Origin of the sequence: Bacillus sp. FSL W8-0223, assembly GCF_038006805.1 — a bacterium.
GTDB lineage: Bacteria > Bacillota > Bacilli > Bacillales > DSM-4216 > Bacillus_O > Bacillus_O smithii.
On sequence record NZ_JBBOVX010000001.1, the window covers coordinates 1,985,188 to 2,100,530 of the forward strand.

94 protein-coding genes, 3 pseudogenes, 1 CRISPR repeat array, 1 riboswitch and 3 other annotated features (2 of these 102 only partly in view) are annotated in these 115,343 nt (G+C 40.8%); of the genes and pseudogenes, 14 read left to right on the plus strand and 83 right to left on the minus strand.

Going from position 1 to position 115,343, the window contains the following annotated elements:
* Nucleotides 1–296, plus strand: partial view of a stage V sporulation protein K gene (spoVK, locus tag NST81_RS09735; RefSeq protein ID WP_390895359.1) — the final stretch only. Its footprint begins 601 nt before the window's first position; the window shows 296 of its 897 coding nt (coding positions 602–897); its start codon lies off the left edge, out of view; its stop codon occupies nt 294–296.
* Nucleotides 297–610: 314 nt separating this feature from the next.
* Here spoVK and hfq read toward each other — a convergent pair whose 3' ends face one another.
* From hfq to NST81_RS09760, 5 genes are all read right to left on the minus strand, one after another.
* On the minus strand, nt 611–847 hold the full coding sequence (gene hfq, locus NST81_RS09740) for an RNA chaperone Hfq (RefSeq protein ID WP_003352393.1): 237 nt from the start codon (nt 845–847) through the stop codon (nt 611–613).
* Between the two features lie 37 nt (nt 848–884).
* Nucleotides 885–1,829, minus strand: a complete 945-nt coding sequence (miaA, locus tag NST81_RS09745) for a tRNA (adenosine(37)-N6)-dimethylallyltransferase MiaA (RefSeq protein WP_003352395.1) — start codon at nt 1,827–1,829, stop codon at nt 885–887.
* 219 nt (nt 1,830–2,048) lie between these two features.
* Nucleotides 2,049–2,933, minus strand: coding sequence for a diacylglycerol/lipid kinase family protein (locus tag NST81_RS09750; protein WP_340397229.1), 885 nt, complete (start codon nt 2,931–2,933; stop codon nt 2,049–2,051).
* 237 nt (nt 2,934–3,170) lie between these two features.
* Nucleotides 3,171–3,371 (minus strand): hypothetical protein, encoded by a 201-nt coding sequence (locus tag NST81_RS09755; RefSeq protein ID WP_327803566.1) that lies wholly within the window; start codon nt 3,369–3,371, stop codon nt 3,171–3,173.
* A 268-nt stretch (nt 3,372–3,639) separates the two neighbouring features.
* Nucleotides 3,640–3,729: a YjcZ family sporulation protein gene (locus NST81_RS09760; protein ID WP_327797728.1), complete on the minus strand. Its 90-nt coding sequence runs from the start codon at nt 3,727–3,729 to the stop codon at nt 3,640–3,642.
* Nucleotides 3,730–3,790: 61 nt separating this feature from the next.
* On the opposite strand from NST81_RS09760, the gene NST81_RS09765 reads away from it, so the two are divergent.
* The 3 genes from NST81_RS09765 to NST81_RS09775 all read left to right on the plus strand — a co-directional run bounded on the left by NST81_RS09765 (nt 3,791) and on the right by NST81_RS09775 (nt 7,434).
* Entirely contained in the window at nt 3,791–4,864 is a 1,074-nt protein-coding gene (locus NST81_RS09765; RefSeq protein ID WP_341029627.1) for an alpha/beta hydrolase fold domain-containing protein, read from the plus strand.
* A 134-nt stretch (nt 4,865–4,998) separates the two neighbouring features.
* Nucleotides 4,999–6,114 (plus strand): IS4 family transposase, encoded by a 1,116-nt coding sequence (locus NST81_RS09770; RefSeq protein WP_003352762.1) that lies wholly within the window; start codon nt 4,999–5,001, stop codon nt 6,112–6,114.
* A 984-nt stretch (nt 6,115–7,098) separates the two neighbouring features.
* Complete coding sequence (locus NST81_RS09775; protein WP_048624455.1) at nt 7,099–7,434, plus strand: L,D-transpeptidase; 336 nt, start codon at nt 7,099–7,101, stop codon at nt 7,432–7,434.
* A gap of 379 nt (nt 7,435–7,813) precedes the next feature.
* Here NST81_RS09775 and mutL read toward each other — a convergent pair whose 3' ends face one another.
* From mutL to NST81_RS09960, 37 genes are all read right to left on the minus strand, one after another.
* A complete protein-coding gene (gene mutL, locus NST81_RS09780; protein ID WP_003352398.1) occupies nt 7,814–9,709 on the minus strand; it encodes a DNA mismatch repair endonuclease MutL in 1,896 nt (631 codons plus the stop codon).
* 63 nt (nt 9,710–9,772) lie between these two features.
* On the minus strand, nt 9,773–12,391 hold the full coding sequence (gene mutS, locus NST81_RS09785; RefSeq protein WP_341029630.1) for a DNA mismatch repair protein MutS: 2,619 nt from the start codon (nt 12,389–12,391) through the stop codon (nt 9,773–9,775).
* A 137-nt stretch (nt 12,392–12,528) separates the two neighbouring features.
* Nucleotides 12,529–13,065: an outer spore coat protein CotE gene (locus NST81_RS09790; RefSeq protein WP_048623406.1), complete on the minus strand. Its 537-nt coding sequence runs from the start codon at nt 13,063–13,065 to the stop codon at nt 12,529–12,531.
* A gap of 395 nt (nt 13,066–13,460) precedes the next feature.
* A complete protein-coding gene (locus tag NST81_RS09795; RefSeq protein ID WP_048623407.1) occupies nt 13,461–13,892 on the minus strand; it encodes a RicAFT regulatory complex protein RicA family protein in 432 nt (143 codons plus the stop codon).
* Nucleotide 13,893: 1 nt separating this feature from the next.
* On the minus strand, nt 13,894–15,438 hold the full coding sequence (gene miaB, locus NST81_RS09800; RefSeq protein WP_003352402.1) for a tRNA (N6-isopentenyl adenosine(37)-C2)-methylthiotransferase MiaB: 1,545 nt from the start codon (nt 15,436–15,438) through the stop codon (nt 13,894–13,896).
* A 198-nt stretch (nt 15,439–15,636) separates the two neighbouring features.
* Nucleotides 15,637–16,503 carry a 2-oxoacid:ferredoxin oxidoreductase subunit beta gene (locus NST81_RS09805; protein ID WP_003352403.1) on the minus strand — a complete coding sequence of 289 codons (867 nt, stop codon included), beginning with the start codon at nt 16,501–16,503 and terminating at the stop codon, nt 15,637–15,639.
* A gap of 23 nt (nt 16,504–16,526) precedes the next feature.
* Entirely contained in the window at nt 16,527–18,284 is a 1,758-nt protein-coding gene (locus NST81_RS09810) for a 2-oxoacid:acceptor oxidoreductase subunit alpha (protein ID WP_341029637.1), read from the minus strand.
* Nucleotides 18,285–18,441: 157 nt separating this feature from the next.
* Nucleotides 18,442–19,362 carry a dipeptidase gene (locus NST81_RS09815; RefSeq protein ID WP_048623410.1) on the minus strand — a complete coding sequence of 307 codons (921 nt, stop codon included), beginning with the start codon at nt 19,360–19,362 and terminating at the stop codon, nt 18,442–18,444.
* Nucleotides 19,363–19,603: 241 nt separating this feature from the next.
* On the minus strand, nt 19,604–19,864 hold the full coding sequence (gene spoVS / locus NST81_RS09820; RefSeq protein ID WP_003352407.1) for a stage V sporulation protein SpoVS: 261 nt from the start codon (nt 19,862–19,864) through the stop codon (nt 19,604–19,606).
* Nucleotides 19,865–20,046: 182 nt separating this feature from the next.
* Nucleotides 20,047–20,847 carry a TIGR00282 family metallophosphoesterase gene (locus tag NST81_RS09825; protein ID WP_048623411.1) on the minus strand — a complete coding sequence of 267 codons (801 nt, stop codon included), beginning with the start codon at nt 20,845–20,847 and terminating at the stop codon, nt 20,047–20,049.
* 175 nt (nt 20,848–21,022) lie between these two features.
* Complete coding sequence (gene rny / locus NST81_RS09830) at nt 21,023–22,582, minus strand: ribonuclease Y (protein WP_341029644.1); 1,560 nt, start codon at nt 22,580–22,582, stop codon at nt 21,023–21,025.
* 207 nt (nt 22,583–22,789) lie between these two features.
* Entirely contained in the window at nt 22,790–22,996 is a 207-nt protein-coding gene (locus NST81_RS09835) for a hypothetical protein (protein WP_341029646.1), read from the minus strand.
* Nucleotides 22,997–23,511: 515 nt separating this feature from the next.
* Nucleotides 23,512–24,567 carry a recombinase RecA gene (gene recA, locus NST81_RS09840; protein ID WP_003352410.1) on the minus strand — a complete coding sequence of 352 codons (1,056 nt, stop codon included), beginning with the start codon at nt 24,565–24,567 and terminating at the stop codon, nt 23,512–23,514.
* A gap of 425 nt (nt 24,568–24,992) precedes the next feature.
* Complete coding sequence (locus tag NST81_RS09845; protein WP_048623414.1) at nt 24,993–26,300, minus strand: O-acetylhomoserine aminocarboxypropyltransferase/cysteine synthase family protein; 1,308 nt, start codon at nt 26,298–26,300, stop codon at nt 24,993–24,995.
* A gap of 130 nt (nt 26,301–26,430) precedes the next feature.
* Nucleotides 26,431–26,545, minus strand: a riboswitch (SAM riboswitch).
* 84 nt (nt 26,546–26,629) lie between these two features.
* Nucleotides 26,630–27,865, minus strand: a complete 1,236-nt coding sequence (locus NST81_RS09850; protein WP_048623415.1) for a competence/damage-inducible protein A — start codon at nt 27,863–27,865, stop codon at nt 26,630–26,632.
* Nucleotides 27,866–27,993: 128 nt separating this feature from the next.
* Nucleotides 27,994–28,572 carry a CDP-diacylglycerol--glycerol-3-phosphate 3-phosphatidyltransferase gene (gene pgsA, locus NST81_RS09855; protein ID WP_003352414.1) on the minus strand — a complete coding sequence of 193 codons (579 nt, stop codon included), beginning with the start codon at nt 28,570–28,572 and terminating at the stop codon, nt 27,994–27,996.
* A 55-nt stretch (nt 28,573–28,627) separates the two neighbouring features.
* The gene (locus NST81_RS09860) at nt 28,628–29,527 is read right to left on the minus strand and encodes a helix-turn-helix domain-containing protein (RefSeq protein WP_340397358.1); all 900 of its coding nucleotides are present in this window, start codon (nt 29,525–29,527) and stop codon (nt 28,628–28,630) included.
* Nucleotides 29,528–29,545: 18 nt separating this feature from the next.
* Entirely contained in the window at nt 29,546–30,337 is a 792-nt protein-coding gene (locus tag NST81_RS09865; protein WP_048623417.1) for a DUF3388 domain-containing protein, read from the minus strand.
* 102 nt (nt 30,338–30,439) lie between these two features.
* Nucleotides 30,440–30,697, minus strand: coding sequence for a DUF3243 domain-containing protein (locus NST81_RS09870; RefSeq protein ID WP_003352418.1), 258 nt, complete (start codon nt 30,695–30,697; stop codon nt 30,440–30,442).
* A gap of 113 nt (nt 30,698–30,810) precedes the next feature.
* Nucleotides 30,811–31,536, minus strand: coding sequence for an elongation factor P 5-aminopentanone reductase (gene ymfI, locus NST81_RS09875; RefSeq protein WP_003352419.1), 726 nt, complete (start codon nt 31,534–31,536; stop codon nt 30,811–30,813).
* 251 nt (nt 31,537–31,787) lie between these two features.
* A complete protein-coding gene (yfmH, locus tag NST81_RS09880; RefSeq protein ID WP_445662328.1) occupies nt 31,788–33,074 on the minus strand; it encodes an EF-P 5-aminopentanol modification-associated protein YfmH in 1,287 nt (428 codons plus the stop codon).
* On the minus strand, nt 33,074–34,354 hold the full coding sequence (gene yfmF, locus NST81_RS09885; protein ID WP_270583310.1) for an EF-P 5-aminopentanol modification-associated protein YfmF: 1,281 nt from the start codon (nt 34,352–34,354) through the stop codon (nt 33,074–33,076). Before yfmF ends, yfmH begins: the two co-directional genes overlap by 1 nt.
* Before the next feature lie 495 nt (nt 34,355–34,849).
* A complete protein-coding gene (locus NST81_RS09890) occupies nt 34,850–37,159 on the minus strand; it encodes an FtsK/SpoIIIE family DNA translocase (RefSeq protein ID WP_341029656.1) in 2,310 nt (769 codons plus the stop codon).
* A gap of 174 nt (nt 37,160–37,333) precedes the next feature.
* Nucleotides 37,334–37,555: a YlzJ-like family protein gene (locus NST81_RS09895; protein ID WP_048623421.1), complete on the minus strand. Its 222-nt coding sequence runs from the start codon at nt 37,553–37,555 to the stop codon at nt 37,334–37,336.
* A complete protein-coding gene (locus NST81_RS09900) occupies nt 37,552–38,301 on the minus strand; it encodes a ClpP family protease (protein ID WP_341029660.1) in 750 nt (249 codons plus the stop codon). The genes NST81_RS09895 and NST81_RS09900 overlap by 4 nt, the downstream gene beginning before the upstream one ends.
* A gap of 100 nt (nt 38,302–38,401) precedes the next feature.
* Nucleotides 38,402–40,069 carry a ribonuclease J gene (locus NST81_RS09905; protein ID WP_341029663.1) on the minus strand — a complete coding sequence of 556 codons (1,668 nt, stop codon included), beginning with the start codon at nt 40,067–40,069 and terminating at the stop codon, nt 38,402–38,404.
* Complete coding sequence (locus tag NST81_RS09910) at nt 40,066–40,275, minus strand: hypothetical protein (RefSeq protein WP_048623422.1); 210 nt, start codon at nt 40,273–40,275, stop codon at nt 40,066–40,068. Before NST81_RS09910 ends, NST81_RS09905 begins: the two co-directional genes overlap by 4 nt.
* Before the next feature lie 174 nt (nt 40,276–40,449).
* Entirely contained in the window at nt 40,450–41,619 is a 1,170-nt protein-coding gene (locus NST81_RS09915) for an ISL3 family transposase (RefSeq protein WP_341029665.1), read from the minus strand.
* A 525-nt stretch (nt 41,620–42,144) separates the two neighbouring features.
* Nucleotides 42,145–43,017, minus strand: coding sequence for a 4-hydroxy-tetrahydrodipicolinate synthase (dapA, locus tag NST81_RS09920; protein ID WP_003352428.1), 873 nt, complete (start codon nt 43,015–43,017; stop codon nt 42,145–42,147).
* A gap of 20 nt (nt 43,018–43,037) precedes the next feature.
* Complete coding sequence (dapG, locus tag NST81_RS09925) at nt 43,038–44,285, minus strand: aspartate kinase (RefSeq protein WP_341029668.1); 1,248 nt, start codon at nt 44,283–44,285, stop codon at nt 43,038–43,040.
* 32 nt (nt 44,286–44,317) lie between these two features.
* Nucleotides 44,318–45,364, minus strand: coding sequence for an aspartate-semialdehyde dehydrogenase (gene asd / locus NST81_RS09930; protein WP_270583314.1), 1,047 nt, complete (start codon nt 45,362–45,364; stop codon nt 44,318–44,320).
* Nucleotides 45,365–45,529: 165 nt separating this feature from the next.
* The gene (locus NST81_RS09935; protein ID WP_328202979.1) at nt 45,530–46,129 is read right to left on the minus strand and encodes a dipicolinate synthase subunit B; all 600 of its coding nucleotides are present in this window, start codon (nt 46,127–46,129) and stop codon (nt 45,530–45,532) included.
* A complete protein-coding gene (gene dpaA, locus NST81_RS09940) occupies nt 46,126–47,031 on the minus strand; it encodes a dipicolinic acid synthetase subunit A (protein ID WP_328202981.1) in 906 nt (301 codons plus the stop codon). The genes NST81_RS09935 and dpaA overlap by 4 nt, the downstream gene beginning before the upstream one ends.
* Before the next feature lie 261 nt (nt 47,032–47,292).
* Nucleotides 47,293–47,532: a YlmC/YmxH family sporulation protein gene (locus NST81_RS09945; RefSeq protein WP_040340808.1), complete on the minus strand. Its 240-nt coding sequence runs from the start codon at nt 47,530–47,532 to the stop codon at nt 47,293–47,295.
* 268 nt (nt 47,533–47,800) lie between these two features.
* Nucleotides 47,801–48,049 (minus strand): FeoB-associated Cys-rich membrane protein, encoded by a 249-nt coding sequence (locus NST81_RS09950; protein ID WP_315968600.1) that lies wholly within the window; start codon nt 48,047–48,049, stop codon nt 47,801–47,803.
* Nucleotides 47,985–49,982 carry a ferrous iron transport protein B gene (gene feoB / locus NST81_RS09955; protein WP_341029674.1) on the minus strand — a complete coding sequence of 666 codons (1,998 nt, stop codon included), beginning with the start codon at nt 49,980–49,982 and terminating at the stop codon, nt 47,985–47,987. Before feoB ends, NST81_RS09950 begins: the two co-directional genes overlap by 65 nt.
* Nucleotides 49,979–50,206 carry a FeoA family protein gene (locus NST81_RS09960; RefSeq protein WP_003352438.1) on the minus strand — a complete coding sequence of 76 codons (228 nt, stop codon included), beginning with the start codon at nt 50,204–50,206 and terminating at the stop codon, nt 49,979–49,981. Before NST81_RS09960 ends, feoB begins: the two co-directional genes overlap by 4 nt.
* A 259-nt stretch (nt 50,207–50,465) precedes the next feature.
* Here NST81_RS09960 and NST81_RS09965 point away from each other — a divergent pair, with 259 nt between their 5' ends.
* The 3 genes from NST81_RS09965 to NST81_RS09975 all read left to right on the plus strand — a co-directional run bounded on the left by NST81_RS09965 (nt 50,466) and on the right by NST81_RS09975 (nt 52,061).
* Nucleotides 50,466–50,783, plus strand: coding sequence for a hypothetical protein (locus NST81_RS09965; protein WP_048623430.1), 318 nt, complete (start codon nt 50,466–50,468; stop codon nt 50,781–50,783).
* Nucleotides 50,784–50,795: 12 nt separating this feature from the next.
* Nucleotides 50,796–51,557, plus strand: coding sequence for a membrane protein insertase YidC (yidC, locus tag NST81_RS09970; RefSeq protein ID WP_040340837.1), 762 nt, complete (start codon nt 50,796–50,798; stop codon nt 51,555–51,557).
* A gap of 225 nt (nt 51,558–51,782) precedes the next feature.
* Nucleotides 51,783–52,061 carry an acylphosphatase gene (locus tag NST81_RS09975; protein WP_003352441.1) on the plus strand — a complete coding sequence of 93 codons (279 nt, stop codon included), beginning with the start codon at nt 51,783–51,785 and terminating at the stop codon, nt 52,059–52,061.
* Nucleotides 52,062–52,961: 900 nt separating this feature from the next.
* On the opposite strand, the gene brnQ is transcribed toward NST81_RS09975, so the two are convergent.
* Nucleotides 52,962–54,290, minus strand: a complete 1,329-nt coding sequence (brnQ, locus tag NST81_RS09980) for a branched-chain amino acid transport system II carrier protein (RefSeq protein ID WP_341029676.1) — start codon at nt 54,288–54,290, stop codon at nt 52,962–52,964.
* Between the two features lie 180 nt (nt 54,291–54,470).
* Nucleotides 54,471–54,698 (minus strand) — a binding site (T-box leader).
* Nucleotides 54,699–55,088: 390 nt separating this feature from the next.
* Between brnQ and NST81_RS09985 the strand changes: the two genes are divergently transcribed.
* Nucleotides 55,089–56,450: an IS4 family transposase gene (locus NST81_RS09985; RefSeq protein WP_341029346.1), complete on the plus strand. Its 1,362-nt coding sequence runs from the start codon at nt 55,089–55,091 to the stop codon at nt 56,448–56,450.
* Nucleotides 56,451–56,480: 30 nt separating this feature from the next.
* Here the strand turns inward: NST81_RS09985 and NST81_RS09990 are convergent, their stop codons facing one another.
* The 6 genes from NST81_RS09990 to NST81_RS10015 all read right to left on the minus strand — a co-directional run bounded on the left by NST81_RS09990 (nt 56,481) and on the right by NST81_RS10015 (nt 64,637).
* Nucleotides 56,481–58,184, minus strand: a complete 1,704-nt coding sequence (locus tag NST81_RS09990) for an ABC-ATPase domain-containing protein (protein ID WP_048623432.1) — start codon at nt 58,182–58,184, stop codon at nt 56,481–56,483.
* A gap of 235 nt (nt 58,185–58,419) precedes the next feature.
* A complete protein-coding gene (locus NST81_RS09995) occupies nt 58,420–60,330 on the minus strand; it encodes a vWA domain-containing protein (protein ID WP_048623433.1) in 1,911 nt (636 codons plus the stop codon).
* Between the two features lie 8 nt (nt 60,331–60,338).
* A complete protein-coding gene (locus NST81_RS10000) occupies nt 60,339–61,211 on the minus strand; it encodes an AAA family ATPase (RefSeq protein ID WP_048623434.1) in 873 nt (290 codons plus the stop codon).
* A gap of 417 nt (nt 61,212–61,628) precedes the next feature.
* Nucleotides 61,629–62,066 (minus strand): Rok-like winged helix domain-containing protein, encoded by a 438-nt coding sequence (locus NST81_RS10005; RefSeq protein WP_004439798.1) that lies wholly within the window; start codon nt 62,064–62,066, stop codon nt 61,629–61,631.
* An 899-nt stretch (nt 62,067–62,965) separates the two neighbouring features.
* Nucleotides 62,966–63,175 (minus strand): DUF6501 family protein, encoded by a 210-nt coding sequence (locus NST81_RS10010; protein ID WP_270584741.1) that lies wholly within the window; start codon nt 63,173–63,175, stop codon nt 62,966–62,968.
* A 4-nt stretch (nt 63,176–63,179) separates the two neighbouring features.
* Nucleotides 63,180–64,637, minus strand: a complete 1,458-nt coding sequence (locus NST81_RS10015; protein WP_341029680.1) for an NAD(P)H-hydrate dehydratase — start codon at nt 64,635–64,637, stop codon at nt 63,180–63,182.
* Nucleotides 64,638–64,911: 274 nt separating this feature from the next.
* Between NST81_RS10015 and sda the strand changes: the two genes are divergently transcribed.
* On the plus strand, nt 64,912–65,034 hold the full coding sequence (gene sda, locus NST81_RS10020; RefSeq protein WP_307190439.1) for a sporulation histidine kinase inhibitor Sda: 123 nt from the start codon (nt 64,912–64,914) through the stop codon (nt 65,032–65,034).
* 969 nt (nt 65,035–66,003) lie between these two features.
* Here the strand turns inward: sda and odhB are convergent.
* Entirely contained in the window at nt 66,004–67,272 is a 1,269-nt protein-coding gene (odhB, locus tag NST81_RS10025) for a 2-oxoglutarate dehydrogenase complex dihydrolipoyllysine-residue succinyltransferase (protein ID WP_341029681.1), read from the minus strand.
* Between the two features lie 196 nt (nt 67,273–67,468).
* Nucleotides 67,469–70,312, minus strand: a complete 2,844-nt coding sequence (sucA, locus tag NST81_RS10030; protein ID WP_048624459.1) for a 2-oxoglutarate dehydrogenase E1 component — start codon at nt 70,310–70,312, stop codon at nt 67,469–67,471.
* A gap of 498 nt (nt 70,313–70,810) precedes the next feature.
* Between sucA and NST81_RS10035 the strand changes: the two genes are divergently transcribed.
* Together NST81_RS10035 and NST81_RS10040 are read left to right on the plus strand one after the other, a co-directional pair.
* On the plus strand, nt 70,811–71,305 hold the full coding sequence (locus NST81_RS10035) for a hypothetical protein (RefSeq protein ID WP_048623437.1): 495 nt from the start codon (nt 70,811–70,813) through the stop codon (nt 71,303–71,305).
* Between the two features lie 251 nt (nt 71,306–71,556).
* Nucleotides 71,557–72,354 carry an ABC transporter ATP-binding protein gene (locus NST81_RS10040; protein ID WP_048623438.1) on the plus strand — a complete coding sequence of 266 codons (798 nt, stop codon included), beginning with the start codon at nt 71,557–71,559 and terminating at the stop codon, nt 72,352–72,354.
* A gap of 95 nt (nt 72,355–72,449) precedes the next feature.
* Here the strand turns inward: NST81_RS10040 and NST81_RS10045 are convergent, their stop codons facing one another.
* The 29 genes and pseudogenes from NST81_RS10045 to NST81_RS10180 form a co-directional block, all read right to left on the minus strand.
* Entirely contained in the window at nt 72,450–73,268 is an 819-nt protein-coding gene (locus tag NST81_RS10045; protein ID WP_004439822.1) for a YihY/virulence factor BrkB family protein, read from the minus strand.
* A gap of 194 nt (nt 73,269–73,462) precedes the next feature.
* On the minus strand, nt 73,463–74,248 hold the full coding sequence (gene trpA / locus NST81_RS10050; RefSeq protein WP_048623441.1) for a tryptophan synthase subunit alpha: 786 nt from the start codon (nt 74,246–74,248) through the stop codon (nt 73,463–73,465).
* Nucleotides 74,245–75,447 (minus strand): tryptophan synthase subunit beta, encoded by a 1,203-nt coding sequence (trpB, locus tag NST81_RS10055; protein WP_341029685.1) that lies wholly within the window; start codon nt 75,445–75,447, stop codon nt 74,245–74,247. Before trpB ends, trpA begins: the two co-directional genes overlap by 4 nt.
* Nucleotides 75,444–76,058, minus strand: a complete 615-nt coding sequence (locus NST81_RS10060) for a phosphoribosylanthranilate isomerase (protein WP_004439831.1) — start codon at nt 76,056–76,058, stop codon at nt 75,444–75,446. The genes trpB and NST81_RS10060 overlap by 4 nt, the downstream gene beginning before the upstream one ends.
* Before the next feature lie 5 nt (nt 76,059–76,063).
* Nucleotides 76,064–76,846 (minus strand): indole-3-glycerol phosphate synthase TrpC, encoded by a 783-nt coding sequence (gene trpC, locus NST81_RS10065; protein WP_341029688.1) that lies wholly within the window; start codon nt 76,844–76,846, stop codon nt 76,064–76,066.
* Nucleotides 76,847–78,454: a bifunctional anthranilate synthase component II/anthranilate phosphoribosyltransferase gene (locus tag NST81_RS10070; RefSeq protein WP_341029689.1), complete on the minus strand. Its 1,608-nt coding sequence runs from the start codon at nt 78,452–78,454 to the stop codon at nt 76,847–76,849.
* Nucleotides 78,455–79,849: an anthranilate synthase component I gene (gene trpE / locus NST81_RS10075; protein WP_341029690.1), complete on the minus strand. Its 1,395-nt coding sequence runs from the start codon at nt 79,847–79,849 to the stop codon at nt 78,455–78,457.
* 68 nt (nt 79,850–79,917) lie between these two features.
* Nucleotides 79,918–80,154 (minus strand) — a binding site (T-box leader).
* Between the two features lie 44 nt (nt 80,155–80,198).
* Nucleotides 80,199–80,440 (minus strand) — a binding site (T-box leader).
* A 455-nt stretch (nt 80,441–80,895) separates the two neighbouring features.
* A complete protein-coding gene (locus NST81_RS10080) occupies nt 80,896–81,939 on the minus strand; it encodes an IS30 family transposase (protein ID WP_048622401.1) in 1,044 nt (347 codons plus the stop codon).
* Between the two features lie 416 nt (nt 81,940–82,355).
* Nucleotides 82,356–83,708 (minus strand): Nramp family divalent metal transporter, encoded by a 1,353-nt coding sequence (locus NST81_RS10085; RefSeq protein WP_174521044.1) that lies wholly within the window; start codon nt 83,706–83,708, stop codon nt 82,356–82,358.
* A gap of 287 nt (nt 83,709–83,995) precedes the next feature.
* Nucleotides 83,996–85,246: an MFS transporter gene (locus NST81_RS10090; protein WP_341029694.1), complete on the minus strand. Its 1,251-nt coding sequence runs from the start codon at nt 85,244–85,246 to the stop codon at nt 83,996–83,998.
* Nucleotides 85,247–85,669: 423 nt separating this feature from the next.
* Complete coding sequence (gene thrB, locus NST81_RS10095; RefSeq protein WP_341029698.1) at nt 85,670–86,593, minus strand: homoserine kinase; 924 nt, start codon at nt 86,591–86,593, stop codon at nt 85,670–85,672.
* Nucleotides 86,590–87,651, minus strand: a complete 1,062-nt coding sequence (gene thrC / locus NST81_RS10100; RefSeq protein WP_341029699.1) for a threonine synthase — start codon at nt 87,649–87,651, stop codon at nt 86,590–86,592. The genes thrB and thrC overlap by 4 nt, the downstream gene beginning before the upstream one ends.
* A complete protein-coding gene (locus tag NST81_RS10105) occupies nt 87,648–88,949 on the minus strand; it encodes a homoserine dehydrogenase (protein ID WP_004439852.1) in 1,302 nt (433 codons plus the stop codon). Before NST81_RS10105 ends, thrC begins: the two co-directional genes overlap by 4 nt.
* Nucleotides 88,950–89,307: 358 nt before the next feature.
* The gene (locus NST81_RS10110; RefSeq protein ID WP_048623448.1) at nt 89,308–90,495 is read right to left on the minus strand and encodes a thiolase family protein; all 1,188 of its coding nucleotides are present in this window, start codon (nt 90,493–90,495) and stop codon (nt 89,308–89,310) included.
* A pseudogene (locus NST81_RS10115) lies at nt 90,488–91,556 on the minus strand (acyl-CoA dehydrogenase family protein); the annotation flags it as partial. The gene NST81_RS10110 and the pseudogene NST81_RS10115, both read right to left, overlap by 8 nt.
* Nucleotides 91,557–92,033: 477 nt before the next feature.
* Nucleotides 92,034–94,070, minus strand: coding sequence for a thioredoxin domain-containing protein (locus NST81_RS10120; protein WP_341029703.1), 2,037 nt, complete (start codon nt 94,068–94,070; stop codon nt 92,034–92,036).
* 350 nt (nt 94,071–94,420) lie between these two features.
* Nucleotides 94,421–94,675, minus strand: a complete 255-nt coding sequence (locus NST81_RS10125) for a hypothetical protein (protein WP_040342076.1) — start codon at nt 94,673–94,675, stop codon at nt 94,421–94,423.
* Nucleotides 94,676–94,788: 113 nt separating this feature from the next.
* Nucleotides 94,789–95,082: direct repeats of the CRISPR family, unit length 30 nt; unit sequence GTTTCAATTCCTCATAGTTAAGATAAAAAC.
* A 172-nt stretch (nt 95,083–95,254) separates the two neighbouring features.
* On the minus strand, nt 95,255–96,406 hold the full coding sequence (gene cmr6, locus NST81_RS10130; protein ID WP_327824159.1) for a type III-B CRISPR module RAMP protein Cmr6: 1,152 nt from the start codon (nt 96,404–96,406) through the stop codon (nt 95,255–95,257).
* 14 nt (nt 96,407–96,420) lie between these two features.
* Entirely contained in the window at nt 96,421–96,831 is a 411-nt protein-coding gene (cmr5, locus tag NST81_RS10135) for a type III-B CRISPR module-associated protein Cmr5 (RefSeq protein ID WP_327824160.1), read from the minus strand.
* A gap of 14 nt (nt 96,832–96,845) precedes the next feature.
* Nucleotides 96,846–97,727 (minus strand): type III-B CRISPR module RAMP protein Cmr4, encoded by an 882-nt coding sequence (cmr4, locus tag NST81_RS10140; protein WP_327824161.1) that lies wholly within the window; start codon nt 97,725–97,727, stop codon nt 96,846–96,848.
* Nucleotides 97,727–98,854, minus strand: a complete 1,128-nt coding sequence (cmr3, locus tag NST81_RS10145) for a type III-B CRISPR module-associated protein Cmr3 (RefSeq protein WP_341029708.1) — start codon at nt 98,852–98,854, stop codon at nt 97,727–97,729. Before cmr3 ends, cmr4 begins: the two co-directional genes overlap by 1 nt.
* Nucleotides 98,851–100,497, minus strand: a complete 1,647-nt coding sequence (gene cas10 / locus NST81_RS10150) for a type III-B CRISPR-associated protein Cas10/Cmr2 (protein WP_327824163.1) — start codon at nt 100,495–100,497, stop codon at nt 98,851–98,853. The genes cmr3 and cas10 overlap by 4 nt, the downstream gene beginning before the upstream one ends.
* The gene (gene cmr1 / locus NST81_RS10155; RefSeq protein ID WP_327824164.1) at nt 100,494–101,399 is read right to left on the minus strand and encodes a type III-B CRISPR module RAMP protein Cmr1; all 906 of its coding nucleotides are present in this window, start codon (nt 101,397–101,399) and stop codon (nt 100,494–100,496) included. Before cmr1 ends, cas10 begins: the two co-directional genes overlap by 4 nt.
* 25 nt (nt 101,400–101,424) lie before the next feature.
* The gene (gene csx2 / locus NST81_RS10160; RefSeq protein WP_327824165.1) at nt 101,425–102,738 is read right to left on the minus strand and encodes a TIGR02221 family CRISPR-associated protein; all 1,314 of its coding nucleotides are present in this window, start codon (nt 102,736–102,738) and stop codon (nt 101,425–101,427) included.
* Between the two features lie 860 nt (nt 102,739–103,598).
* Nucleotides 103,599–104,348: a CRISPR-associated endoribonuclease Cas6 gene (gene cas6 / locus NST81_RS10165; RefSeq protein ID WP_327824166.1), complete on the minus strand. Its 750-nt coding sequence runs from the start codon at nt 104,346–104,348 to the stop codon at nt 103,599–103,601.
* Nucleotides 104,349–105,165: 817 nt separating this feature from the next.
* Nucleotides 105,166–105,708, minus strand: coding sequence for a methyl-accepting chemotaxis protein (locus tag NST81_RS17650; RefSeq protein ID WP_412677269.1), 543 nt, complete (start codon nt 105,706–105,708; stop codon nt 105,166–105,168).
* 219 nt (nt 105,709–105,927) lie between these two features.
* Nucleotides 105,928–106,458 (minus strand): annotated as a pseudogene (locus NST81_RS17655) (protoglobin domain-containing protein); the annotation flags it as partial.
* A 393-nt stretch (nt 106,459–106,851) separates the two neighbouring features.
* Nucleotides 106,852–107,088 (minus strand): hypothetical protein, encoded by a 237-nt coding sequence (locus tag NST81_RS10175; RefSeq protein ID WP_340397635.1) that lies wholly within the window; start codon nt 107,086–107,088, stop codon nt 106,852–106,854.
* Between the two features lie 1,246 nt (nt 107,089–108,334).
* Entirely contained in the window at nt 108,335–109,708 is a 1,374-nt protein-coding gene (locus NST81_RS10180; RefSeq protein ID WP_341030484.1) for an IS1380 family transposase, read from the minus strand.
* Nucleotides 109,709–109,927: 219 nt separating this feature from the next.
* On the opposite strand from NST81_RS10180, the gene NST81_RS10185 reads away from it, so the two are divergent.
* Both NST81_RS10185 and NST81_RS10190 read left to right on the plus strand, forming a co-directional pair.
* Entirely contained in the window at nt 109,928–110,455 is a 528-nt protein-coding gene (locus tag NST81_RS10185) for a hypothetical protein (protein WP_341029718.1), read from the plus strand.
* 11 nt (nt 110,456–110,466) lie between these two features.
* Nucleotides 110,467–110,811, plus strand: coding sequence for a hypothetical protein (locus tag NST81_RS10190; protein ID WP_270584060.1), 345 nt, complete (start codon nt 110,467–110,469; stop codon nt 110,809–110,811).
* 478 nt (nt 110,812–111,289) lie between these two features.
* On the opposite strand, the gene NST81_RS10195 is transcribed toward NST81_RS10190, so the two are convergent.
* The 3 genes and pseudogenes from NST81_RS10195 to NST81_RS10205 form a co-directional block, all read right to left on the minus strand.
* Nucleotides 111,290–112,411: a transposase gene (locus tag NST81_RS10195; RefSeq protein WP_341029720.1), complete on the minus strand. Its 1,122-nt coding sequence runs from the start codon at nt 112,409–112,411 to the stop codon at nt 111,290–111,292.
* 11 nt (nt 112,412–112,422) lie between these two features.
* Nucleotides 112,423–112,829 (minus strand): annotated as a pseudogene (gene tnpA, locus NST81_RS10200) (IS200/IS605 family transposase).
* 183 nt (nt 112,830–113,012) lie between these two features.
* Nucleotides 113,013–114,914: a protoglobin domain-containing protein gene (locus tag NST81_RS10205; RefSeq protein WP_341029722.1), complete on the minus strand. Its 1,902-nt coding sequence runs from the start codon at nt 114,912–114,914 to the stop codon at nt 113,013–113,015.
* Between the two features lie 176 nt (nt 114,915–115,090).
* Here NST81_RS10205 and NST81_RS10210 point away from each other — a divergent pair, with 176 nt between their 5' ends.
* Nucleotides 115,091–115,343, plus strand: the beginning of a protein-coding gene (locus NST81_RS10210; RefSeq protein WP_341029724.1) for a globin-coupled sensor protein. It continues 1,127 nt past the right edge of the window; only the first 253 of its 1,380 coding nucleotides appear in the window; its start codon is at nt 115,091–115,093; its stop codon lies beyond the right edge, outside the window.

A 115,343-nucleotide genomic window follows, 5' to 3' on the forward strand; every position in this document is an offset into this window, starting at 1 on the left:
ATTTTCCTGATTATACAGTCGATCAACTGATGGAAATCAGCGCAAAGATTCTTCGCGAAAAAGAATATCAGTTAAGCCAGGAAGCTGAACGGACATTAAGAGAACATTTAATTCATTTGAAAAGTGTGATCCACCCAGCCAAATTTTCAAACGGCCGCTATGTCCGGAATATCATCGAAAAATCGATACGGTCACAGGCTATGAGGCTTTTGACCGAACATCATTATGATAAAAAAGAACTTATGACCATTCGAAGCAATGATCTCATATTTCCCGCTGAAACATCCTATCGTTGATTATCCATCCGGAAGTTTCAATAACAATTGAATAGGGAAAAATGCACAAGGACGGAGGTTATCCGTCCTTTTTTAATCATATCGCCCTCTTTTAAAGAATCAATCGGGTTGGCAGACAAAAAAATTCCAAGAACAGCATATGAAGAGCGTATTTCTAATTGAAATGCAATAAACAGCTTAGGCACGATGGATTCATTGTTCTTAAAACAAAAATAAGAAAAAATTCAAATCATAAATAATGGCTCACGTCAGGAGAAATGGTTTTCATGTGACATGAGCCATTATAAAAAGTTTATAAAACAACAGCGCTCATTTTACGATTCTTGTTCTTCTAATTGAATATGCACGTTTCTTTGGGGGGCAAAAGTGGAAATAGCATGCTTATAAACAAGCTGTTGTTTGCCATCGGATTCAAACAAGACAGTGAAATTATCAAAACCTTTCACATAACCGCGAAGTTGAAAACCATTTAACAAAAAAACAGTGACTAAAGTTCCGTCCTTACGCAATTGGTTTAAAAATTGATCCTGAATATTGATCGCTTGTTTCATGTAAAGTCCTCCTCTTCTATCTCTAAAATTAAATATTCTATTTTAAATGTAGCTTTCCTGCTATAAATTGTGAAATTTCCTGAAATTTTTTCTCACGTTCATGCTCATTGGTGACATCAAACCATTGTACATTCATTTTATTTCGAAACCACGTAAACTGCCGTTTTGCATAACGTCGTGAATTCTTTTTTAATTGTTCGATGGCTTCGTCAAGCGTTACTTTTCCATCCAAATAATCATAAATCTCTTTATATCCAATGGCCTGAACGGATTGACAATTGCGAATGCCTCGCTTTCTCAGCTCCTTAACTTCTTCGATTAACCCTTGGCTGATCATCAGATCCACCCTTTGATTAATACGCTCATACAACTTACTGCGTTCCATCGTCAACCCAACAATGGCAGTATGGTAAAGTTCCTGCGAAAGTTGTTCGGATTGATGCTCAGACATCGGTTTCCCAGTCGTATAGTAAATTTCGAGAGCGCGAATAACGCGTCTCACATTATGAGGATGAATGGATTCTGCGCTTTTAGGATCCACTTCCTTCAACTGTTGATGCAAATAAAGTTCGCCTTTTTCTATTGCTGTTTGTTCCAATTCAGCTCTTAAAGACGAATCCCCCGGAACATCGGTAAATTGGTAATCATATATGACAGACTGAATATAAAGTCCGGTGCCACCCACTAAAATAGGGATTCGTCCTCTTTCCGTTATTTCAGTTATCTTTTTTCTCACAAGCTTTTGGAATTCTGCCACTGAAAAAGATTCATCCGGTTCTTTAATATCAATTAAATGATGGGGAATGCCGGCCATTTCCTCTTTAGTCACCTTTGCCGTTCCGATGTCCATTCCTTTATATATCTGCATTGAATCTCCGCTGATGATTTCTCCTTGAAAACGATGCGCAAGGCGAATGCTTAGTGCAGTTTTCCCTACTGCAGTCGGGCCAACGAGCACAATCAGCTTTTCTTTCTCTCTCACGTTCTTCCCAGCCTTCCCCTTACTTTTCCTTTACTTTTCCCTTATCGTACCATAAAACGAAAGGATTTACACACTTTGATCATTCTAACCAATTGAAACGCCAAACATTCCTCTATCTTTCTTTTTGCGTCTTTTTTCTCCATTCATTGATGGACAAAGAATGCACCATACATTGCATAGATTCTGAGGGGGCTTTTTCAATATGAATCTCGCAAATCGTTAAATGATCCGTAATGCATCTCTCTCGATCGTGACTTGTACAGGAGTTTTTGCGAGAAGCTCGCCATCGCCTTGTACGATAACCGGCCAATCAGAGGCAACGTCTACTTGTTTGCCTCTTATCATCGTAACACCGGGATGCAAAACATGTTTGCCAACAAATGCTTTCGGGAAAGTGCGCAACAGTTCCCATTTTGACAAGTCATGTACGATGCAAATATCAAAAAGTCCATCATCATAACAAGCTTCAGGACATATTTTTATACCTCCACCATAACTTGGGGTATTGGCAATGGCGATAAACCAAACTTTTAAAAAAGAGAAGTTTTTCTCATCCACTTTTAATTGAACGTTGACGGGACGATATTGGAATAAAACATGCAAGAAACTAAGCCCATACGAAAGATTCCCTAATCGAAAAGTATTCAACCACTTTTTATATTTTGAGGAGTTATTTTCCTCAGCTACTTTTCCGTCAAAACCAATCCCGGTAACGGTGATGCAGTACTCGTTTCCAATTCTTCCAACATCCATCTTTCTTTGCTCTCCAATTAAAATTCGCTCCAATGCTTTTTGATAGTTCATCGGTATTTGAAGAGCCCTTGCAAGATCATTTCCCGATCCTGCCGGAATAATCCCTAATGGTATATTCGAATCGATTAACCCGTTTGCTACGTCATGAATGGTGCCATCTCCGCCTACCGCAACCACTGTCAAACCTGTTTCTGAAGAAATTTCCTTCACGATTTCTACGGCATGTTTCGGTCTTTCTGTAAAACGCACTTGATAATGTATCTGTTTTTCTTGAAGCAGCTTTTCAATCTTTTTCCAAACCTTTCGCCCTTTTCCATTTCCTGATATTTTATTGACGATAAAATAATACATCAAATAGATCTTTCCTTTTTATTTCAAATGGTAGAAATTCTACATGAATATGCGTGCAAGGCCGCACAGATATTGCTAGATGGTCCCTTTGTTTTTATTGGTCATTTTTTCGATTGTGAGAAAGCGATTTAAACAGAACTTTCACTCTCCAAGTACTTTATTATTTTTTCGATACAGGCAAAAAAATCCCTGCCAAATGACAGGGTTATAGTTTATCGACAAAATATAATTATTTTTTTAGAAAATACGAATTCTTCTGAATCTTGCAAGAAAAATAGCAGCGATTAAGAAAAATGGAATAAATCTTCTACCGAAGCCGGTACGAATAACCATTCCTCCTGGAGGTGGATCTCCGTCTATCACTCCTCTATGAACCCTTCCATAGCGGTCCATCACTTCAACAGGCTCACCCTGGTATCTTCGAACTAAATGACGCATTATTTATCACTCCTTTTTAACTTAAAGGAGATGATTAGAACAAATCCTGTCACATCCATTTTTTTGTAAACAAGGTGCTCGTAATGAGTTAAGGATGCAGTGAATTCACTTAAATCGGTAATCTAGACGATTGGCTTCCTATCCATAACTACTTGTACCAATTTTAAAAAGGTCAACATAAGATCAAAAAGCTTTTGTCCTTTTGCAAAAAGCAAAACCAATCATGTTACGATCAAATGAGCATTTTTTCATGTCACCTTGCGTGGAATTAATAACCACCTTGACCCGTAAAAGCACTTCCGACAATGATCAGTAAAATGAACAGGACAACGATTAAAACAAATGTCATAAATAACATCTCCTTTTGAGTATTCGGGGATCAGCAATCCCTACTTTTAAGATATGTTCTTTAGAAAGAGTTGTATCGGACAAACTCATCTACTTACAAGGAGTTATCATATGAAGGCGGAGAGTCGAGCAACGAAGCGACAAAACGCATTGTAAACGTTGTGGAAGAAGCATTAAAAAACGAACATGAAAATATTCTTATGGCTACTCACGGATATCTAATGTCTCTCCTGATTAAATTTTTCAATCAAGATTTTGGATTTGAACAATGTCAAAATCTCACCAATCCGGATGTTTTATTATTAACCTCCTCCAAAGAATCTGAAAATATAAACTTTTCCCACCCCCATTCATTAGAAATTTTTAGACGAATGATGGATAAAAACTTAAAAGAATTACTAAATAAAATAACAGTGGACTATCAATTAGAAAGAGTGAGCATCGATGGCATACAGGCTGTCTGGATCTCAACTCCACAGATCCAAGAAGATAAAAAAGTGATTCTTTATTTACATGGTGGATGTTACGTATCTGGAAATACCGAAATATACACTACCATACCTATTCAACTAGCTCATAGTAGTCAGATTAATATTTTATCTATTGATTATAGTTTAGCCCCAGAAAATCCATTTCCTAATGGATTAAATGATGTGATCAAAGTTTTTCATTATCTTTGCAACCATGGATACTCAGCAAATAATATTGGTATTTTAGGTGATTCTGCAGGTGGGGGGCTTGCATTATCAATGTTACTAAAGCTCAAGGAAATGAATGCCAAATTGCCAGCAGCTTTGGGCTTGTTATCTCCATGGGCTGACTTGAGTTTTTCTGGAGAAACTTTTAATACTTTGGCCGGAGTAGATCCCATCTTAAGTCAAGAACAGTTATCCGTATTCGCAAACATGTATGTCCAAAAAGAAGATGTAAAAAACCCCTTCATTTCTTCTGTTTATGGAGATTATAAAGATTTTCCACCAATGATGATCATTGCTGGTAGTCATGAAATATTATTAAGTGATTCAACTCGCATTGCACAAAATGCTATGAATCAAAAAGTAGAAGTGAGTTTAGACATTTTTAATGGTCTTTGGCATGTTTTTTGCGCAGATCCTACCTTACCTGAAAGTAAAAATGCTCACTAGCATTGCAGTAATTAAATCTGATGATTCAAAATACTAAGAATGTTCAATTTTTTATTGATTTCGAAACAAAAAAATCCTTTACAATGGAAGTACAGGTGGTTCCTGCCCAAATCCAATCGTAAAGGATAACCATTATGGACAAGAATACACTAATTTCATCATTTGGTAAATGGGTTTCACCCATAAATATTCAAAAACTTAGCGAACAAGTCAAAGAATTGAAACAGGACTATTACACAAAAAAGCTGACAACAGAAGCCTATATTAAACTTTTATTGGTAGCCCAGCTGCTCGAATTTAAGAGCTTAGAGGAAATGAGTGATGCACTTGTAGACGAAGATCTTCAAAAAGCACTCGGATTTGAATCGATAAGTGCCTCTCAGCTATCCCGAAAAAACAATCAGATCCACCCACTAATTCTTGCAAATTTGTTCTTGGATCTTGTTTGGAAAATTCAACGGTACCATTATAAAAACGGAAAGAATATGCCACTGAAAATCATTGATTCAAGTACACTCCCGTTGAACTTGACCCATTATAAATGGGCAAAATTCCGGAAAACAAAAGCTGGTGTAAAGCTACACTTACGGCTCGTTTTCATGGATAAAGACACCGTCTATCCTGAAAAAGCAGTGATTACGACAGCAAAAGAACATGACCGAAATCAACTCGAAGTCCTAGTGGATGATCAAGAAGCCATGTATGTGTTTGACCGCGGTTATGTGGACTATGAACGTTTTGATCGGATGACAGATGATGGCTATTTCTTCGTTTCAAGACTGAAGAAAAACGCAGTCATTCGTGAAGTCTATACATTTTCACTTCCTGATGATTGTCACGTTCTATCCGATAAAATGGTCTACATTGGTACCACACAAAATCGTACTGAAAATGTCTTTCGTCTACTAGAAGTTATGGACACAAAAGGGAACTTACTTCGTTTCATCACCAACCGATTTGATTTAAAACCAGAAGAGATAAGTGATATTTACCGATCTCGCTGGGCTATTGAACTCTTTTTCAAATGGCTCAAGCAACACGTAGAAATTAAGCACTTTTATGGAATGAGTGAAACAGCTATTCAAAATCAAATTTTCTTAGCCCTGATCACGTATTGCTTACATGTTCTCATTCAATTGGAGATGAAAAGTAAGAAATCCCTACTTCGAATTACTCGTTGGTTAAAGAGAGCTCTGTGGAAACCAGCTTATGTTTGGTTGCGAAAATTTGATGGGCGAGCCAGTCCATAATCTCCCTTTTGTCGTTGTCGCTCTGGTTTAACTGTATATATTTACCAAATGGGCAGTGCCACCTTTCTTTAGGTTTTGTCTTTTTGGCACAAATTCACAAAAAATAATTAACAGAAAATTCTAACTATATTTATGCAATGCTAATGAAAAATGCTATAAAAAAACTTTCTTCATTCTTTAACAAGAACTTGTTCTAATTATGTTGTTTCACAAAAGAGAGATTTAAAAATGGCTATTTTCAAATGATCACTCTTTAAAATTCGAGAAAAAATGATTTTTTTAATGGCTGGATTACCTAAGTCAAACAATATATATTAAATCAAATAAATAGGACACTAAACAACGCTTTTGAGTGATTCAGTGTCCTCGGTTTTTACGATAGAGTTGCTTCGTTTCGTCAATCCCTGTTATTTTTCCATCGAACGTTTCGTTTTTATCATCCTTATTATTAGAAGGAAAGCAAAAATGACGACACATAACAAAATGTCTATTAAGATTTTTGCCTCCATGTTGTGATGCTTCATAACAAAATACCAGCTTGGCGAAAAACAAAAAAGGAAGTACGTTAGTAAATCATGAAAGAATAAAGAAATAAGTGTTATTAAAGCTCCGGCTAAAAAACTGGCAGCAAAAGAAATTCCCATTAATTTCATTTTCCTCATCAACCACCATTATTAGACTATAATTCCATTTTATAGGAATCCCGGAGATATTTAAACCTCTTTATTTGTTTTTCTCTCAAATTAAAACGGAAATATTTCCATCAGCCGATCCATTGTCTGTCTCCCCTATACGCTTGTAGGTGCCGAAATCATTTTGGTTGTATATCCTTAACGATATACGTTGCAATTGTTCACTTCCCAAATATTTACAATCCCCTTTGCCATGCTGGGCAAAGCGGGAGAAATCCAAGCAATTTTTTAAAGAGCCATGAACAAATGCCTAAGTCACTTCATACTATATTCAAAAACGGAGTGGATCTTTATGGTGAAATGGATCGACGTATCCTTATCTCAGCATAGATTAAAACTATTTGACGGAAACAGACTTATAAAAACTTACCCCATAGCAGTTGGAAAAATATTGACACAAACCCCTTATGGGACGTTTACAATTATCAATAAACAACGCCATCCCGGTGGACCATTCGGAGTGTTTTGGATGGGGTTGTCAAAGCCTCATTACGGCATACACGGAACCAATAACCCATCTTCCATCGGCAAGAATGTCTCACATGGATGTATTCGAATGTTTAATCATGATGTTCTAGAATTATCTTCTAAAGTGCCAGTTGGAACGAAGGTTGTGATTCATAAATGACTCTGTTCATTTCTCCCTCTTCGCCAAACATTCTTGTAAATAAGAAGCCAGTGGTTGATTGCTGTTCCATTCAAATCGATAACAAAGAGTATGACGTGATCATCTATGATATTGCAGCATACATAGCAAACTGAAAAAGTCAAAAAAATTTTGCTCTAAACCACATTTTCGTTCGGTACAACATCTTGGGTTAAAGGCATAAAAAAAGCATTTGTGAAGTGCTCCTACCATCATTGGTTGGTTCAGATCGCCATTAGACAGGAGTCTTCACAAACGCCTTCTCATATGATCAAAGTTGAATAAAAGAGGTATTCGATAGCCTAGAAAATGAGGGAAAATGGCGGATAAACACCACCAAATCGTGTTAATCATAATCCCGCTACATTACCCGTTTAAACATTTTTTCCAGTTCATATGCCGAAAAATGAATAATAACGGGTCGGCCATGAGGGCAAGTGAACGGGTCGGAAGCTTTCCGTAAATCGTCCAAAAGCGCCTGAATTTCATCTTGGCGCAAATGGTGATTCGCTTTAATGGATCGTTTGCAGCTCATCATAATCGCTGCTTCTTCCCTCAGTTTTTTAATATCAACCGTTTTCATCGTAATCAGTTGTTGAAGGATGTCTTCAATGATCTCTTGTTCTTCTCCTTTTGGAAACCATTGAGGATGAGCGCGTACGATAAAAGAGTGAATACCGAACGGCTCCAGAAAAACTCCCACTTTTTCCAATTCATCTTTATACTCTAAAATTTTCACATATTCGTCAGCCGAAAATTCCAATGTCAACGGCACTAACATTTCTTGCAGTTCGTTTTCCACTTGCCCCACTTTTTCACGGAAAAATTCATATTTGATCCGTTCTTGAGCAGCATGTTGGTCAATAATGTAAAGTCCTAGTTCGTTTTGGGCCAGTATATAAGTTCCATGCATTTGACCGATGGGATATAATGGCGGAATGCGGCTCTGACGTTGACTGCTCTCGGTCGTTTCCAATGAAGAGTCGTCAGCGGCCTCCACAACCGTTTCGGATTCTTGTACATCATATTCTCGCACAAAATCCGGAGAACTCTTTGGCTCCGACTGCTCTTGTTCCAACATGTCTTCAGGCAAATGACGTTCCTCTTCTTGATGTTTCTCATAAGTGTTGGTAAGCTCAGGCGGACGATGAATTGGAACGGCTGTATCGATAATGGGCTCCGTTTGTTTCGGCAGGTGGTCAAGTTCAAAACTTTGCTGGACAGTTTTTTCCTTTTTCCATTTAGGAGCAGCATTTTCCAACGGAATCAATCGCTTTGACCGAAACGCTTCTTGAATGGTTTTCATCATCAGCTCATTCAATTCTTGTTCCTTGCTTAAACGAACCTCCAATTTGGATGGATGCACATTGACATCTACCAGTAGAGGGTCCATTTGGATCATCACTAACGCAATGGGATATCTTCCAATCGGAAGCAACGTGTGATAGCCTTCCTGAATGGCTTTCACTAAAGGATAATTTTTGACATATCGGCCATTGATAATAGTCGAAATATAGTTGCGGGAGGCACGCGTTAACTCCGGAAGGGAGATCCATCCCTCGATTTCAAAATCGATGCTCCTGGCAGAAATCGGGATCATTTTTTTAGCCGTGTTTAGTCCATAGATAGCGGCGAGAACTTGCCGAGCATCCCCATTTCCGTTTGTTTCAAGCAAAACTCGGCCATTATGTCGCAGCTGAATGGAAACGTCTGGATGAGCAAGCGCCAGACGATTGACCGTATCGGTAATGTTTCCGAGTTCTGTATGAATCGTTTTCATATATTTCAGCCTTGCGGGTGTATTATAAAAAAGATTGGAAACGATCACTTCCGTCCCTTTACGAGCGGATGCTTTTTCCTTCCGAACGACCTTGCCTCCTTCTAAGACAGCTCTGGTAGCGGCCCCCTCCCCTGTTCCTGTCGTGATTTCTAAATAAGATACCGAAGCAATGCTTGGGAGCGCCTCGCCCCTAAACCCTAGCGTACGAATGCGAAATAAGTCGTTTTCATCCTTGATCTTGCTTGTGGCATGTCGTTCAAACGCTGTCAACACATCTTCTTCTTCGATTCCGTCCCCATTATCCACTACTCGAATGGATTGGAGACCAGCTTCCTCGACATCGATTTCGATCACCGTGCTATGGGCATCTATGGCATTTTCCACCAATTCTTTGACAACCGATGCAGGGCGTTCCACGACTTCTCCCGCCGCAATTTTATTGGACAACATGTCGTCGAGTTGAATAATTTTTCCCATAAAAGCCCTCTCCTTTCCTCGATCCTCTAAACGGACGGCTTAACGGAGATTCATTTCATCATATTATTGATTTAGTATTTTTTGCAATTCATATAACTTGTTTAATGCTTCTAACGGAGTCGTTTCTAATAAGTTGAGAGCTTTTAACGCTCGGGCTGCTTCTTTTTCCCGCGGGGTGACGGCTGCTTTCGGTTCTGTCTTTTGCTCCTCATCGAAGAAAGACAGCTGCTCCACTTCCTGTTTCACTGACGTCTTGGAATCTTTCTTTTCACTTTCATCGGTTTTTTCCTTATTAGAAGGAGAAGCACCTGTAGATTCGAGATCCGTCAAAATTTCCTTTGCTCTTTTAATCAACGTTTGAGGGAGATTCGCTAATTCCGCTACGTGAATACCGTAACTTTTATCTGCAGCTCCTTCTTTTACCTTATGAAGGAAAACTAATTTTCCGTTCTGCTCGACGGCACTTACATGAACATTTTTCAATTGATCCAGTTCTTTCTCCAAAACCGTTAATTCATGATAGTGGGTCGAGAATAAAGTCTTAGCCCCAATATGATCATGGATATATTCAATGATAGCCTGTGCCAAAGCCATTCCATCATATGTAGAGGTTCCTCTGCCGATTTCATCGAAAAGAATTAAAGAATTTTGCGTCGCATGAACGATGGCATTTCTTGCTTCCAGCATTTCCACCATAAACGTGCTTTGTCCTGAAATCAAATCATCACTTGCGCCAATTCTCGTGAACACTTGATCGAAAATAGGCAGAACCGCTTCTTCAGCCGGTACAAAACAACCAATTTGGGCTAAAATAGCCGTTAAGGCAATTTGTCTCATATACGTGCTTTTTCCTGACATGTTCGGTCCGGTGATGAGCAGCATTTCCCGACCTTTATCCATCAAACAATCATTGGCCACATACATTTGTGAATCCATGACTTTTTCTACAACCGGGTGGCGGCCCCCTTTAATCCGTAATGTTCGCCCATCGTTAAAACGCGGTTTTACGTAGTGTTGTTTTTCGCTGACAGTGGCAAAACATTGCAAACAATCCAGCTCGCTGACGGTTTTGGCCAAAGCCTGCAGTCTCGGAATAAATGTTTTAACATATTCCCGAATAGATAAAAAGATTTCGTATTCCAAATCTACGCTTTTTTCTTCCGCTTGTAAAATTAAAGCTTCCTTTTCTTTCAATTCCGGTGTGATAAAACGTTCTGCATTTGCCAACGTTTGTTTACGTTCATAGCGCCCCTCTTCCAGCAAATGTAGATTGGCTTTTGTCACTTCAATATAATATCCAAACACGCGGTTATAGCCGACTTTCAACGATTTAATTCCGGTTCGCTCTCTTTCTTCTTTTTCCAATTGAGCGATCCATTTTTTCCCGTTTTGACTAGCGTCTCGGTAGCGATCTAATTCCGCGTGGTAACCGTCCTTGATAATTCCGCCTTCTTTCACGGACAATGGCGGATTCTCGACAATCGCCCGTTCGAGCAGATCGGTTAATTCTTCACACGGGTCTAATTTGGACGCTATTGTTTGAATATCGTCATTGTCCATTTGACCTAATAGATCTTTCAAAGAAGGTATTTGCTGTAGTGATTTTTTCAGCTGGATTAAATCCCGGGCATTGACATTTCCAAACGCCACTCTGCCGGCGAGCCTTTCAAGATCGTAAACTTCTTTTAATCGCTCTCTTAGCTCTTGGCGTTCAAAATAACGATTCAGCAGCAACTCGACAAGAGCAAGCCGCTTTTCAATCTTGCTCTTTTGAATGAGCGGACGGTCAATCCACTGTTTTAATAGTCTCGCTCCCATGGCCGTCATGGTTTCATCCAAGAGCCATAGAAGAGAGCCTTTTTTCCCTTTCGATCGAATCGTTTCCGTCAACTCCAGGTTTCTTTTGGAAAAGTAATCTATTTTCATATAATTATGGACGTGATAGGTTTCGACTGTTTGCAAATGGTCCAAGCTTCTTTTTTGCGTGCGATACAAATAATTAAAAAGTCTGGCAGAAGTCGAACGTAGCCGTGAATCCTCAAGCCTTTCCAAAAGATGTTGATATTCCGGTTTGACTTCCTGATCTTCTTCATAAGAAATCGTCAACGACAACCGCTCTTTTATTGTTTTTTGCAAGCTGTTATCAAAAGAAGGGTCGATAACAATTTCTTTTGTTCCAAGCGTGGACAGTTCATTTACCACATCTTCAAAAGCTGTCAGCAGTGTTACACGATTTTCTCCTGTGGATAAATCCGTATAGGCTAGTCCGAACGTCTCATCTTCCATTCCGGAAACCGATGCAATATAATTATTTTCTCTTTCCAGCAGTCCTTTCCCTTCCATCATCGTTCCGGGAGTAATCAGCTGGATCACTTCGCGTTTAACTACCCCTTTTGCTTGTTTGGGATCTTCTGTTTGTTCACATATCGCAACTTTATGGCCTTTTTCAATCAGCTGTTGTATGTAGCTATCGGCAGAGTGATAAGGGACGCCGCACATCGGAATCCTTTCATCGCCACCGCCGTCCCTGCTGGTCAAAGTAATTTCCAATTCTTTCGAAGCCTTAATCGCGTCATCAAAAAACATTTCATAAAAATCGCCTAACCGAAAAAATAAAAAGGCATCTTGATATTCAGCCTTAATTTTTAAATATTGTTGAATCATTGGAGTATATTGCGGCATTTGTTTCTCCAATCCTTTCCCGAAGCCTATTTCTAACAAAGTATAATTATATCATAAAAGAATCATATAATAAAAAACAGCCTGATTCCTTCCATGGAATAGGCTGCTGATTCTTCGAAAATTGGCATTCAGATTTCTTATTCTTCTTCATCGTCGACGATGAAATCGGGATCGAGTTCTTCAAAGTCTTCATCGGATAGCTCGGAATCCCAATCATCTTCTTCAACGCCATCTGGATCGATCATGACGGAGACTTTAGTCTCGCCGATGACTTCTGCTAAAAACTCTCGTTCAATATGAACAACCATTTTATTGCCATTCGAAGAAATGACAGCTTCATTACAATTCGGCTGTTGTAGCACACGTGCCACTACTTCTTTATCATCACAATCGGGGTCGCGATACTTTAATTTCACAACATCCACATACTCCACTTTTTCTGTAATAACGGAAGTTTTTGTGTTGTCATGATGAGAGTACCATAGGTTTATATCATAAGTCCCTCTAATTTCGACCGTCTTGCCGCTCTTCCTTGCTTTATATTCGTGATTAATAATCCAGCAGCCTAGAATACTTGAAGGATGATGCGGCGGAGTGATCGTATGATGGGACTGGGTAAATTTGCGCCCCTTAGCTACAACTGCCTTTGTTATAATTTCTCTAAATTCTGGCATTTGAGCGAACCCTCCTCATGTAATTTCACTTTATCCTATGCGGAGGGATAAACGGGTGTGCTAAAGCCTCGTGTTTTTTTCCAACAGTGCGGATTCCATGTGAAATAGAATGTTATTCTCCTTCTAATAGAGTAAGAAAGAATCTATTTTTCATTTTTTCCTTCTCCATTCCGTTCAAATGATCTTGAATGTAAATACAAAAAAAGTTTTCACTATAGTCAGTAATAATGACCCAAGGCACTCTTTTTTTTCATATAAAGATTTATAACGGGTATTGATGATGATCGCGAAATTCACTCGCTCCCGAAATAGAGGAAAAAACCCGACGAGAAAAATGATTTGATCGTCGGGTTTTCTTGCTTAAAAGGGGCTCCTTGGTCAATCTCTTTCGGAGATTAATGATGGTTCCCCGATAGCTTGTTTCTAACTTGAGCTCCGGTTTCTCCTGTCAGTAGGTTTCCGCCTGTAGAAGTAATCACTTCATCTGTCACGGTATTGGATATCGTGTTGGCTACGATCTGCAACAAATCGTTTACATCCACTTGGGATTCTTTAAACTGTTGAACAACGGGAATATCGTCCAATTCTCTCTCAAGCTGTTCGATTTTTTCTTCCGTTTTTTTCAGCGCTTCTGTTTTTCCATAATGTTGAAAATTGACAGCCTGTTTTTGCAAACTTTTAATGTTTGCTATTAATTGTCGAACTTTTTCATTTTCATGAATTTTTGCTTCCGCTTTTTTGAAAAAATCGACTTCTTCCGATTCCGCAATCATTTTCGCCAACTCTTTGGCGCGTTCGACAATGTCGTCTTTTGAGTATTTGGCCACCCTATTTCACCTCGACAGCTTCTCGTTCTACCACCATTTCTCCATTTAATGTCCATGTTTTGGCTTCCGTGATTTTTACTTTGACAATTTGGCCAATGGCGGATTTTGGTCCTTTGAAATTGACCAATTTATTTCTCCGAGTATAACCGGCCAAAACGTCAGGGTTGTTTTTGCTTTCCCCTTCCACCAACACTTCTACAATTTTTCCTTCATATTTTTTCATCGCTTTGGCGGAAAGTTCATTCACAAGTTCATTTAATCGCTGCAAGCGTTCTTTCTTTACTTCCATCGGGACATTGTCTTTCATCTTAGCTGCCGGGGTTCCTTCCCGAGGTGAGTAAATAAAAGTGTAAGCAGACTCAAATCCTACTTCTCGGACAAGGGACAACGTTTCTTCAAACTGCTCTTCTGTTTCGTTCGGAAAACCGACAATAATATCTGTTGTCAACGCCACATCCGGGATCGCTTTTTTGATTTTGCGGACAAGTTCCAAATATTGTTCACGGGTATATTTTCTAGCCATTATCTTTAAGATTTCGCTGGATCCGGATTGAACTGGCAAATGGATATGTTCCATTAAGTTTCCTTTTTTCGCGAGCACTTCAATTAAATGGTCGTCAAAGTCGCGCGGATGGCTAGTGGTAAAGCGAATTCGTGGAATATCAATTTTGCGCAAATCATCCATTAAATCGCCAAGTCCATATTCCATATCGGTAAAATCTTTTCCGTAGGCATTTACATTTTGACCGAGCAACGTAATTTCTTTGTATCCTTGTGCCGCCAGTTGGCGTACTTCTTGAATGATATCTTCCGGACGACGGCTGCGTTCTTTTCCGCGCGTATAAGGAACAATACAATAAGTACAGAATTTATCGCATCCGTACATAATGTTTACCCATGCTTTAATTTTTCCTTGACGAACTTTCGGAAGATTTTCAACGACATCTCCTTCTTTCGACCACACTTCAACAACCATTTCTTTTGCCATATAGGCTTCATTCAAAATATGAGGGAGACGGTGAATATTATGAGTTCCAAATACCATATCCACATACTGGTATTGCTTAAGCAATTTATTGACTACCGATTCTTCCTGGGACATGCAGCCGCATACTCCCAATAGCAGGTCAGGCTTTTCCATTTTCAACGGTTTTAAATGGCCAATTTCTCCAAATACTTTGTTTTCCGCATTTTCGCGGATGGCGCAAGTATTTAAAAGAATCACATTGGCATCTTCCGGCTGATCTGTCGGTTCATAGCCCAATTGCATTAAAATACCTGCCATTACTTCCGTATCATGCTCGTTCATTTGGCAGCCGTAAGTACGAATATAGAATTTCCGGCCTTTTCCCATTCCTAAAAATTCTTCCGGTATGCTGAAATCTTCGTGGTATTTGACTGCTTCTTTTCCTCGGCGTTTGGCATCTTTCATGGAAGGCGGCATAAAGACCCGCTGAAAATATTTGCTGTAATCCTTTTCGGATTTTTTGTCCGAAGGATCAACCGTTTTCACTTGTTGACTTTGCAAACGTTGTTCTTCGTTCATGAAAATCCTCCATTCAGTTTTTAAGTTCCCTATTTTTTCATTATATAGGCTCTTTGTCATGCAGTTCAACTAAATCTACACATTCTCTTAGTATAAGGGGTTTTAGCCAATTAAACAATAGTAAATGCCTACAGAGACAGAAGACACAAAAACAGCACTCCTCCCTTTTAGGAAGAAGTGCTGTTTTGTCTCATTCTCTTACATAAATTCTTCTACCAACTCATTGAAAAGTTCATCTGATAAACGCAGATCTTGTTGAATTAAAGGTTGTTCTGCGTATCCATGAATTTGTTCTTGATAAGAAGGCTGTTCAGTATTTTGATAAATCAATCCCGTCACTAACCCGTTATGCTCCATTAACGTATTCATAGCCAAGGTGCGATTGGATGGATCATAATTTTCCACATCGCTTAATTTGAATAAATTTTCCTTAAACCAATCATACGTATTGATTTTATTGTACGTCACGCATGGGCTAAAGACGTTGATAAAGGCGAAACCTTTATGCTTTATGCCCGCTTCGATTAAAGCAGTCAATTCCTTAATATCGGAAGAAAATCCTTGAGCCACAAATGTCGCGCCTGATGTTAACGCGAGTTCCATCGGAGATAAAGCTGGTTCAATCGATCCATCCGGTGTTGATTTTGTGACAAAGCCGGCTGATGAACGCGGAGATGTCTGTCCTTTCGTCAAACCGTAAATTTGGTTGTCCATCACGATATACGTTATGTCAATGTTGCGGCGAATCGCGTGGATCGTATGAGCCAATCCAATCGCAAACCCGTCGCCGTCACCACCCGCAGCAATAACCGTTAGGTCTTTATTCGCCATTTTCACGCCTTGTGCAATTGGCAACGCCCTACCGTGAGTACCGTGTAGTCCGTAAGAATGAATATAACCGGATATCCGTCCAGAACAACCAATACCTGAAATCACTGCCAGCTGATCAGGCTCCAATCCAACATTCGCAGCTGCACGCTGAATAGCGGCTTGAACTGAGAAGTCTCCGCATCCCGGGCACCAGTTAGGTTTCACATCATTTCGAAAATCTTTAAATGTGGCCATTTCACACAACTCCCTTGTACTGTTTAAATTTCCTGTGGTTGAAATAATTGTTTGCACTCTGTATAAACTTCGCTTGGTAAGAACGGATTTCCATCGTACTTTAAGACATTGACAATCTTTTCCCCGTAGCCCACATTCATTTTAATGATTTTTGCCAACTGGCCTGTAGCGTTGTGCTCTACGACCGCTACTTTTTTCGCTGACTTGATCAACGGCAATAGTTCTTCGCTTGGGAACGGATGAATAAGTCTTATATGAGCATGATTCACTTTCAATCCTTCTTTTTCTAAGCGTCCTATTGCTTCTTCAATGGCTCCGCGTGTCGAGTTGAAGCCAATTAGCAATAAATCCGATTCTTCATGAGGGCAATTTTTGTAAACAGGCGTATTAAAATGGACATGCTGGATTTTCCGCATGCGTTTATCCATTTGCTGTTTACGATTCAATGGCTTTTCTGAAGGCTTCCCTGTTTCGTCATGTTCCACTCCCGTTACATGGTGGATGCCGTTTTTCATTCCTGGTATCACTCTTGGTGAAATGCCATCTTCCGTTACTTCATAGCGTTTAAAATACCCTTTTTGAGGAAGTTCCGGCAACTCTTCTTGCAGAGGAATCAATTTTCCGCGGCGAATTTCCACTTTTGAATAATCGAGCGGTTCTACTGTTTGTTTTCCTAACGACAATTGCAGATCAGAAAGCACAATAACAGGACATTGATATTCTTCCGCAAGGTTGAAAGCTTCAGCCGTGTCATAGAACGCTTCTTCCACCGTGCTAGGAGCGATGACGATTTTAGGTATTTCACCGTGGTTTCCATACAGCATCGCCAATAGATCCGATTGTTCTTGTTTCGTCGGCAAGCCTGTGGAAGGACCTCCACGCTGAGTATCAATGATCACGATCGGCGTTTCTGTCATGCCCGCTAACCCGATCGATTCCATCATTAATGAAAGACCGGGCCCCGCCGAAGCAGTCAATGCTCGGATTCCGCCGTAGCCGGCCCCTATGGCCATTGTGGCTGCAGCAATTTCGTCCTCCGTTTGGATCACGGTTCCACCAACAAGCGGCAATTTTTTAATTAAATACTCCATAATTTCAGATGCAGGAGTGATAGGGTAAGCCGCCATAAATCGTGCTCCCCCCGCAAGCGCTCCGAGCGCAATTGCATCGTTTCCAATCATAAACATCCGTTTTTTTCCATCAGCCGGGGCAAGTTCAAGATGGCTGATCTGCCCTTCTGTCTCAGACAGCATAAATTGATACCCTTGCCGTATGGCTTCCATGTTTTTCTGTACGACGGCTTCTCCCTTTTTGCCGAAAATTTCTTTCACTACTTCGTGAAATACTTCAACGTCAATATTTAAAATAGCACAAGTCGCTCCAACCGCCACCATGTTTTTCATAAGAGAAGTTCCAAGATTTGTTGCCAATTCCGTAAACGGAACAGAATAAAGAACCGCTTTTGTATCTTCCGGTTTCTTCGGTTCAAACTTAGAATCGGCGATGATCACGCCATGATCGTTCAGTTCTTTATAGTTAACATCGATTGTTTCTTGGTCAAAAGCCACTAAAATATCCAAATCATCGGCGACAGAATTGACTTTTGTCGAACTAACCCGTATTTTATTATTCGTGTGTCCACCTTTGATTCGTGAAGAAAAGTGGCGATATCCATAGAGATAATAACCTAGCCGATTTAAAGCAATGGAGAAAATTTCTCCAGTACTCTCAATTCCTTCACCTTGCTGCCCTCCAACTTTCCATGAAAGCTGCTCTATCATAAAATTACACCCCTTTATACGTTCACAATAAATTGCATTTACTTCTTACTAGTTTATCATTTTTTCAGTTCATTTCCTATTAATCCTGTTTCGAATAGAAAAAAATTAAAAGAAACCCTCCTTTTTCTGAACTACTCTCTTCTTTCATCAACACTCGTCACTGGGGAAAACGGCTGACAAAATTGTCAAACAAAAAATTTTTCACTTGTCGTGCAGAATAGTATTTTAACAGAGACTCTATAAGAATTTCGTAGTCTTTGTACCGAGACAAACGAGGAATCGTTTTTTCTGTTCCGTCAAAATCCGAGCCAAACCCTAAATGATGTTCCCCACCTAATGAACAGATATGATCAATGTGGCGAATGACATCGGAAATTTGAGTTTGACCGTTTTCCTTTACAAATTCCGGGACAAATGTGATGCCAATCACTCCGTTTTTTTGGATTAAAGCTTTGATTTGATCATCTTTTAAATTTCGAGGATGCTTGCAAATTCGGTAACAATTGGAATGGGACGCGATTGGATACTCAGCCAACTCGATCGTATCCCAAAATGCTTTTTCAGAAAGATGGGAAACATCTGTCCATATTTTTAGTTTATTTAATTCTTTGATCATCGACTGACCAAAATATGTTAAACCTCCCCCGCGCTTTTCCAAAGCGCCATCGGCTGCCGCATTCGCATAATTCCATGTTAGACCAACAGACCGTAATCCTAATCGATAAAGCGCGCGCAACTTCACCAAATTTTCTTCAATTGATTCGCATCCTTCCAGCGTTAAAACAGCTCCCATCTCGTTTTCTTTCAAATTGTCAATATCATGTTTAGACCGTACCAGCTTTATATGAGGATTAGGCTTCAGAATTTTTTCATAAAATAAATCCACCATTTCGAGTGCTGTATCAAAACGATTATGCGACTTCACCCTGGGAGACAAAAAAATCGCAAAACATTGAATTTTGGCGCCCGTATCTACAAGCTGTTGATAGGTTATATGCAGATCGTCCCCATTTTGAAAATCTTTTGTTCCGTCATTCTGAAGTTGATACAATACATCACAATGAGCATCAAAAATCATTTTGAAAACCACCTTTTCGTAATGTCACAAACATAAAAAACCCCTTCAACGAACGGAACTATGTAGATGAGGATGATTTATTTCATTGTAAAATGATCGGGATAATATGTCAAAAAGATTTTTATTTTTGTAACATTCCGTTTCCAATGAATCTTTTAGAAACTTTCGGAGCCGCCTACTGGGTTTGCCTTTAAAAAAGAAATAGCTGTTTTTCGATTTCTTCGAAAAACAGCTTGTAAGATTACCGTGGTTCGACTATTAACTTTATCGCCGTTCTTTCTTCTCCCTCAATTTGAATATCCGTAAACGCAGGGATGCAAATTAGATCAACACCGCTTGGGGCGACAAACCCGCGCGCAATGGCAACCGCTTTCACCGCTTGATTCAGAGCACCGGCCCCAATTGCTTGTATTTCTGCCGCGCCCCTCTCACGAAGAACACCGGCAAGTGCTCCAGCTACAGAATTCGGATTAGATTTTGCTGAAACTTTTAATATTTCCATTTCTTGTTCCCCCTTGTCATTTCCCAATACCGAATGTCCATTCGAGTGAACATGTTTGGTATAAATGATTCCACTGCTACTATATTCTGAAATTTCACTGAATATTCCGGCTTGGTCGCAAAAAAGGGGGAACGAACCTAGCGATTTGCATAGTCTAGCTGCTCATAGAATGAACATAAACCTTATTCGGATAAAAAAGGAGAGTCCTCATTCACGAGAATACGGTCAATTTTTTTCGCCAGCCCTGTTTTATCATGAATATCAATGATACAAGCGCTTAAAAGTTTGCGGCCGTTCTTAGGGACGTCAAAACGAACAGGAAGGCCGGTGAGAAATTTTTTGACAACAGCATCTCGATCCATTCCTAATATCGCATCGTAAGGGCCTGTCATGCCAACATCCGTTAAATAAGCGGTTCCATTTGGCAAAATACGGTTGTCTGCTGTTTGAATATGAGTATGAGTCCCAATGACTGCTGAAACTTTCCCATCGAGATACCAGCCCATCGCTTGCTTTTCACTCGTCGCTTCTGCATGAAAATCAACAAAGACGATCGGAGTCCGTTCTCTAGCTTTCTTAATAAGGGAATTCGCTGCCTGAAACGGGTCATCCAAAGCAGGCATAAACGTTCGGCCTTGAAGACTGATCACAGCCACTTCAAAACCATTGGCTTTTACAAATATCATTCCTTTTCCTGGTGTTCCGTTCGGAAAGTTGGCGGGACGGACCAATTGTTTAGCATCATCGATAAATTGAAAAATCTCTTTGTTATCCCAAGTATGGTTTCCAAGGGTGATCGCATGGGCCCCGAGGTTTAAAAAACCTCTGTATATTTTTTCGGTAATCCCCCTGCCGCCTGCTGCGTTTTCTCCGTTGATAATGATGACATCAGGACGGTATTTATCTTTTAATTTCGGCAGATATTCTGAAACCATATCTCTTCCTGGTGATCCGACGACGTCGCCGATAAAAAGTAGCTTCATATGTATTTCCTTTCTATTTTGTAATTTTGCTCAATGAAGAAAGATATAGCAGTTCTTAGGATAATGGCATCATTTAATCGTTGGCATTAGCTTTATTCAATGAAACACTTTGAATGAAGCCTTTTTGGCAAGGACTGTTACTCTAAATAAAGCGGTGTGAAATCTCACACCGCTTTTACTTCGCATATTCTACAGCCCTTGTTTCACGAATGACTGTGATTTTAATATGACCAGGATAATCTAACTCTTCCTCAATCTGTTTGCGAATGTCTCTTGCCAGCCGATGCGCTTCTAAGTCATCGACTTGTTCAGGTTTCACCATGATTCGTATTTCGCGCCCCGCTTGAATGGCATATGATTTTTCCACGCCTTCGTGAGATTCGGAAATCTCTTCTAATTTTTCGAGACGACGGATATAGTTTTCAAGCGTCTCGCTTCGAGCTCCTGGTCTGGCCGCGGATAACGCATCAGCCGCCGCCACCAATACGGAAATCACAGATGTTGGTTCCGTATCTCCGTGGTGGGAAGCAATGCTGTTGATCACTACTGGATGTTCTTTGTACTTGGTTGCAAGTTCTACTCCAATCTCAACATGGCTTCCTTCTACCTCATGGTCCACCGCTTTTCCGATATCATGAAGAAGTCCTGCACGGCGGGCTAAAGTTTCATCTTCACCCAATTCCGCTGCCAACAGGCCGGCAAGATAGGCCACCTCTTTGGAATGATTCAGAACGTTTTGGCCGTAGCTCGTCCGGAATTTTAAACGTCCCAAAATTTTAATTAAATCAGGGTGAAGTCCGTGAACCCCCACTTCAAAAGTCGTTTGTTCGCCAACTTCGCGAATATATTCGTCCACTTCTCGTCTTGATTTTTCCACCATCTCTTCGATTCTTGCCGGATGGATTCTTCCATCCTGCACCAGCTTTTCAAGAGCGATTCGCGCAGTTTCACGGCGAATGGGGTCAAAACCAGACAAGATTACCGCTTCCGGTGTATCATCAATGATGAGGTCTATCCCCGTTAGTGTTTCGAGTGTCCGGATATTACGTCCTTCCCGTCCAATAATGCGTCCTTTCATTTCATCGTTTGGAAGGTTGACAACAGAAACGGTTGTTTCAGCCACATGCTCAGCGGCACACCGTTGAATGGCCAGCGACAGAATTTCTTTCGCCTTTTTGTCAGCCTCTTCTTTCACGCGAATTTCATGCTCTTTTATCATAAGAGCCGTCTCGTGGGACAATTCATTTTCAACGCGTTCCAAAATAATAGAACGGGCTTCTTCGCGAGTGAGACCCGAGATACGCTCCAGTTCGGCTTTCTGCGTTCGCACCATCTCGTCCACTTTGCTTTCCATCTCTTCAATATGTTGTTGTCTTTCAGCTAGAGAATCTTCCTTCTTTTCCAGCATCGACTCCCGATTATCCAAGAGTTCATCTTTGCGGTCAAGGTTCTCTTCTTTTTGCAATAAACGATTTTCTTGTTTCTGCAATTCGTTTCTTCGTTCACGAATTTCTCGTTCCGCTTCTGTACGAAGCTTATGAATTTCATCCTTTGCTTCCAGCAGGGATTCTTTTTTCACCGATTCCGCCTCGCGCTTTGCGTCTTCAATGATTTGATCCGCAACACTCTTTGCCCCTGCGATTTTATGCTCAGCAATGGATTTTCGAACAAAATAGCCAACAACTACACCGACGATTAGGCCAAGCAAAATGGAGATGATTATAATGGATGTCATTGTTTCACCTCCTCTTGCTATGAACTTGTATCATGCTTCTAACATGTCGGCTTGTACATTGTTTCCCTATCAATATACAGCGCGCTAGGCTTGCCAATTTTAGTGTGAAAAAATGTAAAATATACATATTAATTTTAAGGCTGGAAAAAATCATTGTCAAGCATTTGTCAAATACAGCGTTGGTTATAAACGAGAAAGGAACGGCCCTTAGGATGAAAATTCAAGAAACTTTGTATTAAATCGCATCCGATCGAGCAAAACCGTCCAAAGTGACAAGAAACGGATGTAATCCGCAACATACATTAAGCGAGCTCGTTTGCCAAACAAGCCTCTAATAAAATACCCAAGAATAAAACCATTTCGTGAATCGCTCGCTGTCTTGCGGTATGGCAACCCAAGCCAACCTAGCGTCACGGCCAAATACCTTCCAATCACCCATAAAAAAATACCCATCCAAAACTTGTAAATTTCAAACTACCCGTTTTAAAAATGGATCAGCTAAAATAGGTCATGTCGCCAACTCCGCTGCTAAAAATGAGAATCCAATTAGATTAAAGGCCAAGAAATCAAGAGTGGTGTCCTTATAACAGAATCGATTCCGAACAAAAACTTGTCTTAGAAGTTTGTCCAAATAGCCACATCGACTGTGCCTGTCAGCATGATAATGTGGTCCCACACACAGGTTAGACTTTCAAAACTCCCGCAATGTTTTTTCCTCATTGAACGGATTCACTAAAGATGGGTGCCAGACAGTTGCGACAACTGAGCAAAACCAGCTCCATCAGAACAGCTCCACCTGAAAGTTTCCACTTTTTTGTCTTTCTGCAATAGTCCCTGCTCTTTTCAAATACAGAGTCAGTACCACCATAACCAGATGGAAGAAGGATTATTCTCTCCTATTGAAAAAAGCAAAGCGAACGCTTTGCTTTTTATGCCTCATCATCGAGCAAGCTGAAATTTTCTTGTTCCTCCTCGTGGTTTTCCGGCTCAGCAGGAGGGGTATCCAAACCGTAATGTTCCCGAATTTTATACATGATTTCATCGCGGATCTCTGGATTTTCTTTTAAAAACTGTTTGGCATTTTCACGTCCTTGCCCCAGTCTTTCTTCATTGTAGGAATACCACGAACCGCTTTTTTGGATAATGTCGAGCTCGGAGCCGAGGTCGATAATTTCCCCTTCTTTCGATATTCCTTCACCGTACATAATATCCACATCTGCGGTGCGGAAAGGCGGTGCCACTTTATTCTTCACTACTTTAATTCTCGTTTTATTGCCGACCATTTCATTTCCTTGTTTCAGCGTCTCTGCACGGCGGACTTCCAAACGAATCGATGAATAGAATTTCAGCGCCCGTCCGCCTGGCGTCGTTTCAGGATTTCCAAACATAACGCCTACTTTTTCGCGGATTTGGTTGATAAAAATGGCAATCGTTTTGGACTTGTTAATGGCTCCGGACAGTTTGCGAAGCGCCTGGGACATCAATCTCGCTTGCAAACCGACGTGGGAATCACCCATTTCTCCTTCAATCTCCGCTTTCGGAACAAGAGCTGCCACTGAGTCGATCACGATAATATCAACGGCTCCACTACGAACCAATGCTTCAGCGATTTCCAGCGCTTGTTCACCGGTATCCGGCTGTGAAAGCAAAAGTTCATCAATATCGACACCCAGTTTCTGCGCATAAACGGGATCCAGCGCGTGCTCAGCGTCGATAAAAGCCGCTTGGCCACCTTGTGCTTGCACTTCAGCAATTGCATGCAAAGCTACCGTCGTTTTCCCTGAACTTTCAGGCCCATAAATTTCGATGATCCGACCTCGCGGATATCCACCTACCCCCAGCGCCGCATCCAAAGCAAGAGAACCGCTTGGAACAGTAGATACTTTTCGATCTGTTTGTTCGCCCAATTTCATAATGGATCCTTTACCAAATTGCTTTTCTATTTGCTTTAACGCCATTTCTAACGCCGCTTGACGATCATTCACTCGCTATTTCCTCCTCAAATATCAATCTATTAAAAGCATATGTTTTTCCTCATTGATTTTGGATTTTATTCAACAGTATCTTCCGGAGCTGTTTTTTTTGTTAAAGCCTACTAATAATATAAATGTTTCTGAAACGATTTACAAGCAAAAATCGAACATTTATTCGTCATTATTATTTTTCAAAATACCATGTTCAGCTGATCCTAATTTTTCCAGCTATTGCTGAAATTCACACGCTCTTGTTCATAAATTGGATTGAAAGTAAAAAAAAGAGGGGGGAAATGTCCAAGAGAGGGATTAATGGTGGATGGTCACACGAAGAGAAATTGTCTGAATCATTTTCTACTGAATATTTTAAAACAAAGCAGAATGAAAAGCAAACAAAAGAAGAAAAAGAGAGCAATACGCCCCCCTTTTCAAATTGTTTATATTTCCAGCTTTTCAGCCGAAATGCCGGTTGCTTTTTCGATAGCTTGATTGAGATCGGCAATTAAATCTTTCGGAGATTCCAGCCCAACAGAAAGACGAATCATTTCTTCACTGACACCTGCTAATTTCAACTCATCAGCTGATAGCTGTTGATGTGTAGTGGAAGCCGGATGGATAATTAACGATTTGGCATCGCCCACATTGGCGAGATGCGACCAAAGTTGAATGTGATCAATGAGCTTTTTCCCGCTTTCTCGACCGCCTTTAATGCCAAATACCACAATAGAGCCGAAGAAATTATTTAAGTATTTTTTGGCCAATTCATGGGAAGGATGATCGCTTAAGCTAGGATGAGACACCCACTCCACTGCTGGATGCTTCAGCAAATAGTCAACAATGACTTTCGTGTTATCGTGATGTCTGGGCAAACGAAGATGCAACGTTTCTAATCCTTGCAATAGCAAAAACGCACTATGCGGGCTTAAAGATGCCCCAAAATCACGCAATAGCTGTGCGCGGAGTTTTGTTGCAAACGCAGTTCCTCCTAAATCAGCATAACGCAAACCGTGATAAGTTGGGTCCGGTTCGATAAAATCAGGGAATTTTTCATTATTCCAATCAAAGTGGCCGCCGTCTACAGCAACTCCGCCAATAACCGTTCCATGACCGCCAATCCATTTTGTTGCCGAGTGAACGACAACATCGGCTCCCCATTTGATTGGATTGGAACCATATGGTGACGCAAACGTATTGTCTACAATCAACGGAATCCCATTTTCATGGGCAATGGCCGCAACTTTTTCAACATCCAACACATTTAGACTTGGATTTCCGATGATTTCTCCGAAAAGAGCTTTTGTTCGTGGAGTGATCGCTTTTCGAAAATTTTCAGGATCTTGAGCATCGACAAATTTTACATGAATCCCATATTTAGGAAAAGTAGCAGAAAACAAATTATAAGTACCGCCGTACAATTCAGACGCTGCGACAATTTCATCTCCTGCACTCGCAACATTTAAAACGGAGAGCGCGATAGCTGCCATGCCTGAAGAAAATGCTACTGCGGCAGTACCTCCTTCAAGCGCCGCCACTCTTTTTTCAAATACATCAACAGTTGGATTGGTAATCCGGGTATAAATATTCCCTTCTTTTTTTAGTCCAAATACAGCGCTCGCGTGTTCCGTATCCGGAAACACATAAGAAGTAGTTTCATAGATCGGTACTGCACGGGCTCCTGTCGCAGGATCAGGTATTTGCCCTGCATGCAATAATTTTGTGTCTTTTTCCCATTGCTCGTTTGCCATAATAAAACCTCCCGAAAAATTCGAAGATTGAAATTTCAGCGACTTATCTGAGAATAGATCCCATCCTGATGGATGAGGAACGGCAAAAGCCCTCTTCCAATAAGAAGAGGGCTTGAGTTCATCATTTCCCTTCTTATCTTCCAGATCATTTCCTGATCTGTAGGAATTAGCACCTTTTCAAGCATTGATTCTTGAAGGTTGCCGGGCTTCTTCGGGCCTATTCCCTCCGCCGCTCTTGATAAGAGTCAATTCTTATACTATATGGAATTGTGTGGCTCTTGTTTAAAGAATAGCGCAATAAAAAAGAAAAGTCAATCATTTTCAGCAAATTACTGACAAGTTCGCAGCAAAAAATGACAACCGTATTTAGCTGTACGGTTACGAATTTGATTCCGATCCCCTGCAAGCTTCAGCAATACGGCCTTTGATTCTTTCCCTTTTTCAGAAATGCCGATCCAAACAGTTCCAGGAGGATTTTCTTCTAAAGAATCGGGTCCTGCTACTCCCGTAAAGCTGATTCCAATATCAGCGTTAAGCTTTTTCCGTACATTTTCAGCTAACTCTTTCGCACACTGCTCACTGACCGCTCCGAACGTATCAAGCGTCTTTTTTGAAACATCGACCAGATGCTCTTTCGCTTCGTTTGTATAACAAACAATCCCGCCTTTTAAAACGGCGCTTGCTCCCGCAACAGCGGTGATCATGCTTTGAAACAGTCCTCCGGTCAAACTTTCAGCGCAGGCAATCGTCTTATTTTGTTGTTTCAGCTTCTGTACTAATTCAGCTGCAATCGTAGTTTGTCCATAACCATAAAAGTATTCGCCAACACGGTTTAAAATCTCTTTTTCTACTTTGTCAATCATCTCATTAGCTGTCTCTTTTGAACGGTGCTTCGCCGTAAGTCGAATGGTCACTTCTCCGTCGCCGGCTAAAGGCGCAATGGTCGGGTTTGTTTGGTTCATAATCATATCTTCAATCTCTGTCTCCAACTGCGATTCTCCGATGCCAAAGAAACGCAATACGCGTGAAACAATGCTTTCTTGGCGATCCAAAACATTTAATATAGCCGGCCTTCCATATTTTTCGAACATCGGCTGCATTTCTTTTGGCGGCCCCGGCAAAAGCATATAAAATTTATTTTTTGATTTCACAAACATACCGGGAGCCATGCCGTTTTCATTCGGCAAAACAAGACAATCCTCTAGAACAAGAGCTTGTTTTTTGTTATTTTCCGTCATCTCACGGCCTATTTTAAGGAAATATTGACGAATTCCTTTAAACGCTTCGTCGTTCAAAACGAGTTTCTTGCCTAGATGCGCGGCAATGGTTTCTTTTGTTAAATCATCACGTGTCGGGCCAAGACCACCTGTAAAAATGATGAGATCTGCTCTTTCTTCTGCTTTTTGAATCGTTGAAAGAAGCCGATCGCTGTTATCCCCGACAACGGTTTGATAAAATACGTTGACGCCCATTTCAGCCAAATGACGAGAAAGAAATTGTGCATTCGTATTGACGATTTGGCCGAGTAGAAGTTCGGAACCAACCGAAATAATTTCAGCATTCATAAAATAGTCCTCCTCAATCATATAGAGATCCAAACAGAAAAAGGCCGCTCTTCAACAAGAACGAAAGTGCATAACCGTCTTTTTCGAGTTCTTGGATGAGCCAGCCTTTCTAGTTGTTTCATTTCATTTTACTTGGAGTTTTTAAATGCATGTGCATTTTTGGCGAAATAATCCCAGCCTGACCATAACGTGAAAAAGAGCGCTACCCAAAGGGCAAAATCCGCAAACGGAATCGAGAAATTTTCAAACAAAATATTATGAAGAAGCAACGCAGAAATCGCAATGATTTGGGTCCATGTTTTAATTTTTCCAAGCATATTGGCCGCAACTACTTCTCCTTCCCCAGCAAGTACAAGGCGAAGCCCTGTCACCGCAAACTCGCGGCTGATGATCAAAATGACGATCCAAGAAGGAGCATATCCCAATTCAACCAGTATAATAAACGCAGCCGAAACTAACAATTTGTCCGCAAGCGGATCAAGAAATTTTCCCAGGTTCGTGACCAAGTTGTACTTTCGTGCAAAATGTCCGTCAATCCAATCGGTGGTCGAGGCAAGGATAAATACAAGGGCCCCCACGAAGTGAGTCACAGGCATAGTTGTCCCTAGAATGGTGATGTTTCCCCAATTAAATGGAACAACAAGCAAAATAACGAAGATTGGAATTAAACATATACGTGATACAGTAATTTTGTTTGGTAAATTCACAAGAAGTACCCCCACTATTCCATCGAAAACAGTATCCTAAACAATTTTAATTAATTTATTGCGCCGATGTACGATTTTGAATGATGATGTCCTGGCGAACGACCTGATTTGCAGGGATTTTATATTGAACGGTTTGACCATTCACTTTAATCTCTGTCGCAGGTGCAAAACCGACCACAATTTTCGCTTGACTGTGGCCTTTCAAATCAAACGTTTGCGTTTGTCCTTTTCGAAGCAAATTAGAAAAATACGATTTTCCGCTTTCATCGGTCACTTGAATCCAGCTTTCACCCGTTGAAGCAATCGATATTTTGAAATCTTTCGCATTCGTCAATTGGTAAACCGTTTGTCGACCACTAGACTGAACAGCTTTCAACTCGGATTGATCCTTTTTGTTCGCTTCTTTTTTGTCCGTTTTAGACGTTTTTTCTTCTTTCTTCGCTTCTTTTTTCGTTTCTTTCTTCTTGCTGACGGAATTTTCCTTAACAGGCTCTACATTTTTGGATTGCTCCACTTTGACCGTATGATCATTTCCGCTTTTTTCATTTCCGCCGCCTTTTGGAATCAATGCCCATACAAGAAAAATCGCTCCGATAATAAACACAGCTACAATAATCTTCGGCAAATAATCGAAAAACTTTCCCGAAGCCCCGCCGGAAACAGTCCTTCGCGAAGACGGTTCTATCCGCGTCACTCGCTGAGGAATTTCATCTTCATGAGAGTCCGGAATTTCATTTTTATATTCATTGAAAATTTCTTCAGCATCAAGCCCTACAGCCTCCGCGTACTGCTTAATAAAGGCTCGAACATAAAATTTCCCCGGCATCAGATCATATTTTCCTTCTTCAATGCCGGCCAAATATCTTTTTTGAATCTTGGTCATTTCCTGAACGTCATCAAGGGTAAGCCCCTTCGCTTCCCTTGCTTCTTTCAAGCGGTTTCCTAGTTCTGTCACCGTAAACACCTTCCAATTTTAAAAGTCAAATCCTTCGAACTCAGAATTCTGAAAAAGTTGATTTTTATACATCAAGTCGTATGTAATTTCTTCATTTGGATTATTGCGCAATTCGATGATATAGTCAAAATCATCAATGGAATATTCGCTGTTTTGGACAAAAATATCAGGATGCTCAATTACTTTTACGGCCGGGATCCGCATAATTTCTCTAATGAGCTGCCAATGTTTTTCATTTGCTTTCCTTACCGAAACGGCTCCGTCAATAATAAAAATATTTTGGTCGCTGTATTCTTCCCGAAACAATTGACTGCGGACAGTCTGCTTAATCAGCGTTGAAGAAACAAAAAGCCATCTTTTATTGGCGCAGACGCTTGCCGCTACAATGGATTCTGTTTTGCCTACACGCGGCATCCCGCGAATTCCAACCAGTTTATGGCCTTCTTGTTTAAATAATTCCGCCATAAAATCAACCAGTATTCCTAATTCATCTCGCACAAATCGAAAAGTCTTTTTGTCATCAGCGTCATGGGTGATATATCTTCCATGACGAACAGCCAAACGATCTCTTACTTTAGGCTTTCGAAGTTTTACAATTTTAATCGTGTCCATTGTTCGCAAAATGGATTCAAGGCGGACAATTTGTTCTTCCGTTTTAGCCAATAGAAGCATGCCCCGTTTTCCTTGATCAACCCCGTTGATTGTCACAATATTAATTGAGAGCATGCCGAGCAATGAAGAAATATCGCCTAAGAGCCCAGGACGGTTCTTTTGTATTTCGTATTCTAAATACCACTCTTGTTTTTCCATAAAACCCTCCAAGTGACAATCCGGGTGGTAATAAACATCTAGCTATTATGATAAATGATTTTCGCCATTTTTTAAAGAAAAAAAAGAGAGGGATTTCCCTCTCTAATGAGTCCCGTTATTTTGCACAAGTTTTACCATGACATTAGCAATGGCATGTTGTTCTTCCGGGGAAGCGACAGACCAAAGATCGGCCAACACCCGTTGCTGCTCATTTTTCGGATCTACTTGGTTTGCAAGGTAGTTGCCGATTTGATAAGCAATATCACTGATTGCTTGTTGATTCATTCCTTGATCTTTCGCTTGATTCAAACGGTCTCCTAGAAAATCTTTCCATTGTTCCCAGCTATCAAGTACAGACATTCATTGAACCTCCCTTTAGTGAGATACAAGTATAGTTTGTAACGTCTGCACAAAAATATACATTCTTAAACCGGGTTTATTCATCTATGTTCGTAAAAGACATTCGTTTTGAATTATGTGTACCAGCCACCGTTCACCGCCAATATTTGACCGGTTATGTAAGAAGATTGATCAGATAACAAAAACGCGATGGCTTCAGCCACTTCCTCCGGGGCGGAAAGCCTCCTCATTGGGATTTCCTCTTTTAAAATCGACAATTCCTCTTCCGACAGCTGTTCGGTCACCATTTTAGTTGCGACTGCTCCTGGCGCCACTGCATTAACGCGGATTCCACTCGCAGCCACTTCTTTGCTTAGCGCCTTTACAAAAGCGATTTGTGCACCTTTTACAGCTGAGTAGGCGACTTCATATGCGGCCCCCGTCTGTCCCCAAATGGAACTGACAAGTACAATTTGGCCTTTCCGTTTCGCAGACATTTTGGGCAATATCGATCGAATGAGCAGCAACGGACTTCGTACATGCACAGCAAGAAGTTCATCCACTTCGACAGTCGACATGTCTTGAAGCAGCCCGTAATAGGAATTCCCGCTCGCATAAACGAGGGCATCAACGGAAAAAAGGCTTTCGACCAAAGTGGTGATTCCGTCATCCGTTCTTAAATCTGCTTGAATAGGAATGATTTCTAAACCATATGGTTTGAGATCATTCATCAAGTTTTGGATGGACTCACGGTTTTGATGATAATGAAGGTACAAATTCCATCCGTTTTGGGCCAATACTCGAGCAGCTGCTTGACCAATTCCCCCGCTCGCCCCGGTAATTAAAGCAAACTTTTTCATATTATAAACTTACTCCCTTATTTTTTAACTACAATTCCTTTATAAGTTTACATTTTCTATGTTTGCTGTTCAGCCAATTTGAAAAATTTCATCTCTTAGTAGTAAGACCAAAACACATGGACTCATGGATGAAAAACAAAATCAACTTTTCATCCGCAATAATTTTCCGTACGGATGAAAAGTTGTGATTCATTCAACACAAATTAGATACGTTAGGCGCTTTTTGTCTACTCCTGATATAAAATCGTACGTTATTTGGGTGTAACTTGAAAAGTGGTTAATCGATTAGGAGCAATCAATTCGGCTGCTACTTTTTTTATGTCATCAAATGTCAGTTGTTCAAGTGTTGGCACTACATCAAAAAGATTCATTTCATGAAAAGCGTACCGCGTAAACTGATTGGCAATAAATTCCGGAGAATTCAGCGATCTTAAAAACGCACCAATTTTTTTCTTTTTCGTTCTTTCAAGTGCATCTTCCGTTAAATAAGCGCCTGTTTTCGCGTCCAGTAAAACGGATTGGATGCGTTTAGCAAATTCATCCGGATTCATTGTATCACTGCCAATCATCGCAAAGCCAAATCCCTCTTCCTGCGTGAAATCGAAAAAGAATGAATCGTCAATCAAACCTTTTTCGTACAAGTCAAAATAATTTTGAGAGCTTTTTCCGAACAGCATCTCCAACAATACATTGATGGATAATTCATACCGCAGCATTTCAATTCCTTTAATATCGGTCTTTGCGCCTTTTATGCCCACATAGCACTTCGGCGTTTTTACATCCATAGGTAGAACCCTGAGCTTTTCTTTTACATCTTCCGGTTCTTTTTCAAAGTGACGCCTGATTTCCGACTGGTTTTGATAGTTCTTTTTCGATTGATTTTCCCTTACTTGATTCATGATTTCTTCCGGATTGACCGGCCCCACAACGAAGAGCAGCATGTTACTCGGATGATAAAAAGTGTAGTAGCATTCGTACAATAGATCTTTTGTGATTTTATCAATGGATTGAATCGTACCCGCAATATCGATGCGAACCGGGTGATGATGATACATATTTTCAATTAAGCCGAAATAAACACGCCAATCGGGGTTGTCCTCATACATGGTAATTTCTTGACCGATGATCCCTTTTTCTTTTTCTACCGTTTTTTCGGTAAAATAAGGATCTTGAACAAAATTAATCAACGTTTCCAAATTTTGCTGCACGTTGGAGGTGCTGGAAAAAAGATAAGTGGTTCTTGTGAAAGTGGTAAAAGCGTTGGCAGACGCTCCTTGTTTGCTAAACTGCTGAAAGACATCGCCATCTTCCTTTTCAAACAATTTATGTTCAAGAAAATGGGCGATTCCATCCGGAACATGGGTGAATTGATCCTTACCGAGCGGAACAAATTCATTATCCACAGAACCGTATTTCGTTGTAAAAGTCGCATAAGTTTTGTGAAATCCTTGTTTCGGGAGAACATAAACGTCAAGTCCATTGCTCATTTTTTCATAGTACAATTCTTCTTGGAGCTGATCAAATTGAATTTTTTCCATCAATTAAGCCCCTCCTGTCCAGATAAAAAGTAAATGGTATCCATTTCAATTTTTTCGGCCACTTTGACAATTTCTGAATCAGATGCTTCCACAATTCCTTGAAGCCAGTCTTCCACTGTGACATTTTTCTTCGCCAGCACATTATGGTAAAGCATTTCAATTAAACCTCGCTGAGTATCAATGGTCTCCAGCAATTGATTATGAATGACCGCTTTCGTTTGTTCGATTTCCTTTTCGGAAAAGTCTCCGTTTTTCATCGCTTCAAGCTGTTCGCGGATGATGGCCACCGCTTTTTCATAATTTTTACTTTCGATGCCGGACATAACCATCATTAGCCCTTTATGGCTTTCAAGACGACTGGAAGCATAATAAGCTAAGCTTTCTTTTTCCCGAACGTTCAAAAACAGTTTTGAATGAGAAAATCCCCCGAATATTCCATTAAATACTTGCAGCGCAAAATAATCGGGATCGCCGAATGACACATGAGTTCGGTATCCAATATTTAATTTTCCTTGCTTTACATATTGCTGCTCTTTCACTACTTTTACTTCCGAACGCGAAGGAATCGAGCGTTTTTTCACTAATTTTGGCTGCCGATCCGACAGTAAGAACAATTGGTCGCAAGCACCTTCCACTTCCTCGAAATCCACATCACCAACGACATATAAATCCAGTTCGTCCTCTCGGAGCGCTCTCTCATAATATTGATACAGACTTTCTGAAGAAATGGAATCGACATCGTCCAAGCGCCCATATGGATGCAACGCATATGGTTCATTTTCACACATTTCCTCTATGAGACGTTGGCTAGCATAACGCATTTTGTCGTCAAACAACGATTGCAATCGCTGTTTTAAAATCCGTTTTTCACTCGTCACGGATGATTCATGAAATCGGCCGTTTTCTGCATTGGGTGCAAATAAAATAGAAGCTAAAAAATCAAGTCCTGTACGTAATAATGGCGTCTTCTCTTTTAAAAATTTTTCATTGGCGAGTTCAATGGAAAAACTCATAATGTGGTATTCGCCTTTTTTGCCAACATCCACAAAAAAATTAGCCCCATACAGCTCTTCCAAATAAGATTGGAGGGATGTGGTTGTCGGATATTTCTTGGAGCTGTTTTGCAGCACGTTAGGGAGAAGGGCTCTTAAAGTAACCGTCTCATTTTCAAGAGGTGCTTTCATCTTCCACACAATTGTATTCGTTTTGTATTGATCGGTTTTGACAAAATGAAGGGTATAGCCCTTTTTCTTTTTGACTATTTCATCCACCACTGTCATCTCTATTTCCTCCTTTTTTATCTCCATCTTCATCAAAGGCATTTTGTTTTTCATCGTTCTAAAACATCATTCAGGATGGCAGCGACATTTGCCCTTAAAGATTGTCAGCCTTTTCTGCTAAACCCACCATGCGGTAAAAACCCATTCGTCTCGCTTTATTTTATGAAAAGCCAATTCAACTATACATGTTATTAACGGTGATTAGCAAGTTTTTCCTCTTATTTAGTTTACATAATATTTTTATGATAACTATTATGCCGTCCTTTTTCCAAAAGTCCCTTCATTTACATTTTCTTAGTTCAGAATGCAGCTTTGAGGTGTTTGGTGGAAAAATCGCATTTCAGTTGTAATGGTCAGGCTTTTTTAAATATGTGCTGAGCGCCATAAAACACAGGAGCAAAAGCGATCGAGCAGTCTAATTAATTTCATCAATGACTTCATTTGCCCAATACAAAAGTTCCTTAAAAATGAAAAAAGGCTGCGTTTGCAGCCTTTTTAAGAGGTTTGTTGTTCAGATGGTTTTGGTATCAGCACAGCCCGTGGCTTGCTGCCTTCATAAGGGCCGACAACTCCTCTTGCTTCCATTTCATCAATTAATCTTGCCGCCCTCGTATATCCAATTCGAAATCTCCGCTGCAGCATAGAAACGGAAGCAGTTTGCATTTCCGCAACTAATTGAACAGCTTCATCGTACAATTCATCCTCTACTTCTGACGATGTTTCCGGCAAATCATCTGGAATCATATCTTCTTGATACTGCGCTTTTTGTTGCGATATGACAAAATTCACCACTTCTTCGACTTCTTCATCTGAAAGAAAAGCTCCTTGAACCCGTATTGGCTTAGAAGCACCAACAGGAAGAAAAAGCATATCTCCTCGTCCAAGCAATTTTTCAGCGCCACCCATGTCCAAAATGGTTCGCGAATCCGTTTGAGAGGAAACAGCAAAAGCAATTCGTGAAGGAATATTAGCTTTAATCACCCCGGTAATGACATCTACAGATGGTCTTTGAGTAGCGATAATTAAGTGAATTCCAGCCGCGCGTGCCATTTGGGCAAGTCGGGTGATCGAGTCTTCCACATCGCTTGAAGCCACCATCATTAAATCTGCCAGCTCGTCTACAATCACTACAATATAAGGAAGAAGCGGTTGTTTATCCCCCGTTTCGCTATTATGCCGCCTTACGTGTTCATTGTAGCCTTCGATATTTCTCGTACCGCTGTGTGAAAACAGTTCATAGCGGCGTTCCATTTCACCCACCACTTTTTTTAGAGCTTGAGAAGCTTTTTTCGCGTTGGTCACCACAGGAGCCAACAAGTGAGGGATTCCATTATAAACATTTAACTCTACCATTTTCGGATCAATCATCATTAATTTGACTTCATGCGGCTTAGCACGCATGAGAATACTTGTAATAATCCCATTAATGCACACGCTTTTACCGCTTCCGGTTGCCCCCGCAACCAGCAGATGGGGCATTTTATTAAGTTCCGCAAGCACTGCTTCACCGGTAATATCGCGTCCAAGTCCGATTAATAATTTGGAATCGGGACGATCGTTATTTTTGCTTTCGAGCACTTCCCGCAAGCTAACCATCGCTACTTCTGAATTCGGGACTTCGATTCCGATCGCCGACTTTCCGGGGATTGGAGCTTCCATTCGAATGTCCTTCGCCGCCAATGCCAATGCAAGATCGTCGCTTAAGCTGACAATTTTGCTGACCTTGACTCCAATATCTGGATGAACTTCATATTTTGTCACAGCTGGTCCTAAGTGTACTTGAGTGACTTTTGCTTTGACGCCGAAACTTTGAAACGTCCTTTCTAATTTAGCCGCATTTTCGTGAATTAAACGATATTCGTTGCTTTGGTCGGTCTTTTTAGGTCTCTTTAACAGAGATATAGGAGGCAGCTGATAATCTTCGTTTTCTACTTCACTAAAGTTCATTGGAGGACCAGAATAAACATCCGATTCTCCTTCTGTTTCCGGTCCTCCGTTGACGATCGAATGAGTTGGATCATCGTTTTCTTCGTTCGCCACTTTATCCGAAAAATCCGTAATGACTGGATGAGTCGGTTCGTTTTGGTTATGGTCTAAAATCACGACGCTGCCGTCATTTTCATCTTCAGTAGGCTTCGCTTTTTTCCCTTGATTGGATTGGTTCCGTCTTTCTCTACGTCCCGACTGCCAGTCTCTTATGTCTTGCAAAAAGGCCTGCCATTGTTCTTTTAAAAATCTCAAAATAGAGAAAAGCAATTTTCCGCAAATGTCGCCAATCGAAATGTTGGTCAAAAGCATAAAACCGATGATAAGAAGAACCAATGACAAGATTTTCGTTCCTAACGCTTCGAATAAAAAATACGAAACAGCTAAAAGCACCGCTCCAATCATCCCGCTGCCAAGATCTGCTGGAAACTCTTGACCTTTTTCCTTCAAATAAATTTCCCAAGTATTAGAAATAATACTAGGATTGACAGATCCTCTGCTTTCAAAGGAAGCGATATGATCAAACAGCAGCAAGCTAGCTACGATAATATAAAATCCGAGGAGCCTCCGATTGAAATAAGTGGGTCTTGTCCGTTTGATCATTAAAAATCCAGCATACACAATGACCATGAGGAATCCTAGTTTATACCATCTCCCCAGCAAAAATTGAAAAACATACACAAAATAGTTTCCAACGCCCAATGGAATAAGTCCAATAATACTGAATGCAATCAGCAAAAGGCCCGCAATTTCATATTTCAATGTCTCTTGAACTTTTTGAGACGACTTTCGTCTTGCTCTTCTTTTCTTTTTTGGCATGATACCATCACCTAGATTAAACAGAGTATGTCATTTTCCGAAAAATCCCAATAAACCATTCTTTCGGATGATCGAGATCATTATGGATTATTTGTAAAAAACGAACAAAGAAAGCAGCCTTCAGTTCGGCTGCTAATTTTCACCTATCATTATAGCATATTTGTTCGCATTTACCTAATATTGTTTTGGTGGATATGGCAAATACTGCCCCGGTACAATTTGCTGATTTAAATAATCGTTTGGATTTGTGCTTAAAACACGAAGGATACGCATTTGTTGTTCTTCTTTCTGCACCATCAACGGAATTCCCTGCCACGTTACCGTTTCAACGGCTTGAAATTCTTCTTGTAAAGCTGGAAAAATGAGTTCTTTTGGAATCGGGGTATACAAAATCATTGGATCATCCCTTTGTCAGCCTTTTTCTTCGCTTCAATCAATTCATTCAGTTTTTTCATGGCGGATCCTAATCCGCCTACTTCATCGATTAACCCTGTTTCCACTGCATCGTGGCCAACAACATTCGTTCCAATATCACGAGTAAGATTTCCGGTGGCAAACATCAAATCCCGGAATGTTTTTTCTTGAATATGAGAGTGGCTTGTCACGAACTTGATGACTCGTTCTTGCATCTTATCCAAGTATTCAAACGTTTGCGGAACTCCGATAACAAGACCCGTTAAACGAATAGGATGTATCGTCATCGTGGCCGTCTCCGCGATAAAAGAATAATCGCAGCTTACCGCAATAGGCACCCCGATGGAATGCCCACCGCCCAGGACAACGGAAACCGTTGGCTTCGATAAAGACGCAAGCATTTCAGCAATGGCCAACCCAGCTTCCACGTCCCCGCCGACTGTATTCAATATGACGAGCAGCCCTTCGATTTTAGGGTTTTGCTCGATCGCAACAAGCTGCGGAATTAAATGTTCGTATTTGGTCGTCTTATTCTGAGGAGACAATTGGATATGTCCTTCGATCTGGCCGACGATTGTCAGGCAGTGAATATTCGAATCGTTGGAAAGCTCCGGGACATTCGTTTGTCCAAGTTGCTGAATTTTTTCCATTAAAGTGGAAGAGGTATTTTGCTCATTCTCCTCCTCTTGCTTGGACGGTTCTGGATTCGTTCCTTCAAGCTCTGCCATGGATTGCAACTCCTTTTAACGGTGATACTTTTATTATTCACGATCGTTTCGTTTTCATACTCATAAAAAAATCACCGAATTTCATCGGTGATTTTATCGATTATATTTCCATAATGATCGGCAATATCATCGGACGGCGTTTCGTTTTTTCAAATAAAAACGTATTTAATTGATCACGAATGGCTTGTTTAATATTCGACCATTCAATGACGTCGTTTTCCATATTCTTTTCAACGATTTGCGAAATTAACGATGTCGATTCTTCAATCAACTTTTCCGATTCCCTTACATACACAAAACCTCTGGAAATAATTTCTGGACCGGAGGCAATCTTTTTCCGTTTTTTATCCAACGTGACGACTACAATAAATATTCCATCTTGTGATAACAGTTTGCGGTCGCGCAATACAATATTGCCAACATCGCCAACCCCGATGCCATCGATTAAAACATTGCCTGCTTGCACTCGTCCGCCGACTTTGAAAGTTTTATTCTTGATTTCAATGACTTCCCCTTTTTCAGGAATATAAATTTGACGTTGCTTCAATCCAACATTTTCGGCCAATTTAGCATGGGCAATCAGCATCCGATATTCGCCTTGTATAGGGATAAATAATTGCGGTTTCATCAGATTCAGCATAAATTTCAAATCTTCTTGGCTGCCATGGCCAGAATCGTGAACTTCGCGGTGATTGGTTAAAACATTAGCTCCCGCTCGAAACAAGAGATCCACCGTTTTGGCCATTAACAATTCCAGCCCCGGCGTTGCATTAGCGGTAATAAACACCGTATCTCCTTCTTTTATATTGACCAATTTATGAGTGCCTTTCGCCATTTTTTGCAAGGCCTCAATCGGTTCTCCCTGAATGCCCGTCGTCAATATGACAAGTTCGTTATCAGGATGCTGATTGATTTCTGTAATATCGACCAGCATATTATCCTTCACATCTAAATAGCCGAGTTTCAAAGCAATTTCATAAACCCGTTGCAGGTTTTTTCCTGAAACCGCGACTTTCCGATGATTCTCATATGCTGCTTGGAATACTTGCTGAATCCTGATCAGATTGGATGCATAGGAAGCTACAATAATACGACCTTTGACAGAATGAAAGGCATCAGACAAGTGTCGAGCCATCACACCTTCCGATACTGTATGTCCCGGTCTTTCTGCTTCTGTGGAATCCGATAGAAGCAGCAATACTCCTTTTTCGCCAATTTCGGCCATCTTTCCAATATCCGGTTTATAAAAACCTTTTGCTTCTTGGTCAAACTTAAATTCGCCCGTATGAACAATAGCGCCTTCGGACGTATGGATGCAAATCCCGACAGAATCAGGGATGCTGTGCGTCGTTCGGAAAAAAGTCACGTCGACCGTATCGAACCGCAAACGGGAATCGGAATGGATCGTATAAAATTTAACCGATTCAATCCCTTTTTCTTGACGAAGCCGATCTTTGGCCAAAGCTAATGTTAACTTCGTTCCATAAACAGGTGCTTTGATTTTCCGAAGCACATAGCCTAGTGAACCAATAGCATCCTCATGACCGTGTGTAAGAAAGATGCCTTTCACTCTGTCTTTGTTTTCTTCCAAGTATGTAATATCTGGGATGACAACGTCGATTCCGAGCATTTCATTTTCAGGGAACATCAAGCCGGCATCGATGACAAAAATTTCATGATCCACTTCGATCACGATCATGTTTTTCCCGACTTCTCCTACTCCTCCCAATGGGATCACTTTAATACTCTCATTTTTTCTTTTACTCAATGTTTAAATCCTCCTATGTTGACTTCTCTAATCCGCCCGCTGCCATTAGTAATATTATATCGGATGCCATTTTTAAAATCCAACACTATTCTTTCTACTTTCATTCGACAAACTTTTTGAATGCTCCAAGCTTTAATTTTTAATGCAAAAAAATGAAAAGGTCCCACTTCCAACCCAAACGCTTTATGTGTTGAAGCAGAATTCATAAGAATTACCTTTATATGAGTTATTCTGTCTATTCGGATTAATCCGTGAAAAAAGGATTCATATCCCCTTTATTATTGAGTTTATAGGAAGAGAAATCTTGTTGTCTAGAAAAAATGGGCTCTATGTCAATTGTTGGGGTACACTTATCGAAGTGCCCCCTTTTTTGTAGTTGACTAGATGAGTGAACATAAAGCTTTATTTCTTAGTCTCTTAAAATTCCGAATGCCATATGACATTCGTTTAATGACCTTTATCTTGTTGTTGATCCCCTCAATAAATCCGTTGGTGTAGGGGAAGAGAAAGGAATTTAAGATCTCCTTTTCCCAGTTTTTGAACGTTCTTTTCATGTATTGATATTCTTCGAGTCCCGATTCCTCTATGACCTTATAGAGGTGCTCAAGGTTTCTTTTGGCGTTTGTTTTGTCACTTTCCTTCAGCCACTTATGGAAGGTCTCTTTTACGATATAGGCCTTCTTTAAGTCAGGGGCCAGTGAAAAGAAATAGTTCAGCTGTTCCATTTCATCTGCATTCAAATGGGCATGTGGCTTATGAAGCAGATAACGCAACTTCTTCATGGATTTACGATCCTTCTCTTGAAAGTTTTTCTGGACTCTCTTCCTTACCCGTTCCAATGCCCAGACATTATGCCGAACATAATGGAATCGATCGACCACCAGAATCGGTTTATCAAAACTTTTCAAAGCGAGCGTCTTGTAGGGCTGCCACATATCCATGACCACCATCTGTATTTTCTCCCTTGGAAGTGTACGGAAGTATTCCTTTAGGGTGGATAGATTCCTGTTAGGAATGATATCGTAAACCCTTCGGTTTACAGGATCGCCAATGATACATTGGTACTTGCCCGTTTCAGAAGTCCCTTTCAATTCATCAATGGCCAGAACTTTCGGGAGGGCCTTATTGTCATAGGAATAGTACTTGTCAAAGAGCCGAATGACGGTGGAATGCCCAAGTCCTGTTTCCTTGGCAACCTGCTTAAAGTTATACTCCCTCACTTTAACCAAAAGAGCTTGGAGGAGTCGTTTCGTGTGGCGCTGGTAACGCTCTAGAAAAGAATAGGGTTCGTAGAACCGTTTTCCACAGGACTTACATCTGTATCGGCGCTTTCTCAAGATGAGAAAACAATATTTTTCAAAGACCTTTACATCACGAATCTTTTGAATTCGATCATCATGGACAGAGGAAGTTTCCTTCTGACAGCAGGGGCATTTTTGAACTTTTACAGGCGTTTGAATATGGATTTCAAAGTGAGTGATTTGATCCTCTACATGAGTGATTTCAACATCTTCTAACCCAAGCAGTTTTGTGATAAAATGAGAATGCATTTACGAAATCTCCCTTTCGATGTAGTCGCCAACTATCATTTTAAAGGGAGATCTTCGTAAGTGCTTTTATTTTCCCTGAAAAGTCTCTTAACCCCAACATTTAGTATAGAACCAAAAAATGAAAAGGTTTGATCCTTCACGTTTCCATATAAAAAACAGGAACTGGTTAAGCTCGTGTTCTTTATATCAGAAAATGTGAGGACCAAACCTTTATCGAGAACGATATCTATCTTACGGGATATTCCCATTTCTTCAGGGTGACGAACGAATCTACTTTGATTTTGACCAAATGATGGTCGATTCTCCTTATTTTCATCACCGCAAGTATATTTCACGTCCTAAGCACACATGGTACGAGCAACATTTCTTCACGTTCAAACGATGTTGTTCTTATATTTCATATCCCAATTATTAAAGAGACAAAAAACGAAAACATTCCGATTGAAAAACACGTCCATTCCCCGAATGAAGGACTCCTGCAGTTCACGTAATCTCTCTATTCCAGAAATAAAAAAGCGGAAGTTTTTATAAACGATTGAGCAATTCTGCCAGTTTGTTTCGTTCCTCTTCCGTTAACGGCACAAGCGGAAGACGTACAGGTCCCGGATCCATTCCTTTCATTTGCAGTGCTGTTTTGACCGGAACAGGACTCGGCGCAGCAAACAGCCCTCGCATAAGAGGAAGAAGTTTTTGATGAAGTTTTGCCGCTTTGGAAAGATCACCGTCGAAAAAGGCCGTAATCATTTCCTGCATTTCATTTCCCACAATATGGGAAGCAACCGAGATAACTCCGTTTCCTCCGATCGCTAAAACAGGAAGCGTCAAAGCATCATCTCCACTGTAAAGGGCAAAATCATCGTCTGTATTGGCGATAATTTCTGCCATTGCATCTAAGTTTCCGCTCGCTTCTTTTACTGCCACTATATTAGGAATACGAGACAGCCTAATCACCGTTTCAGGCTGCAACGTAACACCTGTTCTCCCCGGTACGTTGTAAAGGATGATCGGCAAAGAAGTTGCTTCTGCAACTGTTTTGTAATGTTGGTACAACCCTTCTTGATTCGGCTTATTATAATATGGGGTCACGAGCAGAATTGCATCTACTCCGACTTCCTCTGCTTTTTTCGTCAACTCAACAGTAGCTTGTGTATTGTAGGAGCCAGTACCGGCAATGATCGGTACGCGCCCGTTTGCTACTTTTTTAACGTGTTGAAACAGAGCGATTTTTTCTTCCGTTGTTAAAGTGGGCGATTCTCCCGTCGTGCCTGAAACAACAAGAGAATCCGTCCCATTTTCAATCAAATATTCGACCAGCTGAGTTGTTTTTCGGAAATCTATATTTCCTTTTGAATCAAAGGGTGTAACCATTGCGGTCGAAATCCGACCTAAAGAAACCATCTTTTTTCCCCCTCTTTTTTTTAAATGTTGATGGTTGCTTCGTATTCATTTTGTTCATCTTCTAAATGAAAAGCACTGTGCAAAGCATTTACTGCTTTAACAAGATCTTCTTTTTTGACAAGCACCCAAATGGTGGTATGGCTATCCGCTGATTGCAATATCCGTACTCCTTCTTCAGACAGAGCGGTCACAATCTTCGCTGTAACTCCAGGAACTCCCGTCATTCCGGCTCCTACAACCGAAACTTTCGCGCATCCTTTTTCGACAGTAGGCTCATAACCAAGTTCATTCAAAATGGTCACAGCCCGATCGGCCATGTCTTCTTGCACAGTGTATACCACACCTGTCGGCGAAATATTGATAAAATCAACGCTGATTTTTTCATTAGCCATCGCTTTAAACACTTCAGACTGCAAATCATATTGATCTTTTTTCGCTTTCACTTTGATTTGTGCTATATCAGAGACATGAGCGATTCCAGTCACTAGCCTTTCTTTTATATCGGTGCCTTTATTCTGTTTGCTCAGCGTTGTGACAAGCGTTCCTACTTCATCGGAGTATGTGGAACGAATGCGGATTGGCACTTTCGCCTGCATGGCAATTTCTACTGCACGCGGATGAATGACTTTTGCTCCTTGATAGGCCATATTGCATACTTCATTATAAGTAACAACCGATAAAGGCCGAGCATTTTCGACAATACGAGGATCAGCCGTCATAATCCCATCCACGTCCGTGAATATGTCGATCCATTCTGCGCCTAATGCAGCTCCAAGTGCAGCCGCAGACGTATCACTACCGCCACGTCCGATAGTTGTGATCTCACCGTATTTGTCAGCACCTTGGAATCCGGCGACTACAACCGCATCGTGAGTTTCCAGTTCCTTTTTAACCCGATCACATTTCATTTCCAGAATCTTCGCATTGGTATAATCGCTGTTTGTCAAGAAGCCGGCCTGCGCCCCTGTAAGAGCGACAGCGGAAATATCGTGCTCGAGAAGCATATTCGTAAAGACAAGGCTAGAAATGATTTCTCCGCACGACATTAGCAAATCTTGTTCGCGTTTGCTTAGCTTAGTCCGCGCCCCTTCCACCAGGGAAAGGAGCGTATCAGTCGCATACGGCTCTCCTTTGCGCCCCATGGCGGAAACGACAACGACTACTTTATATCCTTCATTAATTGCTTTTTGAATATGTCTTTTTGCGCTTAATCGTGACTTTTCATCACGTACAGATGTCCCGCCGAATTTTTGTACCACTATTTTCAATTGACTACACCTCGGCATTCCATTCAAGTTGTTTACTTCAATAATCCCATTTCAATTAAAGTTTCAGCGATTTGGACAGAATTCCATGCTGCTCCTTTTAATAGGTTATCAGAAACGACCCACATATGGAAGCCCTTCTCTTCATCTAAATCTTTGCGGATTCGTCCTACAAACACTTCATTCTTTCCGACGGAATCAGCAGGCATCGGATAAATTTGTTCAGCTGGATCGTCCTGTAAAACCGCTCCTGGTGCAGTCTTAATCAACTCTTGTATGTCGCGGGCTGTGACTCCTTCTTTTTCAATTTCGAAATAAACGGATTCAGAGTGCCCGACAGCTACCGGCAATCTCACACAGGTTGCGGCAATTTTCAACTCAGGCAAATGCATGATTTTTTTTGTTTCATTGATCATTTTCATTTCTTCAAACGTAAAGCCATTATCCTGAAATTTATCAATTTGCGGAATGGCATTAAAGGCAATTTGATAATGTTTTGGATCTGAAGCAACGGGCAAAACGGCCGGTGTAAATTCTTCTCCATTGATAATGGCTTTCGTTTGTTCATTCAATTCGTTGATGGCTTTGGCTCCCGCTCCTGATACAGCTTGGTAAGTAGAAACGATTACTTTTTTCAGCCCGTATTTTTGGCGAATCGGTTCAAGCGCGACTACCATTTGGATAGTGGAGCAGTTTGGATTGGCAATAATTCCTTTATGTTTCTTTAAATCTTCTTTATTCACTTCAGGTACCACTAACGGAACTTCCGGATCCATCCGAAAAGCGCTTGTATTGTCTATGACAACTGCTCCTCTTTTAGCAGCTTCCGGGGCGAGCTGTTTTGAGACGCTTCCTCCTGCGCTAAACAATGCAATATCTACGCCTTCAAAACTTTCCGGCTTAGCTTCTTGAACAGTAATCTCCTCATTTTTAAACGTAAGGGTCTTTCCCGCTGATCGGGAAGAAGATAAAAGTGTCAGTCTCCGAATTGGAAAATTTCGCTTTTCCAACGTTTCAATCATTCGTTGTCCTACTGCACCTGTTGCGCCAACTACTGCTACGTGAAAACCATTGTTCGTCAATCTAATCTTCTCCTTCCAGTTTCTCCTTATTACGCGTCGTAAACGTAAGGGAAACGAACAGCTCCTTAAGACATAACATATTCCTTGAATTGTTATTATTTTATCACATTAAAAGATAATGAGAATACTAATTTAAAAAAGTTGTTGAAAATGAGGAGATTTTACTTACACGCTGTCATGGAACCTTTCAATAATCACTGGCTGAAGTTGTTTTCCTTCCAAAGCTTTTTCTACTGTCTCCTGCAACAAAGACATACGTGCTACCATAGAAGTCGGCTTTTGGACAGGATCATCTTGACCAAACGGGATAAAAAAGATATTTTTCGATGCCATTAAACGCATAATATTCACCCCGTTTAATCCAAGAGCATCATTCGTAGATATACCAAGAACAACCGGTTTTTGATTTCGCAGAGTCGCTTTAGCCGCCATCAGCACCGGTGAATCTGTCAATGCATTGGCAAATTTACTGATCGAGTTTCCCGTCATCGGTGCAATAATCATGCAATCGAGCGGTTTTTTCGGTCCGAGCGGTTCCGCTTCCACAATAGTGTTTATGACTTTATTGCCTGTTACTTTCTCTATTTTCTTTACCCATTCTTCTCCTTCACCAAATCTCGTGGATGTATTTTGGACGGTATATGTTACAATCGGCACCACTTCTGCTCCTGTCTTCGTCAGTTTTTCCAATTCCGGAAACACCTCATCATACGTGCAGTGCGATCCTGTCAATCCGAAACCAATTCGTTTTCCTTTTAACGTCATAAGGAAATATTCTCCCTTCGTTTAAAAACATCTTCTTTTAAAAGCTTTGCCAACACATTGGCCAAAATTTGCCCGGCTGTTTTGGGAGCGACTATTCCCGGAAGACTGAGTGCCGATATGGCTTTTATCCCTCGTTTTTCCGCATAGCGAAAATCGGTTCCTCCCGGTTTGGAAGCTAGATCGATGATTATGGTATGAGATGGCATGTTGGCAATTACGGAAGCCGTTACTACTAAATGCGGAATAGTATTGATGACAATATCCGCATCACGAACCATATTTTTTAAATCTTTATGATGGAAAGGCGTCATTCCCATTTCAGATATTCTTGCTAAATGCTCACTTTTTCTTGCCCCCACTTTCGTATTTGCCCCCAATTGATCAAAGGCTCTTGCTACACTCATCCCGACTCTGCCAAAGCCGAGAACGACGACATTCGAACCGTGAATCGTGAAATCTGTATTTTGAATAGCAATCATAATCGCTCCTTCAGCGGTTGGAATCGAGTTATAAATAGCGACATCATCACGTTCAAATAATTTGACCAATTTTCGGTTTGTTCTTTTGGTTAAATCGTTCAAGTATTGATTGCTAATACCTGAATAAACGGTGCAATGTTGGGGAGTGGCTTGGAGCATATCTTTTGTAAGGACAACCCGCTCATCAGAAAAAATGGTTTCAACCACTCCCTCATGATTGGTTCCCGCTACAGGCAATATGATGGCATCAATTTCGAAAAAAGGAATGTCCTCCATTTTCTCTTTCACAGCCCCGGGATAAGCATGATTCAATTGTTCAAATCCGGCTAAAAACAATTTGGCGTCTAATTCTGTTAATTTTGTGATGATTTCCAATTCGCGGGCATCTCCGCCGATTACTGCAATTTGCATGCCTGTTAACATATTGAACCCCCTTTGATGATCATAAGCTCTATATTTACTTTTTTATTGTATGAAGATGGGTATCAATAGGTGTAATGAGGAGGAATTTTGCGGAGAATCAGGACAGCTTTTTCGTTTTCCGGTGTTTTTATAAAAGAAACTCATTTTCACCCACTAGAGAATGCGTGTCAGCATGCAGTCTAAAACGGAGGCATTTCCTTTCATAAACAAAAAAAGATCTGGTTCACCCGAAGGATTTGAACCAGACCTTTTTGTAATCTATTAAGACTGTTCAGGCACTTCTAATATAATCATATCAGAGCCGATCGTTTTGATACGTTGCCATGGCACGCGAATCTCGGCATTCTGTTTTTTAACCAGCCGTTTACCGGTTGGAATAACCAATTCATAGATTTGGCCGGTTTTTTCGTTAAATTCCAAGTCCGTTTGCCCTAAGACACCAAGTCTTTCTGCTTTTTTCAAATCGACGATTTCTTTTCCGCTTAATTCGCTAAGTCGCATATTCATCACCTTTAATCCCTTTTACTACAATGTATCAGCCGAAATAAAAATTTAGAACTGGAAACGAAAGTGGAAGAAACCTTTTTGTCGCGCTCAAAACGTTTGAAAGATTTGATCCTTTTATATTTGATAGAAGAAATGTTTATTAAAAAAGAACCCGCCATTAAGCGGATTCTGTCCATTATCATCTTTATCGCCCATATTCCGATACAATTTCAATGGCATGAAATAAAAAGTCCATACGTGTTTTTTTATTCCTGGTATAACGTCAATGAGAGATAGACTCTTTCTTGACCGTTTCACATTTCGTTGTGCATTTGTCTTTTAGAGAACAGTGAGCACAATACCCGCCTTGTTTCGTTCTTTGAATATATCGATATAAAGTGTATCCAGCATAGCCGAAAACCACTGCCCCAATGAAACTACTGATGATCATCACGCCTTCACTTCCTTTAGATGAATAGTTGTCCGCCTTGATAAATGATGAAAGATAATAGATAGGCAATAGCCAATCCATATCCGATCGAAAAGAACGTCCACTTTTTCGAACCCGTTTCGTGTCGAATGGCAGCAACCGTCGCCACACATGGGACATACAGCAAAATAAATACGATAAAACTATAAGCGGATAACGGAGTAAAGTTCCCCGTAATAACGCCTTTTAAGGACGAGGTGTTTGCCGCATGGTAAATAATATTCATCGTCGACACGACCACTTCTTTTGCCAGAAAACCTGTTAGTAAACTGCTAGCCGCCTGCCAAGTACCAAATCCCAGCGGAACAAGCAAAGGAGCGATTAAACCGCCAATTTTCGCTAAAAAGCTTTCGTCCATAGAAACCCCAATGCCTCCGGGACCCATATAAGAAAGCAGCCAAATAAACACCGAGCCTCCAAAAATAAACGTACCCGCCTTGCGTACAAAGCCTTTGCCTTTATCCCAAGTACTGAGCCATAGCGTTTTCCATTGTGGTACTCGATACGGCGGAAGTTCAATGACAAAAATGGAAGCTTCGTTTTTTAGAACGGTGCTGGAGAACAATTTTGCCAATAAGAATGCGACCGAGATTCCAAGTACATATAATGAGAACACGATTTCCCCTTGATGATGATCAAAAAACGCTCCCGTAAACAAGGCATAGACGGGAAGCCTTGCCGAACAGGACATGAGAGGCGTCAGTAAAATCGTAAGCAGCCGTTCTTTCGGCTGTTCGATCGTTCTCGCGGTCATCACGCCGGGGACGTTGCAACCGAAACCAATGACCATCGGAATAAAAGCTTTGCCGTTTAGTCCGACTTTTTCCATCAATCGGTCCATCACTAACGCCGCTCGAGCCATATACCCGGAATCTTCAAGGAAAGAAATAAAGAAAAATAACACAAAAATTTGCGGTATAAACACTAAAACTCCACCGACTCCTCCGACAATTCCATTAAGCACCAACGCCCGCACAAACGGCCCGGCATGGATCGAAACCAACAATTGTTTCATCCACTTTGTAAGCGGACCGTTAAAAAAACGGTCCAACATGTCCGAAAGCGGAGTACCGATCCAATTAAACGTCATCATAAACAATAAATACATAAAAGCGAGAAAGATCGGAACCCCCAAAATTTTATGAGTAAGAACGTCATCTATTCGTTTTGTCCAGTTGACGGCGGATGCTTTCTCCTCCATGACGACGCATTCGTTGACGATTTGACTGATCCAATTTTTTCTTGTATTGAATATCGAACGGCTCACCGTGGAGTCGCCATGTTTTTTCAGCTCCTGACTGACCGCCTCAATCTGCTGTTTCAGCTCTTCTTCTGAAATCCATTCTTGAGCAAATTCCATCGCATATGGATTTTGTTCAAGCAAATGCAGAGCCAGCCACCGCGCCGAAAAAGGCAGATTCTCCGGCAACAAACGAACGATCGAATCAATGGCCCTTTCTACCATATCACCATAGAAAATAGCAATAGGCTTTGTTTGAATCGTTTGATTTAATAACACGCTAATTTCCTGACATCCCTCTCCTTTTCGAGCAATGACGGGGATAACAGGCACACCCAATCGTTTGGAAAGAAGCCGGTCATCAATTTTCAAACCTCTCCGCTCTGCAACATCGACCATATTTAGGCAAAGAATAAGCGGTTTTCCGTATTCCAGAAGTTGGACTGTCAACTGCAAATTCCGTTCCAATAACGATGCATCTACAATATTTAATAGTGTTTGCGGATGTTCATGAAGCATATATCGAATGACAACCGCTTCGTCTTTTGATAGAGGATGAAGTGAGTATACTCCCGGTAAATCGATTAAAAATCCATCTTCTGTTTTTAACTTGCCAATCTTTTTCTCAATCGTCACACCGCTCCAGTTTCCCACGTGTTCGTAGGAACCGGTCAAGCTGTTGAACAAAGAAGTTTTTCCGGTATTCGGATTTCCGATGAGTGCTGTCTGGCTCATATCTTTTTCACCTTAATTTTCCTGGCATCTTTGCGACGAATTCCAATCATTTGACCGGAGCATTCTAATAGACATGGTCCTCCAATCGGCAAAATGCGGTGTAATGTCACATATGATCCTTCGTCTAACCCTATATGCAATAAACGCTTTTTCACAAGTTGCTGTACTCCTTCTAAAGTAGTGATATAAGCGCTTTCTCCTTCTTTCAATTCAGTTAGCGTCATAACCAAACCCTTCCTTTAAAATGAACGAGCACTTTTCATCCATTTGATTCTCATGAAATTACAAAATCGAATTAAGAATGATAATACTTCTCAATAACTCTCAATTCATTTTAACACGAATAAGAAACATAGGGAAAATCATTTTTTTGAAATTTTCTTTAAAAGGAATAGGGATCTTTCAAGCAGCATGTTTCATAATTAATTGAATACAAATGAATTTTCATGTATAATTTTTTTAGTTTGCAAAAGGAGAGTCGCCATGATAACGATTATGAGTGATAATTTGACGGATCTTGCCTTTTACTCTCTCTATATGAGCTTGGTTCTCCATTTTGTGTTCGCGTTGACTCTTCATTGGATTGTCAAGTACTCTTCGAAGAAAACATGCTACACAATAGCTGAACGGACAACTCAAGAAACGGTATTGCTTTCCATCAAGCAAAATACCATTCTCCCTGCCGTTCGGTTTGTGTCTTGGTTGCCGAAGTCTGTTTGCCGAAAAGAATCGGCGCGTGATAACGAAGATCATTATATTCCTTCTCTTTCTGCCGCATCTGTTTGGAATTTTTCTTATTGAGGAGGATGTATGTTGAAAAAATACTTTTCGTTATTGACCTTTATTCTTTTTTCTTCTGTTCTTTTATCCGGATGTTCCAGCGCCCAACAAAAGGGACATTTTTTTCATGATTACTTTGTAGAACCATTCGTAAAATTGATTCATGCCATCGGTTCCTTTTTGGGCGGAAATTATGCTTTAGCGATCATCGTGATCACGTTGCTTGTGCGAATTATATTGATGCCGCTTATGTTGAACACCATGAAAAAACAGCAAGAAATGAAAGAAAAAATGGATAAAATTAAACCGGAAGTGGAAAAAATTCAGAAACGCATAAAATCGGCTAAAACAAAAGAAGAGCAGATGAAGCTGCAGCAAGAAATGATGCAGCTATATCAAAAACACGAAATCAATCCTTTTTCAATGGGCTGCCTTCCGATTGTGATCCAAATGCCGATTTGGATGGCTCTCTATTATGCAATCCGAATTTCTGAGGATATTAAAAAAGCGGACTTTTTATGGTTTAAATTAGGACATCCTGATATTCCCATGGCCATTATCGCCGGAATTATGTACTATTTCCAATTCCGTGTTTCCATGATAGGTGTTCCGGAAGACCAGAAAAAACAAATGCAAATCATGGGGCTAATGTCTCCGTTGATGATTTTGTTCATTTCGTTCTCAACCCCGGCTGCACTGCCGCTTTACTGGGCTGTCAGCGGATTGTTTCTAATTGGACAAACATGGTTGTCGAAGAAATTTTACGAAAAACAAAAAGCACGTGAAGGACAATAAAAAACGATTCATTTTGAACTTATAAACGGGCTGACTGCTAGTAAAGTCAGTCCGTTTTTCATTGCTTTCCCGATCCCAATCAGCCTTTATCCTGTGATAAAATAAAAATAAATTCTCGGTCAAGGTGCTATTTTCGGAAAACTATGAAATTGAATTTTCTACCTTTCTATTCTTTAGGAGGATGTTTTCACAAAAAAACCCCGCAATGACGAGGAGGATCAGATTATGATGAAACGACTTTTTATTAAAGTATACGGAAAAGTTCAAGGTGTAGGATTCCGTTATTACACACAACAAAAAGCCCAACAATTAGGTCTGAAAGGCTGGGTGCGAAACGAAATGGATGGATCTGTCGAAATAGAAGCCGAAGGGGATGAAATGCCTCTGTCCGAGTTGATTTCTTTCATCAAAAAAGGAGCCAGCCCCCACGGAAGAGTAGATCAAATCGAAGTTGTCGAAAAAGAACCGAAAGAAAATGAAAAGAAATTTACCATCCAATACTAATTCAAAAAGAATCTCTTGAACTCACAAAAAATGACAATCTGTTTGTTGCAACAGGATCATACAGATAGGTCATTTCCTCCTGCATTTAACGATTCTTGGGATCCCTCGAATGGCGATCATACGTCTTTCCCGTAAACCTGTTCCATGCAGAAACAACGCCTCTCATGAATCGAGTAGGAGGGAGCGATTAACTCCCGTCCTCTCACACCACCGTACGTACGGTTCCGTATACGGCGGTTCAATTAAGATAATTGACGCAAGTCTTTATAACTTCCGTGAATAGCTGTTCTCTTTATGCCAGTGGTCACTCCACCCTCCAAGAGGTCTCCCACGGGATTCACCGCTTCCTCCCTCAAGTGAGGTACTACGTTTTCTGTGTTCATCATGACTCACTGAATACCAAGGGCTATTCTCTCTTAATTGTTCGGTCCTTCTTAGTTGTTCTAGACCAACTAATACTATGACCTCTGCTGACTTCTGACGGTTCAGCTACTTATCACTAAGTAGGTTATGAAGAGTACTTCACATATCCGCCAGACCTCCCCGGGTAAGTACATGCACTTTCACACCATCTATCCGCCTCATTTACTCGATATGACCTTCGACAGAAAGAGCTTTGTTTTGTTATGCAAACTCACTCCATCATACCTAGCCTTATATGAGGTTCGTGTTCCTCGGACCGGTGTTTTGCCTCCAGCTTCCTTCAGATTCCGCGTCACCACGGACACCCTTGCTCTTGGCTAACCTCTACTTCTGTCTTCGGGGTTCGGGACTTACACCCTATAGTTCATGTACATGCCGGGCGCACATGAAGAATGGCTGTCGACTTTGTCGGCAGCCATTCTTTCTATATGGTCCGTTTATATAGCAAAAACGAAATGATGCTGTTTTGTGTGAACGTTACTGTTTCATTTTAGCAGGTGTCCATTTTTTCTCAGTACGAGAAGAAGATAAGACCCATCCGATGATTCCTCCGAGAATCGAAGGCAAAAGCCACCCTAATCCTACGGAAAACAACGGAACCCAAGACAAGGAATGATTCAGCCATTCCCAATTGAATCCGAATGCTTTCAAACCATCATATAAACTGATAACGGCCGTAAAAAGAATGGCCCCTTGATAAACACGTTCAGAAATGCCTTTGGAATAATGATCTATGAAAGACAAAACGATTAATACGATGGCCAAAGGGTAAATCATGCTTAGAATCGGAACGGAAATGGAGATGATTTGATTAAGGCCTATATTCGAAATCAAAAAACTGATAATCGTAATCAAAATGACAAATTTTTTATATGAAACAGCAGGCAATCGTTCCGCAAAAAACTGGGCACATGCCACCACTAATCCAATACAAGTCGTTAATACAGCCAGCGCCACAATGATGCCGAGAAGAACTTTACCTCCTGCCCCAAAAAGAAGGCTAGCTGCTTTGGACAGGATTTCTCCCCCATTTTCGAAAGAACCGTGTGTGGCCATTTTAACCCCGATATAACCTGTTCCAATATAAACAAGCGCCAATCCCGAACCAGCGATTACTCCGGCTTTGACCGTCATCGCCACCATTTTCTTGCCATTTTTAATTCCTCTTTCCTTAAGTGCATTGACGACCACGATGCCAAATGCTAAAGCGGCAATGGCATCCATCGTTAAATACCCTTCCATAAACCCTTTTGCTAAAGGGGCATGCGAGTACTCAGCAGACGGCGGCTGAATGGAACCATCCAACTTTAAGAAACCCGTCACACATAAAACAGCGATAGAGGCAAGCAGGAGCGGAGTCAATAATTCGCCCACTCGATCGACCATTTTCGATGGATTTAAACTTAACCAAAGGATCAAGATAAAAAAGATGATGCTGAATAAAAATAAGCTAATGGAACCTGCTTCGTTCGATAAAAATGGTTTGACACCCATTTCAAATGCAACATTCGCACCGCGCGGAATGGCAAAAAACGGTCCAATTACTAAATAAATCACCACGGCAAAAAACAGCGCAAAACGTGGATGGACCTTTTCAGCAATCGAAAGGACCCCGTTTCTGGACAACGCAACCGCCGCCACTGCTATAATGGGCAGCCCTACTCCCGTGATGATAAATCCAGCAATGGCTGACCAAAAAGACCGTCCTGATTGGATTCCTAATAAAGGAGGAAAAATTAAATTTCCCGCTCCAAAAAACAGCGCGAAAAGCATAAGCCCTACAACCCATAACTCTTTTCTTTTCATAACGTTTCCCCTTTCTCTATGTTGTAATCTGAATGATGAATTAGTGGTACTGGATTAAAAAAACATTTACTCCGACAAGTCAGACGCCAAAGCAAAATTTTATTTTCTCCTTTCGATGAGCTGGCTGCCTGATTCCAGTACTCTATTAGAATATTTTTTCAATAAAAAAACTCGTCCAGTTGAAGGGACGAGTCGAATCGCGGTACCACCCTAATTCCGTATATATACGGCACTTTAGAAGACGCATCATACGTCTAGTCTTGGTAACGGAAGAAACCGGCAATGCTTACTGTTCTCTTTCAGCATGGCGTCTCCAAGAGGATCTTCAGTATAAGTCTGTTCATCGGCTCCCACCTATCCCGACTCTCTGGTGAACAGATATTTATCTGCCCTTTATATTATGGTTATCCGGAATAATAAAGGGCAGATAAATCGAACCGTTTTGTGACAAAACCATGGTTCGCATTATACCTACTCTTCTTTTCATCGACTTTCACTAATTGTTTATCATCATAACAATCATTAAAATTATTGTCAATACAATTTTTTGAATTTTTTCAAAAGCTAAATTTTTCGATTCATATAATTCAAGTGGCTATTGTTCAATTTTTTTACCAATATGCCTTTTCTAATATACTCAACTTTCGCAGTCCAAAATCTTGTTTAAATGCTTGATGTAAATGGGTTTTGGAAGTACAAAATTATCATTTGACATTTTTTAAAACATAAAGAAAGACACCTATTCTTTTGGTAAAATATTGGTGACGAAACCAAATCCAAAAGAAAGGTGTCACCACTATGATAACGAATAAAGACTACTTTGCGCAATTACCAAAAGAAATTAAACAAGGATTTTCCGAATTAAATATTGGATATCATTTAAGAAAAGCGAATATTACGAAACTTTCCGGGTATTCTTGTCTTACTGTTTTCAAACTGATTTTTCTTTTAGTCTTCCAATATAAGAACTGGTTTCGTGCTTTTATGAGTAAACGATCTCAGGATCTGCCCGGAAAGGATACAGTCTATCGCTTTTTAAATACACCAACCTATCATTGGAGAAAGTTTCTGCTTTCATTAAGCAGTGAAATGATCCGTCTGCTTCAACCATTAACTTCAAAAGATCGTGTCACAGCTTTTGTGATTGATGATTCTGTCTTTTCAAGAAACCGTAGTAAGTCGGTTGAACTGTTGGCTAAGGTTTTTGATCACTCTACCCATCAGTACTTGAAAGGGTTTCAAATGCTTACCCTTGGCTGGACCGATAGTTTTACTTTTATTCCCGTTGATTTTGCTCTTCTAAGTTCACCGAAAAAGGAAAATCGCCTGCAAGAAATCAATACCAATATTGATAAACGAACATCTGGCTATAAGCGTCGCCAGGAAGCTCTGAAATCAAAACCGGACGTGGCTTCAGCTTTACTTGATCATGCGCTTGAAAAAGGGATTATAGCTGACTATGTTCTCATGGATTCCTGGTTTACACAAGCGCCTTTAATTGAGAAGATTACGAACAAAGGGTTATTTGTCATTGGCTTGGTGAAGCAATTAAAGCAGCGATACGTTTACAATGGTGAACGTTTCACACTGAATCAACTTTACAAATTGGCAAAACCTCACATGGGTAAAAAAGACATTCGCGGATCCGTTTATGCTACTTTAGACAATGGAATTCCAGTAAAAATTCTATTTGTACGAAACCGTAATAAACGGAGCGAATGGCTTGCCATTCTCAGCACAGATACAACATTAGAAAATGAAGAGATCATTCGTATTTACGGCATGCGTTGGGACATTGAAGTCTTCTTCAAATGCAATAAATCCCTTTTAAATTTAGAGAAAGAATTCCAGGGACGTTCCTACGACATGTTAATTAGCCATACAACCATTGTTTTTACACGATATATTCTCATTGCTTGGCAAATGCGAAAAGAGGAGGATCCTAAGACGATTGGCAACCTTTTTTACATCCTTTGCGAAGATGTAAAAGACATAGATTTTATTACTGCCCTTCAATCACTTATTGACCTTTTCCAAACTTTGGCGGAAGCCGAGGTTTCTTTGAACATGGACATCTTTAAAAATCAAATGAATAAATGGTTGGCCACTATACCTAATTATATCAAGCAATGCTTAAATATTACTGTGTGCGAAAGTTGAGTAATATATTATTTAAAAATATTCTATGATTCAACAATGAATTTTTAATGATCGCATCCGATTGAGAGCAGCAGCAATTTCCAATGCTCTCGGCCGTGCTAGTTCACCGGGGTTTTTCGGGAAGCTTGAAAAAGAAGCAAGCCCCTCCTCATTCATTTTTCTTTCCACGATCAACAGGAGTTCAGAAACAGTCATTCTTTTTTTCAAAAATCCCTTTTTTTCTATCCAATGGAGAATTTCTGCGATCATAGCTGTCTGGCTAGGATGGACAATTTGTTCCACCGCTTGAAGAGAGACGGATTCATGACCGTACAGAATTTCGTATTTTCCTTTTGCCGCTGCCTTCTCTTTTTTTCCTTTCCTGCAGTTTAGCGATTGAGGCAACGGGATGCGGCTTTGAAATTCTCCAAATGTTTCTCCACCTTCTCGAATACGCTGAGTAGAAAAACGTTTGGCAATTTCTTTTGCTTGCTTGGTTACATCAAACGGCAAGTAGTGATCCATTTTTATGACAACATCGGCCACATCCAAGTAGTCTCCTGAACCACCTAATACGAGAATGGTGGACACTCCATGTTGTGTAAATAATGAACGTACCTTATCTACAAATGGCGTGATCGGTTCGTGTTCTTTCGAAATAAGGGCCTGCATTCTGGCATCACGGATCATGAAATTAGTCGCAGAAGTATCCTCGTCCATTAAAAGAACTTTGGCACCGGCTTCTAATGATTCCATAATATTGGCGGCTTGCGACGTACTTCCACTCGCATTTTCGGTGCTAAAATGCAATGTATCTTTTTCAAAAGGAAGATTTTGAATAAAAGGTTCGATATTGACCGACGCCACGCTTCTTCCATCTTCCGACCGAATTTTCACGGCGGTTTCATCCGTTAAGACAAACTCTCTGCCATCCCCTTCAATATGGTTATAAATTCCTTTTTCAATTGCTTGAAGCAGCGTGCTTTTGCCATGGAAACCGCCGCCGACGATCAATGTCACCCCTTTCTTAATTCCCATCCCCACAATGGGTTCCGTACGATGAGGAAGCGAAATGCTCACTTCCAGTTCTTTCGGACTCTTAAAGGGTATGGCCTTTTCTTTCGACACCGGCAAATCGCTTATCCCGCTCTCGCGCGGCAAAATCGATCCGTTGGCAATAAAAGCAATATAATCATGTTCTTTCATCCATTTGCGGATGGCAAATTGCTGGTCACATAATCGAACCACTTGGTCAAAATCAGCTTTTGAAGCGGAATAGACTGCTTCTTTCACGATTTTCGGAAGATCTTGAAAGAAAATGGTTTCCGCTTCTCTTCCTAAAATCGTTCTGCCACGCGCCGGCAGCCCCACTGTTAAGCAAATAGAAAGCGTTTGATGAATCTGAACAGCGGTTCTTTCTAAAATTTCTTGTCCCGGAACGTCAATACGAATTTGTCCGCTTTTTCCAGATCCCATTCCTGTCTGTCGTCTTTTCTTTAATGAATGGGCTATTCTCCGCGCCAATAAATCTTCACAATAGATCTTTCGTCTCTTCGGACTGTAATGATCCTTTTTTAAATTCAACTTTTGAAGTGGAACGATTAACCGGATTTTCGTCGGAGTCGCAAACGGGTCTTTTTGGACATGGTCGACGATGAGCGTATAATCCGGAAAACGGTACTCTCCGCGTAATCGCTGGTAGGAAGAATAGCCTTTTCCATCTATTTGTCGCAATATTTGTTTCATATGTTCCATCTGATTATCTCCCTCTTCTCTAGCCAAAATTGGACATGAACAAGATATCAGCTGCGCGCCAAATCCGCTTTTTATACCGATTGATTGATGATTCAAGAAGGAATTCTTTTTGCCAATAGCAAGTATTTCGCCTCCATCTTAATAGGCATTTCAATCGATTTAAAGAAGAAACTTTCATGTCAACCGTAACTCTAAAAATAACTAGAAAGATCTGGCGCACATGTGTACGTTGAAATTAAATGCTTTGAATAAGCAGTTTTCGCAACAACGGAAACAAGACATCCGGCAATTCTTCCACATTAGAGACAAGAACGGTATATTTCCCATAAATGTTTTCAATCGTCTTTTTTTGCCCTTCCTCAATCCCGCCTTTGGAGAGAAACACGTTGATCACCTCGATCCCTTGTTTTCGGGCTTCCACAACGGCTTCATGGGTATCGATGATTCCATTTTGAGCGTAATTCAAGGCAGCCGGCTCCCCATCCGAAAAAACAAGCAGAAATTTTTGTTTTTCAGAACGACGAAGGATTCGTTCTGTCATGATGCGAATGGCAAAACCGTCCCGGTTGTCTTCTTCAGCATTCAATTGCAAAATTTCGGGTCCGCTTGCTGGATTTAAAGAGGAGGAATAATCGATCACCGTTTGCAAATAATTGGGCTGACGCTCGGGAATGGCTTCATTCGCATCTTCCCAAAAACCGGCGATCTCATGAGGTACTTTCACGGATTTTAGCGCCTCATGAAACAGTGTAATTCCCACCTTTGTCTCGTTCATTTTATCTTCCATGGAAGCAGAACAATCGACCAGAAGGGCAAAAGCAGCATCAATCTCCCATGAGGGCTGGTGCTTTTTATAAAAGAGTCTTGGCTGTTCCTCCAAAAAATAGCGAAGAAGATTTTTGTCCAATCGTCCAAAATGCAAATGGTTCCGAGGATGACTATTTTTACGCTCCAATATTTCTGTAATCAATTTTTTTAGCTTTTTCTTAAGAGGAGCGATGGAGGATTTCAGTTGTTGATAATGGAGAATCTCTTCCTGACGCGGAATGGCTGCTCTTTTAAACACTGGATAGGCAAAACGATTTTCCTTTCCATATTCGGCTTTACCTGTTTGTTTTTTCGTATCCCGCATTTGTTCGGCCTCAAGCGAGAAAAAATCATGGCGAGAGGATTTTTGCGATGATCCTTGGACGATGCCGAGAGCTTGGTCCTCCACATCTCCTTCGCGAACACCATCTCCCAGCAGATCGCTCTTTGAACCTTGGTCTAAATCAAACTGAAGAAACGATTTTCCTTTGTCTTTTGTTTCCCGATGCCAAGTTTGAAACTGTTCCTCCATCAAGTCTTCATCATCATTCTTTTTCTCAGTCCGGTTATGACATTCCAACGGATCCATTCTTTTTACGTCCTTCCAGGATAACTCATCTTCTAATTGGAAAACAGTTTCCGGCAGGTGAAAATACTCATTCAGCATGTCTTTTTCCAACAGTTCATCAAGAACTTCTACCACTTGCAAACAACGGCGGCTAACGTCGCTTGTAGAATTCGCATCCAAAATAGGTAATAACGTTTGTTCAATAAACGGAAATACCGAATCCAGCTTTTCACCAAGACTCCCGGCAGCTTCCAAAGGCGACTCTGCATTCAGCATAAGATAAATCTTGCAAAACAAAGCATCTGTCAGGACACTCTTGACTAAATTGGCATTCATCTGTGTTCGAAAATGCTGTTTATATAATTTTCGACGGATGGCAAAAGAACGTTTTGTACCCGGTCTAAGACGCGTGCAAATATCTTCAAGACGCAAATCTTCAGCAAGCACTAACAGTTGTTTGGCAAAAGAAGAAATGGATGTCTTTTTTACCTCTCTTACATACTGTCGGACTTGTTCATAGTCCGTATAATGCAAGCTGCCAATGGCTCTTAAATACACATCGCTCTTCAGTCCATTGACTTTATCAAACGCCGGCCGATGATCCCAAAAATAGCTTACAAAAACTTTTTGTTGGCCTCTATCAAGGTAGGAAAACGGACCGAATTCCACTTCCATTTCTTTATTTTTCGATAACGTCTTCGCCAAGTCGGTCAGTTGCATATATAAAAATGAATCGATTTTTTCATCGTTAAATTGGATAAACCGCTCCATATCCATCCCTACCCGAATATCGTCTCAGCGATGTTTTGAACCGCTGCTTTTTCTCTCTCATCTTCCAATTTATCTATAATCGCTCGCTTAATGGCGCGAATCGGCGGCAGAAAAACGGCTAAATCACAGGCATCAATCAATGCTCGAATGGAAGCCGCCTCTTCTGAAATAATTCCGTTTTTGGCTTGCTCGATTAAATCGGAAGAAAGGGCCACAAATTGATCAATCTTTCGTTCCTCTTTCAGGAGGCTTTGATCAAGCAACACCTTTTTTAACGTTTCTCCGCTAATATAAGGTACTTCAATCATGACAAATCGGTTTTTGAGAGCTTCATTTAATGGCGTCGTTCCGATATATCCTTCATTAATGGCAGCGATGACGCCAAAATCATGATCCGCTTTGACGACTTCGCCGGTAAAAGGGTTTGTAATGGTTCGTCTGTAGTCAAGAACTCCGTTTAATATCGGAAGTGTTTCCGGTTTGGCCATATTAATTTCATCTATATATAATAAATGCCCTTTTGTCATCGCTTGGATAACGGGGCCTGGAATAAATTCAATGACTTGTTTTCCGTTTTTTTCCTGAATCGTCTTAAATCCAAGCATTGCTTCTGCATCGAGATCCACCGAACAATTGATGCTGTGCATCGGCTGCGAAAATAATGACGCCAACGTCTCTGCCAGTCTTGTCTTCCCTGAACCAGTCGGTCCTTTCAATAATATATTTTTCCCCATTGCCAATGCGATGGCTGCGTCAACAAAAATAGCCGGATCTTCGGCATTGTATCGTATTTTTGTCTGCTGTTCCTTATTTTTAAACCGCTGTGACCGTTTGTGAATTTCTTCTTGAACCGGCTGCGGCAAATATTCTATAGAACTCATTTATCTCGATCCTTTCTATGAAGCATTTTGCACAGTTTCATTCATTAAATGACCAATAACAGATTTAAGTGATGGATATCTTGCTTTCATCACCTATCAAAAAAGCGTTGATACATTCTAAATTGAAATATTTTCCATTCAATCTAGACGCTGAAAAGAAAAAGACGTGAATAAACCAATTTACACTTTATTATACCTTGCCAAAAGAAACAAGACTATTTGTAAGGCCCGCTTTAAAACGGTAAGAGATCGGTCGGCAAACGTGCATTCTATTTAAAAGATGATACAGGAGATTCTTTAAAATCATAAGACCATTATATTTGACCACAACAAAAAAGCTGATTACATCCGTAATCAGCCTAAGCTGTTGGCATCATCGTCCGTTTTACCGATCAATTGAATCATATGTATAAACAATCAGTCTTCATAATCGTAAATGTACAATCCTCTTCCCAGTTTTTGAACATGCGGTTCTTCTTTCATAAGCGCTTTCATAAAAGTAGTCATATTCGCGATTTTCCTAGAAGTGACGGCCTCAATCTGTCTTTGCAAGTCAACTCCTCGAATCGGTTCATTTTGCGCTTTCAAAATGGAGACTGCCACTTTTCTCATTTCGCTTACTTCTTCTCTTCTCCCTAAGATTCTTTTTTCAGAATCAACAGCGTTGGCTGCTTCATTTGGGGAGTATGCTTCTACCGGCCAATCACCTTGAAGATTTTTTTCCATCGCATCCAATTCTCTTAATCTGTTTGTAATTTCTTCCCGTTCTTTTCGGATCTCCTGAAAAATCTTCACTTCCACATTATTTAATTGTTCCAAACGAATTTTCAATGCCATTCTTTCGTTAAAAAGCATCCCCCTGCTCCCTCCGTTATTTCTAAATGTAAATTAGTCCATTTTCTATTCTATATAATAAATTGCGTCAAAGTTATACTAACAAAAAAATGCACTCGTGACTATTAAAAATTTATAATTATTCATTTCTATTATTAAAGAAACTATTCTTTTTTCTCATATTTTATTTTTTTCGTTATGAGACTTTCTTTTCGATCCTCTTCTTCACCTTATTTTTTACAAGGGAAACTCATTTATGGACTCATTTAATCATTGCTGCTAATTATTATCTTTCTAAATACTTTTTATGATTTTATAAATTTTATAGCAGCGAAAAACCCGTTATTCACCGGGTTACATAGCAGTATTTTCATTTTGTTGGTTTGCGAGGCTTTCTTTTACTTGATCACAAGCTCGTGCTGCCTGTTCAAGGGCGTTTTGCAACGATTCTTCATGATTTGGGCTGCTTGCAGGCGTTGACGGCTTGCACAAGTCTATTTGATGATGCGAAATTCATTCGCTTTCCGCGGGCGATCCTCGAGCTTCCTCTCTGTGGGTCTCGATTTGCTCGCTGTTCCCGTGGGAGTCTCGTCCATTTCGCAATCATCAATAAAACGTAACTTAGCCAAATGAAAAAATATCGCCTTTTCCATTATGTCCTGCTAACAATAAAAATGGAGGCGATTTTCTTGAGTAGCTATTTTTATTGATTAAAACAAACATTGATTCGCGACGGAGAATCGTCAAAGCTTTCCGTGAATATCTTCTGATAATGTGGCTGTTCGATCAGCCGATTTGAAACTGGCGGAAAAGGACCACTATTTGCTTCAAAAAAAATCCCGAAATAGAGAAAACCCGACGAGAAAATGATTTTATCTCGACGGGTTTCCGTGTTTAAAAATGGATTTGGGGACAATCCCTTATGCCTCTACTTCTTCAAAATAATGTTTGTAAAATCCTGCCACTTTGTTTGTATTATCCACCACGAAATAAAATTCTTCTGTTTCATTTTTCACTTCATAAATCTTTCCCACTGTCAACACATTGTTGACCATATACTTTTTAGCATTGGTATTGGTGCACTTCACTCTTTTTAAAGTTGGTCTTTCTCTCCACGTCAGATGAATCATGTCTTCATTCCTCCAATTCTTTTTCCATTTCCTTGCAAACAACAGGGAGCAGCCGTTGAAAATCATGGGCGGTCATCGCAGCGCTGCCGTTCGATTGAACCCAAAGATCAGCACAAGCCCCATGAAGGTATACAGCATTTGCCACAGCAGCTTGAACGTTCGAATGAATTCCTACGCTGGCTAACAACATACCGGTCAAAATATCTCCGCTCCCCCCTTTGGAGAGAGCTCGATTTCCTGTAAGATTAATCAATCCTGATCCGTCAGGAAACGCAATCACCGTGTACTGCCCCTTCAGCACGACTATTACCCGGTGTTTCATTGAATATTGAGAAGCCACTTGAAGACGGTTCTCCTGAATAAACTTCGTTTCCAGACCGGTCATTCGTGAAAATTCACCTGGGTGGGGCGTCACAATCACGTGGTTTTGGGATTTACTGTAATCGCGACCACGCAAGGCACCGGCATCCAATATTTTAGGTATATCCATTGGCAGCAACTCCGTGATCAATTGTTCCAATGGATCATCCGGTTCTAATCCGGGACCCACAGCCAGGCAAGAAAATTTCTTTTCTATTTCCATCTTTTTTATATCTTGTAAAGGCTCATAAATAAAAGTCGCTTCTGGAACTTGAGCCCCCACAAAGAGCGAAGCATGTTTCGATGTGGCAACCGAAAGTTTTCCGATTCCGAATCTCATCGCTCCGATAGAAGCCAGTGCGACGCTGCCGGGCATCGAATCGCTGCCGGCTATTAATAAACCGTTGCCATAAGTCCCTTTATGAGAATTCGTCTTCGATTTAGGCCAACTTTTCAGTACATCCGCTTTTGTCCACACTTTCCACTTGCTTTCATGAGGCAATCCAATATCCGCTATGTATAGTTTTCCGTAATAGTCGGAAGACGGGAACAAAAAACACGATGGCTTATATCCGTGCAGAACGATGGTCATGTCCGCCCGATAAGCATTTTGATCACATTTCCCTTCATTCGCCAAGACTCCGGTTGGAATATCGATCGCCACTGTTTTCCCAGATTGTCCATTTATCCATTTTAAAATTTTCCTTACATCTTCTTTCATCGGAAGCCTGGCCCCGACGCCTAAGATTCCGTCAATGATCATATCATATTTTAATTCAGGTTGAAATGGGCTTTGATCAAATCCGAGCGAACGGAAATATTCAAAATGCTGGATAGCCGGCGCCGTTTTAGGCATTCCCACAGGAAAGACCAAGTCGGCCTTAATTCCATTTAGCTTTAAATAGCGTGCAAGGACGATGCCGTCTCCTCCGTTGTTGCCTCGCCCTGATAAAATCAGAACTCGATCTTGTTTATGAATGTGTGGAAGCAATAATCGAAATATTTCTCTTCCAGCATTTTCCATTAATGTAAACGGCGACATGCCGTTGGATTCTGCCAATGAGTCCACTCGTCGAATCTCTTCGCTTGTATAAATATGCATTGCCATCACTCCTTTCCGTTCGTTCCTGATATTCTCATTTTACCATATGACCCCTTTTTCTGTTCAATACAAGGAGTTCGACTGAAAAAGACGCCTTGGCGGCATAGAAATCGCTTGTACTTTTTTGCTTTTTCGATTTTTTTCCACCTTTTATTTTTCAAAATTTCCCCGAATTTTCCTTTGCAAACGAAATCATAATTTGTTAAAATATCAGACAATATAGATGATTCTATATTATAAATCCTTTCCGAGAGGGGTTTTGTCATTGAAAATCATGAGCAATGAACAATTGGTGGCAGCCTATCGCGACGCATTAAAAAAAGGTCAGGAACGTGAATGGATTGAATTATTAAAGAAGGAAGTCAAACGGAGGGGATTAAATCCTGCACGATACTAGTGCAGCAATATGGAATAAACGGAATGAGAAGATGGTCTTTCACGGGCCATCTTTTTTATTTGTCACATCTCAAGTTGTTCCTTCACCATTTTTCACAAAAAAAGATGGTGTTCTTGTGCCGCACAAGCCTTCGAACCAGAAAACAAAACGTTACGGAGTGACCCCAAGCTGTCACAATGGCAAAGCATAAATCAAAAAATATGAATGAATCGAGTAGGAGGGAGCGATTAACTCCCGTCCTCTCACACCACCGTACGTACGGTTCCGTATACGGCGGTTCAATTAAGATAATTGACGCAAGTCTTTATAACTTCCGTGAATAGCTGTTCTCTTTATGCCAGTGGTCACTCCACCCTCCAAGAGGTCTCCCACGGGATTCACCGCTTCCTCCCTCAAGTGAGGTACTACGTTTTCTGTGTTCATCATGACTCACTGAATACCAAGGGCTATTCTCTCTTAATTGTTCGGTCCTTCTTAGTTGTTCTAGACCAACTAATACTATGACCTCTGCTGACTTCTGACGGTTCAGCTACTTATCACTAAGTAGGTTATGAAGAGTACTTCACATATCCGCCAGACCTCCCCGGGTAAGTACATGCACTTTCACACCATCTATCCGCCTCATTTACTCGATATGACCTTCGACAGAAAGAGCTTTGTTTTGTTATGCAAACTCACTCCATCATACCTAGCCTTATATGAGGTTCGTGTTCCTCGGACCGGTGTTTTGCCTCCAGCTTCCTTCAGATTCCGCGTCACCACGGACACCCTTGCTCTTGGCTAACCTCTACTTCTGTCTTCGGGGTTCGGGACTTACACCCTATAGTTCATGTACATGCCGGGCGCACATTCAAAAAAGATGCCGCTCTCATGGCGGCATCTTTTGTCTGGTCGCATAAACAGAGTAAACGAATTTCCTTTCATAAACTGCGCATAAAAATTCAGCCTTAATCGATTTTTTAAAAGAGATCAGCCTTCTAAAAGCAGGGATTCTGGATTTTCCAAAAGTTCTTTTACAGTTTTCAAGAATCCGACAGCGTCTCTTCCATCAATAATTCGATGGTCGTATGAAAGGGCGATATACATCATCGGGCGGTTTTCAATCCGATCTTTATCAATGGCAACTGGTCGAAGTTGAATCGTGTGCATTCCTAAAATTCCCACTTGATTACCATTAATGATAGGAGTGGACATGAGTGAACCAAATACTCCGCCGTTTGTAATCGTAAAGGTTCCGCCCTGCAGATCGTTAAGCGATAATTTTTTATTGCGTGCTTTTTCAGCTAAATCTGCAATGTCTCTTTCGATTTCTGCGAAGTTTTTACGATCGCAGTCGCGGACAACTGGAACGATCAAACCGTCATCTGTTGAAACGGCTACGCCGATATCATAATATTTTTTGAGTAAAATTTCGTCGCCTTGAATTTCTGCATTGACATAAGGATATTTTTTCAATGCCGCCACGACGGCTTTTGTAAAGAAAGACATAAATCCTAGACGTACATCATATTCTTGAATGAATTTTTCTTTATACCGTTTGCGGAGGTCCATTACAGCCGTCATGTCGACTTCATTAAAGGTTGTCAGCATGGCAGCGGTATTGGTCACTTCAACAAGGCGTTTCGCAATGGTTTGTCGACGGCGGCTCATACGCTCTCGAACGACCGGTTTTTCATCCTGAACTGCTGCTGTGTTTTGTTGAGGCGCTGCTTGCGAAACCGCAGGCGCAGGTTTCGCTTCGGCTTTTGGTTGGTTGGCAAAATATTCTACGTCTTGTTTGCGAACGCGGCCTAACGGATCGATAGTAGGGACTTGAGACAAGTCGATTCCTTTTTCGCGGGCCAATTTCCTAGCGGCTGGTGAAGCAATCGGCCGTTCTTTTGGACCATCGTCTTTGATCGCTACAGATTCTTGTTTTACTTCTTGTTTTGGTGCCTCTGCTTTTGGAGCTTCTTTTGGTTCTTCTGCTTTTGGTTCTTGTGGGGCTGGAGCAGGAGCAGCAGCACCTTCTTCCACCACAGCTATCACTTGACCAACTTCTACCGTATCTCCTTCATTCGCTTTTAATTCTGTAATAACTCCTGATTCTTCGCTGATCACTTCTACATTTACTTTATCTGTTTCTAGTTCAACTATATATTCTCCCTTTTCAACCGTATCTCCAGGCTTTTTAAGCCATTGTGCGATAGTACCTTCAGTAATCGATTCTGCCAATTCGGGAACTTTAATTTCAGCCACTGTGATGTCCTCCTCCTAATTTCCTTCCAAAGCTTTTTTATTCAAAAGAACCACCATCATCCTAAAAAAGGAGAATGGAAACGATATGCCTCCTGGATCTATGACAAAACCATCCAGTCAAAGTTTTATTCCTAGGAGGCATCCGCAATCTTCCCCCGTAAATAGGCCATAGGGGAAAGACCGGCATGAAAGTGTTTTATGGTCTTGTTAACGCTTGTTTAATAATATGATCTTGTTCTTTTCGATGGACGACAGGATCTCCAACAGACGGGCTTGAACGTCTTCTCCGTCCAATATAGCGAACTTCCACTCCTTCTGGAGCTATGTCTCTTAAACGAGGATCCACATAAGACCATCCACCCATGTTTTGCGGTTCTTCTTGAACCCATACAAGTTCTTTGACATTTTGATAACGTGATAACACTTCTTTAATTTCTTCTCTAGGGAATGGGTATAATTCTTCCACTCTCAAAATATGAAGCCAATCAAGATTTTCTTCTTTATCCAATTGCTCAGCCAAATCAATCGCAATTTTTCCGCTGCATAGAACAATACGTTCTACTTTATTTGGTTTTTCACCTAAGCCGCTTTGCTCCAATATTGGACTAAAATGGCCATGGGCAAGCTCTTCTACGGTAGATGCAGCCAAAGGATGGCGAAGTAAGCTTTTTGGCGTCATGATCACTAACGGTCTTACTTCTTCTTTTCTCAAAACGGCTGCCTGACGTCGTAAAATATGGAAATATTGAGCTGTACTCGTCAAGTTTGCAACCGTCCAGTTGTTTTCGGCAGCCAGCTGCAAGAAACGTTCAACACGTCCGCTGGAATGCTCAGGGCCTTGGCCCTCATATCCGTGCGGCAAAAGCATCACAAGTCCCGATTTTTGCCCCCATTTCGCTCTTCCGGAAGAAATAAATTGATCAAACATCACTTGGGCCATATTGGCAAAATCTCCAAATTGAGCTTCCCATAAAACGAGCGTTTCAGGCGCAAACACGTTATATCCGTATTCAAATCCTACAACAGCTGCTTCTGTCAAAGGACTGTTGTGAACGACAAATGAAGCTTTCGCACCTTTAATATGGTGCAACGGGATATATTTTTCACCTGTTTCCATATCATGAAGAACGAGATGCCGCTGCGCAAACGTACCGCGCTCAGAATCTTGGCCTGTAAGACGGATAGGTGTTCCATCTCGTAGAATGGTTGCGAACGCCAATGTTTCTGCATGGGCCCAGTCGATTTTCCCTTTGCCTTCAAAAACTCCCTCACGGCGTTTTAAAATTTTCTCTAATTTGTTGAATACGTGAAAATCTTTCGGCCATTCTAATAATTGTTGGTTAATTTCTCTCAATATATTTTCGTCAATTTCTTCTTGTGGATTAGGCAGAAGGTTTTCCACCTGTATAGGCGGATTCATCACAATATCCGGGTTTTCATCCTTCTTCGGCACTTTTTCATACGCTGCTTTCAGTTTATCCACAACTTCTTTTTCAAATTTTGAAGCCAGATCTTTTTGAATCAACCCTTCATTAACTAACTGATCGGCATATATGGCTCGGACTGTTGGATGGTTTTGTATGATTTTATATAAGGTTGGGTTTGTCGCCATCGGTTCATCCATTTCATTATGTCCAAAACGCCGGTATCCAACTAAATCGATTACAAAATCTTTATGGAACGTATTTCGATATTCAAAAGCTAAAATGGCCGCCGCTAGACAAGCTTCAGGATCGTCTGCGTTCACGTGTACAATTGGCATTTCAAAGCCTTTCGCAATATCAGAAGCATATCGTGTGGATCGAGAATCGTAGCTTTCTGTTGTAAATCCGATCATATTGTTGGCGATTACATGAATCGAACCACCTGTTTGATAACCAGGCAATCGGCTTAAGTTCAATGTTTCAGCCACGATGCCTTCTCCCGGAAAAGCGGCGTCTCCATGAATCATAATCGTCAAAGATTTTTTTACATCCTGTTTTGGGTAGCCAGGTTGAGTTCGATCTTCTTGCGCAGCTCTTGTATAGCCTGCTACAACCGGATCTACCACTTCTAAGTGGCTTGGATTGTTGGCTAACGTGATCCGTGTTTGTCCTTGGTTGCTTTCTTTTACACGGCGATCGGCGCCAAGATGGTATTTTACGTCACCAGTCCAACCGTATGTAATTCCGATGGATCCTTCAGAAGGTATTAATTTTTTGCTAGGAGAATGCTGAAATTCAGCAAAAATCATTTCGTAAGGTTTACCGAGAATGTGAGCCAGCACATTCAGACGTCCGCGGTGGGCCATGCCAATATTGATGCTTTCTGCCCCTTTTGATACTGCTTTTCGAATTAACTCGTCAATCAGTGGAACCATCACATCCAAGCCTTCAATAGAAAACCGTTTTTGACCAACAAACGTACGGTGCAAAAACTTTTCAAAGCCTTCCACTTCCGTTAAGCGCTTTAATAATTGTATCTTTTCTTCTTTATTTAAAGATGGATAAAAGCTTCCTGATTCCACTTTTTGACGAAGCCAATTTCTTTCTTCCATTTCATGAACTTGGGCAAATTCAAAAGCAAGTTTATCCGTATAAACTTTCTTTAAATGATTGATGGCATCGAGTCCGTTTTGGACATGAGAAGGTGCGTTTGGACAAATAAATTCAACCGGAATATTTTTTAAATCCTCTTCCGTCAGTTGAAATTCTTCTAATTCAATTCGACGTGAATCTTTATTTCGATCATTTAAAGGATTGATATCCGCCGCGAGGTGACCGTAAAAGCGGATATTATCGGCCAGCTTCACAGCAGCAACAATTTTGTGATAATCCACTTGTCCTTGCGGAGCCGGACGAAACGTTCCCGTTCTAGGTGCAGATTGTTCCCATCCCTCTTCGACAACCGGAGCTCCCCACTGGTTGAATAATTCTTTAAGATCCGAGTCAATACTTTCTGGATCTTCTAAATATTTTTCATACATCTCCATGATATAACCGAGGTTAGGCCCAGAAAAGCGGTTCCACGGTCCCCTTTGGTTTGATGTTTGTGTGTTCATCATGCAAAACCTCCAACCGTAACGTCCTGTTATTGATTTTCTCGTCATCCCACATTCATAAATTATTCCAAAAATAATTAAAAACGCTTACAAGTCCATTTTACCACGCTAAAGTAAAAATTGAAAGAATATCCTTTCTTTTTCGTCTAATTGTCTTCATTGATTTGACCAATGATCTTCTCATTTTCATATTGATCAATTTGTGAAATTCGTAACAACATCCTGATTATTCTGAAATAATTTTTTCACCTTCTATTCCCTTTTTTCTGAAATAAGTTTAATTTTTTTCATGTACCATCTTACTACTCTTTCTTTAAAAATCAATCCTTTTTGACAAAATTATTAATTTTTATAGAACAAATAAAATTGGCTATCTTTTTTTCTGCTTTATTCCGTTTTTTCCTTTTTTACCCGCTCCTCAATCAACACCATCTGAACGTTTCCTAGGCTCAAGACATAAGATATGAAGAACGAATATGGAATTCGAGGGGGATTGGCATGTTTCCGTGGAACTGGTTTTTTTCGAATGAAAACCTCCCTAATGACTGGATGAAACAACTCAACCCAGCCGACGTAGAACAGTTTATACAAGAAATGATGAAGAAAACCATCCCTCCTAATTGGCAGCAAACCCATCCATTCTCTTCACAATTCGAAAAGCAAGATCCTCCTTCTCCAGAAAAAGAAACATCTCCTCCCTCTCCTCCAATCCCTATCGAGGTTTTTGAAACGTTTGACTATGTATTCCTTCGGCTGCGACTCAAGGAAGAGTGGCTGCAACATTTGAAAATTCATCATACTTCCCAAAAAGCGATCATTTATAATGTCCCGGAAATGGGGGAACGACAAGAAATTGTTTTACCAGCGCTTGTCAAACGCAAAGGAGCTAAAGCTGAATTTCAAGACGGTATTTTAGAAATCTGCTTCTTGCGGATGGAAGATTGGCAAATTTCCGAAATTCATTTGCCAAATAACAAGGAAGAATCTCCGTAGTATTCTTCAATATCTCTTCATCTTTCGGTCACTGAAAAGTTTTTCTGAACCTTTTGTTATTGTTCTCCCATATATTTACTTTAGAAAGTAAATGACAAATCATGTGAAACAGTTAGTTGGCCCTGTTTCTTAAAGTATTTGAATATGCTTTACCGTTGGAGGAACCCCTTTTATTTAACGGAATTTTCTTTTAATTACAAATCTTTTTTGCTACAATTTTTTTGAATGAAGGTTGGAAAAGGGGAAAAACGATGAAAAAACTCGTCTCGCTTAAAAATGTAAGTTGGCAAAGAGGAAACCGAACCATTTTGGACTCGATCAACTGGGAGATCTCATCCGGAGAACAATGGGCGGTGCTCGGGTTAAACGGCTCTGGAAAAACGTCTTTATTGAATATTGTTTGCGGCTACCAGTATCCTACGAAAGGAGAAGTTGTCGTTTTGGGGGAACGTTTTGGCGAAACGAATATCCCCGAACTGCGAAAAAAAATCGGAATCGTCAGCCATTCGCTTAGTCGCTTTGATGATGTTTTGAAAAATGAATCAGTAGAAGAAATCGTTTTGAGCGGAAAATTTGCTTCCATCGGATTGTACGAACAAGTCAGCCATGAAGACTTGGATCAAGCTGATGCTTTCATGGAACAATTCCGAATCGGCTATTTAAAAGGGAGCGCTTACCAATCTCTTTCCCAAGGAGAAAAAATGCGTGTCCTTATCGCCAGAGCGTTTATGGCTAATCCTGAAATCCTCATTTTAGACGAACCATGCAGCGGATTGGATATCCGTGCTCGCGAAGAATTGCTGAACGCCGTTCAAGAAACTATCATAGAAAAGAAGCTCCACCTTATTTACGTAACCCACCATATCGAGGAAATCATCCCAACGATCAGCCACGTCCTTGTTCTGGAAAACGGTCGTGTCATCGCTGCGGGAGCAAAAGAGGATGTACTGACCGACGACGTGTTGTCAGAAGCTTTTTCCATTCCCGTTCGCGTCCATTGGGAAGACGAGCGTCCTTGGCTCACGGTCAAACGAAAACAGTATCAATAAACATTCGTTAGGGTCTCATAAGAAAAACAAAAATGCAGCTTGAATCCCGGCAACAGCTACAATCACTTTTTTCAGAGCGCTCGGACCTTTTATCTTTACTTTTCTGAAACAGGATGCTCCAAAATGGTTGCATTCAATAATCCGCCGATCAAAATGACAGCCGCCGTTAAATAAAACCAAATAAGAAGAACGATAATACTTCCTAATTGACCGTAAATTTTGGTATATCCCCCTAAACTGACGTAGAAAGCGAAACCAATAGAGGCTCCTTGCCAACCAATAGTTGCAAAAATCGCACCTGGCAAAGCCTCTTTCCATAAAACGCGCTTGCTCGGAACAGCATGATAAAAAAAGAGAAAAAAACCGAAAAGAAATACCGTTCCTATTCCCCATCTTAAAATATACCACCATGGATACCAATTAAATGGAAAAGAAATCGTTTGATCGAACATCCTCAGAACGATATTTTCCAAAATGGGCAAGAACAAGGAAGAAGTCAACATCACCATTAGGCCGAATGTTAAAACAAGATCGTTGACAAGGCCTCCTAAAAATGATTTACGCCTCCGTATATGGTAGGCATCATTTAATGAACGGACTAACGACTGAACGGCCACGGAGGCAATCCAAAAAGAGGCGATCAAACTATATGAAAAAACATGGGATGGTTGTTGGTTCATGATTTGATCGACCGTTTGGCGAATAAATGCATAAGTATTTTTCGGAGCATAGGGCTCAATGATCTCCAAAAAGTCGTTTTGGTTGATAGGGAAAAAGCGAATGAGCGAAAACATAAACATTAAAAACGGAATAAACGACAACATGAAATAATAAGCGGTTTGGGCGGATTGGTCATAATACCGTTCGTTAAAAAATCGTTTTGCTACTAGCAACGGAATTTTTCGTTCATCCATGATTCCACCGGCTCCTTTTTCGTCTTTCTCCCTATTTTAGAAAAATAAACCTCCATTTTCCACTTTTCCACAAAAAAGAGACCTGGAAACCCAGATCTCTTAAAACCGTTTCTTCGTCTTTTTTCCGTCTGACGGATTAGCTCCCCATTTTTCGAAATCGCTGCTTGAATGTATTTAAGACGATGCATCTCCGTTTAAAGAATCGATTCCGTTTTCTTGCCAATCAGTTCGATTATTTCTTCTTCTTTTCCTTGATGAAACAGATCGACAATTTTGCTTCCAACAATGACCCCGTCGCAATAGGAACCGACTTCTTTTACTTGACGGTGATTGGAAATGCCAAAACCGGCTAGCACCGGAACAGGGCTTATCTTTTTCAAGTGTTCTAAATACCCGGACAATTCCTCCGGCAATTTGTTTCTTTGCCCTGTGATTCCCGTCACCGTCACCGCATATAGAAATCCATTGGAAGCTTGGGCAATCTTCTTTTTCCGCTCTTCTGGACTCGTCAACGTAACGAGTTGAATCAAATCGATATTCTTTTCTTTTAGTTCTTGAGAAAGGATTCCCTGTTCTTCAAAAGGAACGTCAGGAAGGATCACTCCGTTGACGCCCGCTTTGGCGCAATCGTTGACAAAGCGTTCGATTCCATATGCATACACAGGGTTTATATACGTCATCACAATCAAAGGAATAGTGACACTAGAACGAAAAGCGGCAATTTCAGCAAGCACTTTTGCAAGCGACACTCCCTCTTTCAGCGCCCGTTTTCCCGCTTCTTGGATAACTGGGCCGTCTGCAACGGGATCAGAAAAAGGAATGCCGATTTCTACCATGCTGGCACCGGCTTTTTCCAAAAAGAGCACCTTGTCTTTTAAACTGGACAAACCCCCGTCCCCCGCCATGATATACGCAACAAACGCTTTTTCGTTGTTTTGTTTTAATTGATGAAATGCTTCTGCAATCGATAGAGCCGTCATTTTTCTTCCCCTTTCAACACAGCTTGAACCGTTTCAACGTCTTTATCTCCTCGTCCGGACAAACAAACCACCAACACTTCTTCCGGCTTCATCGTCGGCGCTAATTTCAATGCATGCGCCACCGCATGGGAACTTTCCAACGCCGGAATAATCCCCTCCGTTTTCGTCAACGTTTGAAATCCTTCCAGCGCTTCTTGATCGGTCACCGATGTATAATGGACTCTTTTGATTTCTTTTAACAAGCTATGTTCGGGACCTACTCCGGGATAATCCAATCCCGCTGAAATGGAGTGGGCTTCCTGAATTTGCCCATTTTCATCCTGCAATAAATACATTTTCGACCCGTGTAAAATTCCGACTGATCCTTTCGTGAGTGTAGCAGCATGTTTGCCGGTATCTAGTCCGCTTCCGGCTGCCTCGACACCGAACAAGCGGACGGACTCATCTTCCAAAAATGGGTAAAACATCCCCATCGCATTGCTGCCCCCACCGACACAGGCTACAATAGCATCCGGAAGCTTTCCTTCTTTTTCGATGATTTGTTGTTTTGTTTCCTTTCCGATTACACTTTGAAAATCGCGTACTATTTTTGGAAATGGATGAGGGCCAAGAACCGATCCCATAATATAATGAGTATCTTCCACATTCGCCACCCAGTAGCGAAGCGCTTCATTAACCGCGTCTTTCAATGTGCCGCTTCCTTGACGCACACTGACAACTTTTGCGCCAAGAAGCTCCATTCGAAACACATTCAGCTTCTGGCGGCGAGCATCCTCTTCCCCCATAAAGATGATACAATCCATATTTAGCAGGGCACTAACGGTCGCCGTCGCTACACCGTGCTGGCCTGCTCCTGTTTCTGCTACCACCTTTCTTTTTCCCATTCGCAACGCAAGAAGCGCCTGCCCGATCGTATTGTTGATTTTATGGGCTCCCGTATGGTTCAAATCTTCGCGCTTCAAATAGATTTTCGCGCCTCCGAGTTTTTCCGTTAGATTTTTAGCATAGTAGAGCGGCGTTTGTCGCCCTACGTATTCTTTTAAGTAATAGCGCAGCTTTTGCAAAAAGTTTTCGTCGTTTTTCGCTTCTTCATAAGCGATTTCCAATTCCTGGACAGCTCTCATTAACGTTTCCGGAACAAAGCGGCCTCCAAACGGCCCAAAATATCCTTTTTCATCTGGTTGAACATACGTACTCATCTTTTTTGCACTCCTTTTGCTTCATCTATAAACAATTTGATTTTCCGGCGGTCTTTGCGCCCCTCCGTCTCTACGCCGCTTGACACATCGACACCAAATGGCTGTATGGCTTGAATGGCTTGCTGAACATTTTCCGGATTTAACCCGCCGGCAATGATCAAATTTTCTTTTTTCAATCGTTTTTCTTCTATTAAACTCCAATCAAATGTTTTTCCGTTTCCTCCGTAATAAGCTCCCTTTGGGCTGTCTACCAACAAATAACTAGCCGGAAAGTCTGCCATCTCACGTTCGTTTGTCTCTTTGCTCAACCCAAAGGCTTTAATGACAGGAACACCTAAAGATCTCGAGTATTCCGGAGTCTCCTCCCCATGCAGCTGAACAAAATCCAAATCTGCTTCTTTTGCGATGTTTCGAACAATATCAGGATCTTCATTGACGAAGACACCGATTTTCCAAACACTTTTCGGCAAGCTTTTGGATATTTCTTTCGCTTTCTTTAAGGAAACTCGCCTTTTGCTGTTCGCAAACACCATGCCAATGGCATCCGCCCCGCATTCAGCGGCAAATAACGCTGTTTCTATATCCGTTATTCCGCAAATTTTCACAAACATCGGTTTCACCTCAAATGGACTTTTAGTTGATTCATCGTTAGTTGAATGTCATCTGCCAGCATCAACGTTTCCCCGACCAAAATCGCTTTAGCTCCTGCTTTTTGCACACGCTCTACGTCTTTCGCCGTCTTGATTCCACTCTCGCTTATAAAAATGCGGTCATGATTCTTTCCAAATCGAGACAACAGTCGTTCCGTGACCCCTAAGTCTACTTCAAACGTTTTTAGATTGCGATTATTGACGCCAATGACAGAAGGATTCAAAACAAGCGCCCGCTCCATTTCTTCCTCGTTATGCACTTCTAGTAGAACTTCTAAATCTTGCTTGTAGGCGTACTCGTACAAAGACTTCAGTTTCTCATCATCCAAAGCGGCCGCAATCAACAAGATCACATTGGCTCCAGCCTGTTTGGCGGCATCTATTTGGATGGGGTCGATGATGAAATCTTTACACAAAATCGGCAAACCCACTACATCGCGAACTGCTTTTAAGTCTGCTAATGTTCCTTTAAAAAAAGGTTCGTCGGTTAAAACGGAAATGGCATTCGCCCCGCTCGCCTCATAATGTTTTGCCTGTTTAGCAGGATTTACATCCAGATTGATATTTCCTTTTGAGGGGGAAGCTCTTTTCACTTCCGCAATAATATTCATTTTGTCTGCATGGATAAAGGAATCATAGAAAGAGATTTTTTGAAATTTGCTTTCATTTCCAGCGTCGAATTGTTCCTTTAGTTTTCTCACTTCATCCTTCTTTTTTTCTAATATTCTGTCTAAAATGGTTCCGCTCATTTAGATCACCACTCTTTTTCTTTTTTCGCTGTAGTCGATCAAATATTGCAATGCCGATAATGCCCTTCCGGAATCGATGCTTTCTTTCGCCAGTCGAATCCCTTCTTGAATGGTATCCGCTTTTCCGTTCGCAAAAAAGCCTAAACCGGCATTTAACAGTACCGTATCACGATAAGCGCCTTTTTCTCCTTTGAGTACACCGATTAAAATTTCAGCATTTTCTTTGGCCTCACCGCCCACAATAGCTTCATTCGAATAATAAGGCAGGTCTACCTTTTCCGGAGTCACCGTCATTTTTTCTACATGGCCATTTTCCAAAAGAACTAAATGATTTTCTCCAGAAAGAGAAGCTTCATCCATAAAGCCGGCGCCGTTAAGAACGACAGCTCGTTTTCTTCCGAGACGATTCAGCACATCTGCCATCATCTCAAGCATATCCCTTCGGTAGATTCCCAAAAGCTGGCTATCTAAATCGACCGGGTTGGTCAGCGGCCCAATTAAATTAAAAATCGTAGGAATCTTTAAATCGCGGCGCACTTTCATAATTTTTTTCATGCGCGGATGAACGTGCGGCGCAAACAGAAACGCAATATGATTTTCTTCCAACAGCTCTTCGACTTCCTCTTCATGCAAATCCAGCGAGATTCCTAAATATTCTAAAACATCGGCGCTGCCCGTTTTGCTGGAGACGCTTCGGTTGCCGTGTTTCGCGACCTTCACGCCGCCTCCCGCCAACACAAAAGCACTGGTCGTACTAATATTAAAGCTGTGGGCTCCGTCTCCTCCAGTTCCGCAATTATCCATGACGTTCGGAATTTTTTTCTTGATGCCTAGCGCATGTTCACGGAGAACTTCCACAAGCGCCGCTACTTCATCTGCGTTTTCTCCTTTCGCTTTTAGCCCCATTAAAAATGCCGCCACTTCGCTGTCTGTAATTTCATCTGACAGCAATTCCCGAGAAGCCGATCTCATTTCTTCTTGATTCAAAGATTGCCGCTCTGACAGCTTTTTTAAGTAATGATTCATCTTCCGCTCCTTTTTTGTTTCCAAGAAAAATCGACGAATCAATTCTTTTCCGTTTTTTGTACCGATGGATTCGGGATGAAACTGCAGCCCATAAAGAGGATATTCTTTATGTTTGATGGCCATGATTTCTCCATCATCCGTAGATTCCGCTAAAATCTCGAATTTAGAAGGGAGCGTCTTTTCATCAACAGCTAAAGAATGGTAGCGCATGACTTCCAAAGGTTCAGAAAAACCGGAAAAAATGCTTTGACCAGTATGATGGATAAGCGACGTCTTTCCGTGCTTAATCGTTTTTGCCTGAATAATCTTCGCTCCAAAAGCGGCAGCGACCGCTTGATGTCCGAGGCAAATGCCCAAAATCGGGATTTTGTGGTAATAATTGCGGATTAATTCCAGGCATATGCCGGCATTATCCGGTGTACCGGGCCCCGGCGAAATCACAATCGCTTCCGGCTCCATTTTTTCAATCTCTTCGACAACTATCTCATCATTACGAACAACTTGAACATTTTTCCCTAATTCCGAGATTAATTGATAAAGATTATAAGTAAAAGAATCATAATTATCGATTAATAAAATCATTTACTCCACCTCCAGCAATGCTTTTGCTTTATTAAGCGTTTCCTCATACTCTTTCTCAGGAATCGAATCATAGACGATGCCTGCACCGGCTTGAACATAAGCTTTTTCGTCTTTCACAATCATCGTGCGGATGGCAATGGCAAAATCCAAGTCTCCGCTTGCGGACAAATATCCGATCGCTCCCGAATATAATCCACGTTTTTCCGGCTCTAAATCATTGATGATTTGCATCGCTCGAATCTTGGGAGCTCCGGAAACGGTTCCGGCCGGCAAACACGCTTTCAATGCTTCTAAACTATGAACCTCATTCTTCAACGTACCGGTCACTTCTGAAACAATGTGCATCACATGTTTGTATCGTTCGACCACTTGATCCTTCGTCACGCGTACCGAACCAATTTCCGCTACTTTTCCAATATCGTTTCGACCGAGATCCACCAGCATACGGTGTTCAGCCAATTCTTTTTCATCCGAAAGCAGCTCTTTTTCCAATCTTCTATCTTCCTCATCCGTTGCGCCGCGCGGACGGGTTCCTGCGATCGGATTCGTCATCAATTTGCGTCCGGACACTTTGATTAAGCTTTCCGGAGAGATGCCCACGACAATATAGTCCGAAAAGTCCAAATAATACATATAGGGAGACGGGTTCGTCTTTCGAAGCTTTCTGTATAAATCGAAAGGATTCCCCTTATATGGAGCCTCTAGGCGCTGGGATAGCACCACTTGAAAAATATCTCCTTTTCGAATGAAGTCTTTCCCCCGTTCCACCATACGGCAATATTCACTTTTGGACACATTAGAGGTAAAGGAAACTTTCACATTGCTTTCAATGGAATCTTCTGAAACAGGACGATCCAACATCTTTTCTAATTGATGGACTTCTTTCTCCAATTCTTCGGGTTTCTTTTTACGGCTTAAACTCATTGCCAAAATATACACTTTTTGGAGAAGATGATCGAATACAATGACGTTTTCATAAAACATTAAATGCATATCCGGCATTTGAATTGTATCTCGAGGTACGTTTCCAATGTTCTCAACATAACGGATGGAATCGTAGCCAATGTATCCGATAGCTCCTCCAATAAAAGGAAAAGGCAGGTTCTCGTCATCTTGTTTTGGAAAATAGCTTTCCAGCTTTTTAAAAGGATCTCCTTCTGATTGTTCCGTTTCTTTGGCAATCAGATCACGGACCGTTATTTTTCCATTTTCCGCAATGAATTCCATATAAGGATTCATGCCTAAAAATGAATAACGGCCTCTCTCTTCATGTTTAAAAGAACTTTCCAATAAAAACTTTTTCTGCCCATCTAACTTTTTAAACACCGCCACAGGGGTCAGCAGATCCCCCTCAATTTCTTTCATAACAAAATTCTTTTCTCGCACTACACTCAACTAGACTCACCTTCCTCATCTTTTCTAAAAGAAAAAAGTCCTCCAATCACACAGGAATGCCTGTATGGTTGGAGGACGAACTACGCCGCGGTGCCACCTCGATTGAAGCAAAAGCTTCCCCTTTTCGAGCACAGGAACTTTTCCGATGCTCTATCCTTTTAACGGCGGAAACCCGGGCATCCCTACTAAAAGTTCAGGACGCCTCTCGCAAGGCCATTCCGAACAGCGTATCGCACCGGCTCTCACCTTGCCCGGTTCTCTGTAACGAATCGGCTGAACGTACTCTTCTTGCTCATCGATTTATCCTCTATTCAATTTATAAAGAGAAATACAAAAAGACCCCTCATCTACAAAGGACGAGGAGCCCGCGGTGCCACCTTTGTTGATTGCTTTTACGCAATCCACTCACCGGATGGGCAGTCGTTTACCCATCCTCCACTGTAACGGAGTGGAAACCGCCAAAGCCTACTTTGTCTGCATTTCGGTTTGGAGCTCGGAAGCCCATTCACTTACCATTTCTCACCGGTTTACACCAGCCACCGGTTCTCTGAGCAGAAACGATAAGCTACTCTTCTTCCTCATCGCTGATTTCCGTTCATTTTTCTTAAGACATATGTTAATAAAACTCTTTTAAAATGTCAAACAGAAATTGAACCTAAATCCAATATGAGCAGAAAATTCTCTCTTAAACGGCTGAATTTCCACTTTTCCGCATAATCAGGACCCATTCAAATCGAATCTCACTTGAAAATGGACAAGATGAGATCCGCTTATAGGGATATTTACAATCAAAAGGTAAATTTAATAGTTTTTATTGAAAAATTTTCTTAAATTGCAATATTAAATGCAACAAGTATTGAAAGACCAGATAACCCATGATTAAGTAGAATCGGGACACTCTGCGCGACTTGACGTGGAGTGGCGGGCATGGTAGCCTGGTTGGCCCAGCCAGTACCGTATACCTGGCTTCATGGCTGGTAGCCATGCCCGCAGAGGCTCTTTGTCAAGTTGCTAAAAACCAACCCTTTGGGTTAGCTGGCTTAAGGTTAAGAAGCTAAGCCAGCTAACTCTATTTGGAAACACTCCTCAGGTGTACGATAATTGAGGATCTTCCTTGGAAGATGGTTACACCAATTTTCAACATAGGTAATGGTTTCGTCTGCCACAGAGGAAATGGGTCTCCCCTTTGGTATGAAGCGCCTAATAAGGCCATTATGACGCTCGTTGGTTCCTCGTTCACAGGATGTGTAAGGGTGTGTAAAATAAACCTCTGTTAGATCTTTTTCAACACTAAGGCCGAGGTCAGCAAATTCAGAACCGTTATCAGCCGTAATGGTTTTAAACACTTTAGAGAACCGATTACCATAAGACACTTTCAACTGAGATATGACTTCTGAAACGGATAGACTATCCTTGGCTGTCACTCTCAAAATTATTTCTTTACGGGTTTTGCGCTCAGTAAGAGTCAATAAGGCCTGATCTTTAGTCTTCTTGCCTATAACCGTATCAATTTCCCAGTGACCAAACTCTTGGCGTTCATTGACTTCAATTGGTCGCTCATCGATACTGCGTCCTAAGATCTTCTTATTCTTCCGGTTACGTTTTTTCTTGGTGTTCAGGGTAATTTTCATAGGTAGGTCAATGTTTTTAACGCCTATAAGTCCTAGATCAATATAGTTATAAAGGGTCTTGGTGCAAACCATTTTGTCTTTGAATTTCCCATCACGTTTGGCTCTCCCACATACCGCATCAGGAGACCATTTCTTATCAAGGATCTGAGTTTCGGCATACTTAATAAACTCGATGGCATCGTCTAGTTTTAGCTTGCGGCCACAGGCTTTCCTGTTTCTCTCATAGAGAAGTTGACCTGTGTCTGGAAAATAGACATGAACAATTTTCCCGTTGCTTTTTCTTTGTGGCACTGTACCTCTTCTTAACTCACGGGAGATGGTGCTTTTGTGACAACCAACATAATCTGCAATCTCCTGTTGAGTCTTACCAGCAGCGTGTAAGGCCGCAATTTTCCCACGGTCATAAGCCGTTAAGTGTTTGAAATGCCGAGCTCCTATGGTAGAATTAGTAATTGCCATAGATAAATCCTCCGTATCGATATTGTTTTAGTCGACTTAATCATACGTGGTTTATCTATGGTTTTTCATTTTTTATGCTTGTTGCATTTGATTATACAACTAGCCATTGAAAAATTTTTCAATATTTATCTGAAAAAACATTGAAATATTGTCATTCATTTGTTACAATTCAATCAACACAACATATAGTATAGAATATAACATTCATACTATATGTTGATTATGATTATAGTAAGTAGTAGGTTTCCTCATCCTTTTCTCTTTTTGCCGCTTGCCATCAAGCGGATTTTTTTGTGCCCCAAAATTCGAGATGATTCAAATGTTTAGGAGAATGGCTAGAGTTATCTAGTAAAAAAGATTTTAATATTAAGAGAGTATATCAGTTTGCTTTTAAAAGAAAATTTAGAAGCCGGTCTTTAATGAAAGAATGTTTGAAACAATAAATAGGCGTTTAAGCTGATAATCACAATCGCAACGATCCAGGCGAGAACTTTTAACCATAATGGGTTAGCAAATTCCCCCATTTTCTTTTTGTCGCTCGTGAATTGAACAAGAGGAACGACTGCAAAAGAGAGCTGCAAAGAAAGAATCACCTGGCTTAGAATAAGCAATTGAGCCGTACCGCTTTCACCGTAAATGGCCGTTACAATGACCGCCGGAATAATGGCAATCAATCGAGTGATCAGCCTTCTTAACCAGCCGGGAAGTCGGATATTAAGAAAACCTTCCATTACAATCTGACCAGCTAAAGTACCTGTCAACGTCGAGTTCTGGCCGGAAGCCAATAAGGCAACCCCAAACAGAATGCTTCCAAGCGTTGTTCCAAGCAGTGGAGAAAGCAAGTGGTAAGCATCTCCAATCTCCGCCACGTTCGTCATCCCTGCTTTATGAAATGTAGCAGCCGAAACAATCAGGATAGAAGCATTGATAAATAAAGCGAAGAAAAGAGCAATGGTTGAATCCCAAGTAGCATATTTAATTGCTTGCCGTTTCCCCGATTTGGTTTGTTCGTATTGTCTTGTTTGCACAATAGAAGAATGCAAATAAAGATTATGAGGCATGACGGTTGCGCCTAAAATACCGATTGCGATATAGAGCATGGATGGATTGCTTATGATCTCTTTGCTTGGAACAAACCCCTTTAATACGCCCCCCACATCTGGTTTTGAAAGAAAAAATTCAGTCGCAAAGCAAGCACCAATGGTTAGAATGAGAATAATCACCAATGTTTCAATATAACGAAAACCTTTATTCTGCAATAACAATACGACGAGTACGTCCAAGGCCGTAATCATGACACCATACAGCAACGGAATTCCAAACAATAAATTCAAAGCGATGGCTGAACCGATCACTTCCGCTAAATCACAAGCCGCGATCGCCAACTCGCATAAAATCCACAAGATCATGGCCACAGGCTTACTATAATGATCTCGACACGCTTGTGCCAAATCCCTACCCGTTACAATCCCCAGTTTTCCAGCTAATGTTTGAAGCAATATAGCCATTAAATTGGAAAGCAAAATCACAGAAAGCAACGTGTATCCAAACTGGGAACCACCCGCAATATCAGTCGCCCAGTTACCTGGGTCCATATAACCCACCGCTACTAAGTATCCTGGTCCGGCAAACGCAAGAAACTTTTTTATCCAAGAACCGGTTTTTGGAATACGCAAACTTCGATAGACTTCAGGCAACGTCGGTTGTGTCCTTTTCTTTCTCCAGCCTTCATCCACTGCCAGCGACAGTTTTTTCGCTTCATTACCCATCATCATCACCTCGTTTTTGGTTTGTACTAAACATTTTGCACAAAGGAAACTTTTGAGGTAAAAAAAATTACTCCACATTTAGAACCCAATATATGCAAACACACAGAAAAAGTTTCTCGTGTTTATTGTACTACAGAAAGAATTTTAGTCAAGGGAAACTTTTATCTTGAGTATCTCAAGGCTTGCCTAACGTCAAGAGGCAATTCATATTGTCATCATCCATTTCACCCTTTTTTGTCTATATTTTTTCAATCAATCATGTTATTCACCTCCACTGAACCGTCCGATCATTCAATCTTATTCATATATCTTTCTTCTTTCTGCGTTTGAATCGACCTGGATGCTTTTTTCATCATCATCAGAGTCAAAAAAGCTGATAAAACATATAATCCGGCTGTCGACATGTAAACAAAACGAATCCCCCATTGGTCTGCCATCCAGCCCATTAACAGAACCGAAAATCCAAATGTGACAAAGAGGATGGTTCCAAATGCAGCGAACACTTTCGGTAATAATACTTCAGGTGTATGAAATTGCAAAAGAGTTCTTTGTGCAATGCTTCGCGCCTGATAGGGCGGCCCCATAATCAAAGCTACTCCTAAGGCAAACCATGGATTGGATGAGTAGGTAAAGGCTATTGTCAAAACGCCGATACTGAAAGAGCTGATCAACATAGTGAACAACATTCGATTTTCAATCTTTTTGGACAGTTTCCAAATGAGCAGTCCTCCTAGGATGGTTCCGGCAAAATTACTGGCATTGATAAAACCCCACCAATCCTCTCCTTTGTGTAATACTTCTTTCACAAACACTAAAATAATGGATCCGGCCCATATACTTTCTCCAAGTCCACTGATGATTTCCATATAAGATAAAGTACGGAGGATTGGATTCCCCCAGATCGTGATCCATCCTTCTTTCATACGATCCCATCGTTTTTGACTTTCTGGCTGGGCAGAAACGTTCGCGGAAGGATCTTTCACAAAAAGGAGAGCCAAAGTAGAGAAAAACATCATGATGGCATTTATTCCCAACACTCGTATGACTCCCCATTCGGCAACCAAAATCCCGCTTAATGACCAGCCAACCAGCAATACAATTTGATCCGAGGTAGCCAGTAAACTGTTGGCCTTCACTAATAAATGAGAAGGAACCAGGCGAGGGACAAGTGCATTTCTAACCGGAATGGCCCAGCCATGCAGCATCGAAATGGCAAATACTAAAAACAGAACCGCTGGAATCAACCATTGGGAAGGCAAGAAAAAATAGAGAATACACATCGATCCGAAACAAATGGTTTGACCCATTTCAGCCATCCATAAAAGAGTGCCAAGCCGCAAGCGATCCATAAGCAAAGGTGCTGCCAGGCCGCTTATCGCCTGCGCACATACCCGCAATATGGGAAAAAGCCCTGCGAAAGCAGCTGAACCTGTTCGATTATAAATGAAAGTCACAATAGCTAATATATAGAATGAATCCCCTAAGTTAGCGATAGATTGGCTAATCCAAAGCAGTCGAAACGATTGATTTTGATTCACTTTGTTCCCTCTTTCAAACAAATTTTGTTTCACCATAATAAAAAGTATGGACTACATCATTTTACAATAATTTAGATTATAAAGAATAAAAAGAAAATAAAAAAGTGATTTCATCATGACTGTCCAAAAGGCTATTCATTTAAAACAACAAATGCCTCCTCGATGAAAGTTTTCCCTTTAAAAGGCTGGTTTCTTTTTATTCCCATTCCTTTCGGATCCTATTTATTCTATTGATGGACTTCCTACTAAAAGGACGAAGCTTCGGATCGCTTAACCAGCCGATGACAAATCAACGAACAAAATCAAAGGCCGTTTTTATGCCGCTTTTTTCCTTTTGTCCTAGATTCCGCAGTGGCAATATAACCCATAATCATGCGCACCAAAATGGGGCTCACTCTTTTTTGCAACGAGTGAGCCCCATTTTTACGAACTTAAACTATCATGATGAAAACTTGATTCTGATACTTGAATTCCGTTTTGATCAACGGATAACAATTCGATTTCGCAGTCCCAAAATCGGGCTTGAAGAGACTGCGCCAATTTCTCGCCTTTTCCTTTTTCTGCAAAAGAAAGAACCGCTGGCCCCGCCCCGCTTATGACCGTTCCAAAAGCCCCGTTATTGCGGGCGCATTTCCTCATTTCTTCAAAGCGGTCAATCAAATGGATTCGGTATGGTTCATGAAAAAGATCTTTTTCCATCACATTTCCAGCCAACTCGTAATCCCCGGTTAACAACGCCGCTAAAAAGACATTAGAAAGCGCGCTCGCCTGAACCGCTTTTTTTCTTTCCAATACATTCGGCAAGACCTTTCTAGCTTCTTCTGTCTTCAATTCATAGGAAGGGATCAAAACGACAATATCCACGTCTAATGAGGAGATATGGACTAATTTTGTTTTCTCGCCGTCATAGACGCCGATGACTAGGCCACCGTAAATCGAGGCGCCTATATTATCCGGATGCCCTTCCATTCGAGTACCGATTTGCATTTTTTCTTCGGTTGAAAGAGATAAACCGCAAAATTGATTGGCCAGTTCAATGCCGGCTGCAACCGCCGCCGCACTGCTGCCTAATCCCCTTGCTAACGGAATATCGCTTTGCATTTTGATCGTTAAAGGGGGAAGAGGAGCTTTAAATATAGCTGCGGTTTTTTGAGCCATTTGGCAAATGAAATGAGATTCATCATTCGGCAGCTCTTTCAACTCCGGGCTTAAATGCTCAAAATGCCAATGATCTCCTCTACTCGCTTGAATTTTCAAATATTTAGAAAGAGCGAGGCCGATAGAATCGAACCCCGGCCCCAAGTTCGCCGTGCTGGCAGGCACAGTGATCGTCAGCGAAGAACTCATGCATGTACAACCCCTTCAATGTATTCAAATACGGCCTTTTCCTCATTCGGCAGGACGACCGGTTTCTTTTGAATGCGTTGAATAGCGGTTTCAGGATCTTTCAGTCCATTGCCTGTCAAAACGGCAACGATAGTGCTTCCGGCCGGAATTTCACCCGTTTTTCGCTGTTTTATGATGCCGGCAATCGATGCTGCTGAAGCTGGTTCGACAAAAAGGCCTTCCTCTTTCGCCAACAGTTGAAATGCTTCTAAAATTTCTTGATCCGTTACAAAATCGATTTTCCCGTTGGATTCATCGCGAGCCCTCACTGCTTTTTCCCAGCTCGCAGGATTCCCGATTCGGATAGCGGTCGCGACTGTCTCCGGATGTTCAATCACTCTATTTTGCACAATCGCTGCTGCTCCTTCCGCTTCAAATCCATGCATTTTCGGCAATCCCGTTTTCCGTTTCTCATGAAATTCTTTAAAGCCTTTCCAATAGGCCGAAATGTTTCCGGCATTACCGACCGGAATCGCCAATATATCCGGAGCCTTGCCTAATTGTTCGCATATTTCAAACGCTGCGGTTTTTTGTCCTTCAATCCGGTATGGATTCACCGAATTCACTAAGGTAATAGGAGAGTTTTCACTCATAGAACGCACCATTTTCAACGCTTCATCAAAGTTTCCTTCGATGGCCACAATCTCGGCTCCGTACATCATCGCTTGAGCTAGTTTTCCTAGAGCGATTTTTCCATTTGGGATCACAATCACCGCTTTTAATCCCGCCCTTGCCGCATAAGCCGCAGCCGAAGCGGAAGTATTTCCGGTCGAAGCGCAAATAATCGTTTGGCTCCCCTCTTCTTTCGCTTTGGCTACCGCCACCACCATTCCCCGATCTTTAAAAGATCCCGTTGGATTCGCCCCTTCCACTTTCACAAAGAGCTGGCAATCTAATTGGTGGGACAAACGTTTTAAAGGAATAAGCGGTGTATTGCCTTCCATTAAGGTTAATTCAGGGGTTTGATCTGTAACCGGCAAAAATTCTTTATACTTTTTTAACAATCCTTCCCATTTCATTTTAAACCGTCTCCTTCCACTCGATAAAAACTTTGAATTCCTTTCACGACCGATAAATCTCGAATATGCTGCAATACACTTTGGTAATTTTCCATCGTTGCTTTATGCGTGACGATCACAATTTCCGCCAGCCCTTTTTCCTCCAGCGGGAGTTGGAGAATTTTTTCAAAGCTGATCGAATAAGCGGAAAATAATTTTGTCAGTTCAGAAAAAGCTCCCACTTCATCACGGACATGAAGGCGGATAAAATACTTGGCAAGACGTTCATCCGCTTTCTTTAAGTTTTTTTCATACTGCGGCAACAACGTGTTTTTCCCGTTTACTCCCAGGCGCATATTTTTCACAACTGCCACGATATCGCTGACGACCGATGTTGCGGTTGGTAAACTTCCGGCACCCGGTCCGTAAAACATCGTTTCTCCCACCGCCTCCCCGTAAACATAAACCGCATTGTATTCATCGTTCACGGAGGAAAGCGGATGGTTTTTGGACAAGAACGTCGGCTGGACACTGACTTCCGCTTTTCCGTCTACTTGATGGGCATATCCGATTAATTTCATCGTATAGCCGAGCATATCGCCATATTTTAAGTCTTCTTTTGTCACCTTCGAAATGCCGGTCACTTCTACGTCTTCAAGGTCGATATTCATGGAAAACGCCAATCTCGATAAAATGGCCATTTTTCTGGCCGCATCAAGTCCTTCTACGTCAGCGGTCGGATCTGCTTCGGCATATCCAAGTTTCTGTGCATTTTGCAAAGCCGTTTCATAAGATAGACCTTCTTTATCCATTTTGGTCAAAATATAATTGGTCGTTCCATTCACAATCCCCATCAATTTTTCGATTTTGTCAGAAGCTAAACCGTCTGCCAAACCGCGGATAATGGGAATCCCTCCGGCGACACTCGCCTCATAATATAAGTCACAACCATTTGCCGTCGCGGCATCTTGCAATTCGGAACCATAAAGGGCGATTAAGTCTTTATTGGCGGTTACTACATGTTTTTTCGCTTGAAAAGCTTCTAAAATATATTTCTTCGTGTCTTCAATCCCGCCCATCACTTCTACAATGATGTCAATCTCAGGATTGAGCACGACTTCTTTATAATCGGTGGTCAGAATTTCTCTACGAATGTCAACTTCTCTTTCTTTTTCTATATCCCGCACAAGCACTTTATGGATGGTCAAGGAACAACCAAGTTGATGAACGAGCTGTTCTTGATGGTTTTGAACGAGTTTCACTACGCCCGATCCAACTGTTCCCAGACCTAGGAGACCGATTGAGATACTCTCTTTCATCTATTTTTCACCCCGTGTATTTTTATGGTGTACATTTGTTTTTGTATAATAGACATTATACATTTTTTACTCTTGTTTTACAATAAAATTTTGTAAAAATTTAATTTTCATTCAATTTTGCATTATCGCCGCAGCGAACCGCGTACCAAAAAAGAATCCAATGAATACCAATGGCTTCTTACGTAAGTTTGGCAAAAACCGATTTTCTTTCTGTACAAGCTTCTGCATCGCCAATAGCCTTAAAATAAAAAAAGGAGACAATTGCCTCCCTCGCTTCTTATCTATATCTTCAAAAAACAGCTCACTGCCCTTTATCTTTATCCTCACGAATGAATGGAAAAAAACCTGCTTTCTTTCATTACTCCACGTTTTCTAATAAAATGGCCATACCTTGACCGCCGCCTACACAAAGAGCAGCAAGTCCAAATTGTTCATTTCGACGCCTCATTTCATATAGCAATGTCGTTGTAATTCGTGCTCCTGTCGCTCCCAGCGGGTGCCCAAGTGCAATAGCCCCTCCGTTGACATTGACTTTCTTCATGTCTAAATGAAGCTCGCGTATAACAGCGATTGCTTGTGACGCAAAGGCTTCGTTGAGTTCAATTAAACCGATTTCTTTTAAAGGGACTTGTACATTTTTTAGAAGCTTTTGAACAGCCGGGACAGGCCCTATCCCCATCACTCGCGGGTCCACTCCTGCAGCAGCCCAACCTTTTATTTTCGCAAGTGGTTTGAATCCTAACTCATTGGCCTTATCTATTGACATAATCACTAATGCGCATGCCCCATCATTTCTCCCACATGCATTGCCAGCTGTGACAGTACCGTTTTCACGAAAAACTGGCTGTAATGACGCGAGTTTCTCTATCGTTGTATCTGGCCGAGGATGTTCATCTTGATCAAATAAAAATTCTTTTTTCTTTTCTTTGACTAATACAGGAACAATTTCTTCTCTGAATGTACCGTTTTGAATCGCTTTCTGTGCTTTCTGTTGACTTTCTAATGCAAAGGCATCTTGGTCTTCTCTTGAAATTTTGAATTGTTCCGCAACATTTTCTGCTGTAATCCCCATCCCTAATTGGTCTCCATAAATTTCAGCAGGCTGCTGGCCGGCTTCTAAGTTTGAATCTACTAAATGTGGTGTACCATCTCCAAATCTTGCATTTCGCAAATAAATGGGGGAACGACTCATATTTTCTGTCCCGCCCGCCACAATTATTTCTGCTTGGCCGAACGCAATTTGTTGTACAGCTGAAGCAATGGCCTGCATTCCAGAAGCGCATAAACGATTTATAGTAAAAGCAGGGGATTCAACTGGAATACCGGCTCGTAAAGCGGCAACACGTGCAACGTTCGATGATTCTGTCGTTTGCCTTACTTCTCCCAAAATCACTTCATCTACTAATTCAGGAGGTAATGAAATACGATTCAGTGCTTCTTTTATGGCATAGTATGCTAGGAAACCCGAGTTAATAGACTTTAACGATCCACCATATTTTCCAATCGGTGTACGTACTGCACTGACAATGACTGACTCCTTAAACATTGGCTGTTGTTCCTTTCTTTATTTGATATTCTTTTTTTAATTGGCCAGCAATAATATTTTTTTGAATTTCGCTTGTTCCTTCATAAATTCGTGTAATGCGAGCATCTCGATAAAACCTCTCGATCGGATAGTCGGCCATATATCCTAGTCCGCCGTGAATCTGTACAGCTTTATCAGCAACACGGTTAGAAACTTCAGAGCCGTATAGTTTCAACATTGCCGCTTCTTTAATGACTTTCATTTTTTGGTCAACCATCCAAGCGACTCTATACGTAAAAGATCTTAACACTTCGATTTCCATCGCCATTTCTGCTAACATATGAGCAATCGCTTTCTATAATCGGCACGCCAAATTGAATTCGTTCAGGCGCATGATATATAGACATATCCAGCCGTTTTTGACAGGATCCAAAATTTCTGGCCGCTAAGCCTGCCCGCCATTCACTAAAATCTTTAAGGCGTTCACATATCCTTGACCTTCTTCTCCAAGAACATTTTGTACAGGTACCTCACAATCTTCTAAAATAATTTCCGCAGAATGAGAGCCGCGCAATCCCATTTTGTTTTCAACCGCCCCTACGTGAAACCCTGGGAAGTCTTTTTCGACAATAAAACTTGTGATTCCTTTCGCTCCTTTTGATGGATCGGTGACGGCCATCACTGTAAAAATATCTGCCTCTGTTGCATTCGTAATATAATGTTTTATCCCGTTTAAAATATATTTATCGCCTTTTTTTACCGCCGTTGTTTTTAAGTTCGCTGCATTCACCCCTGCTTCAGGCTCTGTAAGTGCAAAAGCTCCGATTCGTTCACCGCTAGCCATATCAGGTAAATATTTTCTTTTTTGTTCTTCCGTTCCTATTTCTACAATCCCGACTGTTCCAATTCCTGTGTGGGCTCCAATGAGTGTCGTATAACCGTTATGTGTTGCCGCCTATTTTTTCATAAAGAACACGCTTGCCAACCATGTTTATACCAAGTCCTCCATATTCTTCCGGAATGCTCTATCCAAATAACCCTAATTCTTTCGACATTTCGATTATTCTTTTAGGTATTTTATTACATGAACGTGTTCGATTGTATGAATCGACTCTATTATGAGCTCCACCTCATCGTCCTAAAACGAAAGCATTTTCATAATTGTTGAACCTCTTTTCTGCTATATTCTTTTTTATGATTATTCCGAATTTCGTTTTTTAAAATTGGTCTTCGTCTTCCATTGATGGAGACGCCCTATTAACTATAATCATATTTCCATTGTCACTATTTATTCCATTTCTTTTATCTTTGAAATCATGATTTTTCCCGCCATTCTTTGCCCTCAAATATACAAATGTCGAGAACCAATTCATTTTTTAAAAAAAGATATGAGAAATGTACTCTTGTAAAAATTGCCTGCAGAATCCGAAATAGGATCAAAACGATAATCTGCACCCGAGATGGGTACAAAAAAAGAACAACGCAGTTCGTAAGCCGTTGTTCTTCCAAGTACATGATGATTCCATTAGATTTTTCCTGTAAAACCGTTTACTAGAACATTAAGACCTTGATATTGCTTTTAAAGCGGTAGAAAGGTCTTCCATTGGCATTTTGCAAGCCTGGTTTTCACAAATAAAAACAAGTAAATCAGTCTCTTTTTGCTTTGCAGCTCCTTCCAGCCATTCCGGTCGATGCCCGGACCATACATCAAACGGAAGAAATTCTTCCCGGCATCGCCACAATACAGCTCTCTTTTCTGAACCGTTAGAACCGATTACGATCACTTCTCGGCCTTGGGCAAACAACGCCATCGCCGCCTCCAACATATACAGCATGGATACAGGAAAAGCGTTCAGTTCTTTTGAAAACGAGCGCACACACATTTCTACACGCTTCATTAATTCTATATCCCCCGTTAATTTCGCCAATCTCCAAAGCTGATAAGCAGCAACGCTATTCCCGGAAGGATAAGCTCCATCATAACCTGGCTTCTCTCGTACCAACAGTTCTTCACCGTCACGGTCTGTAAAGAAAAAGCCGCCGTTTTCATCCCAAAACCGTTCAAACAGGGCATTTTTCAACTCAATCGCAAATGAAAGCATATGAAGATCATCTTCTGCCAAAAACAATTCCAAAGTACCCCACAACAAAAAAGCATAATCATCCAAATAACCGCGGTATTTCGCTTCACCCTCTCTAAAACGGGCCATTAATCTCTTTTCTTTCCACACATATTTTTCAAGAAAATCCATTGCTTTGCGGGCTTGAGATAACAAGCCGGGATCATCGAAAACAGAACCTGCCTTTGCCAGGGCGGCGATCATCAGCCCGTTCCAAGAGGTTAAAACCTTATCATCGACATGTGGTTTCACTCTCTTTTCCCTTGCCTGAAAAAGAAACTGTTTCGCCTTTGACATAAGATTTTCTAATTCTTCTATACTTAGCTCGTGGTTCGCCGCGATTGTTTCAAGATCGGTTTGAAGTAAATGAAGAATATTTTTCCCTTCAAAGTTGCCTTGATCGGTGACATGATACAGCTCGGAAAAAATCGTTCCCGTTTCCTCGCCTAACACATCCATGATTTCTTCTTTGCTCCACACATAAAATTTTCCTTCTTCGCCTTCGCTATCAGCGTCAATCGCTGAATAAAATCCGCCTTCCGGATGAGTCATCTCTCTGGCGACGAAATCGGCTATTTCTAACACGATCCGGCGATACCGTTCGTTCTTCGTGATTTGATAAGCTTCCGTATAAGCGTACATCAACAGTGCGTTGTCATACAGCATCTTTTCAAAGTGGGGAACCAGCCACATTCCATCCGTAGAATAACGCGAAAAACCACCGCCGATATGGTCGTAAATACCGCCCGCAGCCATCGAATCAAGCGTTTTTTCCGCCATCTTGAGCGCGGATTCCTCGCCGGTCATATGGTAATAGCGGAACAAAAACAGTAATTGATGGGGACTTGGAAATTTCGGTGCCTCTCCAAATCCACCGTAAAGGCTGTCGAATTTTCCAGCAAGCTGCTGAAACCCTTTATGAACAGCTTCTTCCGTGACCTCTCCCTCGCTCTTTCGGCCCGCCTCTTCTTTCAATGCTTCCACTAATCGGCTACCTATATCAGCGATTCTCTCCGGATCTTGATGATACGCTTGATGCAATTGCGGCAAAATGTCCATCAGTCCCGGCCGGCCATACTGACTGTTTTTTGGAAAATAGGTGCCGGCATAAAACGGCTTTTTGTCCGGAGTCAAAAACACCGTCAACGGCCATCCGCCCTGACCGGTCATCAGCTGGCACACGGTCATATAAACCGAATCAATATCCGGCCGCTCCTCCCGATCCACCTTAATTGCCACAAAATATTGATTTAACAACTCCGCCACTTCAGGATCCTCAAACGACTCCCTCTCCATTACATGGCACCAATGACATGTTGAATAGCCGATACTAACGAATACTGGCTTATTTTCAGATTTAGCCTTTTCAAATGCTTCATTTCCCCATGGATACCAATCTACAGGATTGTAGGCATGCTGCAATAGGTAAGGTGATTTTTCCTGTATAAGTCTATTGGCTTTTTTATCCTTAGTCATGGTGGCAATCACCTCCTTTATATATCTATATCTGTGTTTTAAGGTCTCAATCTAATCCAACAAGGCTTAATGAAAATTTACAGTCATTTCTCCCTCATCTTTATCAGATTCTCTTGTAAGGTCTACATGACTTATTATTGCCTTTAAGTATATTGTTTCTATCCTCTTCTTTTGTAACCCTGTCAAAGTAATTCAACACATAGTCAAGATACCTAAGCTTATCCATATCCTTAACAGCATCCAACTTTTTCAGTTCTTATTTAAAAGATCTATCTCACTTTCAATATTTTTTTGCTGATTCTTATATTTCTCTTTCCTTTCCAAATATTCATCTTGTATAATCTTCATTATCATAAGCATCCATAGCTCTCGATAATCTGTTTTTTCCTTTTGTAGCTCTTTCTGTAGGTGCAATCTCTTTTAATATTGCCTCTTTCCTTAGCAATATCTCCTCCCTCTCCTTTGTTTATAGCTGTAACTAACTCATCCCTGTACTCCCTAACCATTTCTTGTATCTTCTCAACAACCTTACTTTCTTCTACTCCTTTATTTGTACATTTCTCTCCTACAGGTCTCTTATACCAACAGCTTCTAATAACATTCACTGCCTATTTTTATCTTAAAAGGTTCCATTCTTCGTTTAGTCACTTCGATTATAAAAATACAAAAAACAACTTTATAGAGTGCCCGAGTTCATTAGGGGCTTAATGATACTTTGATTTCAATTCCTCATAGTTAAGATAAAAACGGACTCTTTGTGATGAGTAGGTTAGTTACTAAAAGGTTTCAATTCCTCATAGTTAAGATAAAAACATCGAATACGGAATATCGGCTTGGTTAAAGACAAGCTCGTTTCAATTCCTCATAGTTAAGATAAAAACCTTTTGCTTCGACAGTGGAAGCATTTTGGAACAAAGTTTCAATTCCTCATAGTTAAGATAAAAACGACTGCGCCTGATGGTACCGAGGTTGGTGTTGTGGTGTTTCAATTCCTCATAGTTAAGATAAAAACCCCAAAATGCATTGATACATTAACAATTTTCAAAGCAGGGCAAGTTCAGGATACTCCATTTTGAAAATTCCGTCAATAGAGAGAATAGCTGATGGCTGTGAGAAGGAAAGAGAAAAAGAAACTGTCGTCGATCCCCCGCACTTTTTGCACGATTGGAGGTCGACGACACGAATTAGCTCTCTAACAACGACCGAATCGCTTGTACTTTTTCATATTGTTTTTGCTTGCTTGGTTTTACATTCCATTGTCCGATGCGTTGCCAATAGGCTTGAAGTGCTTGTGCGGCCAGTTTGTTTTGTTGCACGATAACCTCTTGATACAGCACAGATTTACTTTTTTCTTGATCTTGCTGGCTATTGGTAAGCATTTCAATTTGCCGCACTAGTCGTTCTTCTGGAGGAAGCTGTGCTAAACGAGCTTCTTCCTCTTGTCTTTGGCGTTCTTCTTCTTTTTCTCGTTCTTCTAAAAGCCTTTTTGCTTCCCGCTCTTTTTCTTTTTCGACAAGAGGAAGAAAATCGGATTCCGTAACATCTTGGATATTAGTAAAATACCCATACCCTGACGATGTTTTGGAACCGATCCCGAGTTCGGTCAATGCACTGATCGTCCACGAAGCGGCTTTGTCTAACAGCTGTTTTGCTTGTTCTGTCGTTAGACTAATAACATGATCACATGTTATATAGATGTCGACATCCGACACCACTACAGTAAAAAACATAACTGGTGTCGGGAATTGATCGTCTGTTGCCGCTTGTTTTTTCTCATAATATTTTTTCATATGTACGGTTAACATATCGGGAACGAGCTTCAGCCTGTTTGTCAAAAAGATGTCGTGAAATTGAATGACTCCTCGTCGCTCCTGCGTTCCGAACACGAGCGCGCCTGTTTCGTGGGATGACAAGTTTTCTTCTTTTCCATCACAATACGCTTCGATAAACCAGTGACGGACAACCCCTTTTACGCTGGAAGCTGGAATGTACGGAACACCGTATACGGGATGAATTGTCAATGATGTTTCCCGCACATGACCTGCGCCTAGCCCATGAACGATTTTCCCAATTGGGCGTGCTTTTAGCTTTTTGACATACCCTGTTTGTGCCAAATGAACAAACGCATGCTCACGCTGTCGAGCGACATCGTTTGCGATTTCCTGCAAATCACGATTCACAGGAATTGTTTCTATCTTTTTTAGTATCTCGTATCTTGTTTTCTGTTCATTCCATGTATGTTTCAAACAGTAGTGCATATGATAAGCAAGATGGGCGATTTGCTGCTTGTCAACACTGCGGATCACCTCTTGCGTATCTTTTGGATGGAGAAACATCCCCCCTCCCTCCTTTATTCGTCTTTCTCTGTTCCGTTCTCTTTTGCCATTCCATCGACAAACTTTCGCATCCAATTCAACAGTGCCAACGCTTCCATCGTCCAAAGACGGTATTCTTCGCTTAGAAGGTTAATCACCACTTGGACGAATTCCTTTTTGTCATCTTGAAATGCATGAGGGTATTTTTCTTGAAACCATTCGTGGAGAGCCTGATAAATCGCGCCATATTCTTTTCCTTTTTGATAACAAAATGCCATTGCTTGCCCAAATCCGTTTACTTGAATAAGGGATGGCATTTTTTTGACGTAAGACCGATAGTTTTCAAAATTGCTGATACGTTTATCTTCCTTTACTTTTTTCACCGCTTCAAACGCAAAAGCGGCGCGCCCATTTTCAATACCGACACGTTGAACGTTTTTTGCCACGACACACACCCCTTTTATACCCAAATCGTCCGAAGAATTCCTCGACCTAACGTACTATTGCCGCCAAGCTGAAATACTTTCGGGAACGTATTTTCTTTCACTAAAAAGGTTTCCACTTCTTCCGCTTTTTGAAGTCCTTCCATTCCTTTTCCACGTACATTCCCGATGTAAAGTAAACTATAAAAAATCGTTTCCGGCGGAACGTTTTCTTCATACCAAAGAGCGCCACTATCTACCGTTCCCTTTTCATAGTCTATTTTAATACGAGCATTTACTTCGGTTGACAATTTCACAAAATCAGTAAAATCATCATCAGATAATACAACAAGACGATCTTGAATGTTTATTTGCACATGGTCAGAAAGCAATTTCGCAAGCTGTTCTGCCAACTGTTTGGCTTCATCAGAAACGGTTACATCAAATGCATATTCTTCCAATACAATATGTTTATTCGCCGAAAAGAGTCGATCAGAACTCACTGTATTCGGGCTTGGCACTGGCAGCGGATCGATACTGTACTCATAAAGTGCGATTTCATTATTCCACCGCTCTAACACTTGTGGGCATGTAATCCACGCAAACACGCCGCGGAGCGATTTAACCGGAAACAATAATAAACGCGCGTCGCTAAGCGCAATCGCACTCGCCTGTGTTTCGTTTTCTTCTCCTTTTTCTGAGCCAAATATCAATTCTAGTTTTTTGCTTTTCCCCTTTTCTTTTAACGACTCCGTGATATGGTAACGCAGCGCTCCTTTTAACGATGAGCTTTCGATTTTTGGGAACCCTGTATGCTTTTCGCGCTGAATCGGCAAATCGACTAATCCGATTTCACTTCCGCTTCCAGCGTGAACGGATGTCACAGCATGCAGAAAAAATGGACGTACGATTGAATACATTACAACTCCTCCTCATTTTTACTTGCACTTGCAATGACGGCAAATCCGAACCCTTCCTCTGCCCCTTCATCGGTAAAATGCATTCCGTTGGCAACCGACAGTAATTTTGAAATGTCGTCTTCTTCCACTTTTACGTAAATGACCGAACCAGCAGGAACCATCCATTTTCGCGGTTTCGGACGATGACGGACAATATCCCAGCCGCCATATAACTCTGGTCGTCCAATGGCAGCGGTGAGCCACTTTACTGTCACGCCATTCGGCAATGTCATCTTTTCGTCGTCAAAATCGTGCGGGCGCGAACCTCTTTCAAAAATCGCTGGTGATAAGAAAATAATTTTCGCTACTTTCGTTTGTGCTATTTTTTCCGCTAGTTGTTTTTGCTCTTTTTCGTCCCATAATGTAAATGTTTCTTCTGACCGCTGAATAATCCACGGGCGATTTTCGCCGCCAATGCGGGCAAACTTCACTTTCGAAAAATCTGGCCCGTTTCCAATGTAAACCGCAAGAGCTCCGTCATCACGAAAACGCCCCTGCGTGACTCGATATAAATGTCCTTCCTGAGCAGTTCGGCTCTCTCTATCCAATCGAATACCTACCTTCTCTTCTCGCACGACTAACTTCGACAATGAAATAAGAGATGATATTGGCGCTTCGTGTAAAATGGCATGCTTCCATTCACGCAAAGAAACATACTGATGTTGGGAGCTTTTCGTTTTTTCTCGTCTTGTAGAAGCAAGCCGCCACTTTCCTTGCAGCGAAGACGGCTTTTCATCCTTTGAAAGCAGCAACGGATACGCTTTTAGAGAATTTTTTTCTTCAATTACTTGATAATCTAATGGCAACGGAAGAAGAATATCTTGTTTATATGTCAGTGCGCAATATTGTAATTGAAATTCCCCGCGTTGATTTGGTGTTCCCATCCATCTTTTCACATGTTCATCAGTTTCACGAACAAATTCATCAAACGTAGTATGCGTGTGAATGTACGCGGCACGTAAAGCTCCGTAAATCGTGTTTGGTCGCGGAGGGAACATCGACTCCATCACTGTATCTTCTCCTGCTTCCGTAACACGATGGTTTTTGAAAAAAAACGTATCTACCGGCGTCAACGTTAATTTTGTCATTCTTCCGTTCCCTCCTTCCGCTTGAAAAAGGTTAAGATTTTCAACAGATACAAAAAGTCATATCCGCTTGGTACTATATCATGCAGTTTCATAAGTGTTTCCACATGCGAATCAAGATTATCTATTTTTGCGCCTTCTTTCACCGATCGTTTCAACAATCGGCGCAATTCTGTCCGAACCATTTCCTTGTTTTCCCACTTCAGATGATATTTTTCGTGTAAAAGAGGATAAAAAGCTTGTGTAAAATGATGAATGAACGTTGGTGATAGCGATTCCTTTAACAGTGAGAGAAATTGATGTAACTCATCGGTGATTTTTTCCTGTTCCACGGTCCATGGCAATACCGCCTCCGAAATCTCTCCCGAATGAGTGTGAACGGCGATCGCCAACGCATCTTTTTGTTGTTTCGTAGTTTCCGAGTAATAGTTTTTTGCTTTTTGTTCTAGTCTTCGCACCTCATTTAACACTAATTGCAGCGGAGCCTTTTTATGGGCAACGATCAGCCCGACCGAAGCAGTAGCGCCTTTTCCTAATCCTTTTTTTTCATCGCTAAAGGCAAAACGTAATTCCTCAGCTATTTTTAACGCTTCATCTACCGGAACGAAAGCGAGAACATCGTCCCCACCCGCATATACAAGCCGGCCATGATAGTCCGTCTCAACGATGTTCGGTACAACTTCCTGGGAAAAATGCGCAAGCTTTTGGCTGATGCGGCTATAGTCTTCCTTGTTCTCTCCTGAAAACCATTTTCCCATATTGTCGCCGTCCATCATCACGATCGCATAATATTTCCCTGAACCGATTTCCATTACGGATGGAAAAGTCCGGAACTTTGTTCCTGCTGCTTTGAAGATCGGGGTGAAGTAATCGCGCGCAACGCGTTTGCCAAGACAAATACCGCACAAAAACTCATTATTTTTTATTCTTCCAACATATTGCTCTTGTTCTGAATTTTCTTCCAGTTCTTTGTATATTCCCGCGCATCGTTCCCATGTTCTTTCCAATTTTTGTTTCATCGTACCGTATCGGTTGAACTCGTCTATATCCTCCAAACATAACGCTTCCCGCTCTTTACAAACGGTACAAACTAAACCGTGTTGAGGAACGGATTCATAACGCTTTTCGTTTTTCAACGCCCCTAGCCGCCGCTCGGCGCGCTCACGAATTTGTTTAAACGATGCCGTTTCATCATAAGGTTCGGCAACCCAATAAATTTCCAAAAACGAGCGGATTTGCGCTTCTGTCGTTGTCTTCAGCTTTTCTTTTTCATGATCTAAAAGAAACGGAAACACGTTATCAATCGCTTGAAAACAAAAATCGCAAAATACATTTCGCACGCTTTGTTCCGTTTCTTGCAATATCGCTTTTGCTTTTTCCGTTTCCCCTTCGACAACTGACGTAAATCGGTTCGGAATGGAAGCGATATGGAGACGGCGCGATGATGGATTTTCCAATTCTTCTTTGGAAACGAGAGGATATACAATTTCGCAATGCGGGTCGGCTTGATACAGCGTTTTCATCGCTTCGCGCACAAGGTAAGATAAGATGTAACTTCCACTCCAAAAATCTTCCGTTTTCCGCGCCGATGCAATAAATGACTGCACTGGTCCGACCGTAAAAATCACCAATTGCCGTTTGCTCATACCCTCACCCCAGCTATTTCCAAAAACAAATCTCGATCTCGTTGATACTGTGGTTGTTTATATACAGAGCTATCTGCCTCTACTTCGGTGATGATTGGGTAATACAAATCCCCGATTTTCCGCACGGTACACCACAGCGGCGAAGCGAATCGTTTCGGACGAACGGCGCCTAACCGTCCATAGCGGTTCGCCCTGTGCGACGCTTCGCCAAAGCGCTTTAACACTTCTTGCGGCGTTTTTTGTCCTTCACCGACCCAAACCGCTGACAACACTGGATGGCAAGTGTGAACTTCTCCTTTGAGCTTTACGATGCATCCACTGTCGGCAAACTGAAACCTCTCACTCTGCCCCAATCGAATAAGCACATCTTGTAAGCTAGCCGCGAAATCCGCGACCGTCTTCCAACGATGTTCTTCCCATTGTACCGCGCCAAATCCGCGCCGCGCTCGCTGCCCCATTCCAGCAAGATGAAGCATGTACTGAAAATATAATTCATACGTTTCCAACAGCTGCTCATGTCTTCGCAATGCCCGCATGATGACGGCTGTTTCTTGTCCTGCTGAAATCGTCTTAATCGCAAACGACGACTTTGTTCGATGCGGAAGGACGCTTTCTCCTTTTGAACCGCTTAATGGCCGAGGTAAAAGCAAACTAACTGGAGACTTTTGCTTTTTCACCTGTGTTCCGCCAAACCATTCTTCTTCCTGCTCTAGCAACGATGCATGATTTTTTTCCTCCTGAAGCGTTCGCCACCAATAACGCCACACTCCGCGCAATGAGAAAATACGGAATTCCGCCTTTTCCTTTGCGTTGGCGCCATGCATCGCCATTGGTGTTATCAATTTCAACTTGTACATTGATTCTACGATTGCTGACGCTTTCAACCGTTCGTTATCAACCATTCACTCTTTCCCCTTTATTTCATTTTCATTGTGAAAGTACCGCCATTTCCTCAAAAAATGGCTTTATCGCATCTAATAACGTTTTCACACGCTGGGCAAATCGATCGGCTGTTAACGGACGTTCTCTTACTCCCGCATGATTCATATCATTGCGAAGTTCCGCTACTTCTCCAAACGGTTTCAGCAATTCCCGATACGGAAGCAGCTTTTCTACCATTTCCTCGACAAATGGATCGCTATGTACTTCCCATTCTTCTTTTTTCGTTCTCCGTATGATAATCCGTATGGTGGAATGAAGGTCGTTTCGGATCTCCACATTAGTGACTTTCAGCTGAAACGCACGGCAGATTGCCGTAACAACATTTTCCGATAACATCGTTAACGCTGATTGAATTAGCCCGTTATCTACGCACCAGCGCGCTACTTCCCATCCATTGATAATCGTATTGCCGCCAAAATTCGAATATTTCTTCTCCATTTCATCCAATATCGGAACAAGCGGTTTAATCGCCTCCGCTTGCGAGTGACGGACTTGTTCAAGCTGATAGCGGAATTTTTCCACTTCTTCTTCCACTTGCAAGCTTCGGCATGTACGAATAGATTTTCCAGTTTGATCTAACTGTTTTGCTAATTTATTTAGCTCCGCCACTTCCTTTTTCAATAGCGGGCTTGCATTGGCATCGCAAAACACTTTTCTATTTTCGCGCGCCGTCAATTCTTTAATGAGAGACGCATCTCCCGTTCGTAAAAACTGGTCGACCCCGTTTGTCCAGTCAAGCAATTCCGCCATATTCGTCAAATCCACAATCGGCACAAGCCGCTGTTCAGGAGAAAGCTGTTTCACTTCGTTTGGTCTCCCTAATTTTTCAAACCATCCGTATGCCAATGCTCCAATCGTCGCTTTTTTTACTAAACGTGCGTAATTTAACACAATTAGCGCAACAAATGGAATCGATCGGAAACTGTGGGTGATATCGAAGTAAATCGTATCCCCTTCACCAATTTCCGCGATAATGGAATCAAATAGCTTCCAGTTGGCGGATTCGTCTTGACCGCTTTCTATTTCAACAAGCTTGACGGTCGCTTCTGGGGCGATTCTTTGGAAAGCAGTTTTGATCCCTTCCACTTGTTGCCCGTCACGAATTTTATCATTCCAGTTGCTTTCTTTTGCCTCCTTCGTTGCAAAGATGATCACATCCATTGGTTCTTCACTTCGAAACAATTCGTAAATGGCAGTTTGAACAAAACGCGTATAACTGGAGCGCTGACCGCGATAAGTATAAAAACAATATTCGTAATCATTTCGACCTAGAAAAGACAATAGAACATTTCGAGCCATTTCGTTTTACTTCACCACCGTCATTAAATTATTTGTAATATCCAAAAATTCCGACCAGTATTCATAAAGTCCGCGTCCTTGTGAAGCTTCATATTCCTTGTATATTAGCTTGAAAATACTTTTCCAATAGACTTGTTAAAGGTCTGAACGGTCCGACCTTCTACTATTTGCGTCACGAAAAACGATCGCCGTCCGCTCGACCAGTTTTCAGTTTTTCTTTTTTGCGAAGCTTAGCACCATACATTTAAAAACGGTGATATTTCCGCCATCGTTTCATCACGATTTATTGAAAATGTTTGCTACAGTCAATAAGGAAATTCCGCATGTAATGACGATATATTGATACATTTTCGTTCAGCAATTACATCATCACCGCTTTTGATTAAGAAACTTTAGAAAACTATCAACAGCGGAAACACGATTTTCTGTATAGCACTACTTTTATACTAATTCCAATTAACTACCCAAATTTTAACTAATTTTCTCTGCATATATCAACAAAAATTTACAATAAAACTAAAAAAATCCTATAATCAGATAGTTTTGACACAATCTGTTCAATTCCCATTAAAACAGTAATGCCTAATAAATCCACATTTTGTAACGGATGAATCCATATAGTTGCACTGCAACAAAAAGGACTGACTAGGAATTAAGGATAGTTTCAATTTCTTATAAAATAAAAAAATAATGTCCAAAACATTCTGGACATTAACTTATATACGTTTCCAATACCTCATATATAATTCCGTCAGTAAAAAGGGATGCAGACGGCTGTAGGAACAAAAGAGAAAAAAGAAGTGTCGTCGATCCCCCTCACTTTTTTGCACAATTAAAGTCAAGGGCAAACAAGGGAGTAGTCAGCGTTCGTAAAGAAGGCGATACATGCCGAAACCTTGGGAATTTCTTCCGCCAATACCGACACGATACAAAAAGGTTAAGTTGTTTTGAGACGAACGAAGACGATAATGTCCGAGCCAAGCAGTAATATAAAATCCCTTAAAGATCGTCACAACTTTATGCTTTTCTGTCACACGAATAGGTTCGATAAACAGCCGTTCTTTCGGTGGAATGCCGTAATACGCTTCATATTTATTGCGGAAATTTAATTCGATTAAATGGGAAAATACTTCATCATATGGACTAAAAAATTGCGTTTTTTTGCTTCCGTCGACAATTTCGTATGTGCTGTAAACCGTTAGGGGCGAAAGCATTTCTATTTCAATTTCTTCACTTTTAATATCTCGCTTTTCTACATCAATTTTCTTTACTTCCACAGGCTGTCCACCTATTTGCACATCTGGAGACAATAACAAATATTGCCCGAGATCTTGTGTTAGCTCGGGCAATAGCGTGCCGACATGCCAATGAAATTCATCATAAAATGTAATCGTCTTTCGTTCCAAGTTTACTTGATGAGGACCGAAAAGACGGCTAAACGTAAATAACTTAAACGATCGCTTTTCTTTGCGAAATCCTTTCTCATGCAAAAACTGAGAAAACCTCGGATTTTTCAAAGAATGATATAGCAGACCTTGCAATTGTTGTTGATAATGAAGCGGGAGGGTCACCGAGTTATCTCGTCCCCTCATTATGATCGTAAGTCGCATTGTATTTCCCTACTTTCGTTTCAATTCCTCGTAGTTAAGATAAAAACGAATATAAAAATAAATTTAAGATAAAAACGATAGGGTTTCAATTCCTCATAGTTAAGATAAAAACCCGGTCTGATCGTCAACGCCTACCACTTCGCACGCTAGTTTCAATTCCTCATAGTTAAGATAAAAACTTCAGCTCTTTCGTCGATATTATGGAGATGTGCCGATGTTTCAATTCCTCATAGTTAAGATAAAAACCCCAAAATGCATTGATACATTAACAATTTTCAAAGCAGGGCAAGTTCAGGATACTCCATTTTGAAAATTCCGTCAATAGAGAGAATAGCTGATGGTTGTAAGAAGGAAAGAGTAAAAGAAACTGTCGTCGATCCTCTGGGTTTTGTGCGCTATTAGGGGTCGACGACAAAATATATGTTGCTATTCAATGAATTCAACCATCTATTGTTGATTCGAGATTTTTAAATCACTGAGTATCCATCAGAACAGACACAGGTGAATGATTCCTACCTTCTGAATCGCTTCACTAACTGTATAATCAGCCTTTTTGACAGTTTTTTTACTATACGATGTGCATCTGCCTTACCTTCAAACAAATAAGAACCGAGACAACGTACCAACGGCACATCGCTCGATTCTTGCATATAGGCAGCTTTTCGCTCCCTATTCCATGTCGATTTACAACAAGTACAATCTCTTTGTAAAGGAAAAAACTTGATTATAAAGAAATACAGTTATAATTACAATTTCTCCTAAATTCAAAAATCTTCATAGACTATTTCGTAAAATTTTGATCTCTTTCTTTCAAATATTAACTCATTTCTTGTGTAATCATATTTAATCTATCTGCGGAGAGAGACACTTCTTCAAACGCTTTCCCTAATTCATCTATCACGTTTACAAAGGAAACCAATTCCGTCTCTATATTATTGTTTTGTCGCATTGTTTCAACCATCGTATCTAAAATTTGCTCAAAGCGTTCCTCTGTTTCATTCATGTTTTGATTGCCATTATTCACTTCTGTTTTTATTTTTTCAAGCGAATTGTTAAGTTCCTCCACTTGTTTTTGAGTATTTTGAATTAGAGACGATACTTTTGAAACAGAGTTCTTTGTTTGCTCGGACAATTTTCGAACTTCGCCAGCCACAACAGCAAAACCGCGACCCGATTCTCCTGCTCTTGCGGCCTCTATCGTCGCATTTAGCGATAATAAGTTGGTTTGGTCAGCAATGCCAGTCACAATACCAACTATTTCTTGCATTTGTTTCGATATTTCTAATAATACTTGGACATCATTGGATATATCATCAACCTCACTATAAATGTTAGACATGATGAATGCCTGTTTTTGCATATGTTCTTTTCCTTTTTCGGCGCGTTCTTTTGCGATCAAAGACAGCTGAGTTCCGTTTTTTGCAAGTGAAACGATTTCATTTGATTGCGAGATTAATTGTTGGAAAGAAGCATTTGTTTGCTCTGAGATGGCGGCCAGATTTTGCGAAGCACTTGCAACGTTATGACGCGCTGACCTTTTTTGTTCCTCAGCCTCTTCCTTTAATCTTTCAGATTCAGCATCGTATGCCTCTAATACTAACTGTTGTTCTAGATTTAAAATTTTTGAGACGGCTCTTATAGCTAGAAAACACTCTTCCTTATCCATAATGTTTTGTTGGATAATATCCATTAGGGCTAACAATAGATCCTGAAATGCACACATATACCATTTCGTTTGAAGACCTATTTTTACATGCATATGCGCAATTTTAATCCTTTTGTCGATAAAAGACTCATCTATTCTTCCATTAAACATTTCAATAATATGTTGTCTTAGTGTCTTTTTTAATCTCTCTATTGAACTGTAATCATTAATAATTTTCAATAGCGAAGGTTCATTTTCCAAGTTTTTGTAAAATCTGTCAACAATAAAGTCTATTTTTTCGATTACGAATGGCTGTATTGCATGAATAATATATAAATCTTTTTCTGTCAGGTCGATCATGATTAATTGCTTTTCAATTTCACTGCCTTTTGCGATACTTATATCCCCTTTCCCATTTTCAAAATGAAAATGAGAGTTTTCTTGTTGTGTTCTTTTGAATATCACCTATGTTTCACCTCGTTACATTATGTAAGCATTTAACAGGAATAAATACCTATAAATTACAACGATTTAACATTTTATTACAAAATTTGCTACTATTCAACTTAAAAATATAAGGATGATTTAATATCTGATTGAAATTCGTATACACATAATGCCAGTTGAAACCTATCATCCAACCAGCCCGATAACAGCAAGCTTGTATGCAAAATCACTTAGCTCGACCGCACCCTCTCTTCGCCATCAACATGGATAGCCATGATACGAAAAGGATCGACAAGAGCGGAAAAAGCGGTTTCCCTGATTCGCCTTGAATGTTCTAAAGCTTTTTTATCTAATCCATGATTCTCCATCTAATTTGTTATATTTTTGTTTTGTCAACACTTGTATTCAATTTCAACCGACATGGTGCACTTGTTCGGCATGCGATTGACCTTCCTCTTCGATTTCCAGCACTCTTAAAATTTGGTCTCGATATTTTCGGTTTTGGCGTGTTCCTGAAATAATTTCAGAAAGACGGCTTAACGGAATTTTATGCTGAGCGCAAAACTCCTTATGGGTCATTTCTAGTTCTGCCAATCGCTGCTTGATTTTCCACCCTAATGGAGTGATGCGTTGTTTACGAACCGCCATTTGACTCACTCCTTTCTTTGACGCTCAGGAATACTGTTTCCTTACGTGAATTTTGGTAGAATGAAAGAGGATGGCTTCTTGTTACTTATTGGAAACCGGCGTTACGAGTTGCTTGTTTATCAATCTGTTCTGAGCTTCATTGGTTCCGGGCCATTCTCCGCAAGATTTTCATGAGGTTCTAACAATGCTCAGCGGGAACTTCCACAATCTATAAAATTTCAAGTCGAACAGATAGATTGTTCAAAAGTTATGGCTTGCTCACCCCTATCATGTTGTGAAGCCAAACACTGAATGAATAAAAGACTAAGTACCTTCATTACGAGACAGCAGCGACTGACTAGTGCGGAAAAGTAAATGCGCTTAAATCAAAACATTAGAGAAGCGTTTACATTCCACGCCTTCGACTTACCGCTGCAAAATTATTTTTTGATACTATCCTATGGATAGATATCGAAGCCCAAGCGGTTCAACATATTCGCATGAACTGGTACCTATATCAGGGAACAAGTTATACAGAAAGCTACTCACTTTAAGGCAGAATCCCTTTTTTCCGGACAAGGACATGCTTTCTTTGCCGCTTTAGTTCTCTTACAATAAATAGTAGAAGAACAATCCGATAAGTTCTCTTTTTGGTTAGCAAGTTTAATTTCGTTTCTACTAAGCGTACATTTTTTAAAAAATTATCCGACTTTTGATTATCTGTTTAATTTTTCCAATATCAAAACTTTAGGATGGAGTGAACATTCATGGCAAGATATAGAATATTAAAATCCAGATCTAAGATTTGTCCCTGTTCATTCCCCTAGATAAACCAATAAACGTGAATGACCTTGTCGAGCAACAATTCTTTTTTCTGTTCCCGTGACATTTTCGGAAAATCGGTGCCAGTTTAAATATACAGAATATTCCAAGGGTAATTTCAACAACTGAATGAAATCGGAATGGATATTTAAAAAATAACAGGTACAAAAAAGGATCGCAAACAACTAAATAAATATTAGAATCTTACAGAAAGATGACATCATGTAAATGTATTAATCCTGAATCCGTGATGAATTGAAATCGACTTTGATTTTGTTGTAATTTTGATGGATTGATAATCCATAAAACCCTTTTTATGCTTATGACCTATGTCATCTCTATTTCCGAAAATGGAACAAATCTTTTTTTTAGGTATACGAACCAAAAAAATAGACAAAAAAGCACAGGGAGTGACGTTGGACATCAGTGCCCGAACATTCGTTCGTTATCTTGCCTCTCTCCATTTCTGATAGACGTTCAGTAGGGGCTCGCTATAGCCACTCCTTCGCGTCAGTTTCATCCAGATCTGTCGTGATCGACGGACGAGTCGCCCTGCCATCGTGATCACCGTCTGAATAATCGTCTTGATGCGGCGGCGTTTCACTTTGTGGTGCAACGGATGTCTCGGATCGCTTAATAGATCTTGTCCAATCAGACGAAGAAGATTGTAAACGAAGGCTCCCATGACCAACACGAGCGCATTCGTTTTCATCTTCCCAGATGGAAGCCGCTCTAAATCTAAGTCGCTCTTCAGTTCGCTATGAAACTGTTCGCATGTCGCATGGTCATGATACAACGCGAGCACATTGCTCATTCGAACATGCTCGTATCCTTTGAGCCGCACCCAATAGCTTTCCACTTCATAATCAGGAACGAGCATCAGCTGTCCATTGCGTTCCATCGTCCGTTCCGTCACTTGGGTGACTTGAACGTACGTATACGTGTTTCCATCGATCGCTGCCTTCTGTGGAAGGCATAGCTCATAGGTTTGTACTCCTTCGCTTTGTCCATCATCGACACGTTTGCCCTTTTGCGAAGCGATCTGGAACCAAAGCGCTTTCGATTCTCGGCGTAAGTTTCGCTTGATGACAAAGTCCACGTCTTCCTTTAGGCATACGTGCCCATTCGCTTCTGCATCGTTTCCTGCATCCATGCGAACAAGCAGACGAGATGAAGTCAGTTGACGAGCTCGACGGATAGCGGTGACTAAAAACGAGGGCATGTTGTCTTGCACATGTTGTTTCCCTGGACGCAACTCGGCATGAACGAGATCCCCTTCCTTCCCTGCATACGCAAACAACGGTGTAAAACCGTCAAATCCTTTATACGTTCGACTGACTCCTTCTTTTTTCGTATCGGAGTTGTCAAATGGGGAACCATCTATATCAAGGGGAAGCCATGTCGTCTTTCCTTTGGTCCAACAAGGGGACAAAGTGGCATGTCGTTGAATCAACAGACGTATGGACTCCTCCCAAAGAATCGTTTCGGTCATCGGAAGACAAGCGAGCTGATCGAGTCGTTGTCGCAAGGTTGGAGAGGAAGGCACGTGCTGAATCCCCATCGATGCCGAAAAGATATCGTCCTGACGATACGCTTCGATATGATCGAAATCCGTTTTTCCTGTGGCAAGCAAGCCAATCATCGAGCGAATGACATCGCTATGGGAAATGTGCACTTCTCGACGAACCGTTGGAAGCCGAAGTGCGTTTACCCGTTTATCCAGTTTCGTTCGATGGAGTAAGTAGCCAACGAGAGCAAGCTCAGCACTTGGGGTAATCGCTTCATCTGTCAATACAAACCGAATCGGGAAATCTTTCATCACATCACCTACTTGATGAAGAATCGTCAACGTCGTTTTCCCTTATCGTATCAACGGTTTGCGACCATTGTAAAGATGTTTTGTCACGGATTCAGGTATTAATTTTAAAATAGAAAAAATAGTTTATTTTACCAAATTTTGTGTTATAATGAATTTCAAAAGCACATATTTACAAACTGATCATTTGAATAATAGGTTAAGGATGGGATAGAAAAAACCATGTTAAATATTAAAATATTTATCAATAATTTCAGAAAAGCCATTTTAAGTTGTATATCAGTAACGGTTTTGATAAGTGGATTGTTAATGGTTTCTCCAAAAGTACAAGCGTCGTCCGAATTTAATAAGTTTGATTACATCACTGAACGATCAAAAATAGCCAATCAACTATCATTAAATCTAGAACTAGATGGTCAAAATGAAAATATAACTACAATGGGCGCTAAATCCAAAGCCGTTGTAAAAGTCGCTCAGTTGCTTAGAGCAGGTGGAGATGAAGTCATTGATGCGGCAAGACGGTTTAACATAATAGATTCATCTACTGCCAAAACGTTTAAAAATAATAGTAAAAAAATCGGAAATTGGTTGACACGATTTGAATACGCTGGTTCAGATGCAGCTACTATGGTTAGAAAACAACTTCCAGTTTATTTAAAAGAGAATACTAGAATGAGTAAAGGTACCGCTGAAAACATCGCAATAGCTGTAAGCTGGGCTATTCGTATGGCAGATGTGTTATTCTTTTAGGAGTGATATTTGTGGGAAATTTAACTGTAAGTGAATGGATGAAAAAAATTGGTTTAAATGAAGATGATATTCATTTTATCGAAACAATTTTGACTTTTGCTTCAACATTACAAAACCCAGTGACTGAGAGTGAAGAATTCACTAATAAAGTCAATAATAAAATAACTAGCCTTTTCCCGGAAAGAAAAGTTAAAATTAATAGAAATTTCACTTATCAAGATTTTAAAAATATATTAAATGAAAATAAAATATTCATAAACCTAAGTGAATTATTGAATAGATACCATTCTCAAGGAATTTGCCAGAATTTATGCGAGAAGTTACTTAAGGAATGCAATGAGAATAAAAATATGTAATTTTAGTTATTTTGGTTATTTCGTAGTAACTATATAATGACTATTTGAAGTGCTATTTCGTAGATAATATTTAGTCCATTATAATTCATACTGTCTAATTAAGGAAAAGCCTAATTTCTCATCATAACAATGAGAGAATTAGGCTTTTCATATCGAATTTGCTTAACGTTGTAAATCTGCATTTGTGTCATTATAGCATTAAGTATAGGCAGATTTATCATTTTTCTATGACAATTCTGGGGTGAAGCATAGGGCAACTCTTAATAATGATTCATCCAATTTAATTCCAGGAAGAAAGGCCTTTTCATTTGCTCTATTTGTTGGATCATGTCATCCGAAGCCAGTGCTGCGTTAACAACCTGGTTGCATATTGTGAACTACCCGCCACCTACTCTTCGCTTAGAGGTGGGGGCTTCTAAGGTAATCGCACCTAACGGTACGAAATTTACTTAGCTATCGAGCCTGTTCCATGCTCTATTTATGATGATGCTAATGCCAACAGTCGCAATCCTTCACGCTTGATATTGATAGAAGCATTCCAATCTCTATCTGCTACAAAACCACAATCACAATGGAATATGCGCTCAGAAAGAGATAGAGACTCCTTTACTTGACCGCAACATGAACAAGTTTTGGATGATGGAAACCACTTATCTATTTTGATAAGCTTTTTCCCCTGCTCTTCTAACTTGTATTGGAGAAATTTCGTGAACATGCCCCATGCATTATCAGCAACGCTTTTGCCGAAATTGAGTGCTTGGGACATTTCCTTCATGTTGAGGTCTTCGATAACCACGCAATCATATAGTTTCGCTAATTTGTGCGATTCCTTATGTAGAAAGTCTTTTCGTTGGTTCGCAATTCTTTCATGTAGCTTCGCCACTTTTAGTCGTTGCTTGTGCCAACGATTAGAATCTTTCTTTCTGCGTGATAGAACGTGCTGTTCTTTCGCTAATTTTCCCAAGGCTTGGCGATAGAAACGAGGGTAATTGGCTGTCTTACCTTCTTCACTATCGACAAATAAACCGTTCATGGAAAAATCTAAGCCAACAACAGCTTGTACTTCTTTTTGTACAGGTTGATGTTCGTATTCAGTGAGAATAGAAACATAGTATTTTCCTGTTTTTGTTCGAGAAACCGTACAAGACTTGATGATATGATGTGACGGAATTTCTCGATGTTGTTTGATTTTTACAAGTTTCAGTTTCGGTAATTTGATATAACCATCCAAAAGCACAATGTTTCCGTTGACCACGTTGGTTGTGTAGGACTGTCTCGCCTTTCGGCTTTTGAACTTCGGAAATTCAGCACGACCAGAGAAGAAGTTTTGGTATGCCTTCTGCAAATTCAGTTGAGCGTTTGCCAACGCAAGGCTGTCTACTTCTTTGAGCCATGGAAATTCCTTTTTGTACTTTGCAGGAGTCGGGAATTTTTTTTGCTTTTTCAAGGCTTCTTTGTCGTCCTTGAATGGTTCATATGTTTCCATTTGTTCAGCCAACATTTTGTTGTAGACGAAACGAACGCAGCCGAAGGTTTTTGTAAGAAGTTGCTCTTGTTCTTGTGTTGGGTACAGACGAAATTTATATGCTTTGTTTGCCATATCAAATCACCTCACTTCCTCCCTTGATTTTCTATATACTGCTTTATCACTTCAATGGGCGCACCACCTGTTGTAAGTAAGCAAAAGCTTCTTGACCAAAAATACTCTTTCCAAAGTTTTCTTTTCACTTGTGGATAATGCTTTTTGATAAGTCGAGAACTTGCACTTTTATAGGCATTGATGAACTTTGATAGTTCACTATTCGGATGTGCCTTGAACAAAATATGCACATGGTCAAGATCGTGATTCCATTCGACCAAGGAAATATTGTAATGTTCACCAAGTCGAATAAACATATCTTTTGCATAGTCAGATATGGGGTCATCAATCACTTGTCTGCGATATTTTACGACCAGAACAAGATGATAATACAAAAGGAATACCCCGAATGATTATTATTATCTAATTCCGTTGATATAACAGTCTTTCATTTATATAAATACTGATTATATCGTAGTACAAAAAAGAGACAACTTTAGGCTACGCCTAACCGAAATTCATCTCCCACTTTCACTGGTGCTTCCGCACCTTCACGTTTTGAAGTAGAAGACTTCTTTCGGAGGGAAGTTAAAAAAGGGAGTAACAAAAAGCACTGTTCGCCTTATTTTAAACTTTCTCGTGCTGCTAAAAAATCATCCCACATGGCTAAAAATAAATCTGTTAACTTCGGATCAAATTGTTTCCCACGGCCATCCGATAAAATTTCTTTTACTTTTTCGAGCGGAAAGGCGTCTTTATAAATTCTTTTCGATAATAAAGCATCAAACACATCGACGATCGCGACAATCCGCCCTTCCAACGGAATTTCTTCGCCCTTTAAACCGTTCGGATAGCCTCCGCCGTTCCACCATTCATGATGTGTACGAGCGATATTCGCCGCCATTTGAATAACAGGTAAATCTAAATTGACGAGAATTTGATGGCCGATGACCACATATGTTTTCATCGACTCCCATTCTTCTTTTGTCAGTTTTCCGGGTTTTTTCAATATGTAATCAGGAATGCCGACTTTTCCGATATCATGATATTTGGCAGCGATTTCAATATTGGAAACAAATTGTTCGTTACACCCTGCCAAGCGGGCCAGCATTCCGGAAAGCATTCCAATGCGATGGACATGATTTTTCGTATCATCATCGCGATAGTCCGCTAACTGCAGCAATCGTTCCAACACGTCGAACATAACCTTTGACTCTTTCGTCACATCTTGAATCACCATCAGTGCACGCGAAAGTTCAAAAATTTTCGTTTGCGGAAGCAGACGAATTTTATAATAATTCAATCCTCTGTCATTCCCAAGCGTCGTGAGCATCGGTTCACTTTCTTTTAGGATTGGACACTCTGAACAAGGAACAGGACGGTTATGCAGCAATTCATAACAACGCCGCCCAATAGGACGCTTTTCGCTAACACCAAGATTTTTTAAAAGACGTTTCATTTTATCATCAATCCACGTTATCCGCCCAAAATCAATCGTACTAATTTCGTATGCATAAATATCAAGAAAATCAAAATCACTTAAAAATAAGTATGGCCGGAGGATTTCGTTCATGATCGCCAACGTAAACTTTGAAAACCGTTCAAATGAATCAATATATTGAACGAAATGAAAATCATGTAAATACTCTTTTGTTAAAAACACTTTCTTAAGTGCCTCACAAATCGACTCGGCTACTATATGAAAAAAGTTCTCATGACATCGCTGCTCAATAACCAACCGGCTCCAATCGCAAATAATGAGAAAATAGGCTTCTAAATCATCGTATACTTTTTGTTGAAAAAATTGTAATAAAAAATTTCTCACATAATCCAAATACTTTTCTTTTTGTAATAAGCCAAGGCTATAGTGGCTTTCTTCCCCTAATCGGCGAATAAGCGAATGATGAAAATTTTCCATAATACTATCAATACGAAATGAAATATATCCGCTAAATTGATCGAGGTTTTCCAAGTCTTGATTTGTAATGTCGTTCATTTGCAGCAATTTGTCCAACTCATACCGCAACGGGTGCGCCGCTTTTTCGATTTCCGCAGCTTTATATGCTTCCAGCGTCAACTGCATATCAAATGAAAAAATCGCCTGAATGACGAGCAAAATATGGATAGTTTGCTCCGGAAGCACTTGTGAAACATGTTTATAAATAATATCTATATATTTTGTGTACGTAGCTAAATACCACTCCAAATGAAGTCCAATTTCAGAGTGAGCCCGGCCTATGTTATATCGCGCTTGAACATAACGATCGTCAATGGTCGCTTCGAAACATTGCTGCAAATACCGTTTTTGTGTGGTTTTTAGTCTTTCTAACGTTGAATGGCGTTGAATGAACTCTCGCAAGGAATCGATCCTTGATATTTCTTCATATAATTCGTCGACGATCGGATCAACAAGCGTGAGTAATATATTTCTATATTCATATACGTATTGCAACCTTTCTTCCGTCACCCCTGTATAGCGCAATTGTTGCAATCGTTCCTTGCTTGTTACTTGTATTCTTTCCATTCCATAAATCCTCCATTTTATACAAAATCCTCCTTAATCATCCTCATTATATAATACTTTTTTACTATGCCTTCTTAAAATTTCTAAATTTTTGTGAATCATCTATCCATTTATTCTGTACACGCATCCGGCAATGTATAATTTGTTTGGAAAATGATGATTTTGGAGGAAACTATATGTCAAAATATCTCTTATGTCGGCTTATACAAAATGAAACAGGGACTTTTCAGCTATTTTGGAAAAAAGATAAACATATCCCGAGCGTTTCATCCGTTTCTTCGTCCATTTCACCGTCATCCCCTTCCATCGAAGAGCACTATCGACAACTTATTGAAGGAGAGTATAAAAATCTAGTGTCTTTCGTCGGACTCACCGTTGAAGATTTGCAGCGTTTAGTTAATATCCGTCCTCTTTTAGAGAAACACATAT

Coding starts and splice junctions, on each gene's coding strand:
- hfq (WP_003352393.1), bottom strand. CDS start 847: ATGAAACAAGCGATCAATATTCAGGATCAATTTTTAAACCAATTGCGT.
- NST81_RS09750 (WP_340397229.1), bottom strand. CDS start 2,933: ATGTATTATTTTATCGTCAATAAAATATCAGGAAATGGAAAAGGGCGA.
- NST81_RS09755 (WP_327803566.1), bottom strand. CDS start 3,371: ATGCGTCATTTAGTTCGAAGATACCAGGGTGAGCCTGTTGAAGTGATG.
- NST81_RS09760 (WP_327797728.1), bottom strand. CDS start 3,729: ATGTTATTTATGACATTTGTTTTAATCGTTGTCCTGTTCATTTTACTG.
- NST81_RS09770 (WP_003352762.1), top strand. CDS start 4,999: ATGGACAAGAATACACTAATTTCATCATTTGGTAAATGGGTTTCACCC.
- NST81_RS09775 (WP_048624455.1), top strand. CDS start 7,099: ATGGTGAAATGGATCGACGTATCCTTATCTCAGCATAGATTAAAACTA.
- mutL (WP_003352398.1), bottom strand. CDS start 9,709: ATGGGAAAAATTATTCAACTCGACGACATGTTGTCCAATAAAATTGCG.
- mutS (WP_341029630.1), bottom strand. CDS start 12,391: ATGCCGCAATATACTCCAATGATTCAACAATATTTAAAAATTAAGGCT.
- NST81_RS09790 (WP_048623406.1), bottom strand. CDS start 13,065: ATGCCAGAATTTAGAGAAATTATAACAAAGGCAGTTGTAGCTAAGGGG.
- miaB (WP_003352402.1), bottom strand. CDS start 15,438: ATGAACGAAGAACAACGTTTGCAAAGTCAACAAGTGAAAACGGTTGAT.
- NST81_RS09805 (WP_003352403.1), bottom strand. CDS start 16,503: ATGGCCACATTTAAAGATTTTCGAAATGATGTGAAACCTAACTGGTGC.
- NST81_RS09810 (WP_341029637.1), bottom strand. CDS start 18,284: ATGATAGAGCAGCTTTCATGGAAAGTTGGAGGGCAGCAAGGTGAAGGA.
- NST81_RS09815 (WP_048623410.1), bottom strand. CDS start 19,362: ATGATTTTTGATGCTCATTGTGATGTATTGTATCAACTTCAGAATGAC.
- spoVS (WP_003352407.1), bottom strand. CDS start 19,864: ATGGAAATATTAAAAGTTTCAGCAAAATCTAATCCGAATTCTGTAGCT.
- NST81_RS09825 (WP_048623411.1), bottom strand. CDS start 20,847: ATGAAGCTACTTTTTATCGGCGACGTCGTCGGATCACCAGGAAGAGAT.
- rny (WP_341029644.1), bottom strand. CDS start 22,582: ATGACATCCATTATAATCATCTCCATTTTGCTTGGCCTAATCGTCGGT.
- NST81_RS09845 (WP_048623414.1), bottom strand. CDS start 26,300: ATGGCAAACGAGCAATGGGAAAAAGACACAAAATTATTGCATGCAGGG.
- NST81_RS09850 (WP_048623415.1), bottom strand. CDS start 27,865: ATGAATGCTGAAATTATTTCGGTTGGTTCCGAACTTCTACTCGGCCAA.
- NST81_RS09865 (WP_048623417.1), bottom strand. CDS start 30,337: ATGGAAAAACAAGAGTGGTATTTAGAATACGAAATACAAAAGAACCGT.
- NST81_RS09870 (WP_003352418.1), bottom strand. CDS start 30,697: ATGTCTGTACTTGATAGCTGGGAACAATGGAAAGATTTTCTAGGAGAC.
- ymfI (WP_003352419.1), bottom strand. CDS start 31,536: ATGAAAAAGTTTGCTTTAATTACCGGGGCGAGCGGGGGAATTGGTCAA.
- yfmH (WP_445662328.1), bottom strand. CDS start 33,074: ATGGAAAAAATTCAATTTGATCAGCTCCAAGAAGAATTGTACTATGAA.
- yfmF (WP_270583310.1), bottom strand. CDS start 34,354: ATGACAGTGGTGGATGAAATAGTCAAAAAGAAAAAGGGCTATACCCTT.
- NST81_RS09890 (WP_341029656.1), bottom strand. CDS start 37,159: ATGCCAAAAAAGAAAAGAAGAGCAAGACGAAAGTCGTCTCAAAAAGTT.
- NST81_RS09895 (WP_048623421.1), bottom strand. CDS start 37,555: ATGATTTTGTATACCCCGATTCCAAAAGAACTCATTTTTCCAGCTTTA.
- NST81_RS09900 (WP_341029660.1), bottom strand. CDS start 38,301: ATGGCAGAGCTTGAAGGAACGAATCCAGAACCGTCCAAGCAAGAGGAG.
- NST81_RS09910 (WP_048623422.1), bottom strand. CDS start 40,275: ATGAATTCTGCTTCAACACATAAAGCGTTTGGGTTGGAAGTGGGACCT.
- NST81_RS09915 (WP_341029665.1), bottom strand. CDS start 41,619: ATGCATTCTCATTTTATCACAAAACTGCTTGGGTTAGAAGATGTTGAA.
- dapA (WP_003352428.1), bottom strand. CDS start 43,017: ATGGTTTCTTTAGGTCGGATTTCGACCGCAATGGTTACACCCTTTGAT.
- NST81_RS09935 (WP_328202979.1), bottom strand. CDS start 46,129: ATGACGTTAAAAGGAAAACGAATTGGTTTCGGATTGACAGGATCGCAC.
- dpaA (WP_328202981.1), bottom strand. CDS start 47,031: ATGTTAACAGGCATGCAAATTGCAGTAATCGGCGGAGATGCCCGCGAA.
- NST81_RS09945 (WP_040340808.1), bottom strand. CDS start 47,532: ATGCGACTTAGCGAATTAAGCGGAAAAGAAATCGTCGATTTGAAAAAA.
- NST81_RS09950 (WP_315968600.1), bottom strand. CDS start 48,049: ATGGATTGGCTATTGCCTATCTATTATCTTTCATCATTTATCAAGGCG.
- feoB (WP_341029674.1), bottom strand. CDS start 49,982: ATGAGCCAGACAGCACTCATCGGAAATCCGAATACCGGAAAAACTTCT.
- NST81_RS09960 (WP_003352438.1), bottom strand. CDS start 50,206: ATGACGCTAACTGAATTGAAAGAAGGAGAAAGCGCTTATATCACTACT.
- NST81_RS09965 (WP_048623430.1), top strand. CDS start 50,466: ATGATAACGATTATGAGTGATAATTTGACGGATCTTGCCTTTTACTCT.
- NST81_RS09975 (WP_003352441.1), top strand. CDS start 51,783: ATGATGAAACGACTTTTTATTAAAGTATACGGAAAAGTTCAAGGTGTA.
- brnQ (WP_341029676.1), bottom strand. CDS start 54,290: ATGAAAAGAAAAGAGTTATGGGTTGTAGGGCTTATGCTTTTCGCGCTG.
- NST81_RS09985 (WP_341029346.1), top strand. CDS start 55,089: ATGATAACGAATAAAGACTACTTTGCGCAATTACCAAAAGAAATTAAA.
- NST81_RS09990 (WP_048623432.1), bottom strand. CDS start 58,184: ATGGAACATATGAAACAAATATTGCGACAAATAGATGGAAAAGGCTAT.
- NST81_RS09995 (WP_048623433.1), bottom strand. CDS start 60,330: ATGGAGCGGTTTATCCAATTTAACGATGAAAAAATCGATTCATTTTTA.
- NST81_RS10000 (WP_048623434.1), bottom strand. CDS start 61,211: ATGAGTTCTATAGAATATTTGCCGCAGCCGGTTCAAGAAGAAATTCAC.
- NST81_RS10005 (WP_004439798.1), bottom strand. CDS start 62,066: ATGCTTTTTAACGAAAGAATGGCATTGAAAATTCGTTTGGAACAATTA.
- NST81_RS10010 (WP_270584741.1), bottom strand. CDS start 63,175: ATGATTCATCTGACGTGGAGAGAAAGACCAACTTTAAAAAGAGTGAAG.
- NST81_RS10015 (WP_341029680.1), bottom strand. CDS start 64,637: ATGCATATTTATACAAGCGAAGAGATTCGACGAGTGGACTCATTGGCA.
- sda (WP_307190439.1), top strand. CDS start 64,912: ATGAGCAATGAACAATTGGTGGCAGCCTATCGCGACGCATTAAAAAAA.
- sucA (WP_048624459.1), bottom strand. CDS start 70,312: ATGAACACACAAACATCAAACCAAAGGGGACCGTGGAACCGCTTTTCT.
- NST81_RS10035 (WP_048623437.1), top strand. CDS start 70,811: ATGTTTCCGTGGAACTGGTTTTTTTCGAATGAAAACCTCCCTAATGAC.
- NST81_RS10040 (WP_048623438.1), top strand. CDS start 71,557: ATGAAAAAACTCGTCTCGCTTAAAAATGTAAGTTGGCAAAGAGGAAAC.
- NST81_RS10045 (WP_004439822.1), bottom strand. CDS start 73,268: ATGGATGAACGAAAAATTCCGTTGCTAGTAGCAAAACGATTTTTTAAC.
- trpA (WP_048623441.1), bottom strand. CDS start 74,248: ATGACGGCTCTATCGATTGCAGAAGCATTTCATCAATTAAAACAAAAC.
- trpB (WP_341029685.1), bottom strand. CDS start 75,447: ATGAGTACGTATGTTCAACCAGATGAAAAAGGATATTTTGGGCCGTTT.
- NST81_RS10060 (WP_004439831.1), bottom strand. CDS start 76,058: ATGTTTGTGAAAATTTGCGGAATAACGGATATAGAAACAGCGTTATTT.
- trpC (WP_341029688.1), bottom strand. CDS start 76,846: ATGAGCGGAACCATTTTAGACAGAATATTAGAAAAAAAGAAGGATGAA.
- NST81_RS10070 (WP_341029689.1), bottom strand. CDS start 78,454: ATGATTTTATTAATCGATAATTATGATTCTTTTACTTATAATCTTTAT.
- NST81_RS10080 (WP_048622401.1), bottom strand. CDS start 81,939: ATGGCAATTACTAATTCTACCATAGGAGCTCGGCATTTCAAACACTTA.
- NST81_RS10085 (WP_174521044.1), bottom strand. CDS start 83,708: ATGGGTAATGAAGCGAAAAAACTGTCGCTGGCAGTGGATGAAGGCTGG.
- thrB (WP_341029698.1), bottom strand. CDS start 86,593: ATGAGTTCTTCGCTGACGATCACTGTGCCTGCCAGCACGGCGAACTTG.
- thrC (WP_341029699.1), bottom strand. CDS start 87,651: ATGAAATGGGAAGGATTGTTAAAAAAGTATAAAGAATTTTTGCCGGTT.
- NST81_RS10105 (WP_004439852.1), bottom strand. CDS start 88,949: ATGAAAGAGAGTATCTCAATCGGTCTCCTAGGTCTGGGAACAGTTGGA.
- NST81_RS10110 (WP_048623448.1), bottom strand. CDS start 90,495: ATGTTTAAGGAGTCAGTCATTGTCAGTGCAGTACGTACACCGATTGGA.
- NST81_RS10120 (WP_341029703.1), bottom strand. CDS start 94,070: ATGACTAAGGATAAAAAAGCCAATAGACTTATACAGGAAAAATCACCT.
- cmr6 (WP_327824159.1), bottom strand. CDS start 96,406: ATGTTTCTCCATCCAAAAGATACGCAAGAGGTGATCCGCAGTGTTGAC.
- cmr4 (WP_327824161.1), bottom strand. CDS start 97,727: ATGTATTCAATCGTACGTCCATTTTTTCTGCATGCTGTGACATCCGTT.
- cmr3 (WP_341029708.1), bottom strand. CDS start 98,854: ATGACAAAATTAACGTTGACGCCGGTAGATACGTTTTTTTTCAAAAAC.
- cas10 (WP_327824163.1), bottom strand. CDS start 100,497: ATGAGCAAACGGCAATTGGTGATTTTTACGGTCGGACCAGTGCAGTCA.
- cmr1 (WP_327824164.1), bottom strand. CDS start 101,399: ATGGTTGATAACGAACGGTTGAAAGCGTCAGCAATCGTAGAATCAATG.
- csx2 (WP_327824165.1), bottom strand. CDS start 102,738: ATGGCTCGAAATGTTCTATTGTCTTTTCTAGGTCGAAATGATTACGAA.
- cas6 (WP_327824166.1), bottom strand. CDS start 104,348: ATGCGACTTACGATCATAATGAGGGGACGAGATAACTCGGTGACCCTC.
- NST81_RS17650 (WP_412677269.1), bottom strand. CDS start 105,708: ATGCAAAAACAGGCATTCATCATGTCTAACATTTATAGTGAGGTTGAT.
- NST81_RS10175 (WP_340397635.1), bottom strand. CDS start 107,088: ATGGCGGTTCGTAAACAACGCATCACTCCATTAGGGTGGAAAATCAAG.
- NST81_RS10180 (WP_341030484.1), bottom strand. CDS start 109,708: ATGAAAGATTTCCCGATTCGGTTTGTATTGACAGATGAAGCGATTACC.
- NST81_RS10185 (WP_341029718.1), top strand. CDS start 109,928: ATGTTAAATATTAAAATATTTATCAATAATTTCAGAAAAGCCATTTTA.
- NST81_RS10195 (WP_341029720.1), bottom strand. CDS start 112,411: ATGGCAAACAAAGCATATAAATTTCGTCTGTACCCAACACAAGAACAA.
- NST81_RS10205 (WP_341029722.1), bottom strand. CDS start 114,914: ATGGAAAGAATACAAGTAACAAGCAAGGAACGATTGCAACAATTGCGC.